Origin of the sequence: Duffyella gerundensis (genome assembly GCF_001517405.1) — a bacterium.
Classification (GTDB): Bacteria; Pseudomonadota; Gammaproteobacteria; order Enterobacterales; family Enterobacteriaceae; genus Duffyella; species Duffyella gerundensis.
Window position 1 is genome coordinate 1722924 of record NZ_LN907827.1, and the last position, 113986, is coordinate 1836909.

Annotated in this window: 109 protein-coding genes, 4 tRNA genes, 1 other RNA gene and 1 other annotated feature (2 of these 115 only partly in view); of the genes, 64 read left to right on the forward strand and 50 right to left on the reverse strand. The window is 56.0% G+C overall.

Features of this window, described 5'->3' with window-relative positions:
- Positions 1-315, reverse strand: the start of a protein-coding gene (gene ispE, locus EM595_RS07980; RefSeq protein ID WP_067430063.1) for a 4-(cytidine 5'-diphospho)-2-C-methyl-D-erythritol kinase. 549 nt of this gene lie to the left of the window's left edge; 315 of the gene's 864 nt are visible here — the first part of the coding sequence; its start codon is at positions 313-315; the stop codon falls past the left edge of the window.
- Positions 312-941 carry a lipoprotein insertase outer membrane protein LolB gene (lolB, locus tag EM595_RS07985; protein ID WP_067430067.1) on the reverse strand — a complete coding sequence of 210 codons (630 nt, stop codon included), beginning with the start codon at positions 939-941 and terminating at the stop codon, positions 312-314. The genes ispE and lolB overlap by 4 nt, the downstream gene beginning before the upstream one ends.
- Positions 942-1140: 199 nt before the next feature.
- Here lolB and hemA point away from each other — a divergent pair, with 199 nt between their 5' ends.
- From hemA to kdsA, 6 genes are read left to right on the forward strand one after another with little or no spacing between them, the layout of a single operon-like run.
- Entirely contained in the window at positions 1141-2397 is a 1257-nt protein-coding gene (hemA, locus tag EM595_RS07990) for a glutamyl-tRNA reductase (RefSeq protein ID WP_067430071.1), read from the forward strand.
- 32 nt (positions 2398-2429) lie between these two features.
- Positions 2430-3512: a peptide chain release factor 1 gene (gene prfA / locus EM595_RS07995; RefSeq protein ID WP_067430074.1), complete on the forward strand. Its 1083-nt coding sequence runs from the start codon at positions 2430-2432 to the stop codon at positions 3510-3512.
- Positions 3512-4342 (forward strand): peptide chain release factor N(5)-glutamine methyltransferase, encoded by an 831-nt coding sequence (prmC, locus tag EM595_RS08000; RefSeq protein ID WP_067430077.1) that lies wholly within the window; start codon positions 3512-3514, stop codon positions 4340-4342. Before prfA ends, prmC begins: the two co-directional genes overlap by 1 nt.
- Before the next feature lie 14 nt (positions 4343-4356).
- Positions 4357-4755, forward strand: a complete 399-nt coding sequence (locus tag EM595_RS08005; RefSeq protein ID WP_067430080.1) for a SirB2 family protein — start codon at positions 4357-4359, stop codon at positions 4753-4755.
- A complete protein-coding gene (gene sirB1 / locus EM595_RS08010; RefSeq protein WP_067430083.1) occupies positions 4752-5561 on the forward strand; it encodes an invasion regulator SirB1 in 810 nt (269 codons plus the stop codon). The genes EM595_RS08005 and sirB1 overlap by 4 nt, the downstream gene beginning before the upstream one ends.
- Positions 5562-5589: 28 nt before the next feature.
- Complete coding sequence (kdsA, locus tag EM595_RS08015) at positions 5590-6444, forward strand: 3-deoxy-8-phosphooctulonate synthase (protein ID WP_067430086.1); 855 nt, start codon at positions 5590-5592, stop codon at positions 6442-6444.
- Between the two features lie 52 nt (positions 6445-6496).
- Here the strand turns inward: kdsA and chaA are convergent, their stop codons facing one another.
- Positions 6497-7591, reverse strand: a complete 1095-nt coding sequence (gene chaA / locus EM595_RS08020; protein ID WP_067430089.1) for a sodium-potassium/proton antiporter ChaA — start codon at positions 7589-7591, stop codon at positions 6497-6499.
- Between the two features lie 396 nt (positions 7592-7987).
- Between chaA and chaB the strand changes: the two genes are divergently transcribed.
- Positions 7988-8218 (forward strand): putative cation transport regulator ChaB, encoded by a 231-nt coding sequence (chaB, locus tag EM595_RS08025; protein WP_067430092.1) that lies wholly within the window; start codon positions 7988-7990, stop codon positions 8216-8218.
- A gap of 220 nt (positions 8219-8438) precedes the next feature.
- Positions 8439-9116: a gamma-glutamylcyclotransferase gene (locus EM595_RS08030; protein ID WP_067430095.1), complete on the forward strand. Its 678-nt coding sequence runs from the start codon at positions 8439-8441 to the stop codon at positions 9114-9116.
- Between the two features lie 43 nt (positions 9117-9159).
- Here EM595_RS08030 and EM595_RS08035 read toward each other — a convergent pair whose 3' ends face one another.
- The 8 genes from EM595_RS08035 to EM595_RS08070 all read right to left on the reverse strand — a co-directional run bounded on the left by EM595_RS08035 (position 9160) and on the right by EM595_RS08070 (position 18144).
- Positions 9160-10605, reverse strand: coding sequence for a serine/threonine protein kinase (locus tag EM595_RS08035; protein WP_067435293.1), 1446 nt, complete (start codon positions 10603-10605; stop codon positions 9160-9162).
- Positions 10606-10640: 35 nt separating this feature from the next.
- The gene (locus tag EM595_RS08040) at positions 10641-11591 is read right to left on the reverse strand and encodes a hypothetical protein (RefSeq protein WP_067430097.1); all 951 of its coding nucleotides are present in this window, start codon (positions 11589-11591) and stop codon (positions 10641-10643) included.
- 15 nt (positions 11592-11606) lie between these two features.
- The gene (locus EM595_RS08045; RefSeq protein ID WP_067430100.1) at positions 11607-12380 is read right to left on the reverse strand and encodes a PP2C family protein-serine/threonine phosphatase; all 774 of its coding nucleotides are present in this window, start codon (positions 12378-12380) and stop codon (positions 11607-11609) included.
- On the reverse strand, positions 12377-13525 hold the full coding sequence (tagH, locus tag EM595_RS08050; RefSeq protein WP_067430102.1) for a type VI secretion system-associated FHA domain protein TagH: 1149 nt from the start codon (positions 13523-13525) through the stop codon (positions 12377-12379). The genes EM595_RS08045 and tagH overlap by 4 nt, the downstream gene beginning before the upstream one ends.
- Before the next feature lie 32 nt (positions 13526-13557).
- A complete protein-coding gene (gene tagF, locus EM595_RS08055) occupies positions 13558-14256 on the reverse strand; it encodes a type VI secretion system-associated protein TagF (RefSeq protein WP_067430105.1) in 699 nt (232 codons plus the stop codon).
- 3 nt (positions 14257-14259) lie between these two features.
- A complete protein-coding gene (gene tssM, locus EM595_RS08060; RefSeq protein WP_067430108.1) occupies positions 14260-16365 on the reverse strand; it encodes a type VI secretion system membrane subunit TssM in 2106 nt (701 codons plus the stop codon).
- Positions 16365-17585 carry a type IVB secretion system protein IcmH/DotU gene (icmH, locus tag EM595_RS08065; RefSeq protein WP_067430119.1) on the reverse strand — a complete coding sequence of 407 codons (1221 nt, stop codon included), beginning with the start codon at positions 17583-17585 and terminating at the stop codon, positions 16365-16367. Before icmH ends, tssM begins: the two co-directional genes overlap by 1 nt.
- A gap of 64 nt (positions 17586-17649) precedes the next feature.
- Complete coding sequence (locus tag EM595_RS08070) at positions 17650-18144, reverse strand: SH3 domain-containing protein (protein WP_067430122.1); 495 nt, start codon at positions 18142-18144, stop codon at positions 17650-17652.
- Positions 18145-18698: 554 nt separating this feature from the next.
- On the opposite strand from EM595_RS08070, the gene EM595_RS08080 reads away from it, so the two are divergent.
- From EM595_RS08080 to EM595_RS08115, 8 genes are all read left to right on the forward strand, one after another.
- The gene (locus EM595_RS08080) at positions 18699-19922 is read left to right on the forward strand and encodes a nitrate- and nitrite sensing domain-containing protein (RefSeq protein WP_067430128.1); all 1224 of its coding nucleotides are present in this window, start codon (positions 18699-18701) and stop codon (positions 19920-19922) included.
- A 242-nt stretch (positions 19923-20164) separates the two neighbouring features.
- Positions 20165-21415 (forward strand): CmpA/NrtA family ABC transporter substrate-binding protein, encoded by a 1251-nt coding sequence (locus EM595_RS08085; RefSeq protein WP_067430131.1) that lies wholly within the window; start codon positions 20165-20167, stop codon positions 21413-21415.
- 10 nt (positions 21416-21425) lie between these two features.
- Positions 21426-22292 carry a nitrate ABC transporter permease gene (gene ntrB / locus EM595_RS08090; RefSeq protein ID WP_067430134.1) on the forward strand — a complete coding sequence of 289 codons (867 nt, stop codon included), beginning with the start codon at positions 21426-21428 and terminating at the stop codon, positions 22290-22292.
- A 10-nt stretch (positions 22293-22302) separates the two neighbouring features.
- On the forward strand, positions 22303-23103 hold the full coding sequence (locus EM595_RS08095; protein WP_067430136.1) for an ABC transporter ATP-binding protein: 801 nt from the start codon (positions 22303-22305) through the stop codon (positions 23101-23103).
- Complete coding sequence (gene nirB / locus EM595_RS08100; protein WP_082691654.1) at positions 23100-27170, forward strand: nitrite reductase large subunit NirB; 4071 nt, start codon at positions 23100-23102, stop codon at positions 27168-27170. The genes EM595_RS08095 and nirB overlap by 4 nt, the downstream gene beginning before the upstream one ends.
- The gene (locus tag EM595_RS08105) at positions 27167-29773 is read left to right on the forward strand and encodes a nitrate reductase (RefSeq protein ID WP_067430139.1); all 2607 of its coding nucleotides are present in this window, start codon (positions 27167-27169) and stop codon (positions 29771-29773) included. Before nirB ends, EM595_RS08105 begins: the two co-directional genes overlap by 4 nt.
- Before the next feature lie 14 nt (positions 29774-29787).
- On the forward strand, positions 29788-30630 hold the full coding sequence (cobA, locus tag EM595_RS08110) for a uroporphyrinogen-III C-methyltransferase (protein ID WP_067430142.1): 843 nt from the start codon (positions 29788-29790) through the stop codon (positions 30628-30630).
- A gap of 172 nt (positions 30631-30802) precedes the next feature.
- A complete protein-coding gene (locus EM595_RS08115) occupies positions 30803-32227 on the forward strand; it encodes a YchO/YchP family invasin (RefSeq protein ID WP_067430146.1) in 1425 nt (474 codons plus the stop codon).
- Here EM595_RS08115 and EM595_RS20625 read toward each other — a convergent pair.
- Genes EM595_RS20625 through EM595_RS08125 form a run of 3 tightly spaced genes read right to left on the reverse strand, consistent with a single transcriptional unit; the run spans position 32213 to position 34829 of the window.
- Positions 32213-32371, reverse strand: a complete 159-nt coding sequence (locus tag EM595_RS20625; RefSeq protein ID WP_071852498.1) for a DUF2474 domain-containing protein — start codon at positions 32369-32371, stop codon at positions 32213-32215. The genes EM595_RS08115 and EM595_RS20625 overlap by 15 nt on opposite strands.
- A gap of 11 nt (positions 32372-32382) precedes the next feature.
- Positions 32383-33393, reverse strand: coding sequence for a cytochrome d ubiquinol oxidase subunit II (cydB, locus tag EM595_RS08120; RefSeq protein ID WP_067430148.1), 1011 nt, complete (start codon positions 33391-33393; stop codon positions 32383-32385).
- A complete protein-coding gene (locus EM595_RS08125; RefSeq protein ID WP_067430151.1) occupies positions 33393-34829 on the reverse strand; it encodes a cytochrome ubiquinol oxidase subunit I in 1437 nt (478 codons plus the stop codon). The genes cydB and EM595_RS08125 overlap by 1 nt, the downstream gene beginning before the upstream one ends.
- 496 nt (positions 34830-35325) lie before the next feature.
- Between EM595_RS08125 and EM595_RS08130 the strand changes: the two genes are divergently transcribed.
- From EM595_RS08130 to spy, 6 genes are all read left to right on the forward strand, one after another.
- Positions 35326-36546 carry a bifunctional succinylornithine transaminase/acetylornithine transaminase gene (locus EM595_RS08130; protein ID WP_067430154.1) on the forward strand — a complete coding sequence of 407 codons (1221 nt, stop codon included), beginning with the start codon at positions 35326-35328 and terminating at the stop codon, positions 36544-36546.
- Positions 36543-37580 (forward strand): arginine N-succinyltransferase, encoded by a 1038-nt coding sequence (astA, locus tag EM595_RS08135; protein WP_067430157.1) that lies wholly within the window; start codon positions 36543-36545, stop codon positions 37578-37580. Before EM595_RS08130 ends, astA begins: the two co-directional genes overlap by 4 nt.
- Entirely contained in the window at positions 37577-39046 is a 1470-nt protein-coding gene (gene astD / locus EM595_RS08140; protein ID WP_067430160.1) for a succinylglutamate-semialdehyde dehydrogenase, read from the forward strand. The genes astA and astD overlap by 4 nt, the downstream gene beginning before the upstream one ends.
- Positions 39043-40368, forward strand: a complete 1326-nt coding sequence (gene astB, locus EM595_RS08145) for an N-succinylarginine dihydrolase (RefSeq protein WP_067430163.1) — start codon at positions 39043-39045, stop codon at positions 40366-40368. The genes astD and astB overlap by 4 nt, the downstream gene beginning before the upstream one ends.
- A gap of 30 nt (positions 40369-40398) precedes the next feature.
- Positions 40399-41388: a succinylglutamate desuccinylase gene (gene astE / locus EM595_RS08150; protein WP_067430165.1), complete on the forward strand. Its 990-nt coding sequence runs from the start codon at positions 40399-40401 to the stop codon at positions 41386-41388.
- A gap of 269 nt (positions 41389-41657) precedes the next feature.
- Positions 41658-42152 (forward strand): ATP-independent periplasmic protein-refolding chaperone Spy, encoded by a 495-nt coding sequence (spy, locus tag EM595_RS08155; protein WP_067430169.1) that lies wholly within the window; start codon positions 41658-41660, stop codon positions 42150-42152.
- Between the two features lie 111 nt (positions 42153-42263).
- On the opposite strand, the gene EM595_RS08160 is transcribed toward spy, so the two are convergent.
- The 5 genes from EM595_RS08160 to EM595_RS08180 form a co-directional block, all read right to left on the reverse strand.
- Positions 42264-43148, reverse strand: a complete 885-nt coding sequence (locus EM595_RS08160) for an SDR family oxidoreductase (protein ID WP_067430172.1) — start codon at positions 43146-43148, stop codon at positions 42264-42266.
- Positions 43149-43251: 103 nt separating this feature from the next.
- The gene (gene cho, locus EM595_RS08165; protein WP_067430176.1) at positions 43252-44112 is read right to left on the reverse strand and encodes an excinuclease Cho; all 861 of its coding nucleotides are present in this window, start codon (positions 44110-44112) and stop codon (positions 43252-43254) included.
- Positions 44113-44283: 171 nt separating this feature from the next.
- Entirely contained in the window at positions 44284-45111 is an 828-nt protein-coding gene (gene nadE, locus EM595_RS08170) for an NAD(+) synthase (protein WP_067430178.1), read from the reverse strand.
- 101 nt (positions 45112-45212) lie between these two features.
- Complete coding sequence (locus tag EM595_RS08175) at positions 45213-46403, reverse strand: multidrug effflux MFS transporter (RefSeq protein WP_067430182.1); 1191 nt, start codon at positions 46401-46403, stop codon at positions 45213-45215.
- Positions 46400-46981: a TetR/AcrR family transcriptional regulator gene (locus EM595_RS08180; RefSeq protein WP_067430185.1), complete on the reverse strand. Its 582-nt coding sequence runs from the start codon at positions 46979-46981 to the stop codon at positions 46400-46402. The genes EM595_RS08175 and EM595_RS08180 overlap by 4 nt, the downstream gene beginning before the upstream one ends.
- Positions 46982-47156: 175 nt before the next feature.
- Between EM595_RS08180 and osmE the strand changes: the two genes are divergently transcribed.
- Positions 47157-47492, forward strand: a complete 336-nt coding sequence (gene osmE / locus EM595_RS08185; protein WP_067430188.1) for an osmotically-inducible lipoprotein OsmE — start codon at positions 47157-47159, stop codon at positions 47490-47492.
- Positions 47493-47541: 49 nt separating this feature from the next.
- Here osmE and EM595_RS08190 read toward each other — a convergent pair whose 3' ends face one another.
- The 7 genes from EM595_RS08190 to hxpB all read right to left on the reverse strand — a co-directional run bounded on the left by EM595_RS08190 (position 47542) and on the right by hxpB (position 55303).
- Entirely contained in the window at positions 47542-47916 is a 375-nt protein-coding gene (locus EM595_RS08190; protein ID WP_067430191.1) for a DUF6515 family protein, read from the reverse strand.
- Between the two features lie 174 nt (positions 47917-48090).
- Positions 48091-50355 carry a catalase HPII gene (gene katE, locus EM595_RS08195; protein WP_067430194.1) on the reverse strand — a complete coding sequence of 755 codons (2265 nt, stop codon included), beginning with the start codon at positions 50353-50355 and terminating at the stop codon, positions 48091-48093.
- Positions 50356-50563: 208 nt separating this feature from the next.
- Complete coding sequence (locus EM595_RS08200) at positions 50564-51955, reverse strand: L-cystine transporter (protein ID WP_067430198.1); 1392 nt, start codon at positions 51953-51955, stop codon at positions 50564-50566.
- 170 nt (positions 51956-52125) lie between these two features.
- Entirely contained in the window at positions 52126-52719 is a 594-nt protein-coding gene (locus EM595_RS08205) for a metal-dependent hydrolase (RefSeq protein ID WP_067430201.1), read from the reverse strand.
- A gap of 114 nt (positions 52720-52833) precedes the next feature.
- Positions 52834-53595: a 2-dehydro-3-deoxy-D-gluconate 5-dehydrogenase KduD gene (kduD, locus tag EM595_RS08210; RefSeq protein WP_067430205.1), complete on the reverse strand. Its 762-nt coding sequence runs from the start codon at positions 53593-53595 to the stop codon at positions 52834-52836.
- A gap of 31 nt (positions 53596-53626) precedes the next feature.
- Complete coding sequence (gene kduI / locus EM595_RS08215; RefSeq protein ID WP_067430208.1) at positions 53627-54463, reverse strand: 5-dehydro-4-deoxy-D-glucuronate isomerase; 837 nt, start codon at positions 54461-54463, stop codon at positions 53627-53629.
- Between the two features lie 171 nt (positions 54464-54634).
- Positions 54635-55303 (reverse strand): hexitol phosphatase HxpB, encoded by a 669-nt coding sequence (gene hxpB / locus EM595_RS08220; protein ID WP_067430211.1) that lies wholly within the window; start codon positions 55301-55303, stop codon positions 54635-54637.
- A gap of 157 nt (positions 55304-55460) precedes the next feature.
- Here hxpB and EM595_RS08225 point away from each other — a divergent pair, with 157 nt between their 5' ends.
- Positions 55461-55997, forward strand: coding sequence for a YniB family protein (locus EM595_RS08225; protein WP_067430214.1), 537 nt, complete (start codon positions 55461-55463; stop codon positions 55995-55997).
- Between the two features lie 5 nt (positions 55998-56002).
- Here the strand turns inward: EM595_RS08225 and EM595_RS08230 are convergent, their stop codons facing one another.
- Both EM595_RS08230 and ghoS read right to left on the reverse strand, forming a co-directional pair.
- A complete protein-coding gene (locus EM595_RS08230; protein WP_067430217.1) occupies positions 56003-56896 on the reverse strand; it encodes a fructosamine kinase family protein in 894 nt (297 codons plus the stop codon).
- Between the two features lie 91 nt (positions 56897-56987).
- On the reverse strand, positions 56988-57278 hold the full coding sequence (gene ghoS / locus EM595_RS08235) for a type V toxin-antitoxin system endoribonuclease antitoxin GhoS (protein WP_067430220.1): 291 nt from the start codon (positions 57276-57278) through the stop codon (positions 56988-56990).
- 368 nt (positions 57279-57646) lie between these two features.
- Between ghoS and EM595_RS08240 the strand changes: the two genes are divergently transcribed.
- From EM595_RS08240 to EM595_RS08250, 3 genes are all read left to right on the forward strand, one after another.
- The gene (locus EM595_RS08240; protein WP_067430223.1) at positions 57647-58408 is read left to right on the forward strand and encodes a DUF481 domain-containing protein; all 762 of its coding nucleotides are present in this window, start codon (positions 57647-57649) and stop codon (positions 58406-58408) included.
- Between the two features lie 437 nt (positions 58409-58845).
- Positions 58846-59025, forward strand: coding sequence for a con-10 family general stress protein (locus EM595_RS08245; RefSeq protein WP_067430226.1), 180 nt, complete (start codon positions 58846-58848; stop codon positions 59023-59025).
- 555 nt (positions 59026-59580) lie between these two features.
- Positions 59581-59654, forward strand: a tRNA-Gln gene (locus tag EM595_RS08250).
- Between the two features lie 76 nt (positions 59655-59730).
- Here the strand turns inward: EM595_RS08250 and EM595_RS20630 are convergent.
- On the reverse strand, positions 59731-60063 hold the full coding sequence (locus EM595_RS20630) for a four-helix bundle copper-binding protein (RefSeq protein ID WP_071852499.1): 333 nt from the start codon (positions 60061-60063) through the stop codon (positions 59731-59733).
- Positions 60064-60229: 166 nt separating this feature from the next.
- A complete protein-coding gene (locus EM595_RS08260; RefSeq protein ID WP_067430232.1) occupies positions 60230-60793 on the reverse strand; it encodes a diguanylate cyclase in 564 nt (187 codons plus the stop codon).
- A 561-nt stretch (positions 60794-61354) separates the two neighbouring features.
- Between EM595_RS08260 and thrS the strand changes: the two genes are divergently transcribed.
- The 15 genes from thrS to EM595_RS08330 all read left to right on the forward strand — a co-directional run bounded on the left by thrS (position 61355) and on the right by EM595_RS08330 (position 74661).
- A complete protein-coding gene (gene thrS / locus EM595_RS08265) occupies positions 61355-63283 on the forward strand; it encodes a threonine--tRNA ligase (protein ID WP_067430235.1) in 1929 nt (642 codons plus the stop codon).
- Positions 63284-63286: 3 nt separating this feature from the next.
- Positions 63287-63838 (forward strand): translation initiation factor IF-3, encoded by a 552-nt coding sequence (gene infC / locus EM595_RS08270; protein ID WP_067430238.1) that lies wholly within the window; start codon positions 63287-63289, stop codon positions 63836-63838.
- Between the two features lie 92 nt (positions 63839-63930).
- On the forward strand, positions 63931-64128 hold the full coding sequence (gene rpmI / locus EM595_RS08275; RefSeq protein WP_004157374.1) for a 50S ribosomal protein L35: 198 nt from the start codon (positions 63931-63933) through the stop codon (positions 64126-64128).
- Between the two features lie 103 nt (positions 64129-64231).
- The gene (rplT, locus tag EM595_RS08280; RefSeq protein ID WP_067430241.1) at positions 64232-64588 is read left to right on the forward strand and encodes a 50S ribosomal protein L20; all 357 of its coding nucleotides are present in this window, start codon (positions 64232-64234) and stop codon (positions 64586-64588) included.
- A 112-nt stretch (positions 64589-64700) separates the two neighbouring features.
- Positions 64701-64826: a sequence feature (Phe leader region), on the forward strand.
- Positions 64706-64750 (forward strand): pheST operon leader peptide PheM, encoded by a 45-nt coding sequence (gene pheM, locus EM595_RS21055; protein WP_157883913.1) that lies wholly within the window; start codon positions 64706-64708, stop codon positions 64748-64750. Its footprint overlaps the feature before it by 45 nt.
- Positions 64827-64905: 79 nt before the next feature.
- Entirely contained in the window at positions 64906-65889 is a 984-nt protein-coding gene (gene pheS, locus EM595_RS08285) for a phenylalanine--tRNA ligase subunit alpha (RefSeq protein ID WP_067430244.1), read from the forward strand.
- Positions 65890-65903: 14 nt separating this feature from the next.
- Entirely contained in the window at positions 65904-68291 is a 2388-nt protein-coding gene (gene pheT / locus EM595_RS08290) for a phenylalanine--tRNA ligase subunit beta (protein WP_067430246.1), read from the forward strand.
- Between the two features lie 4 nt (positions 68292-68295).
- Positions 68296-68595 (forward strand): integration host factor subunit alpha, encoded by a 300-nt coding sequence (ihfA, locus tag EM595_RS08295; protein ID WP_017802142.1) that lies wholly within the window; start codon positions 68296-68298, stop codon positions 68593-68595.
- Between the two features lie 197 nt (positions 68596-68792).
- On the forward strand, positions 68793-69143 hold the full coding sequence (locus EM595_RS08300; protein ID WP_067430249.1) for a DUF2502 domain-containing protein: 351 nt from the start codon (positions 68793-68795) through the stop codon (positions 69141-69143).
- Between the two features lie 94 nt (positions 69144-69237).
- A complete protein-coding gene (gene btuC, locus EM595_RS08305; protein ID WP_067430252.1) occupies positions 69238-70221 on the forward strand; it encodes a vitamin B12 ABC transporter permease BtuC in 984 nt (327 codons plus the stop codon).
- Positions 70222-70258: 37 nt separating this feature from the next.
- Positions 70259-70804: a glutathione peroxidase gene (locus EM595_RS08310; protein ID WP_067430255.1), complete on the forward strand. Its 546-nt coding sequence runs from the start codon at positions 70259-70261 to the stop codon at positions 70802-70804.
- Between the two features lie 2 nt (positions 70805-70806).
- Positions 70807-71553 carry a vitamin B12 ABC transporter ATP-binding protein BtuD gene (gene btuD / locus EM595_RS08315; RefSeq protein WP_067430258.1) on the forward strand — a complete coding sequence of 249 codons (747 nt, stop codon included), beginning with the start codon at positions 70807-70809 and terminating at the stop codon, positions 71551-71553.
- A gap of 74 nt (positions 71554-71627) precedes the next feature.
- Positions 71628-72086, forward strand: a complete 459-nt coding sequence (locus EM595_RS08320) for a C40 family peptidase (RefSeq protein WP_067430261.1) — start codon at positions 71628-71630, stop codon at positions 72084-72086.
- A 408-nt stretch (positions 72087-72494) separates the two neighbouring features.
- Positions 72495-73148, forward strand: coding sequence for an EAL domain-containing protein (locus tag EM595_RS08325; protein WP_222938610.1), 654 nt, complete (start codon positions 72495-72497; stop codon positions 73146-73148).
- Between the two features lie 73 nt (positions 73149-73221).
- The gene (locus tag EM595_RS08330) at positions 73222-74661 is read left to right on the forward strand and encodes a protein adenylyltransferase SelO (RefSeq protein ID WP_067430267.1); all 1440 of its coding nucleotides are present in this window, start codon (positions 73222-73224) and stop codon (positions 74659-74661) included.
- Between the two features lie 67 nt (positions 74662-74728).
- Here EM595_RS08330 and EM595_RS08335 read toward each other — a convergent pair whose 3' ends face one another.
- Together EM595_RS08335 and ppsR are read right to left on the reverse strand one after the other, a co-directional pair.
- Entirely contained in the window at positions 74729-75775 is a 1047-nt protein-coding gene (locus EM595_RS08335; RefSeq protein WP_067430270.1) for a 3-deoxy-7-phosphoheptulonate synthase, read from the reverse strand.
- 141 nt (positions 75776-75916) lie between these two features.
- Entirely contained in the window at positions 75917-76750 is an 834-nt protein-coding gene (gene ppsR / locus EM595_RS08340) for a posphoenolpyruvate synthetase regulatory kinase/phosphorylase PpsR (RefSeq protein WP_067430272.1), read from the reverse strand.
- Positions 76751-77171: 421 nt separating this feature from the next.
- Between ppsR and ppsA the strand changes: the two genes are divergently transcribed.
- Positions 77172-79553, forward strand: coding sequence for a phosphoenolpyruvate synthase (ppsA, locus tag EM595_RS08345; protein WP_067430275.1), 2382 nt, complete (start codon positions 77172-77174; stop codon positions 79551-79553).
- Between the two features lie 56 nt (positions 79554-79609).
- On the opposite strand, the gene rprA is transcribed toward ppsA, so the two are convergent.
- An RNA gene (gene rprA, locus EM595_RS08350) (antisense sRNA RprA) lies at positions 79610-79720 on the reverse strand.
- A gap of 238 nt (positions 79721-79958) precedes the next feature.
- Positions 79959-81080, reverse strand: a complete 1122-nt coding sequence (ydiK, locus tag EM595_RS08355; RefSeq protein ID WP_067430278.1) for an AI-2E family transporter YdiK — start codon at positions 81078-81080, stop codon at positions 79959-79961.
- A gap of 205 nt (positions 81081-81285) precedes the next feature.
- On the opposite strand from ydiK, the gene ydiJ reads away from it, so the two are divergent.
- Positions 81286-84339 (forward strand): D-2-hydroxyglutarate dehydrogenase YdiJ, encoded by a 3054-nt coding sequence (gene ydiJ / locus EM595_RS08360; protein WP_067430281.1) that lies wholly within the window; start codon positions 81286-81288, stop codon positions 84337-84339.
- Between the two features lie 19 nt (positions 84340-84358).
- Here ydiJ and EM595_RS08365 read toward each other — a convergent pair whose 3' ends face one another.
- A complete protein-coding gene (locus tag EM595_RS08365; protein WP_067430284.1) occupies positions 84359-84763 on the reverse strand; it encodes a hypothetical protein in 405 nt (134 codons plus the stop codon).
- Positions 84764-85152: 389 nt separating this feature from the next.
- On the opposite strand from EM595_RS08365, the gene sufA reads away from it, so the two are divergent.
- From sufA to EM595_RS08400, 7 genes are all read left to right on the forward strand, one after another.
- Positions 85153-85527 (forward strand): Fe-S cluster assembly scaffold SufA, encoded by a 375-nt coding sequence (sufA, locus tag EM595_RS08370; protein ID WP_067430287.1) that lies wholly within the window; start codon positions 85153-85155, stop codon positions 85525-85527.
- 7 nt (positions 85528-85534) lie between these two features.
- Positions 85535-87031: a Fe-S cluster assembly protein SufB gene (sufB, locus tag EM595_RS08375; protein WP_067430290.1), complete on the forward strand. Its 1497-nt coding sequence runs from the start codon at positions 85535-85537 to the stop codon at positions 87029-87031.
- 47 nt (positions 87032-87078) lie between these two features.
- Positions 87079-87825 carry a Fe-S cluster assembly ATPase SufC gene (gene sufC, locus EM595_RS08380; RefSeq protein WP_067430293.1) on the forward strand — a complete coding sequence of 249 codons (747 nt, stop codon included), beginning with the start codon at positions 87079-87081 and terminating at the stop codon, positions 87823-87825.
- A complete protein-coding gene (gene sufD / locus EM595_RS08385) occupies positions 87800-89077 on the forward strand; it encodes a Fe-S cluster assembly protein SufD (protein ID WP_067430296.1) in 1278 nt (425 codons plus the stop codon). Before sufC ends, sufD begins: the two co-directional genes overlap by 26 nt.
- Complete coding sequence (sufS, locus tag EM595_RS08390; protein ID WP_067430299.1) at positions 89074-90294, forward strand: cysteine desulfurase SufS; 1221 nt, start codon at positions 89074-89076, stop codon at positions 90292-90294. Before sufD ends, sufS begins: the two co-directional genes overlap by 4 nt.
- A gap of 22 nt (positions 90295-90316) precedes the next feature.
- The gene (gene sufE, locus EM595_RS08395) at positions 90317-90733 is read left to right on the forward strand and encodes a cysteine desulfuration protein SufE (RefSeq protein ID WP_067430302.1); all 417 of its coding nucleotides are present in this window, start codon (positions 90317-90319) and stop codon (positions 90731-90733) included.
- A 66-nt stretch (positions 90734-90799) separates the two neighbouring features.
- Positions 90800-91807 carry a L,D-transpeptidase family protein gene (locus EM595_RS08400; RefSeq protein WP_067430305.1) on the forward strand — a complete coding sequence of 336 codons (1008 nt, stop codon included), beginning with the start codon at positions 90800-90802 and terminating at the stop codon, positions 91805-91807.
- A 104-nt stretch (positions 91808-91911) separates the two neighbouring features.
- Here EM595_RS08400 and EM595_RS08405 read toward each other — a convergent pair whose 3' ends face one another.
- The 6 genes from EM595_RS08405 to EM595_RS08430 all read right to left on the reverse strand — a co-directional run bounded on the left by EM595_RS08405 (position 91912) and on the right by EM595_RS08430 (position 95973).
- A complete protein-coding gene (locus EM595_RS08405) occupies positions 91912-92148 on the reverse strand; it encodes a major outer membrane lipoprotein (protein WP_052898670.1) in 237 nt (78 codons plus the stop codon).
- Between the two features lie 303 nt (positions 92149-92451).
- Positions 92452-93864, reverse strand: a complete 1413-nt coding sequence (pykF, locus tag EM595_RS08410; RefSeq protein WP_067430308.1) for a pyruvate kinase PykF — start codon at positions 93862-93864, stop codon at positions 92452-92454.
- A 343-nt stretch (positions 93865-94207) separates the two neighbouring features.
- Positions 94208-94284, reverse strand: a tRNA-Val gene (locus EM595_RS08415).
- 10 nt (positions 94285-94294) lie between these two features.
- A tRNA-Val gene (locus tag EM595_RS08420) sits at positions 94295-94371 on the reverse strand.
- Between the two features lie 4 nt (positions 94372-94375).
- A tRNA-Val gene (locus tag EM595_RS08425) sits at positions 94376-94452 on the reverse strand.
- A 147-nt stretch (positions 94453-94599) separates the two neighbouring features.
- Entirely contained in the window at positions 94600-95973 is a 1374-nt protein-coding gene (locus EM595_RS08430) for an MATE family efflux transporter (RefSeq protein ID WP_067430311.1), read from the reverse strand.
- A gap of 220 nt (positions 95974-96193) precedes the next feature.
- Here EM595_RS08430 and EM595_RS08435 point away from each other — a divergent pair, with 220 nt between their 5' ends.
- Positions 96194-96841 carry a riboflavin synthase gene (locus EM595_RS08435; protein ID WP_067435299.1) on the forward strand — a complete coding sequence of 216 codons (648 nt, stop codon included), beginning with the start codon at positions 96194-96196 and terminating at the stop codon, positions 96839-96841.
- Positions 96842-96894: 53 nt separating this feature from the next.
- On the opposite strand, the gene cfa is transcribed toward EM595_RS08435, so the two are convergent.
- Positions 96895-98043 (reverse strand): cyclopropane fatty acyl phospholipid synthase, encoded by a 1149-nt coding sequence (cfa, locus tag EM595_RS08440; RefSeq protein ID WP_067430314.1) that lies wholly within the window; start codon positions 98041-98043, stop codon positions 96895-96897.
- 303 nt (positions 98044-98346) lie between these two features.
- Positions 98347-99528 (reverse strand): purine nucleoside transporter PunC, encoded by a 1182-nt coding sequence (punC, locus tag EM595_RS08450; RefSeq protein ID WP_067435302.1) that lies wholly within the window; start codon positions 99526-99528, stop codon positions 98347-98349.
- A 104-nt stretch (positions 99529-99632) separates the two neighbouring features.
- Here punC and punR point away from each other — a divergent pair, with 104 nt between their 5' ends.
- The gene (gene punR, locus EM595_RS08455; protein WP_067430320.1) at positions 99633-100544 is read left to right on the forward strand and encodes a DNA-binding transcriptional activator PunR; all 912 of its coding nucleotides are present in this window, start codon (positions 99633-99635) and stop codon (positions 100542-100544) included.
- Here the strand turns inward: punR and purR are convergent.
- Positions 100541-101566, reverse strand: a complete 1026-nt coding sequence (gene purR / locus EM595_RS08460) for an HTH-type transcriptional repressor PurR (protein WP_067430323.1) — start codon at positions 101564-101566, stop codon at positions 100541-100543. The genes punR and purR overlap by 4 nt on opposite strands.
- A gap of 273 nt (positions 101567-101839) precedes the next feature.
- Here purR and cydH point away from each other — a divergent pair, with 273 nt between their 5' ends.
- Positions 101840-101929, forward strand: a complete 90-nt coding sequence (cydH, locus tag EM595_RS21060) for a cytochrome bd-I oxidase subunit CydH (RefSeq protein ID WP_157883858.1) — start codon at positions 101840-101842, stop codon at positions 101927-101929.
- A gap of 56 nt (positions 101930-101985) precedes the next feature.
- Here cydH and EM595_RS08465 read toward each other — a convergent pair whose 3' ends face one another.
- Positions 101986-102765: a C40 family peptidase gene (locus EM595_RS08465; protein WP_067430326.1), complete on the reverse strand. Its 780-nt coding sequence runs from the start codon at positions 102763-102765 to the stop codon at positions 101986-101988.
- A 366-nt stretch (positions 102766-103131) separates the two neighbouring features.
- Between EM595_RS08465 and EM595_RS08470 the strand changes: the two genes are divergently transcribed.
- The gene (locus tag EM595_RS08470; RefSeq protein ID WP_067430329.1) at positions 103132-103464 is read left to right on the forward strand and encodes a Grx4 family monothiol glutaredoxin; all 333 of its coding nucleotides are present in this window, start codon (positions 103132-103134) and stop codon (positions 103462-103464) included.
- A gap of 34 nt (positions 103465-103498) precedes the next feature.
- Here the strand turns inward: EM595_RS08470 and rnt are convergent, their stop codons facing one another.
- The 4 genes from rnt to EM595_RS08490 form a co-directional block, all read right to left on the reverse strand.
- A complete protein-coding gene (gene rnt, locus EM595_RS08475) occupies positions 103499-104182 on the reverse strand; it encodes a ribonuclease T (RefSeq protein ID WP_067430332.1) in 684 nt (227 codons plus the stop codon).
- Between the two features lie 102 nt (positions 104183-104284).
- Entirely contained in the window at positions 104285-104692 is a 408-nt protein-coding gene (gloA, locus tag EM595_RS08480; protein WP_067430335.1) for a lactoylglutathione lyase, read from the reverse strand.
- 88 nt (positions 104693-104780) lie between these two features.
- Positions 104781-105878 (reverse strand): alkene reductase, encoded by a 1098-nt coding sequence (gene nemA, locus EM595_RS08485; RefSeq protein WP_067430338.1) that lies wholly within the window; start codon positions 105876-105878, stop codon positions 104781-104783.
- 45 nt (positions 105879-105923) lie between these two features.
- Entirely contained in the window at positions 105924-106523 is a 600-nt protein-coding gene (locus tag EM595_RS08490; protein ID WP_067430341.1) for a TetR/AcrR family transcriptional regulator, read from the reverse strand.
- Positions 106524-106666: 143 nt separating this feature from the next.
- Between EM595_RS08490 and EM595_RS08495 the strand changes: the two genes are divergently transcribed.
- The 5 genes from EM595_RS08495 (at position 106667) to slyA (ending at position 109756) form a co-directional block, all read left to right on the forward strand.
- On the forward strand, positions 106667-106906 hold the full coding sequence (locus EM595_RS08495) for a DUF1289 domain-containing protein (RefSeq protein WP_067430344.1): 240 nt from the start codon (positions 106667-106669) through the stop codon (positions 106904-106906).
- A gap of 58 nt (positions 106907-106964) precedes the next feature.
- Positions 106965-107867 carry an aldo/keto reductase gene (locus EM595_RS08500; RefSeq protein ID WP_222938988.1) on the forward strand — a complete coding sequence of 301 codons (903 nt, stop codon included), beginning with the start codon at positions 106965-106967 and terminating at the stop codon, positions 107865-107867.
- 81 nt (positions 107868-107948) lie between these two features.
- On the forward strand, positions 107949-108467 hold the full coding sequence (sodC, locus tag EM595_RS08505; RefSeq protein WP_067430347.1) for a superoxide dismutase family protein: 519 nt from the start codon (positions 107949-107951) through the stop codon (positions 108465-108467).
- Between the two features lie 111 nt (positions 108468-108578).
- The gene (locus tag EM595_RS08510; RefSeq protein ID WP_067430350.1) at positions 108579-109049 is read left to right on the forward strand and encodes a hypothetical protein; all 471 of its coding nucleotides are present in this window, start codon (positions 108579-108581) and stop codon (positions 109047-109049) included.
- A gap of 263 nt (positions 109050-109312) precedes the next feature.
- Positions 109313-109756: a transcriptional regulator SlyA gene (slyA, locus tag EM595_RS08515; protein WP_162265765.1), complete on the forward strand. Its 444-nt coding sequence runs from the start codon at positions 109313-109315 to the stop codon at positions 109754-109756.
- Positions 109757-109792: 36 nt separating this feature from the next.
- Here the strand turns inward: slyA and EM595_RS08520 are convergent, their stop codons facing one another.
- Positions 109793-110260: an outer membrane lipoprotein gene (locus tag EM595_RS08520; protein ID WP_067430353.1), complete on the reverse strand. Its 468-nt coding sequence runs from the start codon at positions 110258-110260 to the stop codon at positions 109793-109795.
- A gap of 284 nt (positions 110261-110544) precedes the next feature.
- Between EM595_RS08520 and anmK the strand changes: the two genes are divergently transcribed.
- The 4 genes from anmK to tyrS form a co-directional block, all read left to right on the forward strand.
- On the forward strand, positions 110545-111672 hold the full coding sequence (anmK, locus tag EM595_RS08525) for an anhydro-N-acetylmuramic acid kinase (RefSeq protein ID WP_067430356.1): 1128 nt from the start codon (positions 110545-110547) through the stop codon (positions 111670-111672).
- Between the two features lie 2 nt (positions 111673-111674).
- Positions 111675-111989, forward strand: a complete 315-nt coding sequence (locus EM595_RS08530; protein WP_067430359.1) for an MliC family protein — start codon at positions 111675-111677, stop codon at positions 111987-111989.
- 66 nt (positions 111990-112055) lie between these two features.
- On the forward strand, positions 112056-112709 hold the full coding sequence (pdxH, locus tag EM595_RS08535) for a pyridoxamine 5'-phosphate oxidase (protein WP_419190149.1): 654 nt from the start codon (positions 112056-112058) through the stop codon (positions 112707-112709).
- 134 nt (positions 112710-112843) lie between these two features.
- Positions 112844-113986, forward strand: partial view of a tyrosine--tRNA ligase gene (tyrS, locus tag EM595_RS08540; RefSeq protein WP_067430362.1) — the 5' portion only. It continues 132 nt past the right edge of the window; only the first 1143 of its 1275 coding nucleotides appear in the window; its start codon is at positions 112844-112846; its stop codon lies off the right edge, out of view.

Consider the following 113986-nt stretch of genomic DNA (forward strand, 5'->3'; position numbering starts at 1 on the left):
GCCAAGGCCGCCGCCCATCGGCAAGACCTTATCAATGGCGATCGTGGCGCCGGCATGCAGCGGCAGGCGGTTCTCCTGCGCCGCTTCATGCATCAGCAGGCGCGCCGCCCGCACAATCAGGTTCTGCTCATCGGGTACGCCGGCAACCGGCGTCAGCAGGCGAATCTCGCCGCTGCTGTCGGGAGTAATGGTCAGCCTGTCGCCATAATCAAGAAACTGAAACAGCGTTTGCAGGTTGTGGTAGCCGTCAGAGCGACGGCCGGTAATGTAAAGGAACAGGTTAAGCTTCGCCGGAGCGGGCCAGGAGAGGATCATTGCAGGGTCCAGCCATCCATACGCAGTTTGATGCGCTGATCGCCTTCACGCAGTTCGAGGTTAGCAGGCAGCGGCGGCGACACTTTGCTGTCGTAATCCTGGATAGTAACCGTCCATTTTTGACCATTCTGGCTATAGTTGGCCTGGCGTAGCTGATAATTATCGTTCAGCGTATAGTCGGTCGCTTCGCCTGGCAGACCCATCATCCACTGACGCAAATTCTCCAGTGGAATGTCCATACCGGTGAGCTGTGAGATCATTTTCTGCGCGTCGTTGCTGACGTAACGTTTGCCTTTGTTATCCACCAGCTGCACGGTTGAACCCTGTGCATCCAGCTGCAATTCAGTGCTGCCCAGCGGATTGGTCAGCAGCAGGCGATAGCGATCGGGGGCAGTTTGCTGCCAGTTGAAGCGGGCGTAAACTTTTTGTTTATCAGAAAGATAAGCAAAGGCACCGCGGGTTTGATAGTGGCTGACTTTAGCCACGGCCTGCTGATGCTGCTGCCACTGCGGCGAGGTCACGCTTTTGCCCGGGCCTTGTGCGGGTTGGTGTACGGAACAGGCGGCCAGTAACAAACTGGCCAGCGGCAGTAACCGCAACAGGCGGCCTTGTGGCAAATGCTTCATGGGGTCATCTCCTCGACTCGTTTTGAATTCGTAACCGTTAACGCTAACCAGCACCGCGGATATCGTCAATGCGATTTCTGGTTAATCAGCTATATCTTATTACAGTCATAGGCTTTGTATGGCTTTAATTGCGCGCCTGCATCTTGTAGAATGCGCATCACAAAACCCTGGTAACATTGGGACATTCTGACTTTCTGCTATGACGCTGCTTGCTCTGGGAATCAACCACAAAACCGCACCTGTTGCTCTGCGAGAACGTGTAACCTTCACACCTGACACGCTGGATGAGGCGCTTAACAGCCTTCTGGCGCAGCCTATGGTGCAAGGTGGTGTTGTGCTGTCTACCTGTAACCGCACTGAGCTTTATCTCAGCGTGGAGCAGCAGGAGAACCTGCAAGAACAGCTGGTGCGCTGGCTGTGCGACTATCACCAGCTTGGCGAAGAAGAAGTGCGCAACAGCCTCTACTGGCACCACGGCAACGACGCGGTGAGCCATCTGATGCGCGTGGCCAGCGGCCTCGATTCGCTGGTGTTAGGTGAACCGCAAATTCTCGGCCAGGTCAAAAAAGCATTCTCAGATTCCCAGCGCGGCCACTCGCTTTCCAGCGAGCTGGAGCGCATGTTCCAGAAAAGTTTCTCGGTAGCCAAACGCGTGCGCACCGAAACTGACATTGGTGCCAGCGCGGTCTCGGTGGCATTTGCCGCCTGTACGCTGGCGCGTCAAATCTTTGAATCGCTCTCCACGGTCAACGTGCTGCTGGTGGGCGCCGGAGAAACCATCGAGCTGGTGGCGCGCCATCTGCGCGAGCACAACGTCAAAAAACTGATGATCGCCAACCGTACCCGTGAACGGGCGCAGGTGCTGGCGGACGAAGTTAACGCCGAAGTGATTGCGCTGGCAGACATCGATGCGCGCCTGGCGGAAGCGGACATTATTATCTCCTCCACCGCCAGCCCGCTGCCGATTATCGGCAAAGGCATGGTTGAACGGGCGCTGAAAGCGCGCCGTAATCAGCCCATGCTGCTGGTGGATATCGCCGTGCCGCGCGATGTGGAGCCAGAAGTAGGCAAGCTGCCGAACGCCTATCTTTACAGCGTTGACGATCTGCAAAACATTATTGAAAAAAACATGGCGCAGCGCAAAGCGGCCGCCGTGCAGGCAGAGACCATCGTAGTGCAGGAAAGCAGTGAGTTTATGTCCTGGCTGCGAGCGCAAAGCGCTGTCTCTACTATCCGTGAATACCGCAGCCAGGCTGAGCAGGTGCGCAGCGAACTGGAAGAGCGGGCGCTGGCTGCGCTGCAGCAGGGCGCCGATCCACAACAGGTGATGCGCGACCTCGCACATAAACTGACCAATCGTTTAATCCACGCCCCGACTAAATCCCTTCAGCAGGCCGCGCGCGACGGCGACGGCGAACGCCTGCAGATCCTTCGTGACAGCCTCGGGCTGGAGTAGTTAACCCCCCTTTACAGGATGACATCCATCGAATGAAGACTTCTATTGTTGCAAAACTGGAAGCCTTGCAGGAGCGCCACGAAGAAGTGGAAGCGATGCTGGGCGATGCGGGCGTCATCGCCGATCAGGATCGCTTTCGCGCACTGTCGCGCGAATATGCCCAGCTGGGCGACGTTACGCACTGTTTCCGTCAGTGGCAGCAGGTTCAGGAAGATTTAGACACCGCCGAGCAGATGCTCGACGATCCTGAGATGCGCGATATGGCGCAGGAAGAGCTGAAAGAGGCGCGCAGCAAAAGCGAAGCGCTGGAACAGCAGTTACAGATGCTGCTGCTGCCGCGCGACCCTGACGACGAGCGCCACTGCTTTATTGAAGTGCGTGCCGGGACCGGCGGCGACGAAGCCGCTATTTTTGCCGGTGACCTGTTTCGCATGTACAGCCGTTATGCAGAGAGCCGCCGCTGGCGCGTGGAGATCATCAGCGCCAACGAAGGCGAGCATGGCGGTTATAAAGAGGTGATTGCCCGCGTCGCTGGTGATGGCGCTTACGGCCGTCTGAAATTTGAATCGGGTGGTCATCGCGTGCAGCGCGTGCCGGAAACCGAATCACAGGGCCGCATTCATACCTCAGCCTGTACGGTAGCGGTGATGGCAGAAGTGCCGGAAGCGGAGCTGCCGGAGATTAACGCCGGCGATCTGAAAATCGACACCTTCCGTTCCTCAGGCGCGGGTGGCCAGCACGTTAACACCACCGATTCTGCTATCCGTATTACCCACCTGCCAACCGGCATCGTGGTGGAATGTCAGGATGAGCGCTCGCAGCATAAGAACAAGGCCAAGGCACTGGCGGTATTGGGCGCACGTATTCGTGCCGCAGAAATCGCCAAACGCCAGGCGGAAGAAGCCTCTGAGCGCCGTAATTTATTAGGCAGCGGCGATCGCTCCGATCGCAATCGCACCTATAACTTCCCGCAGGGCCGCGTGACCGATCACCGTATCAACCTGACGCTCTATCGCCTTGATGAGGTGATGGAAGGCAAGCTGGACGCGCTGATTGAACCGATCGTGCAGGAATATCAGGCGGATCAGCTGGCAGCGCTGGCCGATCACGACTGATGATCATTCGTGACTGGCTCAGGCAGGCGATCGCCACGCTGTGCGGCGGCGACAGCCCTAAACGCGATGCGGAAGTGTTGCTGAGCTTTGTTACCGGCAAATCGCGCAGCTGGCTTATCGCTTTTGATGACACTGAACTTAGCCCGGCCGCGCGTGCCCAGCTTGATGCGCTACTGGCGCGTCGGGCGCAGGGTGAACCGGTGGCGCATCTGGTGGGTGAACGTGAATTCTGGTCGCTGCCGCTGGAGGTGTCACCGACCACGCTGATTCCGCGTCCGGATACCGAACTGCTGGTGGAAGAGGCGCTGACGCGTTTGCCCTCCGCGCCAGCCAGCCTGCTCGATCTCGGCACCGGCACCGGTGCCATTGCGCTGGCCGTCGCCAGTGAGCGTGCCGATGTGCAGGTCACCGGTGTCGATCGCATCGCTGATGCCGTAGCGCTGGCGCAACGCAATGCCGCCAGGCTGGCGCTTACTCAGGTCACATTTTTCCACAGTGACTGGTTCTCTTCCCTTGAAAATCAGCGATTTAATGTTATTGTCAGCAATCCCCCGTACATCGACGCTTTAGATCATCATCTACAGCAGGGCGACGTGCGCTTCGAGCCGCTAAGCGCGCTGGTTGCCGCAGAGCAGGGCCTTGCCGATCTGCAGCACATTGTTGCCCACGCCGCCGCGCACCTGTTACCTCAGGGCTGGCTGCTGCTGGAACATGGCTGGCAACAGGCGGAGGCGGTACGCGCGCTACTGGCGCAGGTGGGATTCGATCATATCAGCACGCGTCAGGATTACGCGGGCAATGATCGGGTAACTTCAGGACAATTAGCATAATTACAGGACGCATTATGGCTACTTTCTATCCGTTGCTGACACAGCTGCATCTGCTGACCGTGTTCATCACCATCACACTATTTATTCTGCGTTTTTACTGGCAGCGCAGCGGTTCGCCGATGCAGGCAAAGCGTTGGGTGCGCATTTTACCGCACATTAATGATACGCTGCTGTTGGTGAGCGGAGCCGTGCTGGTTAGCATCACTCACTATTATCCCTTTTCTCCGCAAGGTAGCTGGCTGACTGAGAAGCTGTTTGGCGTTATCATCTATATTGTATTGGGCTTCGTCGCCCTGGGCCGTCGGCCAAAGTCAGATCGGGTGCGCTGGATCGCGTTTAGCGTTGCACTGGTTGCGTTCTGTCTGATTATCGCGCTGGCGACCCGCAAATTGCCATTGTTGGGGATTGTATGACCTCCGTAGCACAACTCGATTTTACGCAGCCATCGCTCTGTGAAGCGGTGATCAAGACCACGCTTGCGATTCGTCATGACTTCCCTCTGGAAAAAGTTAACGCCCAGCTGGACGCACTGGTTGCAGAGGCGCGCGAATTCGTCAGTGGCGAAAGTGAACAGGATCTGCAGCTGGAAAAGCTGCTGGAACTGTTTTATCAGCACTGGAAGTTTGGCGGTGCCAGCGGCATCTATAATCTCTCCGATGCGCTCTGGGTCGATAAAGTGCTCGACACCCGTCAGGGTACCGCGGTGTCGCTGGGCATGATCCTGCTGCACATTGCGCACAAGCTGTCACTGCCGGTAATGCCGGTGATCTTCCCGACGCAGCTGATTCTGCGCGCTGACTGGCTCGATGAAGAGATGTGGCTGATCAATCCGTTCAACGGCGATACGCTGGATACGCATACGCTGGAAGTGTGGTTGAAAGGCAACATCAGTCCGACCACCGAACTGTATGACGAAGATCTGGAAGAAGCGGAGTCGGCGCTGGTGATCCGCAAGATGCTCGACACGCTGAAGGCGGCATTGATGGAAGAGAAGCACATGGAGATGGCGCTCAACGTCAGCCAGGTGCTGCTGCAGCTCGATCCCGATGACCCGTATGAAATCCGCGATCGCGGCCTGATTTACGTGCAGCTCGACTGTGAACACATCGCCCTGAGCGATCTCAACTACTTTGTTGAGCACTGCCCGGAAGATCCAATTAGCGAGATGATCAAAGTACAGATTCATTCCATTGAACAGAAACAGGTAACGCTGCACTAACGCGTTCCGTAAGCAAAAAGGCAAAGGCATGACACAGAAAGTAGTCAATATTGGCGATATCAAAGTAGCAAACGACCTGCCGTTCGTGCTGTTTGGCGGGATGAACGTGCTGGAATCTCAGGATCTGGCTATGCGTATCTGTGAGCATTACGTGAAGGTCACCGAGAAACTCGGCATTCCTTACGTATTCAAGGCGTCGTTCGATAAAGCTAACCGCTCATCCATCCACTCCTACCGCGGTCCGGGTCTGGAAGAGGGCATGAAGATTTTCCAGGCGCTGAAGCAGGCGTTTGGCGTCAAAATCATTACCGATGTGCATGAAGCCTCACAGGCGCAGCCGGTTTCTGAAGTGGTCGATGTGATTCAGCTGCCAGCGTTCCTTGCCCGGCAGACCGATCTGGTGGAAGCGATGGCGAAAACTGGCGCAGTGATCAACATCAAGAAACCACAGTTCGTTAGCCCGGGTCAGATGGGCAATATCGTTGAGAAGTTTGCCGAAGGCGGCAACGAAAACGTGATTCTGTGCGATCGCGGCGCTAACTTTGGCTATGACAACCTGGTTGTCGATATGCTCGGCTTTAACGTCATGAAGAAAGTCAGCAAGAACAGCCCGGTTATTTTTGACGTGACGCATGCGCTGCAAACCCGCGATCCGTTCGGTGCCGCCTCTGGCGGACGTCGCGCACAGGTTGCCGAGCTGGCGCGTGCCGGTATGGCGGTGGGTATCGCCGGTCTGTTTATCGAAGCGCATCCTGAGCCGAACAGCGCAATGTGCGACGGCCCGTCGGCGCTGCCGCTGGACAAGCTGGAGCCGTTCCTCGCGCAGATGAAAGCAATTGACGATCTGGTCAAAGGCTTCCCTGAGCTGGACACCAGCAAGTAAGCTTCTGTAATAAAAAAGGCCGCGTAAGCGGCCTTTTTTATGCGCGTCATCTTTACAGCATAATGGTCATCAGATAGCCGACAAACAGCGCCAGATGCGCCGCGCCGTTCAGCACATTGGTGCGCCCGGTAGAGAACGAAATATGGCAGAGAATCAGCACGGCGATCATCATCACCATGTGCGGAGGCTCCAGCCCAAACACCAGTTCCTGATGGGTCAGCGTGGCGATCAGGGTCACCGCCGGCACGGTCAGGGAGATGGTGGCCAGCACCGAACCAAAAAACAGATTCATCGCGCGCTGCACCTGATTAGCCAGCACCGCTTTGATGGCACCCAGCCCTTCAGGCGACAGGATCAGCAGGGCGACGAGGAAGCCGGTAAACTGCTCCGGCGCATTCAGCTCGGTCAGCAGGTATTCCAGCGGATTGGCATTCATCTTGGTCACGGCGATCACCGCCACCAGATGCACGATCAGCCACAGCGCATGGCGCAGGCTGGTGTGCGCCGACGGCTTGCCGTGATGCGGATCGCCATCGTCACTCTCATCTTCATGCTCGTAGATAAACAGGCTTTGGTGAGTTTTGGTCTGTATCAGCAGAAAAACGCCGTACATCGCCGCGGAAATGGCAGCAATCAATAACGCCTGACCGGTAGTGAAATTGCCGCCCGGCAGCGCGTTGGGAAACACCAGCACCAGAATCGCCAGCGGAAAGATAGCAATCATATATTGCTTCACGCCAGCCAGGTTGAGGTACTGCGTGGCAAATTTGCGCCCGCCAAGCAGCAGGGCGAAGCCCACCAGCCCGGATGTCACAATCATGATGATGGAGTAGAGCGTGTCGCGCATCAGCGCGGGCGCGGCGCTGCCGGTCGCCATCAGGGCGGAGATCAAACTGACTTCAAGAATCACCACCGACAGGCTCAGGATCAATGAGCCGTAGGGTTCGCCGAGGCGGTGAGCCAGCACGTCGGCGTGACGAACCACACTAAAGGCGCTGCTGAGAATACCGACCAGCGCCAGCGCATTGAGCGCGATGACTAAGGGAAAATTCTGTGAGTTACCAAAAAACCAGAGCGCCGCCAGTGCGGCTATCGGGAGGAAGAGCGTATATTCTGTGTGACGAGTTTTACCTTCGTGTCCGGGCATGTGTCCCTCTCATAAGCCATTAGCCATAAGCAAAATGCAGCGATCCTGCTAAAAACAACCTGATTAAATCATTAACGCGTTAACCTGGTTTTACAAGCGGGTAAAGTGTAGCTGTTCTTAAGTCATTTTTGGGTAAATTTACGTGCTTTTACGCGTGTTATTGAATTTTTGTTTAAGATGTGCAAAATCGAATAAATTATAATTTAACCTATATAAAACATGTGTTTAATCGTGTGTATCGGATTTTAAATGAATTTTTTTCGCTGTTTATTTGGCGATTAGCTGATATTTATAGGGTTTGGTTATACCTTTTTGCGTGAAGTGGTCTAATCAGGCGGCTTGATTTTTTTATCCGCAGCGACCAGGCTTACCTTCTGTTCAGAGAAAGGAGGAATTATGCCTTATCAGTCACGTGACGATTTACCTGACAACGTCAAACACGTTCTGCCTGCACACGCACAGGATATCTATCAGCAGGCGTTTAACAGCGCCTGGGATCAGTATAAAGATAAGCAGGATCGCCGCGACGATGAGTCGCAGGAAGAGGTGGCGCACAAAGTGGCCTGGTCCGCCGTCAAAGAGAAGTATGCAAAAGGCGACGATGACAAGTGGCATCCTAAAAAGTGATAACGATCCCGGCGCTCGCCGGGATTTTTCTTTTCCCCTCAAGATTTCCCTTATGCCGCCGATGCTTTTTTTAACAGCTGTCCGGCGCGGTGCGGCTTGTAAGCGTGGCGCTAAATCGATTAATGTCATTAAAAGAAGGCGAACAATAAGCCGCCTTATTATTCAATTGACGGGAGAGCGAGTCAGTTAAGATGGCAGGCAGTGGCATAAGGAGGTTCAGATGTTAACCCGGGAATTTCTGCTTCAGGCAGACTGTAAAACGGCCTATGGCGACATAGAAGAGTCGCTGTTATTGACCTGTGAGCAACGCGCCGCCTCGCTGGCGGCAACCTTAGCCTGTCGACCCGACAATAGCCCGGTGTGGATTTTTGGTTACGGCTCATTGATGTGGAATCCAGTGTTTGAGAGCGAAGAAGCGGCGGAAGGGCTGCTGCAGGGCTGGCACCGCGCGTTCTGCCTGCGGCTGACCTCAGGACGCGGCACGGCCGCGCAACCAGGACGCATGCTGGCGTTAAAAGAGGGTGGCGCCACCACCGGGCTGGCCTTCCGGCTGCCCGAAGAGACGCTGCATGAGGAGCTGGCGCTGCTGTGGAAACGCGAAATGGTCACCGGCTGCTATTTGCCGACGTGGTGCGACTTAGCGCTTAACGACGGGCGCACGGTGACTGCACTGGTGTTTGTAATGGATCCGCGGCATCCGCTGTACGAAGCGGATTCGTGCCCGCGCACCATCGCGCCGATGATCGCCCGTGCCAGCGGTCCGCTGGGCACCAACGCCCAGTATCTGTTTTCGCTGGAGCAGGAGTTAACGCGGCGGGGCATGTACGATGACTGTCTGACCGATCTGGTGAGCCAGGTGCGTGAGCTGCAAACTGCCCATCATCATATGCAGGGCTAACGTTTTCTTCGCAACGGCCGCCGAACGGCGGCCGCAGAGGGTGTTACGAGCCTGGATTAATCAGCCAGGTCCCCGCTTTATCAATCTTCAGCGTCTGTGAGTGAATGCGATCCTGCGCATGCACTTCGATGGTGTATTCACCAGCCGCCAAATTCAGCGAAGCGTAGCCGCTGTTGCTGGGTTTAACGTCCATCGGCTGACCGTTGATCACGATCGATTCATCATGGCGCAGCTTAAGATAAACCGTGGCCAGCGCAGGTGGGCTGGCGGCGGTCGAGGGTTTAGCCGTTGGCGGCGCGACTGATGCCGTGTTGTCGCTGGCCTGTTGTGTATCGGCGGCGGGTGCCGGGCCGTGTCGATTAACACCAATTGCCACGGCGATCACTACCAGTGCCGCGATGGCGCTCAACAGCAGCAGCAGCTTAGATGGCCGTCTGGCGGTGCCGCGGTTCAGCGGTTCTGCCGCGGCGGCCCCGTGATTCACCGCCATAACTTCCGGCTGCGGCATCTCTGTTGGCATCATCTCAGGCTGGGGCTCTGCGGCGGCAGCCATCGGCGTTGGCCAGGTGTTGACCAGTTCCTGCACATCGCTAACCGGCAGATCGATCAGCGCGGCGAACTCATCAATACTTTGCGGACGCTGATCGGGCTTCATCGCCAGTGCCCGGTCGATGGCGTGCAGCAAGGAGAGCGAATAGCCTGCCGGCTGCAGATCGGCCAGCGGCTTGTAACTGTCTTCGATACAGCGCACCACGCTGACCGGCGGAGGGCTGCCCATGATCAGCGTATGCAGCACCGCGCCCAGCGCATAAATATCGGTCCACGGACCCTGTTCGCTGTCGCTCTCTTCGCTGTATTGTTCAATCGGCGCAAAGCCTGGCTTGAGCATGATCTCGGTTTCGTCAGATAGGTTGCCAATCTCTTTGCGCGCCGAGCCGAAATCCAGCAGCACCGGCAGCTGGTTTTCCTGAATTTGAATGTTATCCAGCGAGATATCGCGGTGCAGATAGCCCGCCTGATGAATGGTGCTGATAGCGCCAAACAGCGGCGGCAGCAGCTGACGAATCCACGCCTCGTTGATCTGCTCGGGGCTGGTAAGCTGCCACTCTTTCAGGCTCATGCCGCTGTAAAACAGCGTGCCCATATAAGCGGTGCCGTTCTCTTCCCAGAAACGCAGCACGTGCAGCAAGCCGGGATGATTAAAACGGGCCAGCAGGCGCGCTTCCTGAATAAAGCTGGTTAGCCCGGCGGCAAACAGCTTTTGATAGCGCTCGCTGCGCAGACCCAGCGACATATCATCATTGCGTATCGCCAGCGACAGTGGCATGTACTCTTTGATGGCGATGGTGCGCTCTAATAAATGATCCCAGGCGCGGTAGACGATGCCGAAGCCGCCGCCGCCAATCACTTCTTTAATCTCAAATTCATTAAAACGGTGACCCGCCGAAAGGGCGTTCGCCATCGTTTTTTGATTCTCATTTGCCGTCATAAAAGAGACTCTCTGAGCACGCGTGATAGGCTGCATTAGTTAAGGCTACGCCAGGCGCCGATAGCCGGATCGGCGAGATCGGCATGCAGCGCGTCAATTAATAACAGATTAATTTTTTGGTCAGGCAGCCACAACGGGCTCCAGGCCTTACGCACCGCATCGGTTCGCACCTTCAGTGCGGGCAGATCCTGCGCCGCACTCTTGTTCATTTTTACCAGCAGCGTGCCGGTAAAATTCCAGACGTGCAGGGTGGAATTAAACGGCAGCACCAGCCAGCTATCGGGCGCATCCGCTTTGGTCACTACCATGCGTTGATTGTTGATTGCCACCACCTGCAGCTTTTCGTTGCCAATGCGCAGTTGGGTAATCGGATAGCCTTCAAAGAAGGTCACCGGCACCGGCGTCTGTTTGCCGTCGCTGGAGAGTGTCAGCTGCGTGCCGCCTTCCAGCCAGCCTTCGGTGGAGCAATGCAGCGCCTTGTCGTCAGGAATAAACAGCGACTGGCCGTTTTCATCCCACCAGGTGCGGAAATGGCAGCCGCCCGGCAGGTCGAAATGTTGCAGCGGCGCGCTGTCAGCGGGGCGCGACAGATCCAGCGGCGCGGCATTCTGCGCCACGGCGTTGGCGGTAGCGTCAGCGGTGACAATCGGCCGCCAGTTTTGCAGCCGGGCCGCCGTACCGCTGGCCAGCACCGCGCCTTCTTTATCCATCATCTGCCAGGGCAGTTCATCCAGCTTGCCGCACTGATTAGCCAGCAGCGTGCCGACGCGCGGCAGAAAGCTGTTCAGCTGCTGCGATTCCCGGCTTTTGCCGGAGACAATACGCAGATGCAGCGTCTCCTGACACCAGTCGGCTGGTGCCTTGCTGGCGACATTATCAATGAAAACTTCCAGCGCCAGGCTGGGCGAATAGACCACGCGATAGTCTTCGGCATGAACAGCAGCGGCAAAAAACAGAGAGAGCACGCCGGGCAACCACAGTTTCATAGCTTTCCTTGGGTATTAGCGCGGCGGCAAAAAGCGCGCCGAATCGGTCGGTGAATGCAGCAGCGTCGTTTCCTGGGGTGACCCAATCCACACGGCTACGGCGCTGAGGTTATCGCTGATGCTGCTGCGATTTACCGCCTGCTGCATTAGCGTTAGCCACTGATCGCAGGCGGTGACCATGCGCAGGGCCTGCTCCATTTCGGCACTGGTCAGGTTCAGCCAAAAGCCATCGGTACAGACCAGAAAAGCGTCGCCATCCTCCAGCGACACCAGTTCGCTGTAGCTCGCGTCGCGCGCGGCGTCGGCACCGAGCGCATTATAAAGTAAATTGCTGTTAATACCGGTATTTTCATAGCCCGCGTCTTCCAGCTGCTGCGCCAGGCTGTGATCGCGGGTAACGTCGCGAACAAAACCGCGGCGAAAGTGATAGACCCGGCTGTCACCGGCATGCGCCCACCACGCCAGCTGCTGTTCACGATCGATAAACAGCGCCGCCAGCGTGGTGCTCATACGGGAAAAATCGGGGTTAAGCTGCTGCGCGTCCAGCACCGATTGCTGGCAGGCGACAATGGCGGCGTGCGTATGCTGCGGGCTGAGCGGCTGCTCGCCATCCAGCGCCGCCAGCAGCGTATCGCGCACCAACTGGGCAGCGCGGTCGCCACCCGGCAAACCGGCAACGCCATCGCACACTAAAAAGCAGGCGCTGCGGTCGCCGAGCATCGTGCCGGTGCGATCCTGATTGTCGTGACGGGCACCCTGTTCCGAGGTGACGGCATAACTGATTTTCATGACTCATCCGCCTGCGTTTGTGAATCTTTGTACTGGTTAACTTCCACGTCATACGCGTGCAAAAAGGCTTCGCCAAACAGGGTATGAAAGTCGTCTTCGATTTCCCCGGCGGTGCGCTGATAATGACGCGTAAAGTTATCCCACATGGCCGCTTTACGCGTCACCGACAGCGGAATTTTTGAATAGAGGCCTTCCGCTTTTGCCTGATCTTCCAGCCGCTGGGGATTAAACGATTGCAGCATAGCGGCAATGATGGCACGAATACCGGCGATCATGCCCAGCTGATGCGCCTGCAGATCGACCAGCGCGTCGCGCACCGCCTGTTCCGGCTGCATGAAGCCCGGCATTTTGCTCTGATACATCTGCATCAGCACCGTTTTGCCGGAAGGCAGAATTTTAAACGGGTTATTGGCCTCGTTGAGGATCATGGTCATCTCAGCCTTGACGCCACGCTTGAGGATCGAACGTGACGAAAGCAGCGCCACCGTGCCCTGTGAGAACAGGCTGAGCATGCGGCCAGTGGTGCGCATCTGCTCTTCTGTGATGGCGGCATGGTGGCCTTTTTCCAGCCCCATGCCCTCTAAAAAGGCCTGCATCAGCACGTCGGCACTGTCGGTGGATTCACCAGGCAGACGGGCGCCACGCGGTGGCAGCGGATCGATATCCAGGCGTGCGGCGGTGTTGCGGCTGTGGCGCGCCAGGCTATCACTGAGCTGGAGATCGGTAACGATCGGCGCCATCTCCTGCAAAATGCCCAGCGGATCGTCCGGCAGCGCGTCATCTTCCGCAAACAGCGCCAGCGGATCATCGCTGTGCTGCTCCGCCTCATCGGCGCGCGTTGGGTCGGTCACCGCTAACTGGTAATCACCAATGGTCAGCGCATCGCCATGCTGCAGCAGCACCTGCCGTCCGCGCTCCAGCGGCAAGCCGTTGACCACCACCGAGGTTACGCTGCCACGGTTGGTGAGTCGGCATTCTCCGTCATTAGAGATGTGCACCAGCGCCTGCAAACGGGAGATGGCGCGGTCATCATCGGGCAACACCAGATCGTTGTCCTGACTGCGGCCAATGGTGCCACCGGGCGGCAGGAAATCAAACGCCTGAACCGGAAGCTCCGTTTTACTCTGCACTATGGTAAATCGCATGATGTTTCCCGCAATAAGAGGCTAAACAGACGCTATTCAAACATCGGTGGATAGAGTCCATTACGACCCGGCTGCGCGCCCGCGGCCGGGTGAAAAAGCAATGAAAAAAGCTGAGCGGTCAAGGCACCGCTGTGTTTATGGGTGGCGTGCGCAAAGCCGTCACTGCGGTTGCTCCACCAGTAGCTCAGGTGCTGCTGCGGCTCAAAACGCTCCGCCACTTCACGCCAGCTCAGGGTACAGGGCAGATCCTGATAGCCGATCACATCCATAATAGCCGAGCGCGCATGCTGAGGTACCGGCAGCGGCGTCATCTTGTTCAGCAGCAGATCGAGCATGTCGGGTGCCAGCTTTTCGCGCACCGCGCGCAGCAGCGTATCGCCCAGTTCCTGATACCATTCACCGGCAATGCTCAGCTGCGCCGGATGCCAGTCGCTGAGCGGAAACGACTGTATCGCCAGCAGCGGCCAGGCGCGGCCAACGCGATCGCGCGAGGGCAACAAACAGCCCATCTGGACGCGCTGCGCACCGGGGCGCACCGGCAAGACAAAGTTCCAGACCGGGGCCGCCAGAAAGTGCTCGGTGGTGCTCAACTGCTGTTCGTGCCAGGCCAGCAAACCCTGCTGAAACCAGTTTGACCAGCCGGAAACCATATTCTCAGCAATCCGACGCTGGAGAAAATCGCCAGTGGCGGGAAGCTTGCCATACCATCCTGGTGCGCGTCGCTCGGCCATTACCTATTCCTGTTTTCTCAGTGCTGATGCATCAGTCGCGACCGATGAAGAGAGCAGACGAGCGTCGCCCGCGCCTTGTAAATTATCCGCCAGCTTGCGCAGCATCAGGGTGTTATCACGCGCATAGGGCGATGACTGTATCTGGCGGTCCAGCAGCTGGCTGAGGTGCCAGTCAAGCTGCTGTAGCTCGCGCGCGCTGACGTGAGCGGGCAAGGTGCGCTGCAAATTGAGCATCAGCCAGCCGCGTAAAAATTCGCCATCGTAGTTGCGCGGCTGATAGAGCATCTGATAAGCACGCAGCGCGTTGCGGCTGTAGTCGCTGTCATCACCGCGATCGTTACGCAGGATATCGGTGATCTGCTGCGCGACGCGCGGCAGCAACAGCGACTTCAGCGCGTTCTGATACACGCCCCAGGCGGCATCGCCAATCTGATTGCCGCGATAAAGCCCGGCGCGCACGGTCAGCGGCGGCGCATCAATAGAAAAATGGTCCGACTGCGGCAGACGTACCAGATTATTCAGAAAGGGTAGCAGATCAAAAATGTTATCGGCGGGCTGCTGCATCACCTGACGGCCCTGCGTGGTCAGTACCGGCACGCGTTGTGCGACCTCATCAAGGAAGCGCGCATTCTGGTAATAGCTGGTCAGCCACAGGCCGGTCATGGTGGTCAGCGCCGCCGCCAGCACGCCGTAGCCGATCCAGTGCAGCAGCCGATTGCGGTGCTCCCAGCTACGATTGCTTCCGGCGAGGCCGGACTCGGCAAAAATCAGGTCGCTGAGCAGATCGCGAATAAAAAAGCTCTGGCCTTTGTTACCCGGAATGGGCGCGGCGCGGTTCACCGAATCCCACGAGGCGATGGAGTTCTGGCGGTCCTGCGGCAGTTGCAGCTTGCGGCTCAGCTCGCCCATGATGCGGTCAAACGGCAGACCTTCCTGGGTGCCGCTGGTAAAGAAGATACCGCGCACTGACCAGGCCACCGCGTCGGGCGCGGGGGAGAACACCACGTCCAGATATTCAGAAAGCAGCGGCCGCAGCGAGGCAAATTCCTGCGGATAAAGGAAGCAGTCGGCGCGCTGGCTGAGATCGTTATGGGTGGTCATCTTTTCCGGTAACTGCTGCATCAGCTGCTGTTCAAGCAGGTGAAACTGCGTGGTAAAGGTGCGATGCCAGTCGCTGGCACCGGCGCGTGACGGATCCCAGTCAAAAGTAAAACCGCAGATCTGTTCACGCTGGCGCTTATCCAGCGCGCCGTAGTAACACATAAAGCCTTTCAGCAGGTCAGTTTTGGTCACCATGACATAGACCGGGAAATGAATGCCGGTCTGCTGGTGCAGCTCCATCATGCGGTTGCGCAGCATCGTTGCCTGAGAAAAACGCGCCTCGGCCGACTCGCTGAGCAGGTCGGCCACGCTGATGGTCAGAATCACGCCGTTGATTGGCTGGCGCGCGCGATAGCGCTTCAGCAGGTTGATAAAGCTTTGCCATTCGGCGGCATCGCGGGCACGCATGCTTTCCTGCAGCGCATAGCGGCCAGCGGTATCCAGCAGCACGGCGCGATCGGTAAACCACCAGTCGCAGTGACGGGTGCCGCCCACGCCGCGAATCGCGGTTTTGCCCATGCTGTCGGTCAGCGGAAAATCGAGTCCGGAGTTAATTAGCGCGGTGGTTTTTCCGGCACCCGGCGCGCCAATCACCATGTACCACGGCAGTTGATAAAGATACTGGGCGTTAAAGCGATCCAGCCAGCTGCCTTTCTGGCGGCCAAACTGGGTCTGCTTGAGCAGCGAGGCTGCTTCATTAAAACGCTGGGTTAACAGCTCCTCGGTGGCCATCAGCTCTGACTGCGCCTCCGGGGTCTGCTGCTGGATATTGTTGAGCAGCTTGCTATTAAACCAGGCGCGATAGAGCGACGGGATCAGCTGAAACAGCACCCACATAAAGCAGAGCAGGCCAATCAGCATTTGGCGATTGATCGCGGGTTCCAGCGGACGGTTGTCGTTAAAGGTCCAGAGCGGACCGAGCATCCAGACCACTATCGCCAGCGCGGTAATGCCGATGCCGCTCCAGAACAGACGATGAGAGAGCAGGGATGAAAAAACGCGACGCATTATTGAGTTCCTTGCGCAGGGGCGCTGGCAGGCTCGGGCGTGGCAAACAGCGTGATCTCCACGCGGCGGTTACGCGCCCGATTTTCGCGGCTGTCATTGGGCAACATGGCGTTGCTGTCGCCGCGGCCTTCGGCCTTGATTTGCTGCCCGTGATCGAGCTGCTGGCTGAGCAGCTGAGCAATGGTGTGGGCACGGGCGTGCGAAAATTCAAAATTAGAGGGGAAGCGGCTGTTTTGCGGCGCACTGTCGTCGGTATAGACCGACACCAGAATGGTGCCTTTGACCTCTTCCATGGCGGCACTGACGCGCATGACCAGCGCCCGACCTACCGCATTAAGCGAGGTGCCGCCAGCATCAAAGATCTTGTCAGCAGGCAGGATAACCTTGCTGCCAAACGCGCCGTCGCTGACTTCAAGTTGGCCCGCGGCCACCACATCATTCAGGCGCTGGCGCAGATTCAGCAACGCCTGCGAAGAGGCGGATCGCCGCATGGCTGAAGCCTGCGGCAGTGGCGTTTGATAAATGCTGCGCAGCAAGGGTTCGGCGGCGCGACCCAGCCGCCAGTTCAGGCCGCTGTAAATTAAACAGGCGATCAGTGCGGCAACGGTGGCGCAGGCCCACAGCGGCACCGGTGGACGCCAGCTGTTGGCTGCCAGCCGCTGCACTTCAACCTTGCTGTGCAGCGCGCTCTGCGCTTTTTCGCGCGTTGCCTGAATCAGCTGCGCCAGCCGCTGGCGAATAGCGTCACACTGTGCACGGCCACGTTCGGCACCGCGATAGCGGCCTTCGTAGCCGAGCAGCAGACAGTAATGGATTAGCTCAAGCAGCCAGATATGCTGTTCCGGCGACTGCGAAATGCGCGACAGCAGCTGAAAGAATTTCTCGCCGCCCCAGCTTTCGTTGTGAAAGGTCACCAGCATGCCGCTGCCGGACCAGACGCCGCGCGTGCCCCACGGGGTTTGCGCCGCCGCCTCATCCAGCGCGCTGCACAGGCAGTAGCGCGCCCCCACGATGGTTTCAAAGGGAACGCCGGCCTGTTTGCAACGGTTCTCAAACTGGCGCAGCTCGCTGATCAATTGCTGACGCAGCCCCGCCGGATCGTCGTGCGTGGCCGCCAGACGAATCTGTACAATGGCGTTCATCAGAGGCGCGGCGGCGTTAAGGATAAAATTATCTGCGCTCGCGGCTCTGGTGCTTAACGCAGTAGGTTCCAGCGTCATGAATAAATAGGTTTCCCGGCGGCAGCTGTTTTTTGGACAAAGGATTCACGGGCACGAAGGCCGGTTAGTCGAGAATCCAGGTGGCGTTATCGTTACGGCAGGCTTTGCTGGCACCGCCGACATCAACGCAGACCTTCTGTTTAGCACCGCTGGCGCGTGGACGCGGACGGTCGCTGCGCACGGTGGCATCATATTTTGCTTCGGCCACGCCGGCTTTTAGCGGCACGTAGCCAATCATCTGGCCTTCCGCTTCATCGCTGATCGCCAGCCAGCTATTTTCCACCCTGCCGAGCACCTCAAAGGTTTTGCCATTTTCCAGGTAACGCACCACTTTGCCGCTGTAGGCCGGAGTGGTCATCACCGAAGCATTGTACAAGGCGCGATAAGTCTCGTTCACCGGCGTAAAGGATTGCGGAGCCGCAACGGCATAACGGTGTACCAGTTTCACACCCTCAACTTCGCTGGTAACCAGCGTATCATCCGTTAACGGCGGCGGTGGCGCTTTACAGCTGGCTAAGGTGAGCACGGCTAACAATGTCAACGCGAGACTTATTTTCACTATGATCCTCGTGATTTCATCAGGGTATCTGGACAATTTACGTCAAAAAGTCGCCAAAAAGCGCCGAATAAGGGTGAAAATCCAGCGATGACAAACAGCGAAAACGGGACGCAAAATTACTCAGTTTTACATAAAGATAGTGCGGCATTCAGTCTACATGACACTTTTGGGATTTGAAACTATTGCATGCGTTCCATGAACATGATAATTCGACCCGGTATAAAAGGGGGCCAGGCGAGCAGGCACGCGGCCAGCAGCCGTGGTTTAACAAAATTAATGGATGGACTTAACGCCAGGTGGCATTTGTGCCGCTACTCGCTACTTACTGGTAACGCCACTGCCTAATTATCAAGATGCACTTAAGCATTATGCGCCATTTTTAACCAGAGGCCAGTCAGCGATCACGGCAATTATTTCGGACAAAACCGCCACCGCTGCGCCTGTTTTACTGCACTTTACCCGCTGAATAACCCTCTGAACGCTGCTGTTTCTGCCAGAGAGGCATGACTTTTGCTTGCCCTCCAGTCAGTAACCGATCATCACAGGAGCAGGCGATGTTACAGGCAGCAGATTATCTTATTGCCTCACAACAGAGTGAAATGGCCAACCTGGCGCAGCTTCGGCAAACCGGACGCTTTATCAGCCAGGTTAGTCAGCTGGTGCATCTGCTGCAGCGCGAGCGTGGCGCGTCCAATATCTGGCTCTGTTCGCAGGGCACGCTATTTGCCGATGCGCTGGCGCTGGCCGAACAGCAGGTTAGCGCGGCGCTGCTGCAACTGGATGCGGTGATGCCCGCGGCCACGCCACACGCCAGTCACAGCCGCCTGTTCAGCCGTATCGCCTGTGCGCTTTATGGACTTGATTCCCTGACGGCCCTGCGTCAGCAGGTTCGTGAGCAGCGCATCAGCCACAGTGACGCGATGGCGGCGTTTAGCCAGGTGATTCATCAGCTGCTGGCGCTGGTATTTGAAGTGGCCGACAGTGCCGACGAGCCGCGAATTTCGCGTGCGCTGACCGCGCTGTTCAGCTTCATGCAGGGTAAAGAGCTGGCGGGACAGGAACGGGCCACCGGTTCAGCGGGCTTTGCCGCCGGCGTGTTTAATGCCCAACAGAGCGACACCATTGTGGCGCTGATTGAGGCGCAGGAGCGCAGCTTTGGGCTGTTCAGTCAGTTTGCCGATGCGCAAAGTCTGCACCACTGGCAGCAGATGGCGGATGCAGACGGCGATATTGAGCGGCTGCGGCGCATCGCCTGCACGCGTGGTCACAGTGAAAACGGTGCGCTGCGCTGGTATCAGGCGCTAACGCGACGCATTGACGGCATGAAGCAGATTGAAGATCGGCTGGTGACCGCGCTGATGGCCTGCTGCGAGCTGGCGATGGCTGAGGTGCAGACGCCGCAGGGCGCGCCGGTACCGCCGGTGCCCACGCCGTCCTCTGAGAGCTGGCACGGTTTCTGGCTCACTGGCAGCCAGCCATCCGCAGAGAGCGATGCGTTGCCGCAGCCCGGCGGGCGTTCGCTGCTGGCGCTGGTGCAGGAGCAGGCGCAGCGCTTACAGCGCCAGAGCGATGAGCTGGCAGCGATGCGCGAAACGGTGCAGGAGCGCAAGGTGATTGAACAGGCCAAGGCCTGGCTGATGCAGCAGCATCAATATGATGAACAGCAGGCGTGGCAGACGCTGCGTAAAACTGCGATGAATCAGAACAAACGGGTGATCGACATTGCCCAGGCGCTGCTGTCGGTCTCGGCAGCACTGAGCGCAGCGGCGCGGCGCTAGCTGCACAGCCAGCGTGCGCGATCTGCGTCACGCTGGTGCATTCAGCCTCCCGACGCGCGTTAAGCGCCGCGCCAGCAGGGCTTTTTACAGCTGGCACAGCCTTTGCAAGAAGATAACGACAACACGACACGCACTTGTTTCGCCAACGGCGGTGATACGAGTGCTTTGGATAAAGGCGTCCATTCGCATGCTCCGGCAGCGCGAAGGACGCCTTTTTTTGTCTCTTTTTTTCGGGAGCGATGATGACGAAAGCAACGGGTAGCTGGTCAAGACGGCAGTTTCTGCTGGCAGGCGCGGTGACGGGCGGCAGCTATATGCTGCCCGGTTTGCGCAACGCAGTATGGGCCGCCGGTTCTGACGCACCGGAAAAAAGCGCGCTGCGCGTCGGGTTTATTCCGCTCACCGACTGCGCACCGGTGATTATGGCCGCGGTAAAAGGCTTCGATAAGAAATATGGCCTGCAGCTGCAGCCGAGCAAAGAGGCGAGCTGGGCGGCGGTGCGCGACAAACTTACCTCCGGCGAGCTGGATGCGGCACATGCCCTCTACGGCATGATTTATGGCCTGCAACTGGGCGTTGCCGGTCCGCAGCATGACATGGCGGTCTTGATGACCCTGAACAACAACGGCCAGGCGATCACGCTATCGCGCCAGTTACAGGAGATGAAGATCACCGATGGTGCCAGTCTGCAACGCGCCATCGCCGCCAAAGAGAAGGGCAGTTACACCTTTGCTCATACCTTTCCCACCAGCACCCACGCGATGTGGCTCTATTACTGGCTCGCCAGCGCCGGTATCAATCCCTTTACCGACGTGCGCACGGTCGTGGTACCGCCGCCGCAGATGGTGATGAACATGAAAATAGGCAACCTGAACGGTTACTGCGTGGGCGAGCCGTGGAATCAGCGCGCTATCAGCGACAACCTTGGCTTTACCGCCACCACGTCGCAGGCGATCTGGCCCGATCATCCCGAAAAAGTGCTGGCAACGCGGGCTAACTGGGTGGCGGAGCATCCCCATACCGCCCGTGCGCTCACCGCCGCGGTGCTCGATGCCGCGCGCTGGATCGACGCCTCTGAGGCGAACCGTCAGGAAACCGCCCGTGTAATCGCCCAACGCGCCTGGATCAACACCCGTGTTGAGACTATTGAAGGGCGCATGCTCGGCCGCTACGAGGATGGTCTCGGCAAACGCTGGCAGGATGCGCACCCGATGCGCTTCTTTAATGACGGCGCGGTGAGCTATCCGTGGCTCTCCGACGGCATGTGGTTTTTAACGCAGCAGAAACGCTGGGGCCTCCTAAAGCAGGATCCCGATTATCTGGCGGTCGCCCGTCAGGTCAACCGCATTGATATCTATCAGCAGGCGGCCAGCGCGGTCGGCAACATCAGCGTGCCCGCCACGTCACTGCGCAGCAGCACGCTGTTTGACGGCAGCGTCTGGGATGGCAGCGATCCTGCCGCCTATGCCGCCCATTTCGCGATTAAACGTTGAGGATTGCCCCATGAAAAGCCAAATAGTTGCGCTCCGTCGCCCTGATTCGCCCTCCGCCGAGGTGCTTCCTTTACCGCCCGCGGCCGTCAGGCGTCGCGCGCCCTGGTTACGGCCGCTGATTCAGCGGCTGCTGCCCGGCCTGTGTGGCATCGTGCTGCTGCTGATGGTATGGCAAATGGCCGCCATCTGGAGCAGCGGCTTTCCTGGTCCCTGGACCACCTGGCAGGCGGCGGTGACGCTGTTTGCTGACCCTTTCTATAACGGCGGTCCCAACGATCGCGGCATCGGCTGGAACGTGCTGGCGTCGTTGCAGCGCGTGGCGGTCGGGTTTGGGCTGGCGGCGCTGGTCGGCATTCCGGCGGGCTTTCTGCTCGGGCGTTACCGCTTTCTGGCCAGCATGTGTAACCCGATCATCGCATTGCTGCGCCCGGTCAGCCCGCTCGCCTGGTTACCGATTGGGCTGCTGCTGTTTCAGCGGGCGGAACCGGCCTCAAGCTGGACCATTTTTATCTGTTCTGTCTGGCCGATGGTGATTAACACCGCCGAGGGCGTGCAGCGCATTCCCCAGGATTACCTCAACGTGGCGCGGGTGTTGAACCTGTCGGAGTGGACGGTGATGCGCAAAATCCTGTTTCCGGCGGTGCTGCCTGCGGTGCTGACTGGCGTCCGCCTTTCGGTAGGCATCGCCTGGCTGGTGATCGTCGCGGCAGAAATGCTCACCGGCGGCCTGGGTATCGGCTTCTGGATCTGGAACGAGTGGAACAACCTCAATGTGGAAAACATTCTTGTCGCCATTGTGATCATCGGCGTGGTTGGCCTGTTGCTTGAACAGGCGCTGATGCTGCTGGCACGTCGATTCAGCTGGGAAAACCGTTAAGGAGTAGCCAATGCGTAACATTATTCAGGTAGAGCAGGTGAGCCAGCGTTTTACCACCGCCAGCGGCGATTTTCTGGCGCTCGATCGGGTGAGCTTTGCTATCCGCGAAGGGGAAACCCTCAGTCTGATCGGCCATTCCGGCTGCGGAAAATCAACGCTGCTCAATCTGATCGCCGGACTGACGCTGCCCTCCAGCGGCGGCCTGATCTGCGACCAGCGGGAAATCAGCGGGCCAGGCCCGGAGCGCGCGGTGGTGTTTCAGAATCACTCGCTGCTGCCGTGGCTGACCTGTCGCGAGAACGTCGCGCTGGCGGTGGATCAGGTGTTTAAAGGCACCATGAGCAAGGCTGAAAAGCAGGCGTGGATTGTCCATAACCTTGAGCTGGTGCAGATGGCGCACGCCCTGGATAAACGGCCCGGTGAGATCTCAGGCGGCATGAAACAGCGGGTGGGCATCGCCAGAGCACTGGCGATGAAGCCGAGGGTGCTGCTGCTTGATGAGCCTTTTGGCGCACTTGATGCGCTGACGCGCGCCCATCTACAGGACGCCGTGATGCGCATTCAACAGAAGCTCAATACCACCATCGTGCTAATCACGCACGACGTCGATGAAGCCGTGCTGCTCTCCGATCGGGTGCTAATGATGACCAACGGCCCGGCGGCGACGGTGGGCGAGATCCTGGCGATCGACTTGCCGCGTCCACGCTCGCGGGTGGCGCTGGCGGATAACCCGCACTATCACCATCTGCGCCAGCAGATCCTGCACTTTCTTTATGAAAAGCAGATTGTGACGGCACAGGAGCACGCATGAAACCGCATCTGGTGGTGATCGGTAACGGCATGGCGGCGCTGCGCATGGTGGAAACTCTGCTGCAACTGGCGCCAACGCGTTACCGCATCACCATTATTGGCCGTGAGCCGGGCGGTAACTACAACCGCATCCAGCTGTCGCCGGTGCTGGCGGGTGAGAAAGATTTTGCAGCAACGCTCCTGCATCCGCTGAGCTGGTATCAGCAGCAGGACATTATGTTATACAGCGGCGAAAGCGTGCTGACAGTGGATCGCCCGGCGCGCAGGTTGCGCACCGATCGCCGTGAGATCGCCTGGGATTTGCTGGTGTTTGCCACCGGTTCGTTACCGTTTATTCCCGCCATCCCCGGCGCAAACTTGATGCATGTCAAAGGGTTCCGCGACTACGCAGACGTAAAATGGATGCTGGCGGCATCCGGGCCGGTGGTGGTGCTGGGCGGAGGTTTATTAGGCATTGAAGCCGCCGCGGCGCTGCGTCAACAGGGACGAGAGGTCACGCTGGTGCACCGTCAGGGCCATCTGCTTGACCGGCAGCTGGATCGCCGCGCAGGCGAACTGCTGCGGCATACGCTGGAAGCGCGCGGGCTACAGATTCGGGTTAATCAGCAACTGACGCAGATTAATAGTGACAGCGTCACGCTGAATGATGGCAGCGCACTGGCGGCGAAGCGGGTGGTTATTGCCACTGGCGTTGTGCCGGAAAAGCGGCTGGCAGCCGCGGCAGGCCTGGCATGCGGCAAGGGCATTCTGGTTGACGGCCAGCTGTGTACTGCCGATCCGGCCATCAGCGCGTTGGGTGAATGCGCCGAAATCAACGGCGAGACTGTTGGCCTGCTGGCACCGTGCCTGGCGCAGGCAGCGGTATTGGCGCACCGGCTGGCCGGACAGCCGATCGACGATTACCGCGCCGTCGACGAGGGTACGCGGTTGAAGGTCAGCGGCATCAGCCTGTTCAGCGCAGGCGACATCAGCGAATCCCTGCCCGGTTACACCAGCTTTGATCCCCTGAGCCAGCACTATCGCCGACTCTTTCTGCGCGACGGGCGGCTGTGCGGCGTCGTGCTGTATGGCGACAGCCGCCAGGCCAACGCGCTGCAGGAAAAACTACAGCAACAGGCGCCGGTCACCGCCGACGCGCTATTTGATCTTGAGACGTCTGAACAGCAGCCACGGGCTGCGGGGAATACGATGATGAAACCGGTTTTAGCAGTGATTGGCCACGGCATGGTAGGCCACCATTTTCTTGAGCAGCTGGTCGCGAAAGGCCTGCATCAGCACTATCACATCGTGGTTTACGGCGAGGAGCGGCACACCGCCTATGACCGCGTGCATCTCTCAGACTATTTTGCTGGCCGCACGCACGCCGATCTTTGCCTGGTCAGCGGCGACTTTTTTAGCGACAACGCCATCGAGTTGCGTAGCGGCTGCGAAGTGGTGGCGATCGATCGTCAGCGCCGCTGCCTGCGCGACGGCACCGGCCGGGAACTCGCCTTTGACAAGCTGGTGCTCGCCACCGGCTCTTACGCCTTCGTGCCGCCGGTGCCCGGCCACGATCTGCCCGGCTGCCATGTCTATCGCACGCTGGACGATCTCGACGCGATTGCCGCCCGCGCGAAACAGGCGCGTCGCGGCACGGTGATTGGCGGCGGTCTACTGGGGCTGGAAGCGGCCAACGCGCTGAAGCAGCTCGGCCTTGCCACCAGCGTGGTGGAATTTGCGCCGCGCCTGATGGCGGTGCAGCTGGATGACGGTGGCGCGCAGATGCTGGCGCGCAAAATCAACGCGCTGGGCGTTGACGTTTTCACCAGCAAAGAGACGCGTGACATCAGCCGTCAACCCGACGGCTCGCTGCGGCTGCAGTTTGCCGATGGCGAAACGCTGGACACCGATCTGCTGCTGTTCTCCGCCGGGATTCGCCCGCGCGATAACCTGGCGCGTGAAGCGGGTTTGACGCTTGGTCCGCGTGGCGGCATCTGCGTTGACGATCGCTGCGTCACTTCCGATGAGCAGATTTTCGCCATCGGCGAATGCGCGTTGTGGAACGGTCAGCTGTTTGGCCTGGTGGCGCCAGGTTACCAGATGGCGCGGGTGGCCGCAGCCGCGCTGGCCGGGGAAGCCACCACCTTTGGCGGCGCTGACATGAGCACCAAACTCAAGCTGCTGGGCGTGGAAGTCGCCTCGTTTGGCGATGCGCATGGTCGCACGCCGGAAAGCCAGAGCTATCACTGGACCAACGGCCCGCAGGAGATCTACAAGAAAATCGTCGTCGACAGCAGCGGTAAGCGGCTACTGGGCGGGGTGCTGGTGGGTGACAGTAGCGAATACAGCACGCTGCTGCAGATGATGCTCAATGAGATGGCGCTGCCTGCCCAGCCGGAAACGCTGATTCTGCCAGCGGTCGCCGGTGCGCCGGTGAAAGCGCTCGGCGTGGCGGCGCTGCCGGACAGCGCGCAGATCTGTTCCTGTTACAACGTCAGCAAAGGCGATATCTGTCAGGCGGTCAGCGACGGCCACGGCACCGTTGCCGCCATCAAAAGCCACACTAAAGCGGCCACCGGCTGCGGCGGCTGTGCGGCGCTGGTGAAACAGGTGATGGAACACCAGCTGGAGACGCTGGGCGTGGAGGTGAAAAAAGATATCTGCGAACATTTCGCCTGGTCGCGTCAGGAGCTGTATCACCTGATCCGCGTCGGCAATATTCATAGCTTTGACCAGCTGATTAAACAGCACGGGCGCGGCCACGGCTGCGAAATCTGTAAGCCGCTGGTGGGCTCGCTGCTCGCGTCGTGCTGGAACGATTATCTGCTGCAACCGCAGCATCTGCCGTTGCAGGACACCAACGATCGCTACTTTGCCAATATCCAGAAAGATGGCACCTATTCCGTGGTGCCGCGCATACCGGCCGGTGAGATTACCCCTCAGGGATTGATTGCCATCGGCGAAGTGGCGCAGCGCTATAACCTCTACACCAAAATCACCGGCGGCCAGCGTATCGACCTGTTTGGCGCCCAGCTGGCCCAGCTGCCGGAAATCTGGCAGCAGCTGGCGGCCGCAGGCTTTGAAACCGGCCACGCCTACGGCAAGTCGCTGCGCACGGTGAAATCGTGCGTCGGTTCAACCTGGTGCCGTTACGGCGTTAAGGATTCCACTGGCTTCGCCATTGCGCTGGAGAACCGCTACAAAGGGCTGCGTTCGCCGCATAAAATTAAAATGGCGGTCTCCGGCTGCACCCGAGAATGCGCCGAGGCGCAAAGCAAAGACATTGGCGTCATCGCCACCGAAAAGGGCTGGAATCTTTACGTCTGCGGCAACGGCGGCATGAAGCCGCGCCATGCCGACCTGTTCGCCAGCGATCTTGATGACGCCACGCTGATCCGTTATGTCGATCGCCTGCTGATGTTCTACATCCGCACCGCCGATCGTCTGCAACGCACCAGCGTCTGGAGGGATAATCTGGAAGGCGGCCTGGACTATCTGCGCGACGTGGTGATTAACGATTCGCTGGGACTGGGCGACGAGCTGGAAGCGGAGATGCAGGCGGTGGTCGACAGCTACCAGTGCGAATGGCAAACCACGCTGCAACAGCCGGAAAATCTGGCACGCTTTACCGCTACCGTTAACAGCACGGCGGCCGACGAAACCATTCGCTGGCAACACGAACGCGATCAGATACGCCCGTCAACCGAGACGCTTATTCCGGTGATGCAGCTGCCGGAGGAGCCGTGGAGCGCCATTTGCCCACAGGAAACCATTCCGGCGCAGGCGGGTATCGGCGCGCGGCTGGGCAACCATCGCATCGCGCTGTTTCGTTTCGACGGCGCGCTCTATGCGCTGGATGATATTGAGCCAGGCACCCAGGCGAGCGTACTGTCGCGCGGGCTGCTGGGCGACGTGGCGGGTGAACCGGTGCTGATCTCGCCGCTCTACAAGCAGCGCTTCCGCCTGCGCGACGGTCAGTCGCTGGAGCAGGCGGACCGTCGGCTGCGTTGCTGGCCGGTGAAAGAGCAGGGAGGCATGGTGTGGGTGGCTAATGCACCGCTGGACGTTGCGCTGGCGGCAGCATCATGAACAGCACCTGCCCCTATTGCGGCGTCGGCTGCGGCGTGACGGTAACGTCGCGCGCGGGCGCAGTGCAGGTCAGCGGCGACGGCGAACATCCGGCTAATGCGGGTCGGCTCTGTGTGAAAGGCGCCGCGCTGGCCGACACGCTGGGCGAGACGGGCAGGTTGCGCTATCCCCATGTCAACGGCAGCCGCGTCAGCTGGGAGACCGCGCTCGACGCGGTAGCCAGCGGACTGCAGCAGGTCATTGACCAGCATGGCTCGCAGGCGGTGGCGTTTTACGCTTCCGGTCAGCTGCTGACCGAAGATTATTATGTCGCTAACAAGCTGATGAAGGGATTTATCGGTGCGGGCAACATCGACACCAATTCGCGGCTCTGTATGGCCTCCGCGGTGGTGGGCTACAAGCGCGCTTTTGGCGCCGATGCCGTGCCGTGCAGTTATGCGGATCTCGATCATGCCGATCTGGTGATCCTCTGCGGTTCCAATACCGCCTGGGCGCACCCGGTGCTCTGGCAGCGGCTGGTGCAGGCGAAGCTGCAGCGGCCAGCGATGCAGGTGGTGGTGATCGATCCGCGCCGCACCGCCAGCTGTGATATCGCCGATGTGCATCTGGCGCTGCGTGCCGGCAGCGACGCCGCGCTGTTTAACGGTCTGCTGCACTGGCTGGCGCAGCAGGGCACCGACAGCAGCATGCTGCCGCATCTGGCGGATGTGCCCACAGCGCTTGATGCGGCCAGCGGCTGGTCGCCAGCGCAGGTGGCCGCGTACTGCCAGCTCAGCGAAGAGCAGGTCACGGCGTTTTATCGCGCCTTTGCCAGCCAGCGTAACGTGCTCACGCTCTACTGCATGGGGATTAACCAGTCCACCAGCGGCAGCGACAAGTGCAACGCCATCATTAACTGCCATCTGCTGAGTGGCAAAATTGGCCGTAACGGCAGCGGGCCGTTCTCGCTCACCGGCCAGCCAAACGCCATGGGCGGGCGTGAAGTCGGCGGGCTGGCGACTCAGCTGGCGGCGCACATGGATTTCAGCGCAGAGAACGTGGCACGCCTGCAGCGCTTCTGGGGCAGCGATCGGGTCGCGCAACAGCCGGGCCTCTCGGCGGTGGCGCTGTTTGATGCAGTAGCCCGCGGCGAGGTGAAGGCGATCTGGATCATGGGCACCAATCCAGCGGTATCGCTGCCGGAGGCCAGCCGCGTGCGCCAGGCGCTTGCCCATTGCCCGCTGGTGATCGTCTCTGATGTTGCTGCGCAGACGGATACCAGTGAGCTGGCGCATATCTGCCTGCCCGCAGCGGCCTGGGGCGAGAAAAATGGCACCGTGACCAACTCCGAACGCCGCATTTCTCGTCAGCGTGCCTTTGTGCCGCCGGTGGGCGAGGCGCGCCCGGACTGGTGGATCCTGGCGCAGGTGGCGCAACGGCTCGGTTTTCATCAGGCGTTTGCCTGGCACCATCCAGCGGAGATTTTTTGCGAGCATGCGGCGCTCTCCGGTTTTGAAAACCACGGCAGCCGCGCATTTGATATCAGCGGGCTGGCCTCGCTCTCGGTAGCGGAATGGGATCGCCTGCAGCCGGTGCAGTGGCCGGTTAACGCCAGCGCACCGCAGGGCACCGCGCGCCTGTTCAGCGATCGGCGCTTTTTTCATCCCGACGGCCGCGCCCGACTGATTGCGGTGACGCCGCGGCTGCCGCTCGCCGCCTGCACGACCGCGTATCCGCTGCTGCTTAACACCGGCCGCATTCGCGATCAGTGGCATACCATGACGCGCACCGGCCAGGTTCCGCGCCTGATGCAGCACGTCAGCGAGCCGTATGTGGCGATGCATCCGCAGGACGCAGCGGATTATCAGCTACAGGCGCGGGATTTGGTACGCGTGCAGTCGTCGCAGGGTTGGATGATCGCCCGCGCGGTGCTGACTGACGATCAGCCGGTGGGCACGCTGTTTGCGCCGATGCACTGGAATTGCCAGTTTGCGGCACAGAGCAGCGTGGGCGCGCTGGTAGCGGCGCAGGTCTGTCCGCTTTCCGGTCAGCCGGAGAGCAAACAAACCGCAGTGCAGATTGCGCGCTGGCACAGTCACTGGCAGGGCACGCTGTTTTCTCGTGACAATGTCACTTTTCCCGACGGCGTATGGTGGAGCCGTATTCCCCATACGCATGCGACGCGCTATCAGCTGGCTGGCAGCGGTCCACTATCCGCACTGCTTAGCGCACTCGATCTCAACGATATGGCCTGTCAACGCATGGAAGGCACAAACGAATTACGCCTGCTGGCCTGGCATGATGGCGAGCTAATGCTGGCGCTGTGGCTGGGCCCGCGGGTGCCAGAGCTTGATTTGGCATTCATTGATGCGGCTTTCGCCTCGCCACCAACCCGCGCCGCCGATCGCCATGCGCTGCTCGGTGGTCGCGCTGCCGAGCGTGAGAACGCCGGGCGCACCGTTTGTAGCTGCTTTGGTACCGGCGAACAGACCATTTTGTGTGCGGTCGCCGCTGGCGACAACAGCCTGGCCGCACTGGGGGCGCGCCTCAAATGCGGCACTAACTGCGGCTCCTGCATTCCTGAACTTAAACAGCTGATTGCGCGCTTTCCTGCGCACGCCTGAACGAGGTAAATCTCATGACGCAACAGATTGCTGGCATTAATACGCTTTTTCATATGCAGGGCGGCGACCAACCAGGCCGTGTGTCGCTGGTGGGTGCCGGACCGGGCGATCCCGATCTGCTGACGGTGAAGGCGCTGCGCCTGATTGAGCAGGCGAAAGTGGTGGTTTACGACCGGCTGGTGAGCGAAGCGGTGCTGGCGCTGCTGCCGGCGCAGGCGCTGGCGATTGACGTGGGTAAATCACCAGGCTGCCACGGCATGAAGCAGCAGGATATCAATCAGCTGATGGTGGATCTGGCGCGCGGCGGTCACGACGTGGTTCGGCTGAAAGGGGGCGATCCCTTTGTTTTTGGTCGCGGCGGAGAGGAGATGCAGGCGCTGCAGCAGGCGGGTATCGACTGGCAGGTTGTGCCGGGCATTACCGCCGCGGTGGGCTGCGCGGCGGCCACCGGCATTCCGCTGACGCATCGTGACATGGCGCAGTCGGTACGTCTGATCACCGGCCACGGCAAGCAGGGCAAGCCGCAGATGGATTATCACAGCCTGAGCGATGCGCGGCAGACGCTGGTGTTTTACATGGGGTTGAGCTGGTGCGGCGAACTGGCACATCAGCTCAGCCAGGCGGGCCGCAGCGCTCAGACGCCGGTGGCGATCGTTGAACGCGGTACGCGGCCTGAGCAACGCACGCTGGTAACCACCCTTGAGGAGCTTGCCGACACGGTAAGCAGAGAGCAGGTGCAGTCGCCCGCGTTGCTGATTGTCGGTGAGGTGGTAAACCTTTACATAGCACCCGCAACGCCCCGTGCCGCGCCTGCTGCCGCGCCGCACAACATTGATAGCGCGCTTATTATGTCGTAAGCTGCCGAAGCGGCACGCTGTCGCTTCGCCTTTCAGATATTTCCTGCAATTCAAGACCTGTCCTGGTGGTCAGGCCCCTGTACTGAGGTATGTTTGACTTTTTTGTATGTCGTCCCGCTGTATGGACAGAAAAACGTTAACGCACCCTATGGAAAATTGCGCTACACCCAAAATGTTATCGCGCGCGTCGCTGACCGCGCTGCTGTTTACCTTGGCCCCGCCTGACGTGCACGCGCTGCAAAGCGAGACGCGGGTTGCCCCTTATCCTTTTGATAATCCTGCTCGCTTCAGCGAAAGCGCCGATCGGCTGCCCGATCTCGGCAGCGCCGCCAGCGACAGTGACTTCTCTACCCGTTTAGCCACTATTGCGAAAAGCATTGGCGAAGCCAGCCAGAATGCCAGCAGTGACAGCTCGCTGGGCGATCAGGCGGGCATCTGGGCGTTTAATCATTTCCGTGATGAAGTGGCCAGCCGGGTGGAAAACGAGGGCAGGTCGATGCTTTCGCCTTACGGCAACGCTGAAATGAGCCTGCAGATTGACCGCCTCGGCAACCTCAGCGGCAGCAAAGCGCAGCTGTTTACCAGCTGGGCGGAAAAATACAATTATCTGACCTTTAGCCAGGTGGGCGTGACCCAGCAGGATGAGCATCTGCTGGCCAATATCGGCGCCGGACAGCGCTGGACGGTAGGCAACTGGCTGCTGGGTTACAACGCGTTTCTTGACCGTTCGATCGATGACGGTCAACAGCGCGCCTCGCTGGGCACCGAGGCGTGGGGCGATTTTCTGCGTTTCTCGGCGAACTACTATCAGCCGCTGGGCGGCTGGCGCAACCAGAGCAGCCAGCAACAGCAGCGCATGGCGCGCGGCTATGACATCACCACGCAGGGCTATCTGCCTTTTTATCGTCATATCGGCATGTCGCTGAGTTGGGAGCGCTATCTCGGCAACGGCGTTGATCTGTTTAATAACGGCAGCCGCTATGATAATCCCTCGGCGCTGAAGTTTGGTCTGAACTATACGCCGGTGCCGCTGGTTACCCTTTCCGCCAGTCACAAAGAGGGCAGCGGCGGACAGTCGCAGGATCAGCTCGGCCTGAAGCTTAACTATCGTTTCGGCGTGGCGCTGGAACAGCAGCTCTCGGCCAGCAACGTCGCCAAAGTGCGATCGTTGCGCGGCAGCCGCTATGATAACGTGGAGCGCAGTGATACGCCGGTGCTGGAGTTTCGCCAGCGTAAAAACCTGTCGGTGTTTCTTGCTACGCCGCCGTGGCAGCTGAATCCGGGCGAAACCCTGCCGCTGAAGCTGCAGGTGCGCGCCAGTAATGCGGTGAAGCAGGTGAGTTGGCAGGGCGACACGCAGGCGCTGAGCCTGACGCCGCCGGCCAATAACAGTGATGTGCAGGGCTGGAGTATTATTATGCCGCAGTGGGACAGCACGCCCGGTGCCAGCAATGAGTATCGCCTGTCGGTGACGGTGGAAGATGCGCAACAGCAGCGCGTCACCTCGAACTGGATTACCTTAAAGCTGGCCCCGCCGATGACGCTCCAGCAGACCGACAATTTCGATCTGCTGGCACCTGCATCAATGCACCTTTAATCCCGCCGCGGTCATCATCAGCCGGAACAGCGAGGCGACCACAAACAGGGCGAGCACGCTGCCCACCCAGATCGCCACCAGCCAGAACAGCCGCTTCGCCAGCGGCTGTTTTTTTACGCCCGCTTTTAAGGGTTGGATGCGCATCGTCGCTCTCCTCAGTGATAGCCGTGGTCAGGATTAATTTTGCCGCGGAACACGTAGTAGCTCCAGAAGGTGTAAACCAGAATCAGCGGAATGATCAGCAGCGCACCGACCAGCATAAAGCCCTGGCTTTGCGGCGGCGATGAGGCGGCGCGGAAGCTGATGTCCGGCGGAATCAGGTTTGGCCAGATGCTGATGCCAAGGCCGCTGAAGCCGAGAAATACCAGCGCCAGCGTCAGGATAAATGGCGTGTAATGCAGCGTTTCATTCCACGCGCTGCGCCACAGCGCCAGCGAAACCAGCACCACCAGCACCGGCACCGGCAGGAAGAACCACAGGTTCGGCTGGGTAAACCAGCGGTCGGAAATCGCCTGATGGCTCAGCGGCGTCCAGATACTGACGATGCCCATCACCACCAGCAGGGCGATCAGCAGCGGACGCGCCAGTTTGCGCATGGTTTGCAGCAGGTCGCCTTCGGTTTTGATGATCAGCCAGCTGCAGCCGAGCAGCGCATAGGCGATGGTCAGGCCCACGCCGCAAAACAGGCTGAACGGCGAAATCCAGTCAAACACCGAACCGGCCCAGACGCGGCCTTCCACCGGGATACCGTCGAGAAACGCCCCCAGCACAATGCCCTGAGAAAACGTCGCCAGCAGCGAGCCGCCGATAAACGAGAGATCCCAGAACGGCCGGTGTGACACCGTGGCCTTGAAGCGAAATTCAAAGGCGACGCCGCGGAAAATCAGGCCGATTAGCATCATGGTTAGCGGAATCGCCAGCGCATCAAGGATCACCGAATAGGCCAGCGGGAAGGCGCCAAACAGCCCGGCACCGCCCATCACCAGCCAGGTTTCGTTACCGTCCCAAACCGGCGCCACGGTGTTCATCATCACGTCACGATCGTGATCGTCGCGCACCATCGGATAGAGCAGGCCGATGCCAAGGTCAAAACCGTCCATCACCACGTACATCATGATGCTGAACACAATAATGATGAACCAGATAAGCGGAAGATCGATGCCCATCATTCGCTCCTTTTAAGCTGATCTTTGGAAGGGTGATCGAGCGCCTCATCGGCCGCCGACAGAGGACGTGCTGGCGTACGCGCCTGGCCAGGGCCGCCCGATGGCGGATGGTCGACGTAAGGCTGCGGACCCCGGCCAACCAGCTTGAGCAGGTAGACCGTGCCGACGCCAAATACCGAGCAGTAAACAATCAGGAAGGCGAGCAGGCTCAGCGACATATGCAGCGTGCCGTGATTGGAAACCGCGTCGCGGGTGCGCAGCAAACCGTAAACCACCCACGGCTGACGACCCACTTCGGTGGTGAACCAGCCGGCGAGAATGGCTAGCAGGCCGGAGGGGCCCATCAGCAGCACAAAGCGGTGGAACAGCCGCTGATCGTAAAGTTTACGGCGCAGGCGCAGCACCAGGCTCCAGACGCCCGCGGTGATCATCAGCAGGCCCAGCGCCACCATAATGCGGAACGACCAGAACACCACCGGTGAAAACGGCCGCTCATCTTTTGGAAAGCTGCTCAGCGCGGGAATTTGCTTGTCGAGACTGTGGGTCAAAATGATGCTGCCGAGGTAGGGCAACTCCACCGCATATTTGGTCTCTTCGGCCTGCATATCGGGCAGGCCAAACAGGATCAGCGGAGAGGGTTCGCCCGGCGTGTTATGCCAGTGGCCTTCGATAGCAGCGATCTTCGCGGGCTGATGCTCCAGCGTGTTCAGACCGTGCGCATCGCCAATACCCGCCTGAATCGGCGCGACGATCAGCGCCATCCACATCGCCATTGAGAACATACGCTTCACCGCCGGGGTCTTGTTGCCGTGCAGCAGATGCCACGCCGCGGAAGAGCCCACAAAAAAAGCAGCAGCCAGAAACGAGGCGGTTGCCATGTGCATCAGGCGATAAGGGAAAGAGGGATTGAACACCACCTTGAACCAGTCAACCGGGATCAGCTGATTGTTGACGATTTCATAGCCCTGCGGCGTGTGCATAAAGCTGTTGGAGGCGAGGATCCAGAAGGTCGACATCAGCGTGCCGAGCGCTACCATGCAGGTGGAGAAAAAATGCAGCCCCGGTCCCACGCGGTTCCAGCCAAACATCATTACGCCCAGAAAGCCCGCTTCAAGGAAGAAGGCGGTCAGCACTTCATAGGTTAATAGTGGACCGGTGATACTGCCGGCAAAAGCGGAGAAGCCGCTCCAGTTGGTACCAAACTGGTAGGCCATCACCAGCCCGGAGACCACGCCCATGCCGAAGTTAACGGCAAAAATCCTTAACCAGAAATGATAGAGATCGCGCCAGACGTCGTTACGGGTGCGCAACCAGCACGCCTCGACCACCATTAAAAAACTGGCGAGGCCGATGGTAATTGCCGGAAAGATAATGTGAAACGACACCGTAAACGCGAATTGGATGCGAGCCAGTTCAAACGCGTCTAATCCAAACATAGCTACCTCATGAAAACCTGTTGTTATCTGCCGTTATGCTGTGCTAACGGCTGCTCGATCAAGTGTAGTGGAGTTGCCTAAAGTGCCAGAAAAAAAGCATCGATAACAGATTCAATAATAAGACAATAAACTATAACAGTTGCGTGTGCGGTTGCCCCATGATCGTGCATGCTGGTCGAAAAGGGTGCATCAGCCGCCCTGTTATGGAAAGAAATCCCATCAGCGATCACAAAAGCAACAGATTATTCCGCCAGTGCATAATTTCTCTCTTTAATCTGCGGCAACATGGCCGCCTTCGGACCTTTATTCACTTTTTATGCATAAATTGTGCATATCGTTGTGATGTAACTCATTGATTTTTGGTTTGTCGCTATAAAATATGCATTTTAACGCTGGCTGGCACGCCCTGTGCAATTCAGAATGGCGCTGTGCTCGTTAACATCATTAACAAATTTAAAACTTTCCATTCACTCTTTTGGTCAGCGTTGAGGTCACTATGTTGCAAGCCGTATCCCGTCACGATTTTGATCGCCTTATGATGCCTACTTATGCGCCCGCGAGTTTTGTTCCGGTGCGCGCGGCGGGTTCACGCTTGTGGGATCAGCAGGAGAAGGAGTACATCGACTTTGCCGGGGGCATTGCGGTTAACGCGTTGGGTCATGCGCATCCGCAGCTGCAGCAGGCGCTGGTGCAACAGGCTTCACAGCTCTGGCATACCGGTAACGGCTACACCAATGAGCCGGTGCTGCGCCTGGCACAACAGCTGGTGGATGCCACCTTTGCTGACCGCGTGTTTTTCTGTAACTCCGGCGCAGAGGCCAACGAAGCCGCGCTGAAGCTGGCACGTAAATATGGTCACGATCGCAGCGGCGGCGCGAAATCAGGCATTGTCGCCTTTACCAACGCTTTTCACGGCCGCACGCTGTTTACCGTTTCCGCCGGTGGTCAGCCCGCCTATTCCAAAGATTTTGCTCCGCTGCCGCCAGATATCTCTCACGGCACCTTTAACGATCTCGCCTCAGCTGCCGCGCTAATCAATGAAAATACCTGTGCGGTGATCGTTGAGCCCATTCAGGGTGAAGGTGGCGTGCTGCCAGCCAGCGCCGCGTTTTTACAGGGCCTGCGCGATTTGTGTGATCAACATCAGGCGCTGCTGATTTTTGATGAAGTGCAGAGCGGCGTTGGTCGTACCGGTTCGCTTTACGCTTACATGCACTACGGTGTAACGCCTGACGTGCTGACCACTGCCAAAGCGCTGGGCGGCGGTTTTCCCATCGGAGCGATGCTGACGCGGGAATCACTGGCGGCGATCATGGGCGTCGGCACCCACGGGACTACCTACGGTGGCAACCCGCTGGCCGCCGCGGTGGCCGGTAAAGTGATGGAGCTGATCAATACGCCGGAGATGCTGCAGGGCGTGGAAATGCGCCATCGCTGGTTTGTCGATGGGCTGGAAGCGATCAACCAGCGCTGCAATCTGTTCAGTGAAATCCGCGGCCTGGGCCTGCTACTGGGCGCCGTGCTCAATGAAAAATGGGCTGGCAAAGCGAAGATGTTTAACCTTGCCGCCGCCGACGCGGGCGTGATGGTGCTGATTGCCGGTGCTAACGTGGTGCGCTTTGCGCCGGCGCTGAATATCAGCGAAGAGGAGGTGCGCCAGGGGCTGGAACGCTTTGCACGCGCCTGCGAGACGCTGGTTGAGGATGACGCGCGATGATGGTGATTCGACCCATAAACCATGATGACCTGCCGCAGCTGTTGGCGCTGGCAGGCAAAACCGGCGGCGGACTGACCTCGCTGCCGGAAGACAGCGCGACGCTGTCGGCGCGTATCGAGCGTTCGATCCAAACCTGGCAGGATGCGCTGCCGCGTGCCGAGCAGGGTTACGTGTTTGTGCTGGCGGACAGCGATACCGATCGGGCGGTGGGCATCTGCGCCATTGAGGTCGCTGTTGGCCTGCAGGATCCCTGGTATAACTTTCGGGTTGGCACGCAGGTACACGCCTCGAAAGAGCTGAACGTCTACAACAATTTGCCAACGTTGTCGCTGAGCAACGATCACACCGGCAGCAGCGAACTCTGTACGCTGTTTCTCGACCCCGACTGCCGCGACGGCAAAAACGGTCATCTGCTGTCGAAATCGCGCTTTCTGTTTATGGCCAACTTTCGTGACCGGTTTACCCGGCACGTGGTAGCAGAGATGCGCGGCGTCAGTGATGAGCAGGGCCGTTCACCCTTCTGGGATGACGTGGGCAATCGCTTCTTCTCCATGCCGTTCAGCAAGGCGGATTTCCTTAGCGGCACCGGGCAGAAGGCGTTTATTGCCGAGCTGATGCCCAAGCATCCACTCTATATCGATTATCTCTCTGCTGATGCGCGGGCGGTGATTGGCGCGGTGCACCCGCTGACCGCACCCGCGCGCGCGGTGCTGGAGTCGGAAGGCTTCTGCTATCGCAACTACATCGACATTTTTGACGGCGGTCCGACGCTGGAATGCGATATCGAAAGTATTCGCGCCATCCGTGAGAGCCAGCTGCTGCCGGTGATCATTGATGAACAGGCCGCTGCGGCTGACCTGCCGCTGTGCCTGGTGGCCACCGGCAATTACCAGCAGTTTCGCGCCACGCTGTTGCCTGCGGACAACAAGGCCGACGCCGTTCGCCTGACCGCCGCGCAGGCCGATACGCTGCAATGCCACGCGGGCGATATGCTGCGCGTGGTCACCCTTTCCGCCGAGGAGAAAACGGCATGACGCATTTGATTAATGGCCAGTGGCTGCCGGGAGACGGCGTGGCGCTGGAGAAACAGGATCCGGTAACCGGCACAACGCTGTGGCAGGCAAACAGTGCCGATGAGCAGCAGGTTGCCGCTGCCTGTCAGGCCGCGCGCGACGCCTTTCCCGCCTGGGCGCGCCGCACGTTCAGTGAGCGTCAACAACAGGTTGAGGCCTTTGCCCACCAGCTCAGCGAAAACAAAGCGGAGCTGACGGCGATTATCGCCCAGGAAACCGGTAAACCGCGCTGGGAAGCCGCTACTGAAGTGCAGGCGATGATCAATAAGATCGCGATTTCCGTTCAGGCGTGGCAGGTGCGTACCGGTGAGCAACAGCAGGGCGAAAACAGCCTGCGTCACCGACCGCACGGCGTGATGGCGGTATTTGGTCCTTATAACTTTCCCGGTCATCTGCCGAACGGCCATATTGTTCCGGCATTGCTGGCAGGCAATACGCTGGTGTTCAAACCCAGCGAGCTGACGCCGATGACCGCTGAAAAAACCGTGCAGCTCTGGCAGCAGGCCGGGCTGCCCGCGGGCGTCCTTAATCTGGTGCAGGGCGGACGACAAACCGGCCAGGCGCTGGCGCAAAATAGCCAAATCGACGGCCTGCTGTTTACCGGTAGCGCCAATACCGGCTATCAGCTGCACCGGCAGTTTGCCGGTCAGCCGGAAAAAATGCTGGCGCTGGAGATGGGCGGCAATAATGCGCTGATTGTCGACGAACCGCACGATATTGACGGCGCGGTGCATCTGGCGATTCAGTCCGCCTTTATTACTGCTGGTCAGCGCTGTACCTGTGCGCGTCGTCTGCTGGTCAAGCGCGGCGCGGCGGGCGATGCCTTTTTGCAGCGTCTGACCGAGGTTGCGTCACGACTTCAACCGGGACGTTGGGACGACGAGCCGCAGCCGTTCATGGGCAGCGTGATCTCGCCCCAGGCAGCAGAGCACATTTTTGCCGAATGGCAGGCGCGAGTCGCCGCGGGTGGCACCGTGCTGCTGCCGATGCGCTGGCCCGATCGCCACAGCGCGCTGCTGACGCCGGGCATTATCGATCTCACCGACGTTGACGGCATTGCCGATGAAGAAGTGTTCGGGCCGCTGCTGGCGGTGATGCGCTATGACAGCTTCGATGAGGCGATCGCCATGGCCAATAACACCCGCTACGGTCTCGCCTGTGGATTGATTTCGCCCGATCGGGCGTGTTTCGATCGCCTGCTGTTGGAAGCGCGCGCGGGTATCGTCAACTGGAATAAACCGCTGACCGGCGCCGCCAGCACCGCGCCGTTTGGCGGCATTGGCGCCTCGGGAAATCATCGGGCCAGCGCCTGGTATGCCGCCGATTATTGTGCCTGGCCGATGGCCTCGCTGGAAAGCCGCGAGATTGCGCTGCCGTCCACGCTGTCGCCGGGACTCGATTTCACTGCGTCGGGAGAGCGATCATGAGCGGCAGGGAAGTCAATTTTGATGGGCTGGTGGGGCTGACCCACCATTACGCCGGGCTGTCGTTCGGTAACGAAGCCTCAACCCGCAACCAGCTGCAGCCTGCCAATCCGCGACTGGCGGCGAAGCAGGGGTTGATTAAGATGAAAGCGCTGGCGGACATGGGCTTTATCCAGGCGGTGATCCCGCCACATGAGCGGCCGAATCTGGCGGCGCTGCGTCAGCTGGGTTTCTGTGGCAGTGACGAGCAGGTGCTGGCGAAGGCGGCGAAAACCGCGCCGCAGTTGCTGTCAGCCTGCAGCTCCGCCTCGGCGATGTGGGTAGCCAATGCCGCCACGGTTTCACCGTCGGCGGACAGTGCCGATGGCCGTGTACATCTCACCGTCGCCAACCTGAACAACAAGTTTCATCGCGCGATGGAAGCGCCGACCACCACCGCGCTGCTGCGTGCTATCTTTTGCGACAGCGCGCACTTCAGCGTACATGACGCGCTGCCACAGATAGCCATGTTTGGTGATGAAGGCGCGGCAAACCACAATCGCTTCGGCGGCTACGGCGAGCCTGGCGTGCAGCTGTTTATTTATGGTCGTGAAGAAAACCAGGGTGGTGTGGTGCCGGGTCGCTATCCGGCGAGGCAGACGCGGGAAGCCAGCGAAGCGGTGGCGCGTCTGCATCAGCTCGATCCTGCGCGCACGCTGTTTGCCCAGCAGAATCCGGCGGTGATCGATCAGGGCGTGTTTCATAACGACGTGATCGCGGTGAGCAATCAACAGGTACTGTTCTGTCATCAACAGGCATTTTTGCATCAGGCTGCGCTGCTCGCCGATCTGGCTGAGCGGGTGCCTGGCTTTACGGCAATTGTGGTGCCGGAAGCGCAGGTTTCGGTCAGCGACGCGGTCAATACTTACCTGTTTAACAGCCAACTGCTAAGCCAGCCCGATGGCAGCATGCTGCTGGTGGTGCCGGAAGAGTCACGTCAGCACGCTGGCGTCTGGCGCTACCTGTGCGAGCTGGTGGAAAGTGGTGGGCCGATCCGTGAACTGAAGGTGTTCGATCTGCGTGAAAGCATGTGCAACGGCGGCGGCCCGGCCTGCCTGCGGCTGCGCGTGGCGTTAACCGCGGCGGAGCAGGCGGCGGTGAATCCCCAGGTGATCATGAATGACGGGCTGTTTACCCGGCTTAACGCGTGGGTCGACCGCTACTACCGCGATCGGCTGACGCAGCAGGATCTGGCCGATCCGCTGCTGCTGCGTGAGGGACGTGAGGCGCTGGAAGCGCTAACCCGCATGCTGGATTTGGGTAATGTTTATCCGTTTCAACGTTAACAGCGCGCCGCGCTGCTTCAGGGAGCTCTGATGCACGATTTTTTAGCCCATACGCTGCACGGCGAACCGCCCGCAATAACCCAGGCACGTTTACCCGCGCTGCACTGGCAGTGGATTGACGAAGGCATTCTGGAGATCACGCCGGAACAGCCTGCCACCATGGCACTGGTGATTTCTGCGGGCATTCACGGCAATGAGACCGCGCCGGTAGAGATCCTCAACCGGTTAATTACGCCGCTGCTGCAGGGCGATAAACCGGTTTTGCCGCGTGTGCTGGTGATCCTCGGCAATCCGGCCGCGCTGCGCAGCAATCAGCGTTATACCCGGATTGATGTTAACCGGCTGTTTGGTGGCCGCTGGCAACAGTACGACGACTGCGCGGAAGCGCGTCGCGCCTGGCGGCTGGAGCAGGCGATTGAGCATTTTTATCACTCTGGCTGCTGCGATGAGGTGCGCTGGCATCTCGATCTGCACACTGCCATTCGCGGGTCTTATCATCCGCGTTTTGGCGTGCTGCCGTACAGCGCTCGTCCGTGGCCAGCCGACTTTTTACAGTGGTTAGGCGCCGCCGGTCTGGAGGCGCTGGTGTGGCACAACGCGCCCGGCGGCACCTTTACCCATTTCAGCTGTGAACATTTTGCTGCCAGTAGCTGTACGCTGGAGCTGGGTAAAGCGCAGCCGTTTGGCAGCAACGATCTGAGCCAGTTCGCCGCGGCTGAACAGGCGCTGTCGGCGTTGCTGTATGGCGAGGCGCTGCCCGCTGTGGCGCAGCAACCGCGTCATTACCAGGTCGCCCAGCAGATCACCCGGCAGGGCGCGCAGTTTCAACTGCACATCGACGCGGACACGCTGAATTTTGCCCGCTTTTCCCAGGGCGCGCTGCTGGCAGAAGAGGGCGAGCGGCGTTACGTTGTCCAGCATGCTGAGGAGTTCGTGCTGTTCCCGAATCCCAACGTCGCCGCGGGCCAGCGCGCCGGGTTGATGCTGGTGGAAACGCCGCCGCGCAGCGAAACGCAATAAACTGTAAAGCGTCCGATCGGGCGCTTTCGTTTTCCGCCCAACATCGTTACACTCCTCCACGTTTTCTGCCGAAAGCCGAGTAAATTCATACTCTTTTGCAATTCCTCACACCATTCTTCGCATTCTCTTCATGATCGCTGCATTTTTCTCTTTTATGCTTTCAGGGCTTTACTCATGCTCTGAGTAGTTGACGTTCAGCGTCGTAAACTCATTTCCGACATCACGACACAGGCTGTCGTCATTAAACTGAAAAAGAAAAGGACAATATTATGCGTAAACTGACCTCATTAATTATCGCAACTACCATGGCTTTTGGCGCAGCAAATATCGTTCACGCCGCAGCGGACAACCTGACTCCACCGCCAGCAGGCAGTGAGAAAGCGATGCACAAACCCCCTATGCACCGCGGTGGTATGCACGACATGTTTAAAGGTTTGAATTTGACCGACGCGCAGAAACAGCAGATGCGCACCATCATGCAGCAGGGTCATAAAGAGATGAAACGTCCGTCGCTGGAAGAGCGCCGTGCTAATCACGACATTATCGCTTCAGACAGTTTTGACAGCGCCAAAGCCGCTGCTCAGGCCGAGAAAATGACAGCGAACGCGAAAGAGAACGCGGTAGCGATGATGGAAACGCAGAACAAGCTATATAACGTGCTGACTGCCGATCAGAAAAAGCAGTACAACGCGAACTTTGAGAAACGCCTCACGGAAAAACCGCAGCATGAAGGCAAAATGACACCACCGCCAGCGGCTGAATAAGCTGATTGACGAATAGTTAAGGCTGGAAAAGAGACCGCCGGCGTTGTCCACATAGCAGATTTGCAGTGTGGGCAACGCCGGCGGTTTTACGTTGGCAATCAAAAAACGCTATCAGAACGTGCCGGTACCACCGTCTGAGCACCAGACCTGGCCGGAGGCGAAGCTCGCTTCGTCTGAGGCTAGCAGCACATAAAGCGCGGCGATTTCCGCTGGCTGGCCAGGACGACCAAACGGCGCTTCTTCACCAAACTTCATCACTTTTTCCTGTGGCTGGCCGCCGCTTGATTGCAGTGGCGTCCAGTAAGGACCCGGTGCAACCGCATTGACGCGAATGCCTTTTTCTGCGACCTGCTTCGCCAGACCTTTGGTAAAGGCGATGATCGAAGCTTTGGTCTGCGCGTAATCCAGCAGCATTGGGCTTGGTTTGCCCGCCTGAACAGAAGACGTGTTCACAATAGCTGAACCGGATTTCAGGTGCGGCAGTGCGGCTTTGGTGATCCAGAACATCGCGTAGACGTTGGTTTTGAACGTCTTGTCGAAAGACTCGGTAGTCAAATCGGCGATGGATTCGCAAAACTGCTGGCGTCCTGCGTTGTTCACCAGAATATCCAGACCGCCCAGCTTCTCGACCGCTTCGCTGACCAACTGCTGGCAGAAATCTTCGCTGGTGATATCGCCAGGAATCGCAATCGCTTTACGGCCTTCCGCTTCAATCAGCGCGATCACTTCTTTGGCGTCTGACTCTTCAGCGGGCAGATAGTTAATGGCAACGTCTGCACCTTCACGTGCATAGGCAATCGCTGTGGCGCGGCCAATACCGGAGTCACCACCGGTGATCAGCGCTTTGCGGCCTGCAAGGCGACCACTGCCTTTGTAGCTTTTCTCGCCGTGATCCGGGACAGGCACCATTTTGCTGGCAAGCCCTGGTACTTCCTGGGGCTGGCGTTCAAAAGGGGGAACCGGGCGTGAAATCTCATTTGGGTTATGTTGCGACATTATTCCTCCTCATCCAGTGATAAAGTGCGCAATAAACTGCGACACAACAGGCATAAGGGTAGACGCTTATTCTGCCTTTCGCGAAGCGAGGCGGCAGAAAAGGTTATAACGGAACGATTTGGTATTTGCCGCCAATCACCGGGCGACACAGGATTTTATAGCCATCCTGATCGAAGCCGGGCGGTGCCCGCTTCAGGGTTTTTGCCTCGTCAAGGTTGCTTACCGAACCAAGATAAAACCAGTTATCGATCACATGAATCTGTGTGATATCCGGGCCTTCTTCAATCAGTCCAACCGGGCCTTGCCACGGCCAGCAAACCACGCGTACCTTGTCCAGCGCGGTCAGTAAACGCTGATGATGCGCTTCCAGCGTCTCTTTGCCGCAGCAGGCACCGGCACAGCGGCCCAGCGCCGAGCGGAAGCAACCGCGGTTTTTGGTCAGGCTTTCCAGCCCCAGCAGGCCATAACAGAGCTGCTGTTCATCGGCGATTTTTTTCAGCGTTTCCAGCGCGGCGCGGCGGTTAGCGTAGAGGCCATAAAGGTTAGGCGAGTGGGTAAAATCGACCTCTTTGGCGTAAACCACCTGCGGCTTGTCGTCGTTCAGCTGTAGCGAGCAGAGTTGGCGATTTTTACGTAACCGTTTGTTAAAAAGAGGCTGTTGGGTCTTGATCATCTGCGCTTCCAGCAGCAGTGCGCCGAGTTCACCGGCGGTGGTGATCCAGCTGACCCGTCGCGCCAGACGCAGCATTTTTGCCTCATCCTGCGTGCGAAAGTGGGACATCACCCGCGAGCGCAGATTGATACTTTTCCCAATGTAGAGCGGCAGGGTGTCGCTCTCGCCGTGAAAGGTATAAACACCGGGCACCTTTGGCAGGCCATCAAGCCACTGGCGCAGGTGTTCGGGATATTCATAGATGGTTGCCGCATTAAATTCGAGGCGATGGGTGGATGCACGTCTGACCAAGATTCACTCCGTTTACTGGTTGCCTGTCCAGTGTATCAGCCAGAGTGAATGTTGAACAGACGCAGCTAATGGGCGATGGGAAAAGGCGATCGCTTCATTTCGCGGCGGGTTCAGAGCAGATGGGCAAAAAAGCGTAAAAACGGGCGAAAGCCTTCGCCCGCGGAGGGAACGTTATTTTTTCCAGAAATCGTCGAACACGGTAATCGGCGGACGACGTTTATGTTCGGTTTTCAGATACCAGTTTTCGATGGTTTTGGCGGCCTGCGGATCGATGGTTTTACCGGTGAGATAATCGTCGATCTGTTGGTAGGTGACGCCCAGCGCCACTTCATCTTCCAGACCAGGGCGGTCATCTTCAAGATCCGCGGTGGGATGTTTGAGATAGAGATGCTCCGGGCAGCCCAGCGCTTTCAGCAAGGCTTTGCCCTGGCCTTTAGTCAGGCGGAACAGCGGATTGATGTCGGTGCCGCCATCGCCATATTTGGTAAAGAAACCGGTCAGCGCTTCGGCGGCATGATCGGTGCCGACCACCACGCCCGCGGTCATACCGGCAATGCTGTACTGCGCCTTCATGCGTTCACGCGCTTTTTCATTGCCGCGCACGAAGTCGCTCAGGGTCAGGCCCGCCTCTTTCAGGGCTTTTTCGCTGGCCAGCACCGCCTCTTTGATGTTCACCACCATCACGCGATCGGCTTTGATAAAGTTGATGGCATCCTGACAATCCTGTTCATCTTTCTGGACGCCATAGGGCAGGCGCACGGCGATAAACTGGTAGTCCTGCTTGCCGGTCTCTTCACGCAGTTCGCTAATCGCCATCTGGCTCAGCTTACCTGCCAGCGTGGAGTCCTGACCGCCACTGATGCCCAGCACCAGGGTTTTCAGAAAGGGATGCGCCTTGAGATAGGACTTCAGAAAATCGACGCTGGTGCGAATTTCCTGCTGAGCATCGATAACCGGTTTCGTGTGCAACGCGCTGATTATTTCCTGTTGCAGTGCCATTACTCTCTCCTCATGTCAGTGCCTGTTAGAAAGCTGATGTTATAAAGCTAACGTGCATGCCGCAAAACGACAAGGTCGAATGCGGCAGCAGGGCGCGGCGATCAGGCGTGTGCGGGTTTTTTCGCCAGCAGCAGAAACATCAGGATCGCCAGCATGAAGCAGCCAAAAATGGTGGCGGTCATGGTCAGCACCGAGGTGCCGCCGATGCCGGTTATCGGTACGGTAATGGCGCCCAGCGTAAACATAGTGACGCCAATCACCGCCGACGCGCTGCCGGCGCGGTGCCCCTGACTCTGCATCGCCAGCGAGGATGCGGTGGTGGCGATAACGCCGTTACTGGCGATGGTAAAGAACAGCGCCACCAGTACCAGCGGCAACGGTGCGCCGCTGATGCCGAGCAGCACCAGCGAGCTGGAGGCGATAAACGCCAGCGTCAGGCCGCCCTTCAGCACGCGATATTCACCCCAAAGCGGACAGAGGCGGGCGCTGGTTTGCGAGGCGATCACCAGCCCAATGCCGTTGGCAGCAAAGCAGAAGCTGAATGCCTGCGGCGACAGGCCATAAATCTCCTGCAGGACAAAAGGTGAGGCGCCGATGTAGGCGAACATGCCGGACATCATAAAACCCTGCGTCAGGCAGAAGCCCATAAACGGACGGTGCATAATCACCTGGCCAAGCGCGGCCCAGGCGGAAAACAGCGAACCCTGACTGCGACGTTCAGGCGGCAGCGTCTCTTTCAGCTTGAAGCGGCTGAGCAGCAGCAACAGCACGGCAATCGCCGCCAGCGTCATGAAAATGCCGCGCCAGTCGAGCACGGTCAGCAGCGCGCCGCCCAGCACCGGCGCACCAATGGGCGCGAGGCCGTTGACCAGCATCAGCAGGGCAAAAAATTTCGTGAGCTCATGGCCTGAATACATGTCACGAGCAATCGCGCGCGACAGTACGGCACCGCCTGCGCCGGAGAGACCCTCAAACAGCCGTGCCAGCAGCAGCTGATCGATGGTTTGCGCCATGGCGCAGCCCACCGAGGCGATAAACAGCAGCACCAGCGACAACAGCAACGGGCCAACGCGGCCAAATTTATCGCTCATCGGGCCAAACAGCAGCTGACCTGCGCCGAGGCCGAGCAGGCCGGCGGTCAGGCTAAGCTGTGCAGTCGCGGTTGAGGTCTGTAAGTCTCGCGCCAGCGCCGGTAGCGCGGGCAGATAAAGGTCGATACAGAGCGGACCCAGGGCGGCCAGCAGGCCAAGCGTGATGGCGTAACCCAGGCGATTGGGGTGAGCAGGTGTCATTTATCGGTCTCAAAAAGTTGATGAAAAAGCTGTTGGTAAAGGGGTAAAAGCTGCGCAGCAGCGGCTTTCTGCGGCGTCAGGCGCCGAAAGGCGGTGCCGTCGATCAGCACGGCGATGATTTCCACGCAGGCGCTAAGACGCGCCGCCTCAAGATGCGGATATGCCGCAGCAACTTCACGCCGGGCGTTATCGAACATCAGGCGATCGGCATCGGCAAGAATGTCAGCAATACGCCGATTGCGTGACGCTTCAGCGGCGACTTCCAGCATCAGCAAATCGTCATCATCGTTAAGCGCCTGGCGCCAGGCCAGCAGCTGTGGCAAGCGTTCTGCCGCGGTATTGCCTTCAATCGCTGCCACGCGCGTGGCAACGATGCGTCGCACCATTTCCGCGACGATCTCCTCTTTGTTGGCAAAATAACGGTAGATTTGACCCACGCTGAGCTGTGATTCACTGGCGAGCTGCGACATGCTGGCGCCGTGGAACCCGGCGCGCCTGACACAGCGCCTGGCTGCGGCGATGATCTCATCCTGCCGCTGGTGATGACGGGCATCACGATCGGAATGCGCGGTGGTCATGATTTTTCCCATTTTGAGAACGATCGTTCTCGTTCGCGGCGCAGTGTAACGGATTCGCTCGCCGGGGAAAACCGTGGGATCGGAACAATTGCAGAAGAATTTTCGCCACCACCTTGATAAATCTCCTTTTCTCTTCCAGGCTTATCGCAACATGGATAAAACGAGGAACAACAACATGATGAAATTAACAGGACTTATCGGTGCTGCAGTGGCGCTGGCTGTGTTGTCTGGCTGTTCTGCATACGATCGTGCAGAAAGCTATGTCACCAAGCCGGTGGTAAAGGATGTTAAAAAAGGCATGACCCGCGAGCAGGTTCGTCAGCTGGCTGGCCCTGCTTCAACTGAAATCACCATGGTGCATGCCCGCGGTACTTGCCAGACTTATGTGCTGGGCGAGCGCGATGGCAAAACCCAGACTTACTTCGTCAGCTACAGCGATACCGGTCGCGTCATGAACTACGGCTTCCAGAGCTGTAAAGAGTACGATACCGATCCGCAGGCAAACATGTAATTGCCGGTTGATGAGAAAAAGGCCCGCTGATGCGGGCCTTTTTTTATGCCTACAGTCCCGGCGGCCGGGGCACCTCAAGGTACTCTCCCGCAATATCACGCTGATAGAAATGTCCTTCGCTAACGTAATAACGCTTGCCGTTGTAATCCAGCGCGCGGCGCGGTTCCTCTTGTGGCGGTTCCACCACCACGTAGCTGTCGTTCTGACGCTGGTAATAATTGCCGTTGAGCAAGTAGTAGGTCAGGCCGCCAATCAATACCGCCGTCGCCGCCTCTGGTAAAAAGCGCATGGCGCCATGCCCGCCGCCGTGCCCGTGTGGCGCGTCGTGCCAGCCGCCGCCGCGCCAGCCATCGCCCGGATGGGCAGAAGCGATAACCGGCGCCAGTAAAGTGAGCATAAGTAAGGAAACGATGCGTTTTTTCATGCGGTTTCTCCTGCGTTAACTCAACGCAGCATCGGCGCTCGCCAGGCTAAAGACAAGCAGAAAACCGGGCTTTTTGCCGCTGCTTACCACGCTTAACGTCTTCTTTACGCAGCGCTCACGATTGACGGCGGAATAAGGAGAAAAAGGGGCGCAGTGCGCCCCGAAGAGAGGAGGTTAAGCAGGAACGGACAGGGCTTTCTGACTGCGTGACCAGACCCGATGGGCGGCCATAGCGGTGAGAAAATCGCTCATCAGGGCGCCTTCCGCTTTCGCATCTTCCACCAAGCCTTCTTCCGCCTCATCGTCGCCGACGCTGAACTGCGCTTTAAAACGACGTGCGTCACCGCTCAGGCCAATCACCTTGAGGTGTTTATAGGCTTCCAACAGGAAGTAACGTGCATCGCCGCTGAGCAGCAGGGCATCAATGTTGCCATCCGGAACGATAACCGCATCAAAGGTCAGCGATGGCAGACCAGCAAAAGTGGCGTCAATCGGCAGGGCAGAGCCGTCATCGGCGCGTACCTGACCCATATGGGATGCCAGCAGTTTGGCATGCACGCCTTCCGCTTTCAGTGCCTGCAAAATGGCCAGTACGTCGGCTGCTTTCACGCCGTCGCTAATCAGTAGCGCAACCTGACGGCCTTTGATGCTGCCGCCCGGTTGAGCATACAGGCTCAGGCTTTCCGCTTTGCTCAGGCCATTAACCGGCTGTGGCGGCGTGGTGTTCAGCTGCTCATCGGTAAGCGCCAGGCCGAGGTTCTCCGCTACGCCGCTGGCCAGCTGCACATCAATACGCAGCAGATGATCGACGACCCGCTCGCGGATATAAGCGCGGCCCACTTTGCTCAGTTCAAACGAGAAGGCGCCAATAATGTGCTGCTGTTCAAACGGCAGCTGGCTGAGCCAGAACAGGCGCGGCTGCGAATAATATTCGCCAAAGGAGGGGCTGCGCTCGCGAACTTTATGCCCTTCAACGCGCTCCTGATAACTTTCGAAACCACCGCCTGACGGTGCCGGTGGCGTTTCGCGCGGCCAGTTATCGTTAATGGAGTTCGGCTCGTAGTTTGCCGGATTGGTATCGATATCCATCCGATGCATGCCCTGACGCTGGAAGTTGTGGTACGGGCAAACGGGACGGTTAATCGGGATTTCGTGGAAGTTAGGCCCACCGAGGCGGCTGATTTGCGTATCGGTGTAGGAGAACAGACGGCCCTGCAGCAGCGGATCGTTACTGAAATCCATACCGGGAACGATATGACCAGGGTGGAATGCTACCTGTTCCGTTTCGGCGAAAAAGTTATCCGGGTTACGGTTCAGCACCATTTTGCCCACCAGCTGCACCGGGACCAGCTCTTCCGGAATCAGTTTGGTGGCATCCAGCAGATCGAAATCAAACTTGAATTCATCCTCTTCCGGGATCAGCTGCAGGCCCAGTTCATATTCCGGGAAGTCGCCCGCTTCAATCGATTCCCACAAATCGCGACGGTGGAAGTCGGGATCGCGCCCGGTAAGCTTCTGCGACTCGTCCCACAGCAGTGAGGCTTTGCCCGCCACTGGCTTCCAGTGGAAACGCACAAAGGTCGCTTTGCCGTCGGCGTTAATCAGTCGGAAGGTGTGAATACCAAAGCCTTCCATGGTGCGATAGCTGCGCGGCAGGCCACGATCGGACATCGCCCACACTACGTTGTGCAGGGTTTCCGGCTGCAGCGAGACGTAATCCCAGAAGGTATCGTGCGCGCTCTGACCCTGAGGAATTTCGTTGTGCGGTTCCGGTTTTACCGCGTGCACGAAATCGGGAAACTTGTGCGCATCCTGAATAAAGAACACCGGTGTGTTGTTGCCTACCAAGTCGAATACACCTTCATCGGTGTAGAACTTGGTGGCGAAGCCACGAATATCGCGCACGGTATCCGCCGATCCGTTGCCGCCCTGGACGGTTGAGAAGCGCACGAAAACCGGTGTAATTTTTTCAGGATCGCTGAGGAAGTCCGCTTTGGTGATCTCTTTCAGCGAAGAGTACGGCTGAAAGTAACCGTGTGCCGCGGAGCCGCGAGCATGCACGATACGCTCAGGAATGCGCTCGTGGTCAAAATGGGTGATCTTTTCCCGCAGGATAAAATCTTCCAGCAGCGTGGGTCCACGCGTACCGGCACGCAGCGAGTTTTGGTCGTTGGCAATACGCGTGCCCTGATTGGTGGTTAATGGCGCATCGGTGCCATTTTTACGATTAGGCTCAAGCTGATCGAGTTTTGCGTTGTGTGTATCCGGTGCTTTCAGGCTGCCAGGCGCGGTGGGTTCTTTGCCCGGAGGCGTGGGCTGCGCGGAGGGCTGATGTGAACCATCGGCCGGCGCCAGCGAATCGCGTGCGGGCTGAACGGAATCGGTACCGGTAAACGGCGCGGTATGAGTGAGTTCTTTTTTATGGGTTTCTTTCGACATGACGCATTGCTCCTGTGGATGTCGCGTTAGGCTTCATTAACTATAGAACAGCCTCCTTAATACGCTGACAAACATCAGGGAATTGCGATAATCCTCGGCCGATGGCGCAAGGTCGGTGCTGAAATAGCGCCAGTGCAGGGTAATTCAATGATTTACAGATAAAAAAAAGCCGGCTTTCACCGGCTTTATGCTGACTGCCTAACGCGCGTTAACGCTGCGCTAATTCCGGACGCTCGTCGCTTTCCAGCACGCGGCGGTCGGTCATACCTAACCAGCGGCTGGTCAGGGAACCCGCGGTCATTGAACCATTGACGTTCAGTGCCGTACGGCCCATGTCGATCAGTGGCTCAATCGAGATCAGTAGCGCCACCAGCGTCACCGGCAGGCCCATGGCGGGCAGGACGATCAGCGCGGCAAAAGTGGCCCCGCCGCCCACGCCAGCAACACCGGCTGAGCTCAGCGTGACAATACCGACCAGCGTGGCAATCCACAGCGGATCAAACGGGTTGATGCCCACGGTTGGCGCCACCATAACTGCCAGCATGGTCGGGTAGAGACCCGCACAGCCGTTCTGACCAATAGTGGCACCGAACGAGGCGGAGAAGCTGGCGATTGACTCGGGCACGCCAAGACGGCGGGTTTGTGCTTCCACGCTCAGTGGAATAGTGGCGGCACTGGAACGGCTGGTAAACGCAAAGGTAATAACCGGCCAGACCTTGCGGAAGAAGCGCAGCGGATTGATTCCGTTGGCCGACAGCAGCAGGGCATGCACGCCAAACATAATCGCCAGGCCAAGATAGGAGGCGATTACAAAACTGCCCAGCTTCATGATGTCCTGCAGGTTAGACGTCCCAACCACTTTGGTCATCAGCGCCAGTACGCCGTACGGCGTTAGCTTCATGATCAGACGCACCAGCTTCATCACCCAGGATTGCAGCGTGTCGATCGCCTGCAGTACGCGCTCGCCTTTCTCTTTATCATCTTTCAGCAGATGCAGCGCCGCCACGCCGAGGAAGGCAGCAAAGATCACCACGCTGATGATAGAGGTTGGGTTGGCACCGGTTAAATCAGCAAACGGGTTTTTAGGGATAAACGACAGCAGCAGCTGCGGCACGGTGAGATCGGCCACTTTGCCCGCGTAGTTGGTCTGGATGGCGGCCAGCCGCGCGGTCTCTTTGGCACCCTGCACCAGGCCGGTAGCGTTGAGATCGAACAGGCCAGTCACCAGTACGCCTACCAGCGCTGAAATGGCGGTGGTCACCAGCAGCACGCCGATGGTCAGCACGCTGATTTTGCCCAGCGACGAGGCGTTGTGCAGACGCGCCACCGCGCTAAGAATTGAGACAAACACCAGCGGCATTACAATCATCTGCAGCAGCTGCACGTAACCGTTGCCAACAATGTTAAACCAGCTGATTGATTCGGTGATGACCGGATCGTTCTCGCCGTAAACGGCGTGCAGACCAAGACCAAATACCACGCCGATCACCAAACCGGTCAAAACCCGTTTGGAGAGGCTCCAGCTGTTACGACCGATTTTCGCCAGCAGCAGTAGCAGGGCGACGAAAATCACAATATTAAGAATGAGCGCTATGTTCATCCAGACTCTCCATTAATAACAATATTCCTGACAGAAATGACCGTATTCCCGTCAGGACAGGCGGTTTTATTCCGCCTCCCAGTGATAATGCCGCCATGTTAGCAGCAGGGCGAATTCATCCCTTATATCCAAAGGTTATTGTTTATAACGTAATGGTTTTTTCTGGCTGATTAATGACCAGGGACCTGCTTTATCAGTTGGTTAAAGCCGCTCTGCGCCTGATTGATAATCTGTGCGGTCCAGCCTTCAGCGCCGAACGGCAACGAGCCCGGCGGAAACCACAGCGCCAGTCCAACCAGCACATAGCAGAAAACGCGCTCCAGCTGATTGCCATTCTGACTACTGCGCAGCACCGGCAGGCGAAAACGCCAGCGGCACGGCCACAGCAGCGGAACGCCAGCTGGCGTCAGCATGTCCGCGAGAATATGGCTCAGATAGCCCAGCACCATGCCTTGCAGCACATCGGCAGGAATAATCCAGCCCTGAGGAATGTTGACCTGAAACAGCCACAGCCCGCCCAGCACGGCGAGCAGGCTATGGGTAAATCCACGGTGGCCAAAGATGCGGGCAATGGGATGCGATAACCAGCGCAGCCGCTGACCGAGCAGCGATCGTGGATGATCGATGTCGGGCAGCAGACAGGTCAGCAGCGTGGCCGAAATAATGTGCCACCAGTCACCCTGGGCCAGCACTGGCGTAAGTTCGGCGCGCTTGGCAAAAATGGCACTGGCAACGGCAAAAATGATGTGGCCTTCGGCCGTCATGGATAAATCCCTGGGTACATGGCTGTCAATGCATCCAGTATAGGGATTTATCCAGTAAAGTTGAATATGTGACGCTGTAACCAAAGATGAAAATCGTGTCGACCGGCGAAATTATCAGCGCGCCAGCCAGCCACCATCTACTGCCAGCGTATAACCCTGCACGTAGTCAGACGCGGACGAGGCAAGAAACACCACCGGCCCCATCATGTCGTCCGGCAAACCCCAGCGGCCGGCAGGAATGCGGCCAAGAATTTCCTGACTGCGGCCCTCGTCATCACGGATTTGCGCGGTATTGTTGGTCGCCATATAGCCTGGCGCAATGGCGTTGACGTTGATATTGTGCTTCGCCCACTCATTTGCCATCAGCCGCGTCAGGCCCATCACGGCACTTTTCGATGCGGTATACGACGGTACGCGAATGCCACCCTGGAAAGAGAGCATAGAGGCGATATTGATGATTTTGCCGCCGCCGCCCTGAGCGATAAACTGCTTTGCCACCGCTTGCGAGAGGAAAAACAGCGTTTTGCTGTTGATGTTCATCACATCGTCCCAGTCAGCTTCGGTGAAATTCAGCGCATCCTCGCGGCGAATGATTCCCGCGTTGTTAATCAGAATATCGATGCGGCCAAACGCTGAGACCGCCTGTTGCACCACATCCGGCACCACGCGGGTGTCAATCAGATCGGCGTCAATGCCATGAAAGGCGCGGCCGGTTGCTTCAACCAGTGCCTGCGTATCGTCCGGCCCGGAGCGGTTAACGCCAATAATGTCGCAGCCTGCCTGGGCCAGACCGATTGCCATGCCCTGGCCTAAGCCGGTATTACAGCCGGTGATCAGCGCGACTTTCCCTTCCAGATTAAATGCATTCAGTATCATGCTTACGCTCTCTTAAATGTGGATGCTGCGCCTAGCGCAAATCACCGATCTGAACCGGATCCATGTCATCAAATACCTGGTTTTCGCCGACCATACCCCAGATAAAGGTGTACCTTTTGGTGCCGACACCGGCGTGAATCGACCAGCTTGGCGAAATGACCGCCTGTTCGTTATGCACCAGCAGATGACGCGTCTCCTGCGGCTGGCCCATCATGTGAAAAACCGCGGTCTCTTCATCCATGTCGAAATAGAAATAGACTTCCATGCGCCGCTCATGGGTGTGGCACGGCATGGTGTTCCACAGGCTGCCTTCTTCCAGGCGTGTTAATCCCATGGTCAGCTGACAGGTGGGCAACACATCGGGAACGATGAATTTATTAATGGTGCGGCGGTTGCTGGTGGCGGCATCGCCGAGGGTGGTGGAAGAGGCCTCGGCAAGCGTGATTTTCTTGTCGGGCCAGGTGCGGTGCGCCGGGGCGCTGTTGTAATAAAACTTGGCCGGACGGGCGGCATCATTGCTGCTGAAGATCACCGATTGTCTGCCCATGCCGACGTAAAGCGCTTCCTGGTTGCCGATCTCCCACTGCGTACCGTCAACATCGATCACGCCAGGACCGCCGACGTTAATGACGCCCAGTTCGCGGCGCTCCAGAAAATAGCTGACGCCAAGCTGTTTACCCACTTCGCTGCCGATGGTCACGCTTTGCGTAACCGGCATAATGCCGCCGATGATAATGCGATCGGTATGGCTGTAGGTCATGGTGTAGGTATCGGCGGTGAACAGCGTCTCAATCAGAAATTCGCGGCGCAGTGCGGCAGTGTCGAGCTGCTTTGCATGGTCGCTGTGGATACTTTGACGGACTTGCATATCAGACCTCGTGCGATGAAAGGCGAAAGAACCGTGAAGCAATCGCGGTGTACCCGAGGAATAATAGGCATCCTGAGATGCTAATTCAATAAAAATGAAACGCTGTTTTATTTGTTTTGGAGGCGAGATCAAAGTTTATCAGGCTGCGCGCAGGCAGCCTGTTTATCGTACTTAGCCGCGCAGGTGAAGTGCAGTGAGTTCAGCCAGCGACCTGAGCTGCACATGAGCAACATGCCAGCGAGCATCGTCACGGTTTTCGGCGGCTGGCACCACGATTGAGCGCATGCGGGCGGCGCGCGTGGCGATCATGCCGTTGAAAGAGTCTTCGAGCGTCACGCAGTTCAGCGGGTCGACGCCCAGTTTAGCGGCCGCATCAAGATAGACCTGAGGATGGGGCTTGCTGTAAGGCAACATCTCGGCCGAGGCCAGTGCTGAAAAATAGTGCCTGAGGTTGAACATCTCCAGCACGCGCTCCAGCATAAACAATGGCGAAGCGGAAGCCAGGCCGATGGCCAGACCTTCTGCCTGACAGAGTTTCAGCGCGTGTTCAACGCCTGGCAGCAGCGGTCGCTGTGCTTCCACCAGCGACAGCGCCCGCGTGATAATACGCTGCGTCACTTCAGCCTGATCGGGGCCGTTCCACGGCTGGGCGTCATACCACATGCGAACCACCTGATCGATGCGCAGGCCGAGCGTATCGGGCAGCTCAGCGCGCCGCGACAGGTCGATACCCAATGCCGAAAATACATCGCTTTCGGCCTGATCCCACAGCGGCTCGGAATCGATCAGTAATCCATCCATGTCAAAGATGGCGGCTAAAACAGGTCGGGAATAGGACATTAGCGGCTCCACTGGTTGATGTGTCACAACCTTAGCATGGCTGATGGCGCACGCTGGCGAGGAGCCGCGGGAATTTTAACGGTGCGCCGATTTTTTCAGGCAGATTTTCTTCGCAGCGGGTAGACTTAGGGCCACATTGAGGTGTTAAGGAGAAACCATGACTTATCAACAGGCTGGCCGCATCGGAATTCTGAAGCGTGTGGTTGGCTGGATTATTTTCCTGCCGGCGCTGATCTCAACCATCATTTCGCTGTTGAGCTTCATGTTCAGGCACAGCGAGAAGCAGCCTGGCATCGATGCGGTAATGCTCGATTTCGTGCATGTGATGATCGACATGATCCGCTTTAATACCGGCTTTCTGCACTTTTTCTGGCAGAACTCGCCGGTGCCAGATTTTCACGGTGGCGCGAATCTCGGCTTCTGGTTTATCTATATTCTGATTTTTGTTGGTCTGGCGCTAACCGCTTCCGGTGCCCGCATTTGGCGGCAGTCGCGTTACATTAAAGAAGGCATTGAAGATCAGCTGATAATGGAAAAAGCCAAAGGCGAAGAGGGGCGCTCCCGCCAGCAACTGGAAGCGCGTATTAACGTGCCACATCACACGATATTCCTGCAGATTTTCCCGCTTTATATTCTGCCGATTATCATCGCCATAGCCGGTTATTTTATCCTCTCTCTGCTTGGCTTCATCTGATGTTGTCAGGCCGGACTGGCCTGACTTTCCATCCATTCGTCCGCATCCAGCAGTTCGCCTATTGCCCTTTGTGATTCCAGCAGCCATTCGCCGCCAAACACGTTGGCCCGGTTAAGCAAATAATAAAGCTGATAAATCGGCTGCCGCTGTGAGAAACCGGCGGGCAACGGCCAGATAGACTGATAACCCTCATAAATTTGCGGTGGCAAAGCGGTATACCACGAGAGCATCGCCAAATCGCATTCCCGGTCGCCCCAGTAACAGGCGGGATCGTAAATCCATGGACCCTCCGCGCTGCCGCCACAGTTAGTTGGCCAGAGATCGCCATGCAGCAGAGAAGGTTGAGGCTGATGTGTGGCCAGCGCGCGCTGCACGCAGCTGATGATCAGATCGATATTGCCATACTGAATGCCTTTTTCGGCGGCCAGCTGAAGCTGCCAGCCGATGCGCTGTTCGGCAAAGAACACTGACCAGCGACGTAGCCAGCTGTTGGGCTGCGGTGTGGTGGTAATATTGTTGTCAAAATCGAAGCCGAAGTGCGCCTGTTCGCTCCACTGGTGCAGGCGGGCAAGCTGCTGCCCAAGCTCAAGGGCGCTGGTGCTGTCGAGCGGAGTAAGCGGAATGTATTCCAGTAACAGAAAGCTGACGTCGCGATCGCTGCCTACGCCATAGACCGCCGGCACACGTACCGTTTGGCTACGCGCCAGCAGTTCGAGCTGAGCGGCTTCCCAGGTAAAGAGATCAAGCATGTCGCGCTGGTTGCACTTCACAAACACATCGTGCTCACCGTAACGAATATGCCAGGCGGGATGAACATCGCCGCCGGGAAGCGACGTTTTTTGCCCAATATCGGCGCTGCCCAACTGTTCACTTAACAGACGACCAATGGCTGACCACATACGGTACTCCTCTTTCGCTGGTGGGGAATGAGTGTTACGCGTCAATCGTCATCTAACCTGCGCCGATATTGCCGGAAGCGTGGCGCGGATATTAAGGAGCGTGTTGCAAAAAATCGTCGAGCGTTTGAACATCAACCCGCAGTTTATCAGCAGGTAAACTGGCAGACGCGGCGATAATCTCCTGCTGCAATTCCTCGGCGGTTTTGGCGGTAATTATGCCAAAGCTGTTGAGGCCGAGCTCATGCGACTTGCCATGTTCATCATGCAGCGAGGTTGTGAATCCACTGCCTGTCATCGCTGAGGTAAGTTGCTGAATGTCGCCCAGGCTCTCTTCCTGATAATGCAGCGTAACGACAAAATGCTGTAATCCTGTCGGACTCATAATTCACCTTATTGTTATCGAAAGCGTTTTTTAGCGTAGTTCAGGGTCGTCGAGGTGGCGAATTGTTAGCCAACTATGCTGTTATAAAAGCGGAAAAAAGACGGGGAAGCAAGCAGTCTTCAACAGGTGAAATCTGCAAACGCAGCGGCGGACACTTTTTGTTGCAAAATCAGTGCGGCGATAAAAATTACACTCTATACTGCGCGTCGTTAATGGGATGATTCCCATACCGGCGGGGATTTGCGGATAATGCAGCGCACGGCCCGCATTTCATATTTTTTTACAATACTTACTTAAAATTGCATTGATTGGCTGGAGAAATTCTTCAGACTCACTCTTTTTTAAACTGTCGTACGGGTCACAATTAAATGAAAGCGTTAACCAAGCTGTCAGCAGCTCTTTTGCTTCCGTTGGGAGCATTTTGTCACCAGGCCATGGCTGATAACAACGTATTTACCTCCATGGACGATCCTTCCACGGCGAAAAAGCCTTTTGATGGCAGCGCAGCCGCAGGCTATCTGGCCCAGACCGGCAACACCACCAGTTCCTCGTTGACCGCGCAAACCAACATGACCTGGTTTCAGAGCAGAACCGCTTACAGCCTGTGGGGCAACGCGGCGAACACCTCAGCGAATGATGAGCGCTCTTCAGAGACCTACAACATCGGTGGCCGTAGCCGCTATAACATGACCAACTACGATTACCTGTTTGGTCAGGCGAGCTGGTTAAGCGATCGCTTAAATGGTTATGACTCACGTGACGTACTGACCGCCGGTTATGGTCGTCAGGTGCTTAACGGCCCGGTGCATTCACTGCGTATGGAATTTGGTCCTGGCGTTCGCTATGACGATTTCCATGACGGCGGTCATGAAACTAAAGCGCTGGGTTATGGCGCGCTGAGCTACCAGTGGCAGCTCACCGATACCACCAAGTTTGTGCAGGGCGTTTCCGTGCTGAGCAGCTTTGGTGAAGACACGACGGTTAACTCCGAGACCGGCTTGCAGGTGGCTATTAATGAACACTTTGCTCTGAAGCTGGCCTATAACGTGACCTGGAACAACAATCCGCCAGAGTCTGCGCCAGATCGTACCGATACCAAAACCTCTGTTATGCTGTCTTACGCAATGTAAATTAAACAGGCCGCCTCTCTGGCGGCCTGTTTCGTTTCCCCGTATTTTCCTGTTAGCCATGCAGCCTGCAATGCGTTCAGACGCATGAATGCTTGCCTGCTATAGCGTCTGTTCTACCCGCCCAGTGTGCCCAATCAATCCGTGAGTTGCGCATTATTTTAAGCCGTGTGTAACACAGTGTAAAATTACGCAGAAATAAGCGAAGCGTACGGGTTGCGTTAAATTATTCTATTTTAAATAAAAGTTATTTTGTGCCGTTTTGGTTGTTTTTACATAGCCGTTTCGTTATTTAATGCCAATGTGATTTTTTTATATAAATGGATTTGCACTCTCAGAGCTGTCACCTAGAATAATTCATGCAACACGAAAAAACGTCCGGCGTAATAGCATTATGCTGGTTGCCATTAAACAAATGACAATATGTTCAGGAGGGAATTATGGCCGAACATCGTGGTGGTTCCGGTAACTTCGCAGAAGATCGCGAAAAAGCATCTGAAGCAGGAAAAAAAGGCGGTCAAAACAGCGGTGGTAATTTCGCTAACGACCGTGAAAAAGCATCAGAAGCAGGAAAGAAAGGTGGCGAACATAGCCATGGTGGCGGGCGCAAGTCTGATTGATTAGAGTTAAATGAACTCTTTTTAATTCCACCAGCCCCGGCGTAATTATGCCGGGGCTAAATTTTATAACATTCTTTGATAATGAAAATGTCAAAGCGAGCGCTGATCCTCTCTGGATCCGGCCCCTCCTAATGGGATGTGAAAAAAACCTTTTCTCCGCCATACCTGAAACATAATCTTCAACCCTTCCAACTCTCTTCATTAAAGTTATTACTAACTTAAATACATGTTTCTTCGTTAAATAAAATAAACTCCAGCTGTACAATGCGGTATTTGCACGGGCTTATGCTTGTTGTTTTATTCTGGCATGCCATGCTTAATTTTCTGTACTGCTCCTGTCCTGCATGGAGGAATGATGGGCCAGATAAACTTTTGCTGTCAGGTCTGCGGAAGTAACAAGTTCATCTTCACTACATATAATAAAAAAAGAGGCACGCAACACGGCGCAGTGTGCAGTAAATGTAAAACGCCACTTACGACGGCTTCATTTTCCAAAGTAAATATCATTCGTTTTGCCGGTTAAACAGAGACGTTTACTTTCGCGTTGAGGCAATTACGGGCGTGGTATAACGGTATTACTGCAGTCGTTGAGGCTGATGATGCAGGTTCAATTCCTGCTGCCCGTTCCAACCGGCATTCGCGCTTTGGTTAACGGAACAAAGAGGATGAAATAACCGCCACGCCGGACGGTTATTTCTGCAGGCCTTATGCTGCACCAGCCATATTACGGCAGGCTTCAGCACACTGATGGCAGGCCCTGGCGCAATGCTGACAATGATCATGTTCATGCTGACCACATTCATCGCCGCAGCGGTCGCAGATCTCTGCACACAGCTTACAGAGTTGAGCGGCATACTCACTTTTCTGCGCCATCAATTGTGCGGATACCCGGCAAATTGCAGCGCACTGTATATCATAGCGAATACAGTCACGCATCATTTCCACATGTTCTTCTTGCAGACAAGAGGTTGCACAATTATCACAGGCAGTAGCACATAAATAACAGGCTTCGATACAGCGTTGAAATTGCTCGTTCATTATTTTCTCCCTTTTTTAAATATCTTTTTAAGCCTGGAGGAAGATGGTCATTATGCAAGTGGAAAATAACGATTCATGGTGGGATTGGTTGATAGGTAGCTGCTTTTCGATTTTTAAAAATATGCAATTTTCATCAGGAAAAACGGCTGATTATCACCTTTATTAGCTATTTACCCTGCGCAATCCCTTTCGCCTTCTTGCCGCGCCGATACTCTTCCAGATAGGGCAGGACCTCCAGCAAAAGAATACCCATTAATACCGAAGCAATGTAACCCACCGGTAAAGGGTCGGGACGCAGATGTAAATCAAAGCGGGCGGATTCCGGCCCTGCACCAAACAATGCCAGAAATTGCGGCCAGTGACGGGAAATAACCAGTAACAGTGCCATAAGTGGAACCATTTCCAAAAAGCTGTGTACATGCTGCTCGATGGGCGATACTTTTCTGGCGGTTACCGCATAACTGACATCCCACAGCGCGGTGGCTTCATGGCAAAAAAACAGCACGATCATAAAGCCTATAATTAACGCGTTAACCTCAAGAAATAATGCTGATAACATCGGGATGCCCATTTGCAAAAACATAAGCAGATGAATCCAGGTTTCTTTTATTCCTGCTGTGGTTTCAATGTGTGTTGCCCGATGACAAAGCCAATCGGCAAAACCTGCTATCAACCATACGGGTAAGACAAACCACAGCAGTAAAAACATCTGCGGATCGGATGATGGCATGATTTCCTCCTCTAAATAATTGTAATTAAGCGTAGCTGCGACTCGCGTATGCGCAATATCTGCGTCGTCATCTCAACGAGGCGGTAATAAAGAAGATTATTTTTTTGACTTCAGCAGGGCGCTATTAATCAGTTAAGCCGGAAAGTGGTTTACAAGGTAAAAAACAGCCGTCGAACAATACCAGCGACGAGTCTACCAGGCGGGGTTAGGCTGAGAAGGCAAGAAGCCCTAATCTTTAAGGCATAAGCAGCGCGCAGCCATGCCGCGGAAACCTGCATGCAGCACCATTTTTGCTTCAGGCACGCGCAGGCTGCTCCCCTGATTAGCCGAAATCCCCAGAGAAACAGGACAAGATACCGATTTAAAATCAGCGTCATAGCGTGTAAGATATGCCGTCTTCGTAGGTTATCCAGGGTCGCCGCTGCCATATGTGCAGGTCGAACTGTCTACCAAATTGACGATTGTAGGTCAGTTTTGGTCAGTAACTTACTGAAATAAAGCCACTAATTAATGATTGCATGTAATCTTTCGTGTGGGTTACCACTGCAGTAAGGATATAAAATGCCAGTAATTACTCTTCCTGATGGAAGCCAGCGTACGTACGATCGTGTTGTTAGCGTGATGGATATTGCGCAGGATATCGGCCCCGGCCTGGCGAAAGCCTGTATTGCTGGTCGCGTAAATGGCGAACTGGTCGATGCGGTCGATCCGATCGCCGAAGATGCCAATGTTGCTATCATCACTGCAAAAGATGAAGCCGGTATGGAGATTATTCGCCATTCCTGTGCTCACCTGTTAGGGCACGCCATCAAACAGCTGTGGCCAGATACCAAAATGGCGATCGGCCCGGTCATTGATAACGGCTTCTATTATGATGTCGATCTCGATCATACGCTGACGCAGGAAGATATCGAACTGCTCGAAAAGCGTATGCACGAGCTGGCAGAAAAAAATTACGATGTGATCAAGAAGAGGGTGAGCTGGCAGGAAGCGCGTGATGAGTTTGCCTCACGCGGCGAAAGCTACAAAACCACTATCCTTGATGAAAACATCAGCCGTGACGATCGCCCTGGCCTGTATCATCATGAAGAATATGTTGATATGTGCCGCGGTCCGCACGTACCGAATATGCGTTTTTGCCATCATTTCAAACTGCAGAAAACGTCTGGCGCCTACTGGCGCGGCGACAGCAGCAATAAAATGCTGCAACGCATTTATGGCACTGCCTGGGCTGACAAAAAGCAGCTGGCTGCCTATTTGCAGCGGCTGGAAGAGGCCTCGAAGCGCGATCACCGCAAAATTGGTAAACAGCTCGATCTTTACCATATGCAGGAAGAAGCGCCGGGGATGGTCTTCTGGCATAATGATGGCTGGACGATTTTCCGTGAGCTGGAAGTGTTTGTTCGCAGCAAACTGAAAGAATACCAGTATCAGGAAGTGAAAGGCCCGTTTATGATGGACCGCGTGCTGTGGGAAAAAACAGGGCACTGGGAAAACTACAAAGAAGCGATGTTCACCACCTCATCGGAGAACCGCGAATATTGTATTAAACCAATGAACTGCCCTGGGCACGTGCAAATTTTTAATCAGGGTCTAAAATCTTACCGCGACCTGCCGTTACGTATGGCAGAGTTTGGCAGTTGTCATCGCAACGAGCCGTCAGGCGCGCTGCATGGCCTGATGCGCGTACGCGGATTCACTCAGGACGATGCCCACGTCTTCTGTACAGAAGACCAGGTGCGCGACGAAGTGAACAGCTGCATCAGGATGGTATATGACATGTACAGCACCTTCGGATTTGAAAAAATCGTGGTGAAACTGTCAACCCGTCCTGAGAAGCGCATCGGTAGTGATGAACTGTGGGACCGTGCAGAAGCGGACCTCGCTGCCGCGCTGAAGGAAAACGATATCCCGTTTGACTATCAGCCGGGCGAAGGTGCATTCTACGGCCCGAAAATTGAATTTACGCTGCATGACTGTCTCGACCGAGCCTGGCAGTGCGGTACCGTACAGCTCGACTTCTCTTTGCCGAGCCGTTTAAACGCTTCCTATGTGGGCGAGAGCAATGAACGTCAGGTGCCGGTGATGATCCACCGTGCAATTCTGGGTTCGATGGAACGCTTTATCGGTATTCTTACCGAAGAGTATGCCGGCTTCTTCCCAACATGGCTGGCGCCGGTGCAGGCGGTGATCATGAATATCACCGACGGGCAGGCGGAATATGTCAACGAATTGACCCAAAAATTACAGAATGCGGGCATTCGTGTAAAAGCAGACTTGAGAAACGAGAAGATTGGCTTTAAAATCCGCGAGCACACATTACGCCGTGTCCCTTATATGCTGGTCTGCGGTGATAAAGAGGTAGAAGCGGGCAAAGTTGCCGTTCGTACCCGCCGTGGCAAAGACCTCGGAAGCATGGATGTCAATGTGTTGATCGAGAAGCTGCAACAAGAAATTCGCAGCCGCAATCTTCGACAACTGGAGGAATAAAGTATTAAAGGCGGAAAAAGAGTACAACCTACGCGTCCTAATCGTATCAATGGTGAAATCCGTGCCACAGAAGTGCGTTTAACTGGCGTTGATGGCGAGCCGATTGGTATTGTCAGTCTACGCGAAGCATTGGAAAAAGCCGAAGAAGCAGGCGTTGATTTAGTAGAAATCAGCCCTAATGCTGAGCCGCCGGTTTGCCGCATTATGGACTACGGCAAGTTCCTCTACGAAAAAAGCAAATCTTCTAAGGAACAGAAGAAAAAGCAGAAAGTTATCCAGGTTAAGGAAATCAAATTCCGTCCTGGTACCGATGATGGCGACTATCAGGTCAAACTACGCAACCTGATTCGCTTTCTGGAAGAGGGCGATAAAGCCAAAATCACGCTGCGTTTTCGCGGTCGTGAAATGGCGCACCAACAGATCGGTATGGAAGTGCTTAATCGCGTCCGTAAAGACCTGTGTGAAGATCTGGATTTGGCCATTGTCGAATCTTTCCCTTCGAAAATCGAAGGCCGCCAGATGATCATGGTGCTCGCACCTAAGAAGAAACAGTAGGCCGTCAAGTAATATGCCGCGCAGCGTTCGCGCTGTGCGGTATTATTCGCCTGTCTGATTCATTTTATTAACAATGCGAAGTGGATACAAAAATGCCAAAGATTAAAACTGTACGTGGCGCGGCCAAGCGCTTTAAGAAGACCGCTTCTGGCGGCTTCAAGCGTAAACACGCTAACCTGCGTCATATTCTGACTAAAAAATCTACTAAGCGTAAACGTCACCTGCGTCCGAAAGGCATGGTGTCTAAAGGCGATCTGGGTCTGGTTATTGCCTGCCTGCCGTACGCATAAGTTTATTTTTTAATTTAACCCGATCGCATTCAGCTTCTGCAGACCATGGTCACAGAGCGAGTGAGATAGGGTATCCATCAGAATATAGAACAGGAGAGCTAACATGGCTCGTGTAAAACGTGGTGTAATTGCCCGCGCTCGTCACAAAAAAATCTTAAAACAAGCTAAAGGCTACTATGGTGCACGTTCACGTGTTTACCGCGTTGCCTTCCAGGCTGTTATCAAAGCTGGTCAGTATGCTTACCGCGACCGTCGTCAACGTAAGCGTCAGTTCCGTCAGCTGTGGATCGCGCGTATCAACGCTGCGGCGCGTCAGAATGGCCTTTCTTACAGCCGTTTCATCAATGGCCTGAAAAAAGCGTCCATTGAAATTGACCGTAAAATCCTGGCAGACATCGCTGTATTCGATAAAGTGACCTTTACGGCACTGGTCGAAAAAGCGAAATCAGCTCTGGCGTAAGTCAGTTGAAAGAGGGAGCTTGCTCCCTCTTTTATTTTGTAACTTCAGCAAAATATTGACTTTTTAGCCCATGCGCATTTCAATAGGGCCGAATAATTTCAATAAGGTAAGACAAGCATGCATGCTGCCGTTTTTCGTTTCTTTTTTTACTTTAGCACCTGATTGTCGGGGGCTTCTGCGCAAAAGAGAAGAAACGAAAAATCGCGCCGAAAGCCTCCCTAGTGGAGGCTTTTTTGTTTGTGGCGTAGCGATCAACATCCGGGCTTCAGGTCCCAATAAAAACAGACCGGCCGTTCAGGCTGGAAGAAGAGGAAATCATGTCCCATCTCAACGAGTTGGTTGCCCGAGCAACGGCCGCCATTGAAGATGCACAGGATGCCGCCGCGTTAGATAACGTACGCGTTGAGTATCTGGGTAAAAAAGGGCATCTGACTTTACAGATGAGCACCCTGCGCGAATTACCGGCAGAGGAGCGTCCTGCTGCCGGTGCGGTAATCAATGATGCCAAGCAAAAAGTGCAGGATGTACTGAATGCGCGTAAAGAGAGCATCGATTCCGCCGCCATGAATGCGCGCCTTGCGGCAGAAACCATCGATGTCTCTTTGCCGGGGCGTCGCGTTGAGAATGGCGGTCTGCATCCGGTCACCCGCACCATCGATCGCATTGAGACCTTTTTTGGCGAGCTCGGCTTTGCGGTGGTTACCGGTCCGGAAATCGAAGATGACTATCACAACTTTGATGCGCTGAATATTCCCGGCCACCATCCTGCGCGTGCCGATCATGACACCTTCTGGTTTGATGCCACGCGTTTGCTGCGTACCCAGACTTCTGGCGTGCAGATCCGCACCATGAAAAACCAGCAGCCGCCGATCCGCATTATCGCGCCAGGTCGCGTTTATCGTAACGATTACGATCAAACCCACACGCCAATGTTTCACCAGATGGAAGGGTTGATTGTTGATAAAAACATCAGTTTCACCAACCTGAAAGGCACGCTGCACGATTTTCTGAATAACTTTTTCGAAGAAGATCTGCAGATTCGCTTCCGTCCTTCCTATTTTCCCTTCACCGAGCCCTCAGCTGAGGTTGACGTCATGGGCAAAAATGGCAAATGGCTGGAAGTGTTGGGCTGCGGCATGGTGCATCCGAACGTATTACGCAACGTGGGTATCGACCCGGAAGTGTATTCCGGCTTTGCTTTCGGCATGGGCATGGAACGTTTAACCATGCTGCGTTACGGCGTGACCGATTTACGTGCTTTCTTTGAAAATGATTTACGTTTTCTCAAACAGTTTAAATAAGGGCAGGTTATCCAATGAAATTCAGTGAACTGTGGTTACGCGAATGGGTTAACCCAGCCATGGATAGCGCTGCGCTGTCTGATCAAATTACCATGGCGGGCCTGGAAGTGGACGGCGTTGACGCCGTGGCTGGGGCTTTCCATGGCGTGGTGGTTGGCGAAGTGGTGGAGTGCGGTCAGCATCCGAACGCCGACAAGCTGCGCGTAACGAAGATCAACACCGGCGGCGATCGTCTGCTGGATATTGTCTGCGGCGCGCCTAATTGCCGTCAGGGCCTCAAGGTTGCCGTGGCGACCGTTGGCGCCGTGCTGCCGGGCGATTTCAAAATCAAAGCGGCAAAGCTGCGTGGTGAGCCGTCAGAAGGCATGCTCTGCTCGTTCTCCGAGCTGGGAATTTCCGACGATCACAACGGCATCATTGAGCTGCCAGCCGATGCGCCTGTCGGTCAGGATATTCGTCAGTTCCTGCAGCTGGACGATAACACCATCGAAATCAGCGTGACACCAAACCGCGCTGACTGTCTGAGCATCCTCGGCGTCGCCCGCGACGTGGCGGTCATGAATAAGCTGCCGCTGCAGGAGCCTGCGATTCAGCCGGTTGCCGCCTCCCTGGGCGATACTTTCCCGGTACGGGTTGATGCCGTTGAGGCCTGCCCACGTTATTTAGCGCGCGTGGTCAAAGGCATTGATGTCACGGCTGCCACACCGCTGTGGATGAAAGAAAAACTGCGTCGCTGCGGCATTCGCTCTATCGATCCGGTAGTAGATATCACCAATTTTGTGCTGCTGGAGTTGGGTCAGCCGATGCATGCCTTCGATCTCGATCGTTTGGAAGGCGGCATCGTAGTGAGAATGGCGAAAGAGGGTGAAACGCTGACCCTGCTGGATGGCAATGAAGCACGCCTCAGCGCCGACACCCTGGTTATCGCCGATCATCAGAAAGCGCTGGCCATGGGCGGCATTTTTGGTGGTGAACATTCCGGTGTGAATAGCGAAACGCGCAATGTGCTGTTTGAATGCGCCTTCTTCGCGCCGCTGTCGATCACTGGCCGCGCGCGCCGTCACGGTTTGCATACCGATGCGTCACATCGCTATGAGCGCGGCGTCGATCCTGCGCTGCAATACAAGGCGCTGGAGCGTGCTACTCAGCTGCTGCTTGATATTTGCGGCGGCGAAGCGGGGCCGGTCATCGATCAGACCAGCGAGCAGCATCTGCCGCAGCCGGCAACCATCACGCTGCGTCGTGAAAAGCTGGATCGCCTGATTGGTCATGTGATCAGTGACAGCGACGTAACGGATATTCTGACGCGTCTTGGTTGCCAGGTTAGCGTGGGCGAAGGTCAGTGGCAGGCTGTGGCGCCGGGCTGGCGTTTCGATATGGCTATTGAAGAAGATCTGGTTGAAGAGATCGCCCGCGTTTACGGCTACAACAACATTCCTGATGTGCCGGTTCAGGCAGGTTTGATCATGACTAAACATCGTGAAGCCAATCTGTCGCTCAAGCGTGTGAAAACCATGCTGGTGGATAAAGGCTACCAGGAAGCGATCACCTACAGCTTTGTTGATCCGAAAATCCAGGCACTGATCCATCCAGGTGAAGAGCATCTGCTGCTGCCAAGCCCGATTTCAGTCGATATGTCCGCCATGCGGCTGTCGCTGTGGAGCGGGTTGTTGAGTGCGGTGGTCTACAACCAGAACCGTCAGCAGAGCCGCGTGCGTCTGTTTGAGAGTGGTTTGCGCTTTGTGCCGGATACTCAGGCTGATTTAGGCATCCGTCAGGAAGTGATGCTGGCCGGTGTGTTAACCGGCACACGTAATGAAGAGCATTGGGACCTGGCGCGTCAGGCTGTGGACTTCTATGATTTGAAAGGTGATTTGGAGTCGGTGCTGGAACTGACGGGCAAAATGGATGCCATCAGTTTCCGTGCAGAAGCCAATCCGGCACTGCATCCGGGTCAGAGCGCCGCCATTTATTTGCATGATGAACGCATTGGCTTTATCGGTGTGGTCCATCCTGAGCTGGAGCGTAAGCTGGACCTTAACGGCCGCACCTTAGTCTTTGAACTGCTTTGGAATAAGCTCGCAGACCGCGTCCTGCCTGAGGCGCGTGAGATTTCCCGCTTCCCGGCTAACCGACGTGATATCGCTGTTGTCGTGGCAGAAAGTGTGCCCGCAGCAGATATTATCGCCGAATGTAAGAAAGTTGGCGTAAATCAGATAGTTGGCGTAAACTTGTTTGACGTGTACCGCGGTAAGGGTGTGAATGAGGGTGAGAAGAGCCTCGCGATCAGCCTGATTTTGCAGGATACCAGCCGGACACTGGAAGACGAGGAGATCGCTGCAACCGTCGCCAAATGCGTTGCGGCATTAAAAGAGCGATTCCAGGCAACCTTGAGGGATTGAACCCATGGCGCTTACAAAAGCTGAAATGTCAGAATACCTGTTTGAAAAGCTAGGCCTGAGCAAACGGGATGCCAAAGAGCTGGTTGAACTCTTCTTCGAAGAGGTACGCCGCGCGTTGGAGAACGGTGAGCAGGTCAAGTTGTCTGGATTCGGCAACTTTGACCTTCGCGACAAAAATCAACGGCCGGGTCGTAACCCGAAAACCGGTGAGGATATCCCCATTACGGCACGCCGTGTGGTGACATTTCGCCCGGGGCAGAAGCTCAAGAGCCGCGTTGAGAATGCTTCACCGAAAGAAGACTGATTTCAGCACTTTCAAAAGGCCGCGTAAGCGGCCTTTTTTATGCCTGCTGGTTAGCACATCGTCACCCTTCATAGTTTCTGCATACTGTAAGAATTCCGTAAGCTACTGGAAAGCATGGCGAAAATCAGCCGAGGCTGCTGGTGTGGGGGAGCGCTGCTTGTTATAACAACGCCGAATATAACTCAGAGGCTAAGCTGATGAAAAAAACGGCGATTGTATTATATCTGTTGTCAGGCATACCGCTGCTGAGTCAGGCGGCGGTCTCGGTCAATATCACTACGCCCGGCGTCAGCGTGCAGGTGGGCGATCGTGATTCCCGCGGCCACTTTTGGGATGGCTACGATTGGCGATCCTCAGAATGGTGGCGAGAGCATCAGGGCCGCCATGTCGGGATGCATGGCTCACGCGGCTACTGGAATGGACATGGCTGGCAGCGAGATCGGCCATCACGTGAGCGCCCGGCACCGCGCGATAATCGCGATGAGCACCAGCGAGACGATCAGCATGACCACAACCGCGACCAGCCACGTAAGCCACCACAACGTTAATACCTGTCCACACAGAGCCAGCTATGCTGGCTCTATCTTTTCCTGCCGATAGCACTACAATCAACACCTTGTTTTCCTGAGATTTAGCGATGTTATGTCACTGCTGAACATCCTGTCGCAGTCAGCCAGACGGCGTCATTTATACTGGATCGTGGCGCTCAGCCTGCTACTGCTGGCGACATTCATTCTCAGTCTGTGCGTCGGTGAGCGCTGGCTGCCGCCCAACAGCTGGCTGAGCCCGCAGGCGAAAATATTTGTCTGGCAACTGCGTTTGCCGCGTTCGCTGGCGGTGCTGCTGGTCGGTGCTGCGCTGGCCGTGGCTGGCGTGGCGATGCAGGCGCTGTTTGAAAATCCGCTCGCCGAGCCTGGCCTGCTTGGGGTTTCCAGCGGTGCTGGCGTAGGATTAATGCTGGCGATTTTTTTTGGCAGCGGCGATATCTGGCTGCTGGCACTGGCCGCCATGGCCGGTGCGCTGCTGATTACGCTGATTCTGCTACGGTTCGCCCATCGCCATCTCTCTAATAGCCGGTTACTGCTTACCGGCGTGGCGCTGGGCATGATCTGTAGCGCGATGATGACATGGGCCGTTTACCTGAGCAGCACGCTCGATCTGCGCCAACTAATGTACTGGATGATGGGCGGTTTTAGCGGCGTTGACTGGCGCTACGGCTGGCTGATGCTGGCGCTGCTGCCGGTGCTGTTATGGCTGTGCTCACGCGGTTCGGTGTTAAACCTGCTGGCACTGGGCGAACTGTCAGCACGGCAGCTTGGGCTACCGCTACTGTTATGGCGTAATCTGTTAGTGGTGGCGGTCGGCTGGCTGGTTGGCGTTAGCGTCGCGCTGGCCGGGGCAATTGGTTTCATCGGGCTGGTGGTGCCGCATCTGCTGCGTCTGCGCGGCCTGACCGATCACCATGTGCTGTTACCGGCTGCTGCGCTATCTGGCGCGATTATTTTACTGCTGGCTGATGTACTGGCCAGAATGGCCCTGACTTCAGCGGAGTTGCCGATTGGCGTGGTCACCGCCACGCTTGGCGCACCGCTTTTCATCATGCTATTACTGAAATCACAACGCTAGCCACGGCTGGTATTCTTAACCTGAATGAGAGAAGACGATGAGCCTTTTAGAGACAAAACTGGTGACGCTGGACGGCAGAGAAACCACGCTGCAAGAGTGGCAGGGCAAAGTACTGTTGGTGGTTAACGTCGCCTCAAAATGCGGGCTGACGCCACAGTATGAGCAGCTGGAAAATATTCATAAAGCCTGGGCGAGCAGTGGATTTAGCGTGCTTGGCTTCCCATGTAATCAGTTTCTTGAGCAGGAGCCAGGCACCAGCGAAGAGATTAAAACCTTCTGTAGCACGACCTACGGCGTCACCTTCCCGATGTTTGAGAAAATTGAGGTCAACGGCCCCGGTCGTCATCCACTCTATCAGCAGCTGATCGCTGCGCGCCCGGAAGCGGTTGCCCCTGAAGCAAGCGGCTTTTATGAGCGTATGGCCAGTAAAGGCCGGGCGCCAAAGGCACCTGGCGATATTCTGTGGAACTTTGAAAAATTCCTGATCGATCGCGAAGGCAATGTGGTGCAGCGGTTTTCACCCGACATGACGCCGGAAGATCCGATCGTAATGGAAAGCATCAAAGTGGCGCTGGCTAAATAACGATGCTGCAATTGCAGGAGGTGGCCGTCGCCAACCGGCTGCTGCCTTTTACCACGCAGGTGGCAGCCGGTAGCCTTATCCACCTGGTGGGGCCTAACGGTGCCGGTAAAAGCAGCCTGCTGTCGCGGCTGGCTGGTATGCTGTCCGGCAGCGGTGAGGTTGTGTTTCTCGGGCAACCGCTGCCCGCATGGAGCGGCAACGCGTTGGCGAGGCATCGCGCGTGGCTGCCACAACAGCAGCCGCCCGCTGGCCTGATGGCGGTCTGGCACTATTTGCAGTTGCATCTGGTCAATGGGCAGGGCGACCACGATAACGCGGTGGCCGGGCTGCTGGCCGCGTTACAGCTAACAGATAAGCTGGAGCGTCAGCTGCAGCAGCTTTCTGGCGGCGAATGGCAGCGGGTCCGACTGGCGGCGGTGCTGTTGCAGTGTCATCCGCAGCTCAACCCTGATGCCTGCCTGTTGTTGCTGGATGAGCCAATGACCGGGCTGGATATTGCGCAGCAGGCGGCAGTGAATCAGCTGCTTCGCCAGCACCGTGACGCTGGCATCACGGTGATCATGAGCAGCCACGATCTCAATGACAGCCTGCAACAGGCTGAATGCGTCTGGCTGATGCATCGCGGCGAGGTACAGCTAACCGGCGATCCGCAGCAGGTGCTGCAACCTACGATTTTACAGCCGATTTATCAGGTTACGTTTCGCCACGTGGTGCTGGACGACACGCTTTTTTTACTTTCCCCGCGTTAATGCCGTTCGTCAGTTGCTATTCTCTTGCCGTTACCGCTAAATAGTCAGCGGGCTTAATAAAGGGATGTGCGGCTATGCGTTGGGCGATTGTAGTGCTGGTTCTTCTTTTGGCAGGCTGTAGCCATCATGCTCCACCGCCAAACGGTCGTCTGTCCGATTCCATCACCGTTATTGCTCAACTCAACGATCAGCTCAGTCAGTGGCATGGCACGCCGTATCGCTACGGCGGCATGAACCGCAACGGCATTGATTGTTCCGGCTTTGTCTATCTGACCTTTCGCGATCGCTTTGCGTTACAGCTCCCGCGTACCACCAAAGCGCAAACCGATATCGGCACGCGCATCGACAAAGAAGAGTTATTGCCGGGCGATCTGGTGTTCTTCAAAACCGGCGGCGGTGAGAATGGCCTGCACGTCGGCATCTACGATACGGATAATCAGTTTATCCATGCTTCAACCAGCCGTGGCGTCATTCGCTCATCGCTGGATAATGTCTATTGGCGAAAAGTTTTCTGGCAGGCGCGACGTATTTAGGCAGAATTGATGCCTGCTGAATACCTGGTTTCAGATAAAGCGTATTTATCCGCTGGTTATTTCCTGCCACTATACAAACTCGTGGAAATAGACGGCGTATCAATGAAATAACAGTCAGACTAAACAATGTGACCCGCAATGCTTATCGTAAAAACGATTAATTTGAGTTAAGTATTTATAAAGAAAACGTAATTAAAAGCGTATTTTTGTTAATCGATAAGCGCAGTTAATTCTTACTTCTCTGCGTAAAGTTGGTCCTGTTGATTGTCATATTTCCTTGTTATAGGATGCAACATCGCCAGTTAATAATGGCTAAAAAAAATGCAAATTCATCTGTCGGCCGATTTTCGGTCACGTAATATTTTTTATCCCTGCTACACACCGCATGGCCGATTAGCGGCCGTTGAAATGAACGTCACTTTTGTCCATGAAACCGCAGATGTAACCCTGCCGCAAAGCATGCTGCTGCCGCAACTTGACGCCACACAGCGCGCCGCGATAATGCAGGACCAGCTTTCATTGCTGGAAAATAACAGCGATTTCTTTAATAAACATAATGTCAGGGCGACCATCTGTGTCGACAGTGTTTCTGTTGAGTCGATTCTGAATAACGATCTGCTTCAGCACCGTATTCGGCAATTGTCCTGGCTGGAATTACAAATTGATGAAGCCTATCCCGGTTTAGCGCTGGGTGAAAATAATGCTGAACTTATGACGCTGCGTAGCATTGCGGCATTATCATTAAGTCATTTCGGCGCCGGAAAAATTCCTGCTAAACCGTTATACGATAATCTTTTTACCCGGGTAAAAATCGATAAAAAATTTTTACAGGCCGCTGCTAAGCGCGCTTCGTTTCCCGCCTTTATTCATGCCATTTTCAGTAATATTGAAGCGCACTGCCAGTACATTGTGCTGCCGGGAATTGATGATGAGCTGCTGTTAAATAAAGTGCTGGCGGTAAATCCCTGGGGTCTGGAAGGCGCTATTTTTCCAACGGTTGATGCGGCTAATCTGGATGCGCTGGTGGCTGCGCCAGCCGTTCTCTCCTCCTGCCAGCACTGATGGCTGACTGCCTTATCCATTAAATACGTTTACACTTAGGGTTTACGTATCGTCGTGGAGAGCAGGAGGAGCAATGCAGTTTTCAAATAGCTGGTATCAGGAGCTGGAAGGGTGGTACAGCAAGGTGATGCCAACGCCGCTGGCCAATACGCGGTTGCTTTATCACAACGCGCCGCTGGCCGCCGAGCTGGAGCTGGACGCCAGTCTGTTGACCTCCCAGCGGCAGGGTATCTGGAACGGCAGCGAGTTGCTGCCGGGCATGCAGCCTTTAGCTCAGGTCTACAGCGGTCATCAGTTTGGCGTCTGGGCCGGTCAGCTTGGGGATGGTCGGGGGCTGCTGCTGGGCGAGCAACAGCTGTCGAATGGTCGCAAGGTTGACTGGCATTTAAAAGGTGCAGGGCTGACGCCTTATTCACGCATGGGTGATGGCCGTGCGGTGCTACGCTCCACCATTCGTGAATTTCTTGCCTCCGAAGCCATTCATCATCTGGGTATTCCCACCACGCGGGCGCTGACCATCTCTGTGAGCGATGAAGCGGTCTATCGTGAAACGCCAGAACCCGGCGCTATGCTAATGCGCATTGCCGAAAGCCATCTGCGCTTTGGCCACTTTGAACATGCGTTTTATCACCAGCGCCCTGAGCAGGTCAGGCAGCTCGCCGACTATGCAATTGCTCATCACTGGCCGCATCTGCAGGATGAGGCAGATAAATACCTGTTGTGGTTCAGCGATGTAGTCGAGCGCACGGCGACGTTGATCGCCAGCTGGCAAAGTGTGGGATTCGCCCACGGCGTGATGAACACCGACAACATGTCAGTGCTGGGCCTGACGCTCGATTATGGCCCTTACGGCTTTCTGGATGATTATCAGCCTGGCTTCATCTGCAACCACAGCGATTATCAGGGCCGCTACGCCTTTGAAAATCAGCCGATGGTGGGACTGTGGAACCTCAACCGCCTGGCGCACGCGCTGTCCGGCCTGATGACGACGGAACAGCTTAAGCAGGCGCTCAGTCGCTATGAGAGTGCGCTGATGCGCAGCTGGGGCCAACAGATGCGCGCCAAACTCGGGCTGCTGACCGAAGAGAAAGAGGACAACGACATCCTGACCGGCCTGCTGACGCTGATGACCAATGAACACAGCGATTACAGCTGGACCTTCCGCCAGCTCAGCTACACTCAGCAGCATGAAGCTACTTCGCCGTTGCGCGATGAGTTTATCGATCGCGAGGCCTTTGATCGCTGGTATGCCGGCTGGCGGCAGCGTCTGCTACGGGAAGGGGTGGAAGATGTCGAGCGGCAGCGCATTATGAAAGCAGCCAATCCAGCGGTCATTCTGCGCAATTATCTGGCACAGCAGGCGATTGATGCTGCCAGCGCGGGCGATGTCAGCGTGCTGGCGCGCTTGCATCAGGCACTGATGCGGCCTTTTGATGACGATGACGCCTTCCGCGATTTGCAGCAGCGCGCGCCCGACTGGGGCAAGAAACTGGAAGTGAGCTGTTCAAGTTAGAAAAGAACAAGAAGTGAGCTGTGCAAGCCAGGAGAGGAAATGGGGCGAAACTTTCGCCCCATTGTTTTCACAACCGGGTGGCGACTGCGTCTGCCAACATCTGTAGTACTTCTTCGCTCTGCTCCCAACCCAGGCATGGGTCGGTAATCGACTGGCCATATTGCAGCGGCTGACCGCTGACCACTTTTTGCGCGCCTTCCTGCAGGAAACTCTCAATCATCACGCCGCCAATCGCTCGCGATCCACCGCGGATCTGCGCACAGATGGATTCAGCCACGTCGCGCTGCCGCTGATGCTGCTTCAGGCAGTTGCCGTGGCTGAAGTCCACCACCAGTTGCTGCGGCAGATCGAATTCCGCCAGGCTGGCTGCGGCGTCGGCGATATCTTCAGTATGGTAATTGGGCTGTTTGCCGCCGCGCATAATGATATGACCGGAAGGATTACCGCTGGTTTGATACACGGTCATCTGGCCATCTTTGTCCGGCGAAAGAAACATATGGCTGACGCGGGCGGCGCGAATGGCATCCACCGCAATGCGCGTGTTGCCATCAGTGCCGTTTTTAAAGCCCACTGGACAGGAGAGTGCCGAGGCCATCTCGCGGTGAATCTGGCTTTCCGTGGTACGCGCGCCGATAGCGCCCCAGCTGATCAGGTCGGCAATAAACTGGCCGATCACCATATCCAAAAACTCGGTGGCAGTAGGCAAATTTAAGCGGTTGATATCCAGCAGCAGTTTGCGTGCAATCGCCAGGCCTTCATTGACCCGGCAGCTTCCATCAAGGTGTGGATCGGAGATCAAACCTTTCCAGCCAACCACGGTGCGCGGTTTTTCAAAATAGGCGCGCATCACAATCTCAAGTTCTCCGGCATGGCGCTCGCGCAGCACCGCCAGTTTTTTGGCATACTCCAGCGCGGCGTCCGGATCGTGCAGGGAACAGGGGCCGATCACTACCAGCAGGCGCGGATCCTCACCGTTCAGGATGCGGGCAATACGCTGGCGCGAGGCGGTAACATTGTCCGCGATTTCAGCTGACACCGGATAGCGGGCGGCAAGTTCCGCAGGCGTGATCAGGCTATCGATGCGCGTGGTGCGCAACTCATCCGTTTTGTTCATGTTCACTCTCAAAATTTTTTCTTCGCATCGGCAGAAGCGCCGGGAAGTGATGGCCATCACCTTAACCCAAAGCGCTGTGAATTCAAGTGTTACCCCGGTGCGTCAGAAAAAATGTTGGCCGCCTGCTCGGGCGACAGCGGGTTAAAACATGCGGCGGTTCAGGCCCATAATGTCCAGAATCTTGGTGGCGATCTCCTCCACCGAATAGTTGGTGCTGTTGAGGTAGCGGATCTGCTGGGTGCGAAACAGCGCTTCGACTTCGCCCACTTCCATACGACACTGGCGCAGCGAGGCGTAACGCGTGTTTTCAGCGCGCTCCTGCCGTATCGCCGCCAGACGTTCCGGATCGATGGTCAGGCCGAACAGTTTATGCTGAAAAGGACGCAGCGCAGCAGGTAGCTTGAGATTATCCATATCATCGGCAATAAAAGGGTAGTTCGCCGCTTTGACGCCAAACTGCATCGCCAGATAGAGGCTGGTGGGCGTTTTGCCACAGCGCGAGACGCCGAGCAGGATCACCTGCGCATCTTCCAGCCCGCGCAGCGAGATGCCATCGTCGTGCGCCAGGGTATAATCGATCGCCGCGATGCGAGCATCGTATTTGCCGAGGTTGCTGGCGGTTAAACCGTGCGTGCGATGCACCACCGGCGCGGGCGCAATGCCCAGTTCCTGCTGCAGCGGCGCCACCAGCGTCTGCACGATATCCTGACAGAAGCCTTCGCTCTGCATGATGATCTCTTTGACCTCTGGCGTCACAATCGACAAAAACACCAGCGGCCGCAGGCCACTTTGTTGGCAAATCGCATTAATTTGCGCTTTGACCGCCAACGCACGCTGTACGTTTTCCACGAAGGGCAGCGTGACGCTGATGGTATCAACCGGAAACTGTGACATGACGGCGTGCCCTAACACCTCGGCGGTGATCGCCGTGCCATCAGAAATATAAAAAACGCTTCTTTCTACGATCATATTCATGTGATTTCCTGAGAGAAGAACGGCCTTGATTAAAATAAATATTCCACAACGGCTGAGATGAATATTTTATTTTGCGCAGCTGATACGCAATATTTAAAAATGAAATGCTGTTTCTTTTATCTGTTTAGCGTCGCAACTGAGTAATTAAGCCCAGCGATAAGTTTGTCTTATTTAACATGATGCAAGCTAATTTATAAGCTATTGTTAAAAAAGATAAATTTACTTTTTTCTTTTTTATTCTCTTGCGATCATGGCCTGAAAAGCGCCTTATTTACACTAAGGAGTAATCTGAAACTGCTAATTCTGCGACAGCTTTAACGATTCAACATTTTCATCCTGCAATGAAAGTGTGCCACTCTCAAGACGCGCTTAGTCTGCATTTTCTCATTTCTCAGTCACTTTATTGAAAAGGATAACGTCAATGTCTAATCAAGGCGAACGGTCGTTGGTGCTCTGGTATAACCAGCTTGGCATGCACGACGTTGATCGGGTGGGCGGCAAGAATGCGTCTCTGGGTGAAATGATCACTAACCTCTCATCTTTAGGCGTATCGGTGCCCAACGGGTTTGCCACTACGTCCGAAGCCTTTAATCTCTTTCTCGATCAAAGTGGCCTGAATGAGCGCATTTATGCGCTGCTGGATGAAACAGACGTTGATGATGTGTCGGCGCTGGCGAAAGCGGGCCAGCAAATCAGGCAGTGGATTGTGGAAACGCCGTTCCATGGCGAGCTGGAAACGGCGATTGAGCAGGCGTATCAGCAGCTTTCCGCCGATGATGCTGAAGCCTCTTTTGCCGTACGCTCTTCGGCTACCGCAGAAGATATGCCTGATGCCTCGTTTGCCGGTCAGCAGGAAACTTTCCTCAACGTGCAGGGCATTGACGCGGTGATGATCGCCGTTAAACACGTTTTCGCCTCGCTGTTTAACGATCGAGCGATCTCTTATCGGGTGCATCAGGGCTATGACCATCGCGGCATTGCGCTCTCTGCAGGCGTGCAGCGCATGGTGCGTTCCGACCTGGCGTCATCGGGCGTGATGTTTACCATCGACACGGAGTCGGGCTTCGATCAGGTGGTATTTATCACCGCTGCGTTGGGTCTGGGTGAAATGGTGGTGCAGGGCGCGGTGAATCCGGATGAGTTTTATGTACACAAGCCGACACTGGCGGCCAATCGTCCGGCTATCGTCCGGCGCAACATGGGTTCCAAAAAGATTCGCATGGTCTATGCCGACTCGCTGGAGCATGGCGAACAGGTAAGAATTGAAGATGTGCCGCAGGCCGAACGCGATCGCTTTGCGCTGACCGATGATGAGGTGCAGTCGCTGGCCCGCCAGGCAATGGCCATTGAGCAGCATTATCAGCGTCCGATGGATATTGAGTGGGCAAAAGATGGCCACACCGGCAAGCTGTTTATCGTCCAGGCGCGTCCGGAAACCGTGCGCTCCAACGGGCAGGTGATGGAGCGGTACTCGCTACAGGGCAAAGGCAACGTGGTGGTGGAAGGACGTGCTATCGGCCATCGTATTGGCGCAGGTGAAGTGAAAGTGATTCATGACATCAGCGAAATGGACCGTATCCAGAAAGGCGACGTGCTGGTGACCGACATGACCGATCCCGACTGGGAGCCGATCATGAAGAAAGCTGCCGCTATCGTTACCAATCGCGGCGGCCGCACCTGCCATGCGGCGATCATTGCGCGTGAGATGGGTATTCCTGCGGTGGTCGGCTGCGGCAATGCCACCGATCTGCTGCGCGATGGCCATCAGGTTACCGTCTCCTGCTCGGAAGGCGATACCGGTTATGTCTACGATGCGCTGCTCGAATTTGAAGTCAAAAGCTCGCAGGTCGATGAGATGCCGGCGCTGCCGCTGAAAATCATGATGAACGTGGGTAATCCCGATCGCGCCTTTGATTTCGCCTGCCTGCCCAATGAGGGCGTTGGCCTGGCACGGCTTGAATTCATCATCAACCGCATGATTGGCGTGCACCCCAAAGCGCTGCTGGAGTTTGATCAGCAAACGCCGGAAGTACAGCAGCAGATCCGCGAACTGATGAAGGGCTTTGACGATCCGGTGGAGTTCTACGTGGCGCGCCTGACTGAAGGCATTGCCACGCTGGGCGCGGCGTTTGCGCCGAAGCGGGTGATTGTGCGTCTCTCTGACTTCAAATCCAACGAATACGCCAATCTGGTGGGCGGCGAACGTTATGAGCCGGATGAAGAGAACCCGATGCTCGGCTTCCGCGGCGCCGGACGCTACGTGGCGGACAGCTTCCGTGACTGCTTTGCGCTGGAGTGCGCGGCGGTGAAGCGGGTGCGCAACGAAATGGGCTTAACCAACGTTGAGATTATGATTCCGTTCGTGCGTACCGTCGATCAGGCCCAGGCAGTGGTGGAGGAGCTGGCGCGTCAGGGGCTGAAGCGCGGTCAGGATGGCCTGAAAATCATCATGATGTGCGAAATCCCTTCCAATGCGCTGTTGGCCGAACAGTTTCTTGAGCATTTCGACGGCTTCTCGATCGGCTCTAACGATATGACGCAGCTGACGCTGGGGCTGGATCGTGACTCGGGCGTGGTCTCTGCACTGTTTGATGAACGTAATGAAGCGGTTAAGGCGTTGCTGTCGATGGCGATTCGTGCGGCGAAAAAACAGGGTAAATACGTGGGGATTTGCGGTCAGGGACCGTCGGATCATGAAGACTTTGCTGCCTGGTTAATGGAAGAGGGCATCGACAGCTTGTCGCTCAATCCGGATACCGTCGTGCAAACCTGGCTGATGCTGGCGGATTTGCACAAAGCATAATCATTTAACTTTACTAATTTAAGGGCCGGATTATTCGGCCTTTTATTTATATTCAGGCAAAAAAAAGCCCATCACATGGGATGGGCAAAGACTACACACAGCAATTCTTTTACTTTACTCAGGGGAAAAAGGTTGTTTTAAAATCAGGGGTTTGATCTCAAACATGTGACTCATGTTATTCAGCATCGTAGCGGGCGTCTTTAAGAATCCTCTTATTAGTTTACGGCGGATAATCTTTTCCCGTAATTCGACGTTATTTGCCGCAAAAAATGAGAAGCTCAGGTAATGTGTTGCCTGACATTTAAGCGTTTTTTAACAAAAAAAGCGTTTTAAGGTTTAACAGTGTTAATCAGAACACGGGAAAATATTTTTCAGCGGCCCGGTAATGAAACCGCTGATTTACACTTAGAAGGTCTTGCGTAGCTCTTCCTGATCCTCTGCCAGCTCGTCTATCACTTCCTGCGGCGAGCCATCCGGCGCAGGCGCTTCGTGCATCCAGGCCGACACCAGGCGATAAGAGACCGCCAGTACTACCGGGCCAATAAACAGGCCAATCATACCAAAAGCTACCAGGCCGCCGATGACGCCAGAGAGAATCAGGATCATAGGCAGATCGGCGCCCATGCGGATAAGCATCGGCCGCAGGAAGTTATCCAGCGTACCCACTACGCAGCTCCAGACCAGCAGCACAGTGCCCCAGGTGGTGTCGCCGCTCCAGTAGAGCCAGATGATCGCGGGCACCAGCACCAGCAGCGGCCCAAGCTGAACCAGGCAAAAGAAAATCATCAGCACGGTGAGCAGCGTGGCGTAGGGAATGCCCGATATCGCGAGGCCAATGCCGCCGAGCACGCCCTGCACCAGCGCGGTGACCACCACACCCAGCGCCACGGCGCGGATCGCCTGACCCGCCAGCAGTACCGCCGCATCACCGCGGCGTGAGGCGAGACGATAGGCAAAATGTCGAATGCCGTTGCCCACCTGCTCACCACGCCAGTAGAGCAGCACGCTGAACAGCAGCATCAAACCGAGATGGAGCATAAAGCGGCCAAAGTGACCCGCCTGGGCAAAAAAGAAACCGGTGGTGCGGCCAATGTAAGGCTGCACCTTGCGCATAATGGCCGTACCCCCGGCATCAACCTGGGTGTGATAACCGGCAAAAAGCTTCTTGCCAATGACCGGCACGTCGTTGAGCCAGGTCAGCGCAGGCAGTTGCAGGTGACCGGAGGTGATCCAGGCGATCACCGGTGCGCTGTTATCGATCAGGCTGTTGACCAGCAGCACCACCGGAATAATGAACACCAGCAGCAAAATCAGCGTCATGGCCACCACCGCCAGCGAACGTCGTCCCCACAACCAGGACTGGAGCTTGAGCATCAGCGGCCAGGTGGCAATCACCACCATGCTCGCCCAGGCAAAGCCGAGGATAAAGGGTTGCACCACCCAAAAGCAGGCGACGATAAGAATAAGAATGAACATCAGTGAAAACAGTATTTGCGGTAAATCCATGCTGCGATGCAGGTTTTTCATTGTCTAACCCGGTCCTTAATCTCTCTCAGGTGGCGCATCCAGATGATGCACGACGGGAATATCATGAAGCATTTACGGGGATTGCAACAGAGGCAGTCACAGGGATTTTATCGCCGCTGAAATCAGAGCGATGGGGTTAAAAATATGATAAAACCACCTATCTCCGACTAACAACGCAATCGATTCGCTCACTGGTTATCCCATCATGATCCCACAGATTTCCCAGGCGCCAGGGTTGGTACAGCTGGTACTGACTTTCCTCAACACCCTTGAGCAGCAAGGCTTTACTGGTGATACCGCCACCAGCTATGCCGATCGCCTTACCGTCTCCACGGACAACAGCATTTATCAGCAGCTGCCCGATGCGGTGATTTTTCCCCGATCTACCGCCGATGTGGCGCTGATTGCACGCGTGGCGGGTGAAACGCGCTTTGAGAGCCTGGTGTTTACACCGCGTGGCGGCGGCACCGGTACTAACGGTCAGTCGCTGAATCAGGGCATCGTGGTCGACATGTCGCGCTACATGAATCGCATTCTGGAAATCAATCCTGAACAGGGCTGGGTACGCGTTGAGGCAGGCGTGATAAAAGATCAGCTCAATGCCTGGCTGAAGCCGTATGGCTTCTTTTTCTCACCGGAGCTTTCCACCAGCAACCGCGCTACGCTGGGCGGCATGATCAATACCGATGCCTCTGGCCAGGGATCGCTGGTGTATGGCAAAACGTCCGATCATGTGCTGGCCCTGCGTGCCGTGCTGTTGGGTGGGGAAATCCTTGATACGCGAGCCATGCCGGTGGCGCTGGCCGAACAACTGGCGCAGGAGCAGACGCCGGAAGGGCGCATCTATGCCACGGTGCTGGAACGCTGCCGCGAGCAGCGCGCGCTGATTGTGGAGAAGTTTCCGGCATTAAATCGCTTTCTGACCGGCTACGACCTGCGCCACGTGCTCAGCGACGATCTGCAAACCTTCGATCTGACCCGCATCCTGTGTGGCGCAGAAGGCACGCTGGCCTTTATCAGCGAAGCACGGCTGGATATCACGCCGATCCCAAAAGCGCGTCAGCTGGTGAATATCAAATACAACTCTTTTGATGCCGCATTGCGTAACGCGCCGTTGCTGGTCGAGGCGCAGGCGTTGTCGGTAGAGACCGTGGATTCAAAAGTGCTCAATCTGGCGCGGGAAGATATCGTCTGGCATTCGGTGCGTGAGCTGATTGCAGATGTGCCGGATCAAGAGATGCTCGGCCTGAATATCGTTGAGTTTGCCGGTAACGACGTGGCGCTGATCGACAGCCAGGTTAACGCGCTCTGTGCCCGGCTTGATGCGCTGATGGCGCAACAGGAAGCGGGCGTCATCGGTTATCAGCTCTGCGAGGACTTAGCGGGGATTGAGCGTATCTATGCGATGCGCAAGAAAGCGGTTGGTCTGTTGGGCAATGCCAAAGGGCGCGCCAAACCCATTCCGTTTGTGGAAGATACCGCCGTGCCGCCGCAGCATCTCGCCGACTATATCAGCGACTTTCGTGCGCTGCTGGACAGCCATGGCCTGAGTTATGGCATGTTTGGTCACGTTGATGCCGGCGTGCTGCATGTGCGACCCGCGTTAGACATGTGCGATCCGCAACAGGAGATGCTGATGAAGCAGATCTCCGATGAAGTGGTGGCACTGACCGCGCGCTATGGCGGATTACTGTGGGGCGAGCACGGTAAGGGATACCGCGCGCAATACAGTCCCGCCTTTTTTGGCGACACGCTGTACAACGAGCTGCGCCGCATCAAAGCTGCCTTTGATCCGCTGAACCGGCTGAATCCAGGTAAAATCTGTACGCCAATCGGCGTTGACGATCCGATGATGCCGGTTGATGGCGTCAAGCGCGGCACCTTTGATCGCCAGATTCCGGTGGCGGTACGCAGTGACTGGCGCGGCGCCATGGAGTGCAACGGTAACGGGCTGTGCTTTAATTTCGACGTACGCAGTCCGATGTGTCCCTCAATGAAAATCACCGCGAACCGCATTCACTCGCCAAAAGGCCGGGCGACCTTGACCCGTGAATGGTTGCGATTGCTGGTGGAAAAGGGTGTCGATCCGCTGGAGCTGGAGCAGCATCTGCCGACGCGTTCGGTGAGCCTGCGCGCCTTGATCAGCCGCACGCGCAATAGTTGGTACGCCAGCAAAGGGGAATACGACTTTTCGCACGAGGTAAAGGAGGCGATGTCGGGCTGTCTGGCCTGCAAAGCCTGCTCTACCCAGTGCCCGATTAAGATCGACGTGCCTGGCTTCCGATCGCGCTTCCTGCAGCTCTACCATACGCGCTACCTGCGCCCGGTAAGCGATCATCTGGTTGCGGGAGTGGAAACGTACGCGCCGCTGATGGCCAAAGCGCCGAAAGCGTTCAATTTCTTTCTGCGGCAGCCGTGGTTGCGTGAACTGAGCCGCCAGCATATTGGCATGGTGGATCTGCCGCTGCTTTCGTCGCCTTCACTGAAGCAGCAGCTCTCCGGCCATCCCGCCTGCGCAATGACGCTGGAGCAACTGGAAGCCGAAAGCGCAGAGAAAAGAGCCAATCGTGTGTTGATCGTGCAGGATCCTTTCACCAGCTATTATGAAGCGCAACTGGTTAATGACTTTGTTCGCCTGGTCGAAAAGCTGGGTTACCAGCCGGTGCTGCTGCCATTTTCACCAAACGGCAAGGCTCAGCACGTGAAAGGATTTTTACAACGCTTTGCCCGCACCGCCGAAAAAACCGCCGATTTCCTGCGCCGTGTGGCACGGCTGGGTGCGCCGATGGTGGGCGTCGATCCGGCGACGGTACTCTGTTATCGCGATGAGTATCAGCAGACGCTGGGCGACAAGCGCGGCGAGTTCTCGGTCTTGATGGTGCAGGAGTGGCTGAGTGAGGTACTTGCGCCGCGGGCAGTTCAGCCGCAGACCGGTGAATCCTGGTATCTGTTTGCGCATTGTACCGAAGTCACTGCCTTGCCGGCGTCACCAAATCAGTGGCAGGGCATTTTTGCTCGCTTTGGCGCCACGCTGGAAAACGTTAGCGTCGGCTGTTGCGGCATGGCGGGAACCTATGGGCACGAGACCAAAAACCTTGAAAATTCGCTGGGTATTTATGCGCTGTCGTGGCATCCGCAGATGCAGCGGTTGCCGCGTCAGCGTTGCCTGGCTACCGGCTATTCCTGCCGCAGCCAGGTGAAAAGAATTGAGGGTAATGGCGTGAGACATCCGTTACAGGCGCTGCTGGAAATGGTATAATTTTTGTTACGCGTATGTGCTAGAAAATCGAACCGGCGTGTTTAACAAAATCGCTCTGTAACGTAGTGGCTTTGTCCCAGTGGCCGGTCTGTGCCAGGTGATGGCACAGACGGGTCAGTGACAACCGGGCCAGCTGATAGGCCTGAACGCGGAATAACTGTTCACGCTCGGGATTACTCATTTCCTGCACCAGTCGATGATGCAGTTTGCCCAGCGCATGCAGGTAGCTCTGGTCGTCGCCGTTCAGTTGACAAATTTCTGCCATATCGAGACAGGTATCATTGAAGCGTCGCAGCTGTTCGATACCAGCGCCGGAGCGATCAAGTCGGGCCTGCGCCATGTAAAAATCGACGGTGATATCGCGGACAGAAAACTTGTAGTCGTCAATTTTATGCTGCAACCAGGCGGACACGGACCGATTCATGACGCACTCTCCTGCTAATGAGAATCATTATCATAATAACCTACGCGATTTTTAGCGATCGCGCGAGCAAAGTTTTATCGATAAATGCTACCTGTCAGAAAAATTGATATTAACAATCCAGACGCATCGGTAAGGGCGTAAACTGATTATTATTCTCAATAAGCATCAAGATGTCTTCGGTGACTTATTGATATATAATGGAATTATAAAACCAGCATAGCGCTTTTTTGGTGGATCAGACCGCTGATTTAAGCGTCTATTCTTAAATATTAGCCGTAAAAAAAGCCGTTTCGCCTTTATCCCTGCAAAACAAGAGGTTGAAGTGATAATTGTTATCACTACCATAGGGGTATCAGCCAAACCAGGCTACGCATCATGAGGTACAGCATATGGCAACAGCAAATCCTGCATCTTTCTCTCCGGATGATTTTGTCTGGAAAGGACTCACGCTGACGGACTCAGCGGCAACGCAAATTCTCAACCTTGTCGCTACCGATCCGGCAGTCAGCGGTTTACGTCTTGGCATTAAGCAATCCGGTTGTGCCGGGTTCGGCTATACCATGGATTTGGTGAGCGCCGCCGAAGAGGATGACCTGGAGTTCACGCACAACGGCGCCTCGCTGTTTGTGCCGCTTCAGGCGATGCCTTTCATCGACGGCACCGAAGTGGATTTTGTCCGCGAAGGCCTGAACCAGATCTTTAAATTCAATAACCCTAAAGCCCAACACGCCTGCGGATGTGGTGAGAGCTTTGGCGTCGAGTAATAGCGATATGTCACAAAACAGCGAAACCCCAGATGATGTACAGGTATGGGATGGCGGCCGTCTGAAGTACAAAGAGGGCTTCTTTACCCAGCTTGAAACCGATGAAATGGCCAACGGCATCAACGAGGACGTGGTGCGGGCAATTTCTGCCAAGCGTAACGAACCCGAGTGGATGCTGGAGTTCCGGCTCAAGGCTTATCATGCCTGGACGCAAATGGAAGAGCCGCACTGGCTGAAGGCGAACTACGCCGGCCTGAACTATCAGGATTACAGCTACTATTCTGCGCCGTCATGCGGTAACTGCGACGACAGCTGTGCATCGGAGCCGGGCGCGACCCAGACCGATGGCAGTCATCCCAACAGTAACTACCTGACGCAGGAAGTGGAAGACGCCTTTAATCAGCTGGGCGTGCCGGTTCGCGAAGGCCGTGAAGTTGCGGTAGATGCCATTTTTGACTCGGTATCGGTGTCAACCACCTACCGCGGCAAGCTGGCGGAACAGGGCATCATCTTCTGCTCATTCGGCGAAGCGATTCACGATCACCCGGAGCTGGTGCAGAAATATCTCGGTACCGTGGTTCCACACAACGACAACTTCTTTGCGGCGCTGAACTCAGCGGTGGCCTCTGACGGCACCTTTGTTTACATCCCGAAAGGCGTGCGTTGCCCGATGGAGCTTTCCACCTATTTCCGCATCAACGCTGCCAAAACCGGCCAGTTTGAGCGCACCATCCTGATCGCTGACGAAGACAGCTACGTCAGCTACATCGAAGGCTGCTCGGCGCCGGTACGTGACAGCTATCAGCTGCACGCGGCGGTTGTGGAAGTGATCATTCACAAAAATGCCGAAGTGAAATATTCCACCGTGCAGAACTGGTTTGCCGGCGGCGAAGCTGAAGGCGGCATTCTGAACTTCGTGACCAAGCGCGCCCTGTGCGAAGGCGATCACAGCAAGATGTCCTGGACGCAGTCTGAAACCGGTTCAGCAATCACCTGGAAATACCCAAGCGTGGTGTTGAAAGGGGATTATTCGATTGGTGAATTCTACTCGGTGGCGTTGACCAGTGGCCGTCAGCAGGCGGATACCGGCACCAAAATGATTCACATCGGTAAAAACACCAAATCGACCATTATCTCTAAAGGGATTTCTGCCGGTAAAAGTCAGAATACCTATCGCGGTCTGGTGAAGATCATGCCGACCGCGACCAATGCGCGTAATTTCACCCAGTGTGATTCGATGCTGATTGGCGCGGAGTGTGGTGCGCATACCTTCCCGTATGTGGAAACGCGCAACAATAGCGCGCAGCTGGAGCATGAAGCGACCACCTCACGTATCGGTGAAGATCAGCTGTTCTATTGTCTGCAGCGTGGCATCAGCGAAGATGACGCCATATCCATGATTGTAAACGGCTTCTGTAAAGATGTTTTCTCCGAGCTGCCGCTTGAGTTTGCCGTCGAAGCACAAAAATTGTTGGCTATCAGCCTTGAACATAGTGTGGGCTAATTGATAGCGCATTACCCGTTGCCGGAAAGCAATGTGAAGGATAATTTATGTTAAGTATTAAAGATTTACAGGTTAGCGTTGAAGACAAGGAAATCCTGCGTGGTTTGAACCTGGAAGTGAAGCCAGGCGAAGTGCACGCCATCATGGGGCCAAACGGCTCGGGTAAAAGTACCTTGTCTGCCACGCTGGCTGGCCGTGAAGATTATGAAGTCACCAGCGGATCGGTGGCGTTCAACGGCAAAGATCTGCTGGAACTTTCTCCGGAAGATCGCGCTGGCGAAGGCATCTTTATGGCGTTTCAGTACCCGGTTGAAATTCCCGGCGTCAGCAACCAGTTTTTCCTGCAAACCTCGGTTAACGCCGTGCGTAAATACCGTCAGCAGGGTGAACTGGATCGCTTTGACTTCCAGGACTTCATCGAAGAGAAGATCGACCTGCTGAAAATGCCTCAGGATTTGCTGACGCGCTCAGTAAACGTTGGCTTCTCCGGCGGTGAGAAAAAGCGTAACGATATTCTGCAGATGGCTGCCCTTGAGCCGCAGCTCTGTATTCTTGACGAGACTGACTCCGGCCTCGACATTGATGCCCTGAAAATCGTGGCTAACGGCGTGAACACGCTGCGCGACGGCAAGCGTTCATTCATCATTGTGACGCACTATCAGCGCATCCTGGATTACATCAAGCCAGATTTCGTGCACGTGCTCTATCAGGGCAAGATTGTGAAATCAGGCGATTTCTCGCTGGTTAAACAGTTGGAGGAGCAAGGCTATGGCTGGCTTACCGACGAAGAGTGAAACCGCGCTGCAACAGTGGCACCATCTGTTTGAATCGCGTGGCGACGCGCGCTCATTACAGGCTCAGGAGCACTGGCAGCAGCTGATGCGTGAAGGCTTGCCTACGCGCAAAAGCGAGCACTGGAAATATACGCCGCTGGATAACCTGCTCGGCCAGCAGTTCGTGCTGCCTGAGGTCGCTGAACTTGATGCGGCTCAGCTGCAGGCAATTTCGCTGCCGCTGGAAGCGGTGCGTCTGGTCTATCTGGACGGTGCGTTTCAGCCGTCGTTGAGCGACAGCGAATACGATCTGTTCGATATTCAGCTTTCTCAGGCGGCGCAGCGTCGTGCCTTGCCAGCGCCAGTTCAGCCTGAAGTGTTTCTGCACCTCACTGAAAGTCTGGCTGAACAGGTTACGTCGATTCGCGTTCCGCGTGGAACAACGCCTGCTCGTCCGCTTTACCTGCTGCATATCAGCAGCGGCGACGACAGCAAGTTGAACACCGTGCATTATCGCCATCATCTGCAGCTGGAAGAGGGCGCTGAAGCGCAGGTTATCGAGCATTACGTTACCCTGAATGGCAAAGCGCACTTTACCGGTTCACGACTGACCATGGCGGTAGGCGATAACGCCCGTCTGACGCACACCAAGCTGGCATTTGAAGATGCTGCCAGTTTCCACTTCGCGCATAACGATGTGGTTGCCGGCCGTGACGCACAGATCAACAGCCAGAGCTTCCTGTTGGGTGCGGGCCTGTCGCGTCATCACACCAGCGCGCAGCTGAACGGCGAAAATACCAACCTGCAGATTAATAGTCTGGTGCTGCCGGTGGGTAATGAAGTCTGCGATACCCGCACCTGGCTTGAGCACAACAAAGGCTATTGTCAGAGCCGTCAGCAGCACAAAGTGATTGTGCGCGACAAAGCGAAAGCGGTATTTAACGGCCTAATCAAAGTGGCGAAGCATGCACTGAAAACTGACGGACAGATGACCAACAACAACCTGTTGCTGGGACGTTTGTCTGAGGTCGATACCAAGCCGCAGCTGGAAATTTATGCTGACGACGTCAAGTGTAGCCACGGCGCGACCATTGGCCGTATCGACGATGAACAGATGTTTTACCTGCGCTCGCGCGGTATCGCTGAAGAAGCGGCCGAGCAGATGATTATCTACGCGTTTGCCGCCGAGCTAACCGAAGCGATTGCTGATGACGTGCTGAAAGCCAGCGTGATGCAGCGTATCGCAGACCGTTTTCCTGGAGGAGTGGCATGAGTTACGATCTGGCGCGCATCAGGGCAGAATTTCCGATTTTGTCCCGTGAAGTCAATGGTCAGCCGCTGGCTTATCTCGACAGTGCGGCCAGCGCGCAACGCCCTTTGGCGGTCATTGACGCCGAAAGTTATTTTTATCAGCACGGCTATGCGGCGGTTCACCGCGGCATTCATACGCTGAGTGCTGAAGCGACCACCGCGATGGAACATGTGCGCAGCCAGGCTGCGCGCTTCCTGAACGCCGGTTCTGCCGATGAAATCATCTTTGTTAAGGGCACCACGGAAGGCATCAATCTGGTTGCCAACTGCTGGGGCCTGAGCCAGCTGAAAGCGGGGGATAATGTCATTATCACCGCTATGGAACATCACGCCAACATCGTGCCGTGGCAGATGGTGGCGGAACGCACCGGCGCTGAAATTCGCGTGCTGCCGTTAACGGAAAATGGCGAACTGGACATCGATCGCCTCGATGGCCTGATCGACAGCCGTTCACGTCTGCTGGCCGTTACCCACGTTTCTAACGTGCTGGGCACGGTTAACCCGGTCAAGGCGCTGGTGGCGAAAGCCAAAGCGGCCGGACTGGTAACGCTGATTGATGGCGCACAGGCGGTAATGCATGACAAGGTTGACGTGCAGGATATCGACTGTGACTTCTACGTCTTCTCTGGTCACAAGCTGTATGGCCCTAACGGTATTGGTATTCTCTATGGCCGTCAGGCGCTGTTAGAGCAGATGCCACCCTGGATGGGCGGTGGGGCGATGATCGATACCGTGGTGCTACCCGTGGGCACCACTTACGGCAAATCGCCATGGCGTTTTGAAGCAGGCACGCCTAACACCGGCGGCATTATTGGTCTGGGTGCCGCCTTTGCCTGGATCGAGACGCTGGGCCTGCCCGCCATCAAGGCGCATGAACGCTCGCTGATGCGTTATGCACTCGACAAACTGGCGTCGGTGCCTGACCTGATTATCTACGGTCCAACCGAGCGTGCTGGTGTGATCGCGTTTAACCTCGGTAAGCATCACGCGTATGACGTTGGCAGCTTCCTGGATCAGTATGGCATTGCCATTCGTACCGGCCACCACTGCGCCATGCCACTGATGCAGCACTACGGCGTGCCGGCCATGTGTCGTGCCTCTTTCGCGCTCTACAACAGCGAAGAGGAAGCCGACCGTCTGGCTGCTGGTTTGACACGTATTCAACGTCTGCTCGGCTAACGGGCAGGCAAGGGAGGAAGGGATGGCAAATTTGCCGGACAGAGAAAGGCTGGTTCGCAACTTTAATCGGTGCGCTAACTGGGAAGAAAAATACCTTTATATGATTGAGTTAGGCGGTCGCTTACCAGAACTGTCTGATTCTTTGCGCCAGCCGGAGAATGCCATTTCCGGCTGTCAGAGCCAGGTATGGATCGTCATGGAGCCCCATGAGGATGGTACGCTGAGCTTGCTGGGTGACAGCGATGCTGCAATCGTTAAAGGCTTGATGGCTATCGTTTTTATTCTGTATGATCGGCTCACGCCGCAGGAGATTACCACCTTCGAACTGCGCCCGTGGTTTGAAGAACTGGCGTTGACTCAGCACCTGACGCCAACGCGTTCTCAGGGGCTGGAAGCGATGATCCGCGCTATTTTGAACAAGGCGCAGGCGCTCAGCTAGCTACACCTTCCTTGTGCACCTCGTTATGATAGGTAATGAGGTGTTTCACTAATGAAGAGTGTATCCATGAAATCTCTGTTTTGTCTTACAGGCATGCTGCTTAGCACGCTGTTCTGCACCATGCCTGTCGCTCAGGCAACTGAATATCCCCTTCCTCCTGCTAACAGCCGCCTGATTGGCGAAAATGTCACTACCGTTGTGCCCGATGATCATCATCCGCTGGAAGCCGTGGCGGCGAAATACAAGATTGGTTTGTTGGGTATGCTGGAGGCCAATCCTGGGGTCGATCCCTGGCTGCCAAAAGCGGGCACCCGCCTGATTGTTCCCACGCAAATGCTGTTACCAGATACCAAACGTGAAGGCATTGTGGTTAACCTGGCGGAGCTGCGTCTTTATTATTACCCTAAAGGCAGCAATACGGTGGTGGTATATCCCATTGGCATTGGCCAGTTGGGCGCCGCCACGCCAATCATGGTCACCAGCGTTAGCCAAAAAATCCCCAACCCCACCTGGACGCCTACCGTTAATATCCGCAAGCGTTATGCCAAAGAGGGCGTAACGCTGCCCGGCGTGGTGCCCGCGGGTCCGGACAATCCTATGGGTATGTTCGCTATGCGTCTGGCGCGCGGCACCGGGCAATACCTGATTCACGGCACCAATGCAGATTTCGGTATCGGCATGCGTGTCAGTTCAGGCTGCATCCGCCTGCGTCCCGAGGACATTGAGGCGCTGTTTAACAGCGTGCCTAAGGGTACAAGAGTGCAAATCATCAACGAGCCGGTAAAATTCGCTACAGAGCCGGATGGTAAGCGTTACGTTGAGGTGCATCAGCCGCTCTCTCATACGGAGAAGGACGATCCGCAGACCATGAAAATTGCGCTCTCTGCCGGGCTGAAGAAGTTCGCACACAGTAACGAAAGTGATACGGCGCTGTTTAAGCAGGCTCTGGCGCGTCGTTCAGGTATGCCGGTGCTGATTAACGACGGAGAGGCGATCGACGAGCACACGCCGTTACCGGCGATTCTGGCCGCACAAACGCCGGCACAACCGGAAAGTACAGAAGCTGGAAAGTAAATTGATGTGCTTTGCCAGGGAAGGCAAAGTGAGAAAGCAGGGCAGGAGGCTGAAAAAAAGATAAAAAAATGGCGCACAATGTGCGCCATTTCAAACCAGAACTCTTACTTACGGTAAGAGTGAGCCTGGTTGTCCAGACGCTGGTTAGCGCGAGCTGCGTCGTCTTTAGCAGCCTGAACGTCAGAACGCACTGCGTTCACGTCGTTGCTCAGCTGGTCAACTTTAGCGTTCAGAGTCTGAACGTCGGTAGACAGCTGATCAATTTTAGCATTGCTTGAACAGCCAGCCAGCAGAGTTGAACCCAGGATTACCGCGCCCAGTACCAGTTTAGTACGATTCATTATTAATACCCTCTAGATTAAGTTAATCTCCATGTAGCGTTACAAGTATTACACAAACTTTTTTGCAATGAGAATAAATTTTTGATGAGAACATGCTTAATTTCGCCTGTTCGGTCAAAGAAACAGCGTTCTGCAGCAAATCTATAAAAAATAGTGCGAAAACAGCAAGATTCTCATCGGAGTTAATCGTGAAAAAGTGGTAATAAAACAGATTTTATCGATTGGAAATTTCTCAGTTTTTGTATTAAGCGAGAAATTAAAAAAGCGCCCGCAGGCGCTTTTAATTAATAGTATTGTAATTAATTACAGTACATGTACGGACGCTGTATTTGTAGTACCGCTCGGTACTAATGCACCCGATACCATCACGACAACGTCGCCTTTCTGACCATAGCCGCTTTCCAGCGCCACTTCTTTGCCAATGCGATAAAAATCATCCGTTGAGGCGATTTCAGTTACCAGACGTGTCTCAATCCCTTTGCTCAGGATCAGCTGACGTGCAGTGGTTTCATTGGTGGTCAGCGCCAGAATGGTGGCGTGCGGGAAATATTTACGCACTGACTTGGCTGATTTACCGCCTTCGGTAGCCACAACAATCAATGGCGCCTCAAGCTTCTCTGCGGTTTCTACTGCGCCGCGGCAGACGGCTTCGGTGATGCGCATTTTGCGGTTGTCTGACTGCGAATCAATGCGCTGTTTCATCACGCGATCGGTACGCTCACAGATGGTGGCCATGATAGTCACCGATTCCAGCGGGTATTTGCCCTTGGCGCTTTCGCCAGAAAGCATAACCGCATCAGTGCCATCAAGAATGGCGTTCGCCACGTCGCCTGCTTCGGCGCGGGTTGGACGCGGGTTCTTGATCATGGAATCAAGCATCTGCGTTGCGGTGATAACGACCTTACGTGCCTTGTTGCACTTTTTGATCATCATCTTCTGGGCAAAGATCACCTCTTCAACCGGAATTTCAACGCCGAGATCGCCACGCGCTACCATGATGCCGTCAGAAGCATCAAGGATTTCGTCAAAGTTGTTCAGGCCTTCCTGGTTTTCGATTTTGGAGATGATCTGAATGTGCTCGCCACCGTGCTGCTTCAGGTGCTCACGGATTTCCAGTACGTCAGAGCGCTTGCGGATAAAGGATGCGGCAACAAAATCAACGCCTTGTTCACAACCAAAAATCAGGTCGCGCTTGTCTTTTTCCGCCAGGGCAGGCAGCTGAATTGACACGCCAGGCAGGTTAACGCCTTTGTTTTCGCCCAGATCGCCATTGTTCAGCACCTTACAAATCACGCTGTTTTCGGTGACTTCGGTCACTTCCATACCGATCAAGCCGTCATCTACCAGCACCGTGTTACCAATTTTCAGGTCAGCGGTGAAGCCAGAATAGGTCACAGCCACGCGCTCGCTGTTGCCAATGATTGACTGGTCAGTGGTGAAAGTAAACGTTTGACCCGCTTTCAGCGCAACGTCGTTGCCGCCTTCCAGCTTCATGGTACGGATTTCAGGGCCTTTGGTGTCGAGCAGAATGGCCGCCTGACGGCCCGTTTTTTCCAGCACGGCACGCATGTTGGTGATGCGCTGTCCGTGTTCGGCATAATCGCCATGGGAGAAGTTAAGGCGCATCACGTTCATACCTGCTTCAAGCAGGTTAGTGAGCATCTCTTCTGATTCAGTTTTCGGGCCGATAGTACATACGATTTTAGTCTTTTTCATGACAGTCATCTGTAAGTTGTGATGGATGATAAAGGTGTGGGTTCGATGGCATCGCCATCGTTGAGAATTGGTGCTTCAGCAGCAGAATGCGGTACAGACTAAGAATAGGTGACAGAGATAACGCGTGCAGGGGAAGTTGAGAACAACGCGGCGCATAGTGGCCAGGCGGTGTTGCGCAAACGGGACGTAATAGAGTTATTGGCACGTTACGCTGAAACCATTCAAGTGGACAACGGAATTCATTATAAGCGCTAAGTATACGAAAACCAATTAAAAAGGTTTAGCGAAGCAGAATGACCAGATGATTTCAGGGGGTTGCGCAACAAAAAAGGGGGAGAGAAAGTGGTGCGTTCTAATGGACTCGAACCATCGACCCCCACCATGTCAAGGTGGTGCTCTAACCAACTGAGCTAAGAACGCTTTCAGAAATTGGTGCGTCCGAGTGGACTCGAACCACCGACCCCCACCATGTCAAGGTGGTGCTCTAACCAACTGAGCTACGGACGCACTGTGGTGCGTTCTAATGGACTCGAACCATCGACCCCCACCATGTCAAGGTGGTGCTCTAACCAACTGAGCTAAGAACGCACTGAACTGTCTGGGAGACAGCGGGGACGAATATTAACGGCAGGCATCACGGCTGGCAAGGAAAAAGCGTGATTTTTATTACTGACTGAACATCTGTTGTTCGACACGCCCGAATTTTGGGCGTGTCTTCGTGAAATACGGCGAAAATCAGTGGGCTGCACGCGCGAGAATGTTCTCTGCAGACTGCTTCTGCAAACGAATAATTCGCCAGATCATCATAATTGCCGCCGACGTCAGGCCGATAATAAAGCCGCACCAGAATCCGGCAGGCCCCATGGGCGCGACGACGATATGGGTCAGCGCAAGAATGTATCCGCTGGGCAGGCCGAGGATCCAGTACGCCACAAAGGTAATATAAAAGATGGAGCGGGTATCTTTGTAGCCACGCAAAATGCCGCTGCCGATCACCTGAATCGAATCAGAGAACTGATACACCGCTGCCAGCAGCATCAGTTGCGCCGCCAGCGTCACCACTTCGGGATTGTCGTTATAAAGCAGGGCGATCTGATGGCGAAAAATCACGGTGAACAGGGCAGTGCAGGCCACCATCATCACGCCCACGCCCTGCGCGGTCCAGGCCGCTACGCGGGCATCTTCAGGCGATCCCTGGCCAAGACGATAGCCGACGCGAATCGTGGCGGCGACGCCCATCGACAGTGGCAGCACAAACATCAGCGAACTGAAGTTCAGTGCGATCTGGTGACCGGCCACCTGCACGATACCCATCGGTGATACCAGCAGGGCGACCACCGCAAACAGCGTCACTTCAAAGAACAGCGCCAAAGCAACCGGCAGGCCGAGAGAGGTCAGTCGCCAGATAATTTTCCAGTCGGGTGGCGAATAGAGCGTATTGAGACGCACGTCATGTAGAAAATGCGCGCGGCCAATCCACCATTTCATAATGATAAACATCACCCAATAAACCGACGCGGTGGCGACGCCGCAGCCGATACCGCCCAGCGCAGGCATGCCGAAGTGCCCGTAAATAAAGATGTAGTTCACCGGAATATTGACCATCAATCCGATAAAGCCCATCACCATGCCGGGTTTGGTTTTCGACAGGCCTTCGCACTGGTTGCGTGCTACCTGGAAAAACAGGTATCCCGGCGCCCCCCACAACAGCGCGTGCAGATAGCCGACCGCGATGTCAGCCAGCCGCGGATCGATGTTGTGCATAGCATGGATCGCGTAGCCGGCGTTCCATAACAGCAGCATGATAAGCAGCGAGACCAGCAAGGCGAGCCAGTACGCCTGGCGGACCTGAAGTGCGATGCGTTCGCGACGGCCTGAGCCGTTAAGCTGTGCCACGATTGGCGTCAGGGACAGCAGCAGGCCATGACCAAAAAGGATGGTCGGCAACCAGATTGAGGTGCCGATCGCCACGGCAGCCATGTCGGTGGCGCTCACGCCGCCTGCCATTACGGTGTCGACAAAACCCATCGCCGTCTGGGCGACCTGGGCAAGGATAACCGGAATGGCAAGGCCTAATAATTGACGCGCTTCTGTCCAGTACTTCTGCACGGGGTAAACCTTATTTTTAGAGGTGGGACGGCCAAAAAGAACGGTTTTGAGTAAACCAAAATAATCAGAATAATGAGTGGCATAGTTTAACGATTGGCGCGCATTTAGCCAATGCTGAATAACGGGTTATTACACGCATTACCATGGCGTTATTGCCATGGCAGGCCTTATTCTGGCAGCAGAATATGATAATATGAAAAAAAACCACGGAGGCGGAAGTATGTTTACCGGAATTGTTCAGGGCACAGCCAGGCTGCTTGCCGTTGACGAGAAAACGCAGTTTCGTACCCACGTGGTGCAGCTGCCAGCGGAGTTATTACCGGGTCTGGCGTTAGGCGCGTCTGTTGCACACAACGGCTGCTGTCTGACCGTAACCCATATTGAGGGCGATCGCGTCAGCTTCGACTTAATAAAAGAGACGCTGCGTTTAACCAATCTGGGTGAATTACAGCCGGGCGACGTGGTTAATATCGAGCGCGCGGCAAAATTTAGCGATGAAATAGGCGGCCATCTGATGTCCGGCCATATCATCACCACCGCAGAAATTTGCAAAATCATCAATTCAGAAAATAACCGTGAAATTTGGTTTCGCCCGCAGGACGCCGCGCAGATGAAATATATTCTGCACAAAGGCTATGTGGGTATTGATGGCATCAGCCTGACGGTAGGCGATGTCACGCCGACGCGCTTCTGTGTACATTTAATTCCGGAAACGCTGGCGCGTACTACGCTGGGGACCAAAAAACTGGGTCAGCGAGTGAATATCGAAATTGATCCGCAAACCCAGGCGATTGTCGATACCGTAGAGCGCGTGCTGGCACAGCGCGAAGGCGCGATTATGGCTGCTGCCAGTGGCGAATTTAAATAACGCCGATCTACAAAATAAAAAGGGCCGCTGATCGGCCTTTTTTATGCTCTTTTTCAGCGGGCTACGCGCAAACCGCCCTCAACCCCACGGCTGAATACCACCTGCCACAGCTGAATATCTCGCGCCCGAAACGCGCCGGCGCAGGCGTTCAAATAGTAGCTAAACATGCGCTTAAAACGTTCGCCATAAGCGGCTTCCAGCTGCGGCCACGCCTGCATAAAGCGTGTATGCCAGGCCATCAGCGTAGTGTCATAATCCGCACCAAAATTATGCCAGTCTTCCATGATGAAATGCGGTTCGCTGGCATCTGCAATATGCCGCACTGAGGGCAAGCAGCCATTAGGGAAGATATATTTATCTATCCAGGGATCGACATTCATATCGGTCTTTATGGCGCCGATGGTATGCAACAGAAAAATACCGTCAGGTTTTAAATTACGATCAACCACATCAAAATAGGTCGCGTAATTTTTCGGACCAACATGTTCAAACATACCTACCGACACAATACGATCAAATTGCTGATCCAGATCGCGATAATCCTGCAGCAGAATAGTGACCGGTAATTCGGCGCAGCGCTGCTGAGCCATTTTTTGCTGTTCAGCGGAGATCGTTACGCCTGTTACCTGCACGCCATAATAACGCGCGGCGAATTCCGCCAGTCCGCCCCAGCCGCAGCCAATATCCAACAGGGTCATACCAGGTTCCAGACCAAGCTTATCGCAAATAAGCGTTAACTTTGCGCGTTGTGCCTCTTCCAGCGTGTCGGCTTTATGCCAGTAACCGCAGGAATATTGCATGTGGGAATCGAGCATGAGCGAAAAAAGATCATTTCCTAAATCGTAATGTTCTTTACCGACAATCCAGGCGCGTTTTTTCGATTGTAGATTTTTCAGACGAGCAGCAGCAATACGCAGAGTATCTTTAAAATGGTGTGGCAACTTCTGATCCAGTTTGCCCTTTAATACGCGATGAAAAAACATATCCAGCCGCGCGCATTCCCACCAGCCATCCATATAACTTTCGCCGAGACCCAGCGATCCATCCTGTAACACCCGTTTAAAAAAATCGGGATGCTTAACCTGAATGTCCCACGGATGCGGCCCATTCACTTCGATACCGACGCCAGCCAGCATTTCATGTGCAATACGATACCAGTGATTCTCTTCCAGATTTACGTCTTCGATGCATGATGAACTCATAGCTTCTCCATCACCCGTATGATCAAAACTTGAGAAAAAGAATAGTCAATTTCTTTTCGTGTTGTGAGAGCACGCACGGAATTTCCATGCCCCTCGACATCGGCTTTTAACAGAGGTTTGAAAACAAAGAAAAAAATAAAACGTGTTGCGAACGCAGCACTGAAAAAAAATTTACAGCCGTAACGGCGCATATTGCTAGCCGTTATGTTACTGATTTTAGATAAAATAATGCCCCGAATGAGTATATGCTCACCCAGGGCAATATTCAATGCATTATTGTTAGCGTGCTAACTTTGTGGCCAATCAGGATTCAGCTAACACCTGCGCAGGACGTTCCGCTGAACGCTGCCACCAGTAACCCGCAGCCGCCAGAAAAACGGTGCTGAGCATGGCGATGCTGGTGGTCAACAGCGGATGCGTCAGCCATTGCGAAACCGCCATGCTGGCGACAAAGCAGAGGCCTAACTGAAGCATATTCTGCAGCGCTGCCGCTTTACCGGTAGCGTGCGGAAAAGGGGATAACGCACTCGCTACCACAATCGGATAAATTGCGCCGTTGGCCATCGCCATACCACAGAAGGGGATCAGCAGCATGGTGAGCGAAGGATTACCGCTCATCGCCACCATAAACAGGGCAATGATACTGACGCCGTAAAGCACAATCAGCCAGGGCAGCAGACGATCGCCGGTGGTGCGATTTAACGCGGCGCGACAGCTGTAACCGCCTACCAGAAACGCGATGGTTTGAGGAATATAACTCAGGCCGATATCACCAGGCGTCAGGCCCATATCGTGCAAAATAAACGGCGAACCGGTTAGCCAGGCAAAAAAGCTGGCCGAGCAGGCGGCATAAATCAGTACGTTACCGCTGTAGATAGCAGAACGCAGCAGCGTGGCAAAACCAGGCTGCGCCGTGTTGGGCTTGACGCTGCGATCTTTGCTTTTCAGCAGTGAAGTCGGAATCAGCAGCAGCAGGCCAATCGCCATCAGGGCGAGGAAAATCGCGCGCCATGAAAAATGCGACAGCAGCCACGCACCCAGCAAAGGCGCCAGCGCGGGCGACAGCGCCACCAGCGGCATAATGGTGGCGAACACCTTGTTAGACTTATGGGCTGGATACGTATCAACCACCAGCGCCTGCCAGCTAACGGCAGCAGCACAGACGCCCACCGCTTGCAGGAAACGTAATATCAGCATCCAGTGGGTATCCTGCACCCACAGCATGCCGCCACAGCCAACGGCAAACAGTGCCAAACCAGCCAGCAGCACCGGCTTGCGGCCGATGCGATCGGAAAGCGGGCCCCAAATCAGCTGGGCAACGGCAAAACCGGCCAGAAAAATCGACAGGCTGGCGCTGATCACCCCAGCTTCAGTGGCAAAATCCTGCTGCATCAGCGAAAAAGCAGGCAGATACATGTCGGTGGCCAGAAAGCCGAGCATGCTTAATAACGCGAGGTAAGGTAAGAAAAAAATATTCCTGGTCATGGGACGCTCATCAAAATTATTGTCGGCGCAGTGTAAAAGCATGCACAGCGCGTTGTGAAACGGTAATATTTGCCTCTGGCTTTGAAATTTTTTGCAGGCAAACAATGTGGTCTGAACATGGGTTAGAAGTGATTGATGCTGTGGCACGTACTGGCAGCTTCAGCGCCGCGGCGGAAGAGCTGCACCGCGTGCCTTCCGCTATCAGTTATACCGTGCGCCAGCTTGAGCGCTGGCTGGCTGTACCGCTGTTCGAACGGCGTCACCGCGACGTAATTTTAACCGCTGCCGGGGAACATTTTGTCGTCGAAGGCCGTTCTGTTATCAAAAAAATGCTTGCCACCCGACGTCAGTGTCAGCAGGTAGCCAACGGCTGGCGCGGCCAGTTGAGCATCGCCGTTGATTGTATTGTTAAGCCGCCACGCACCCGGCAACTGGTGTTGGATTTCTATCGGCATTTCCCGGATATGGAACTGTTAATCAGCATGGAGGTGTTCAACGGCGTCTGGGATGCGCTGGCTGACGGGCGGGTAGACGTGGCCATCGGTGCCACGCAGGCGATCCCGGTGGGTGGGCGCTTTGCCTTCCGCGATATGGGAACCGTTAACTGGCGTTGCGTGGTGGAAAAATCACATCCGCTGGCCAGCATCACGGGTGTGGTCAGCGATGATGCCCTGCGTGAGTGGCCGTCGCTGGTGATGGAAGATACGTCACGTGCCCTGACGCGTCGCACCACCTGGACGCTGGATAATCAGCGTCGACTGGTGGTGCCTGACTGGCAAAGCGGCGTGGAGTGTCTACTGGCGGGATTGTGCGTCGGCATGATACCGGCGCACATTGCTGCGCCGCTGGAGCGGGACGGCACCTTACAGGCGCTGCAGCTGGCCAGCGAGTTCCCGGGCAGCCCCTGCTGTGTCAGTTGGTCTGAACAACAGAGTTCCCCTGCGCTAAGCTGGTTGCTCGATTACCTTGGCGATCCGGCCACGCTGAACCAGGAGTGGCTGCAGGAAAGCCATTAACGACGATAGTCGAGGAAAGGGCCGTCGGCGACTGAACGACGTTCAATCAGCGTCGGTTGCACCTCAATGGTTTGCTGCTGCTCGCGTTTGCTGAGAATGCGCTCCAGCAGCATATCCAGCGCGGTAACGCCCAGCTGCTCTTTTGGCTGATGTACGGTGGTCAGGGCAGGCGTAAAATAGCGCGCATTGCGCACGTTATCATAGCCGATCACTGAAATATCCTGCGGCACGCGCAAACCCATCTCATCCGCGGCACAAATTGCGCCCATCGCCATGATATCGCCACCGCAGAACACAGCAGTTGGCCGCTGTTTTTGTGACAGGATCTGCTGCATCGCCTTGTAGCCCGACTCTGGTTCGAAGTCACCCTGGACGATCCACTCATCGCGCACGGCGATGTTGGCCTCATTTAACGCCTTGAGGAATCCCGCATGGCGACCGCCGCCAGTGTTACGTTCCAGCTGGCCAGGAATCGCACCGATATCGCGATGGCCGCGATCGATCAGATAGCGGCCCGCCAGATAACCACCGTGGAAGGCATTATCAAGTACGGTGTCGGTGAAATCGCCACGCGACTCGCTCCAGTCCATCACCACCATTGGAATATTGCGGTTCTCTTCCAGCATTTTAAGCAGGTCATCAGGATATTCAGAGCACATCACCAGCAGGCCATCGACGCGCTTTTGCGCCATCATCGACAGGTAGGCGCGCTGTTTTTGCAGGTCATTGTGGGCGTTGCCCAGAATCAATGTATATCCGCGATCAAAGCAGCGGTTTTCTACCGCCTCTATAATTTCGGCGAAATAGGGCGCTTCGCTTGAGGTAGCCAGCAGGCCGATCGACTTGGTGTGATTGACCTTAAGGCTACGGGCAACGGCACTCGGTGAGTAGTGCAACGTTTTGATTGCTGCCCATACCGCTTCGCGCGTCTCTTCAGCGACAAAGCGTGTTTTGTTGATGACGTGCGACACGGTGGTGGTTGAAACACCGGCCAGTTTTGCCACGTCTTTGATTGTTGCCATGGAAGTGCTACTCCTGCGCTTATCGCAAAGGGTTGATAAGCATAATGTTAAACGTTTGCGTCTGCGGAATGTAATGCGGCGCAACCGGCCTTAATTGCCGAAATAAACGCCAAAAATAGGGGGGTGACGTCGTTAAAAGCGCTAACAGCAGACAGGTCGCGTAATGTTGCGCAACGCGAAGGGCGAATTCTAGCAAGGCTGCTGCAAGAAAACGAGATGTTTACCCAGCGAGCAAGATAAATCTTACGATAAAAAGAGACCACGAGGATAACCATGAGCACTGATTTAAAAATGGCATTGTTGACTACCGCCGGCGCGCTGGCGGTAATCATTGCATTTAGCGTGACGGCAATTCTGCACTGACGCCGACAAAAAAGGCCGCATCAACGCGGCCTTTTTTTGTTGCGCAACAGCAGGTGTCAACGAATATTTTTCGGCGTCATCACGCGACGTGCGCCAACGTAATGGCGCTGCCAGTAATCTTCTCCCAGCGCTGTAATCTGAATATCTTTTCCGGTCCGTGGCGACTGAATGAATTTGCCATCGCCCAGATACACGCCAACATGGTCAGCAGCGCCGCGGTTGTTAATGCGGAAGAACACCAGATCGCCTTTTTGCAGCGATTCGCGGTCGATCTGAGCGGCATCACGCAAATGAAACATCTCGTTGGCGGTGCGCGGAATCTTATACTTAACCAGATCTTTATAGGCATACCATACCAGGCCGCTACAGTCGAAGCCGGTGTGCGGTGAGGCACCGCCCCACTGATAAGGTTTGCCCAGCTGACCCATCAGCTTATTCATCGCCGTTTCACGGGCTTTCTGATAGCGCGCGCGGTGTGCCTTGCTCATTTTCAATGGCGCCAGTTTTGCCGCGGCGGTTTCCGTCTCAGCGGCATCTGACTGGCGATGACGGCCGTAGCGTTTCAGTGAGCGAAGGGTAGTGCGGGATTTCGGGGTTTGCAGCGAAGCAGTTTGAACCTTGGTGCGTTTTTTAAGCTTTAATTTCTGTACGGCGGTGAGGCGTGACTTTTTCGTTGTGGTTTTTACCGCGCGCTTTTTGCGTCGGTCGTCATCGCGTGCCAGTTTCTTTTCTGCCTTGTGATGGGTGGCGTTGACGGGTGCCTGCGGCGACGCTTCAGCCACATTCATCATCAACTGGGCAAACGCCAGCACAAAAAGCGTAATTAATAGACGCATGAGTCGGTTACAGGTATAGGGCCCAATGAACAGCGTGAGCGAATAAATAGCATTAATCTGACCCGGCGGTCAGACCCGAGCAGCAATTCTAATCGAACTTTTTCACAAAAGGTAAGGTCTTTTTCCATTATTAATTCCAGCAGGCAAAAACGCATTGAAAATAAACAATTTCAGTCGGTTATCGCAGCACATTATTACGAATTATTAATTGATTAACAGTGTGCAATGATAAGAAAATGTTATTTACCGGCTATAATCGTTGTCGCCTTACGGCGCCCGTTCAATCGCGGCTGAAAAGTCGTTTCGGCGGCAGGCGAGAATCGCTACAATAAATAGACACGAAGTCATGAATTAAGGAAGGCAAAAATGAGTACTGTTGAAAAAATTCAGCGCCAGATCGCAGAAAACCCGATCCTGCTGTACATGAAGGGTTCGCCAAAACTGCCAAGCTGTGGTTTTTCTGCTCAGGCCGTGCAGGCGCTTTCTGCCTGTGGTGAGCGCTTCGCCTTTGTGGATATTTTACAAAATCCTGATATCCGCGCTGAGCTGCCAAAGTACGCCAACTGGCCAACCTTCCCACAGCTGTGGGTTGACGGCGAGCTGGTCGGCGGCTGCGACATCATTATTGAGATGTTCCAGCGTGGCGAGCTGCAGCCGCTGATTAAAGAGGCGGCTGAAAAGCACAAAGAAGCAGAATAAAAAAAGGGGCGCGATGCCCCTTTTTCCTGCCAGTTTACGCCTGCTCGTCTTGCTCGTCTTGCTCGTCCTGCGATTCTGCGGCAGCCATCGGTAATGGCCAGCCTCCCAGACGTTTCCAGCGATTCACCAACTCACAAAACAGCGCGGCGGTTTGTTCCGTATCGTACAGCGCAGAGTGCGCCTGCGTGCTGTCAAAATCGATCTGCGCCGCAATACAGGCTTTTGCCAGCACGGTTTGTCCGAGCACCAGCCCGCTCAGCGCCGCAGTATCAAAGGTCACAAAAGGGTGAAAGGGGTTACGCTTCATGTTGCAGCGTGCTGACGCCGCCATCACAAAGTTCAGATCAAAGGTCGCATTATGCGCCACCATCACCGCCCGATTGCACTCGTGCTCTTTCATACCCTTACGGATCATTTTAAAGATGGCATGCAGCGCGTCATATTCGCTGACCGCGCCACGTAGCGGGTTTGCCGGATCGATGCCATTAAATGCCAGTGCTTCGGGCTGCAGCACCGAGCCTTCAAAAGGCTCAACGTGAAAATGCAGGGTTTCGTCAGCGTGCAGCCAGCCGGCATCGTCCATTTTTAAGGTCACTGCGGCGATTTCCAGCAGGGCGTTGGTTTTCGAATCAAAACCGGCGGTTTCGACATCAATAACCACGGGATAAAACCCCCGGAAGCGCTGTGACAGGGCATTTAGGTGATTCGATTCAGACATCAGGATCTCATTGAAGGGAAAATGCAGCGCGTATTATGGCAAAAAAGTGCGGGGCTTGCAGCAGGAAGGAAGAAGCGGGGCAGCGACGTGCCCCGAAAATAATCAGCTGCCCAGACCGGCGCCAGCGTGTTTGTTCTCAATCAGTTCAATCTTGTAGCCATCGGGATCTTCTACAAAGGCAATAATCGTGCTGCCGCCTTTGACCGGACCCGGCTCGCGCGTCACTTTCGCGCCCGCTTCACGAATGCGATCGCAGGTTGCTACGATGTCATCCACGCCCAGCGCAATGTGGCCGTAAGCATCACCGAGGTTGTAGCTCTCAACGCCCCAGTTATAGGTCAGCTCCAGCACCGCACCTTCGCTCTCATCGGTGTAACCCACAAAAGCCAGATCGTATTTATATTCGGTGTTTTTGCTTTCACGCAGCAGACGCATGCCGAGAACGCGGGTGTAAAAATCGAGTGAACGCTGCATATCGCCAACGCGAAGCATAGTATGAAGTAAACGCATAAAGTCCTCTTGGTGTCGGGTCATCATCCGATGACGTTAATTCCAGTATAGTGCCGAACAATGCGGCCAGAAACCTGGCCGCCCTGCACTATAGCGCAGGATAATCGGTATAGCCTTTCGCATCGCCACCGTAAAAGGTTTCCGGCTGCGGCTCATTGAGCGGCGCATTCTGACGCAGACGCTCAACTAAATCAGGATTGGCGATGTAATCGCGGCCAAACGCCACGGCGTCAATCAGGCCCTGAGCAATCAGCGACTCTGCTTTTTCAGCGGTATAGGCACCGGCGCCGATAATCACGCCAGGATAGGCCGCGCGTACCGCTTTACGGAAGGCATCGCTGTAAGGTTTGCCACCGGCCCAGTCAGGCTCGGAAATATGCAGATAGGCAAGATTGCGTTTGGCCAGCTGCTCAATATAGTAAATCGCGGCCTGCTCTTGATCTTCACCGTTGTCGAGGCCGTTAAATGGACCGAGTGGTGAAATACGGATACCGATGCGATCGGCTGCCCAGCCTTCAATCGCGGCATCGACCACTTCCAGCGCGAAACGCGTACGATTTTCAACGCTACCGCCATATTCATCGTCACGCTGGTTAGACGCCGGTGACAGGAACTGGTGGATTAAATAGCCGTGGGCAGAATGCAGCTCCAGCAGATCAAAGTCCGCTTCACGGGCATTGACCGCTGCCTGACGGAAATCTGCAACCGCTTGTTGAATCTCGGCCAGGCTCATGGCGCGTGGCGTTGAGGTCTCTTCGCGGATGGTTTTTCCCTGCTCGTCACGCAACGAGGTGCGTGTATTAGCGGAGATAGCAGAAGGAGCCAGTGGCGCGCGCTGGTGGGGTTGCAGCGACGCATGCGAAATTCGGCCGGTGTGCCACAGTTGAACCGCGCTGTGGCCCTGGGCGTCATGAATGCCTGCGTTAATCGCCTTCCATGCCGAAATCTGCTCTGCCGTATGCAGACCTGGCGCACCGGCGTAACCTTTTGCCTCAAACGAGATTTGTGTGGCTTCGGTAATGATCAGACCGGCGCTGGCGCGTTGACGGTAATATTCGCCCATCAGCGGCGTAGGCACGTCGCCCGGCTCAATGCTGCGCAGACGCGTCAGTGGTGCCATAAAAATGCGGTTAGGTACGGTAATCGCACCCACGGTAAGTGGGGTAAACAGCGTGGATAATGACATTCATTGCTCCCTGGAGTAGACCGGTCGTCTCGACCGATCGGTTTTTTAAAAGGTAGACGGGCTGAGCAGGTGGGTAAAGACCCGTAAGGCATTGCTCATCGGTGCCACGTCGCGGGTAATTTTGCTCTGTAAGCTGGCACCCAGCCATAGCAGGTAGAGCGTTTCAGCACATGCCTGCGGCGAGGATCCCAGTGTTAATCCGTGCTGCGCCACCGCCTGCTCCAGCGTGGCGGCCAGCGTCGCCATAGCGGCCTGCGAACCCTGGGTCAGCGCATCACGCATGCTTTCTGAGAGATCGCACACCTCAGCGGAAATTTTCACGCTCAGGCAGCCATAAATGTCACCCGACTCGCGAAAGCGCTGCTCAATCTGCTGATAAAACGCCAGAATGCGCTTCTGTGGCGGCGCATCGCCCTGAGCCAGAAAGGCGCTGAACTGCTGATGCGAACGTGCAAAATAGCGTTGCAGCAGCGCCACGCCAAAGGCCTCTTTCGACACAAAATGATGATAAAAAGAGCCTTTCGGCACGCCCGCCTGTTGCAGCAGTTCGTTCAATCCCATACCGGTAAAGCCACGCTGCAGACAGAGCTGTTCGCCGGTGTCCAGCAGGTGTGTACGGGTATCCTGTCGGGTGGTAGTTTTCATGCTTATTACTTTAATAGACCGGTCGGTCTAATGCAAACCGCTGCGGCACAAACTGTTCACTACCGCATAAATTCAACTGCGCAACTTGCGCCGTAGCGGTAACGGGGCTTCAATAGAAATATGCCCATTCAGCAGGAGATCCGGTGGCCGAGCAACTAGAGTTTTTCCCGGTGCCCAGTCCGTGTCGGGGGATTTGCCAGTCAGACGAGCGCGGCTATTGCCGTGGCTGTTTGCGCAGCCGTGATGAGCGCTTCAACTGGATGAAATTCACTGACGCGCAAAAGCGCGAGGTGTGGCGTTTGTGTCGCCAGCGTTTCCTGCGCCTGCACCGTCAGGGCAAACCGCCTGAAATTCCTGATCCAGAGCAACCCTCGCTGTTTTAGCCCGCTTTGTCCTGCCGGGGAATCCGTTATACTCAGACGGAAATTACCCTCAAGGAGAATGTCCGTGCTGCAACGTCACCCGATCGCCCCGCAGGGGCCAGAATTTTCATCGCTTATCATGGGCTACTGGCGCCTGATGGAATGGCAGATGAATGCGCATCAGCTGCTCGGCTTTATTGAACAACATGTTGATCTCGGTATCAGCACCGTCGATCACGCCGATATCTATGGCGATTATCAGTGCGAAGCGGCCTTTGGCGAAGCGCTGAAACTCTCGCCAGCGCTGCGCCAGCGTCTGCAGATCGTCACCAAATGCGGCATCGCCACGCGGGCGAAACCGGAACATCATATCGGCCATTACATTACCGACCGCGATCATATCTGCCGCAGTGCCGAACAGTCATTGCGCCACTTCCACACCGACTATCTGGATTTGCTGCTGATTCATCGCCCCGATCCGTTGATGGATGCAGATGAGGTGGCAGAAGCCTTTGTTGCGCTGCGTGAGAGCGGCAAAGTGCACCATTTTGGCGTCTCTAATTTCACCCCGGCGCAATTTTCTCTGCTGCAATCACGGCTGCCGTTTTCGCTGGTCACTAATCAGCTGGAAATCTCTCCGCTGCAGCAAGCCTCTTTGCTGGATGGCGCGCTGGATCAATGCCAGCAGCTGCGCCTGCGTCCAATGGCCTGGTCCTGCCTGGGAGGCGGCCAGCTGTTTAATGCGGCGGAATACCAGCCGCTACGCGATGAGCTGGCGCGGGTACAGCAGGAGATCGGCGCCGACAATCTTGAGCAGGTGGTGTATGCCTGGATCATGCGGTTGCCTGCGCAACCACTGCCGATTATTGGCAGCGGTAAAATTGATCGCGTGCGGGCAGCCGTGCGATCCACTGAACTTTCTCTTTCACGACAGCAGTGGTTCCGCATTCGTAAAGCGGCGCTCGGCTACGACGTGCCTTAAGGTAAAGTCGTGTGAATTAGCGGCGAGAACGGTAATTAGCGTCCAGACTTAGGCAGAATGCGCCATTAATAAGGATGAACGATGAAAAAAAGTGTGATCGCCGCAATGCTGCTGGCCGTGGGCACCGCTCATGCCGCCAGTGAGAAAGTCGAACTGCACAGCGTTACCGCCAAAGGTGTCGGTGAAGTCATCGGCAGCGTCACCATTGAAGAGACCGATTGGGGCTTGCAGTTTACGCCCAACCTGAGCGGGTTGACGCCGGGCATTCATGGCTTCCATGTTCATGCCAAAGGCAGCTGTGAACCGGCCACGACCGACGGTAAAGTGGTGGCAGCAGGCGCTGCAGGGGGCCATTTGGATCCCACCAACAGCGGCAAGCATCTGGGACCCTATCATGACGGTCATCTGGGCGATCTGCCCGCTATCTTTGTCACCGATGATGGCAAAGCGACCTATCCGGTGCTGGCACCGCGCATCAAAAAACTTGCGGATATTTCTGGCAAAGCGTTGATGGTGCACGTTGGCGGCGATAACCATGCCGATCATCCTAAACCGCTGGGAGGCGGGGGCGAACGCTTCGCCTGTGGCGTGATTAAGTAAAACAGAGGGCTGCCGCGTGCAGCCCTTAATCTTTCATAACCCTTTGCCGCTGTTAAAAACATCCTCACTGACGCTATGATAAACGCGCCATGTTTTTGAAAGGAATAAGGGATGAAAAAAACGATGTGCTGGCTGGCAACGGTGCTGCTACTGGCAGGATGTGAAGGGAAGAGCGATACGCAGCTGGTGATTGACGCTGGCAAACAGCTGCAATACACCATCGATTCCAATCCCGCGCGTGATAAATGCGAGGCGATTGCCAAAGGACGCGAACGGCTCACCTCAGGGGTGATCAAATCGTTGCAGGCGCAGGGCTGCGATGCCGTGCTGCGCAGCGGGACGGAAACCAACTTTACCGATGCCACTGTGTTTCGCCACAGCATGGTGATGGTCTGTGGTGCCATTATTGGGCGCGGCTTTACCGGCAAAACGCTGCACCGCCAGTTTATCTATTCACCCGAAGAGGATGAACTGGTGCTGGAACCTACCTCGCAGGATGACAAAACCCGCTTTGAAGGGAAAAAAACGCTACAGCAGCTGCAGGACGATTTTCAGCGCCAGCACGATCTCTATTGCAAGTAACAGCGGCTCACCGCCGTGTTGCGCCTCATCTTGCGGCGGGCAGGTGCTGCTCGCTGCGCCCCGTAAAAAAGATCGCCTAAAATTTAATATTGCGGGGAATTAACCGGTTTGTGAAGCAACATACAGGCTGTCATTCAGGTTGAGAGGAGAATAGCGCCAACTGGCGCCAGCGAATTCTCAACCAGCCAATTTGTATTTTGGCCGACAAACTCGCAGAATAGACGCGAATCGGGCTTGATTGCTAGCAAGCTAATTATAAGGAGATGAAATTGGATACGCCATTAGGAACGGATTTGGCACGCCTGGTGCGCATCTGGCGGGCACTGATCGATCAGCGTCTGAAGCCGCTGGAGCTGACGCAAACGCATTGGGTGACGCTACACAATATCCATCAGCTGCCGCCAGAACAGTCGCAAATTCAGCTGGCAAAAGCGATCGGTATCGAGCAGCCTTCGCTGGTACGTACGCTGGATCAGCTGGAAGAGAAGGGCTTGATTACTCGCTGCACCTGCGCCAACGATCGGCGCGCCAAGCGCATCAAGCTGACGAAAGAGGCGGAGCCGATTATCAGCGAAGTGGAAAGCGTTATTGACGCCACGCGCGACGACATTCTCTCCGGAATCTCCACGCAGGAGATCACTCAGCTCATCACGTTGATTGCCAAACTGGAAAAAAATATTCTGGATTTGCAGCACAAAGGTGAGTAACAAAAAACCGACGCACAGGCGTCGGTTTTTTTATTATCAACGTGGAGAAACGGTAACTTCGCGTCCGTTTGAGGCTAACAGCACGCGCTGACCTACGCTGTAGCGGCTGGCTGCCTGCTTCTGAACCACCAGCACGGTATTGCCGTCGTCCTTACGAATTTCCAGCTCAACACCGTCTGCTTTGTTCATTGCACCCTGCACGCCCTGACCGGCTACGCCACCCAGAACCGCGCCGCCTGCAGTCGCCAGGCTACGTCCTGCGCCACCACCCACGGTATTGCCCAGGAAACCACCCAGAACCGCACCGCCAATGGCACCAATCACATTGCTTTCATCGCCACCCTGGATTTTAACCGGACGAACTGACACCAGCGTACCGTAGGTGACATTTTGTACCTGTTTCGCCTCGTTAGCGCTGTACACATCGCCCGAAAGCGTATCGGTGTTAGAACAGCCTGCCAGAGTAATGCCGGCAAGCGCCACGGCAACTAAACGCTTAATCATCTGAAGCTCCTTATTTTACTTAATGCTACGCCGCAATTAAGCCACGGATTCGTTATTACTATGGCACAAGTTTGGCAACTGGCCTGGACAACGCATGAAAAAGAAACAGGCCGTAGCATAGACCCGCATCCCTTAACAAAAATTCAATCGCCGCAAAGAAAAAAACGTTTCGTCATAAAAAGGGTGATGGATTCCTAAAAACAGCAATTAATCATAGAATTACCCGGCCTGTTTTGCCAGGCTGGCAGTCAGACTTCTCTTTCCTGCGGGAATAAGGCACACAGATGAAATCAGGACGATATATCGGCGTTATGTCCGGCACCAGCCTCGACGGAGTGGATGTGGTACTGGCGGCTATTGATGAACACCTGGTGGCGCAGCAGGCCAGCTACTGCCACCCGATGCCGCGCGTGCTGCGCCAGCAGATCCTCGATCTCAGTCAGGGACAAACACTGACGCTGTCACAGCTCGGTCAGCTCGATACCCGGCTGGGGCTACTGTTCGCCGAGGCGGTGAGCGTGCTGTTGCAGCGTGAAGGGCTGGAAGCGGGCGACGTGACCGCCATCGGTTGTCACGGCCAAACCGTCTGGCACGAGCCGCTAGGCGATGCACCAAACACTCTGCAAATTGGCGATAATAACCAGATCGTGGCGGCCACCAATATCACCGTGGTGGGCGATTTCCGCCGTCGCGACATGGCGCTGGGCGGCCAGGGTGCGCCGCTGGTGCCCGCTTTTCATCAGGCACTGCTGATGGATGCTAACGAAAGGCGCATGGTGCTCAATATTGGCGGCATCGCTAATCTGTCGCTGCTGATTCCCGGCAAACCGGTGCGCGGCTTCGATACCGGGCCGGGCAATATGCTGCTGGATGCGTGGATTTGGCGTCAGCAGCAGCAGCCGTTCGATAAAAACGGTGAGTTTGCCGCCGCAGGCCAGCCGGTGATGCCGTTGCTGCAACAGATGCTCAGCGATCCCTGGTTTGCCTTACCGGCGCCGAAAAGCACCGGTCGGGAATATTTCAATTACGGCTGGATTGAGAAACAGTTGACGGCCTTTCCGGCACTGTCACCTGCGGATGTGCAGGCGACGCTGGTTGAGCTTACCGCCTTGACCATCGCGCAGCAGGTGCTGCTGAACGGTGGCTGCGATCGCCTGCTGGTGTGCGGCGGCGGCAGCCGTAATCCGCAGCTGATGATGCGGCTGGCTGCCCAGCTGCCCGGCATTGAAGTCGCCGGCACCGACAGCGCAGGCATCAGCGGTGATGACATGGAAGCTCTCGCCTTTGCCTGGCTGGCGTTTCGTACGCTGTCGGGCGAACCGGGCAATCTGCCGTCGGTCACCGGCGCCCGGCACGAAAGCGTGCTCGGCGCTATCTTTCCCGCCAATCCTTTACCGCATTACCGGAGATAAGCATGAAGAAGATCCTTCCTTTGGCGTTGCTGCTCAGCGGCTGTAGCCTGATGCCACCTAAGCCCGCACCGGTGCAGACGTTGCACTATACCTGCGGCACCATGCCGTTGACCGTGACGCTGGACAACGATAAGCAGCAGGTCAGCTTTATTATGGATGGCAAGCCGTTGACCCTGACGCAAACCATCGCCGCATCGGGCACGCGCTACAGCGACGATAACTATGTCTTCTGGTCGAAAGGTGACGGTGCCTTTATTGAGCGCAATAAAAAGGTCGTGGTCAATGATTGCCTGCTGCAGCCACCGCCACAGCGCTAGCGCATTGCAGGAATGTGCGCCGCGGCGCACAATGAAAATTCCTTCTGGTTTTCGGTGAAAATGATAATGGAAACGAATGCCTTACAGCAGATTGCCCATCTGCGCCGTGAATACACCCGCGGCGGATTGCGTCGCAACGATTTGCCAGCCGATCCGCTGGCGCTGTTTGAACACTGGCTGCGTCAGGCCTGTGATGCGCAGCTGCCCGATCCCACCGCCATGAGCGTGGCGACGGTGGATGCGCAGGGCCAGCCTTATCAGCGCATCGTGCTGCTAAAACACTATGATGCGCAGGGCATGATTTTTTACACCAACCTGGGTAGCCGGAAGGCGCAGCAGCTGCAGCACAATCCACGCATCAGCCTGCTGTTTCCGTGGCACATGCTTGAGCGTCAGGTCATGGTTACCGGCGAGGTTGAGCAGCTGTCGGTGCTGGAGGTGATGAAGTACTTCCACAGCCGTCCGCGCGACAGTCAGATCGGCGCCTGGGTATCGAAGCAGTCGAGCCGTATTTCTGCGCGCGGCGTGCTGGAGAGCAAGTTTCTCGAGCTGAAGCAGAAGTTCCAGCAGGGCGAGATTCCGCTGCCCAGCTTCTGGGGCGGTTACCGGGTTAAATTCAACAGCATGGAGTTCTGGCAGGGCGGCGAGCATCGTCTGCATGACCGTTTCTTCTACCAGCGCGAGGGCGATGGCTGGAAAATCGACCGCCTGGCACCCTGATCCCCCCTTTTTTAGCGGTTAAGCGCTGGAAGAGTTGTCGCCAGCGCTTTATGCTATACGCCGTATTTTTTCTCCGCGACTAAGCGGAAAGCCGTGTACCGGTCCAGGTGCAGTCGTTTCAAATGGAGTCTTTAATGACCAGCAGTAACCTGATTACACAATTGCAGGAGCGTGGGCTGATCGCCCAGGTAACGGATGAGGCAGCGTTAGCAGAGCGACTGGCGCAAGGGCCAATTGCACTCTATTGCGGCTTCGATCCGACCGCCGACAGCTTGCATTTGGGCCATCTGGTTCCCTTGCTCTGCCTGAAACGCTTCCAGGACGCCGGTCACAAGCCGGTGGCGCTGGTAGGCGGCGCAACCGGATTGATTGGCGATCCGAGCTTCAAGGCCGCAGAGCGCAAGCTCAACACCGCTGATACGGTTAATGAGTGGGTCGAGAAGATCCGTCAGCAGGTTGCGCCTTTCCTAAGCTTTGACTGCGGCAGCAACAGCGCCATCGCCGCCAATAACTATGACTGGTTCGGCAGCATGAACGTGCTGACCTTTCTGCGCGACATCGGTAAACATTTCTCGGTTAACCAGATGATCAACAAAGAGGCGGTGAAACAGCGCCTGAACCGCGACGATCAGGGCATCTCCTTTACCGAGTTCTCCTACAACCTGCTGCAGGGCTACGATTTTGCCTGCCTGAATGAGCAGCATAACGTGGTGCTGCAAATTGGCGGCTCCGATCAGTGGGGCAACATCACCTCCGGGATCGATCTGACCCGTCGTCTGCACCAGAATCAGGTGTTTGGCCTGACGGTGCCGTTGATCACCAAATCAGACGGCACCAAGTTCGGTAAAACCGAAGGCGGCGCCATCTGGCTCGACGCCAAAAAAACCAGCCCGTACAAGTTCTACCAGTTCTGGATCAATACTGCTGACGCCGACGTTTATCGCTTCCTGAAGTTCTTCACCTTTCTCTCACTGGAAGAGATTACTGCACTGGAAGAAGAGGATAAAAACAGCGGTAAAGCGCCGCGCGCGCAGTATGTGCTGGCTGAACAGGTCACGCGGCTGGTGCATGGCGATGCGGGCCTGCAGGCGGCACAGCGCATCACCGCCAGCCTGTTCTCTGGCGCGCTGAGCGACATGACCGAAGCGGACTTTGAACAGCTGGCGCAGGATGGCATGCCCACTATCATGCTAACCGATGAAGACGATCTGCAACAGGCGCTGGTCAAAGCGGAGCTGGTACCGTCACGCGGCCAGGCGCGCACCATGATCGGTTCC

Bases quoted from the DNA above. Each gene is read 5' to 3' on its own strand.
- EM595_RS08260 (WP_067430232.1), bottom strand. From the start codon at position 60,793: ATGCCATCATCCGATCCGCAGATGTTTTTACTGCTGTGGTTTGTCTTA.
- astA (WP_067430157.1), top strand. From the start codon at position 36,543: ATGATGGTGATTCGACCCATAAACCATGATGACCTGCCGCAGCTGTTG.
- EM595_RS08035 (WP_067435293.1), bottom strand. From the start codon at position 10,605: ATGACGGCAAATGAGAATCAAAAAACGATGGCGAACGCCCTTTCGGCG.
- spy (WP_067430169.1), top strand. From the start codon at position 41,658: ATGCGTAAACTGACCTCATTAATTATCGCAACTACCATGGCTTTTGGC.
- sufS (WP_067430299.1), top strand. From the start codon at position 89,074: ATGAGTTACGATCTGGCGCGCATCAGGGCAGAATTTCCGATTTTGTCC.
- EM595_RS08405 (WP_052898670.1), bottom strand. From the start codon at position 92,148: ATGAATCGTACTAAACTGGTACTGGGCGCGGTAATCCTGGGTTCAACT.
- prmC (WP_067430077.1), top strand. From the start codon at position 3,512: ATGATCATTCGTGACTGGCTCAGGCAGGCGATCGCCACGCTGTGCGGC.
- EM595_RS08045 (WP_067430100.1), bottom strand. From the start codon at position 12,380: ATGAAAATCAGTTATGCCGTCACCTCGGAACAGGGTGCCCGTCACGAC.
- nadE (WP_067430178.1), bottom strand. From the start codon at position 45,111: ATGGCACTGCAACAGGAAATAATCAGCGCGTTGCACACGAAACCGGTT.
- sirB1 (WP_067430083.1), top strand. From the start codon at position 4,752: ATGACCTCCGTAGCACAACTCGATTTTACGCAGCCATCGCTCTGTGAA.
- EM595_RS08335 (WP_067430270.1), bottom strand. From the start codon at position 75,775: ATGAACAAAACGGATGAGTTGCGCACCACGCGCATCGATAGCCTGATC.
- icmH (WP_067430119.1), bottom strand. From the start codon at position 17,585: ATGACGCTGGAACCTACTGCGTTAAGCACCAGAGCCGCGAGCGCAGAT.
- EM595_RS08105 (WP_067430139.1), top strand. From the start codon at position 27,167: ATGAACAGCACCTGCCCCTATTGCGGCGTCGGCTGCGGCGTGACGGTA.
- rplT (WP_067430241.1), top strand. From the start codon at position 64,232: ATGGCTCGTGTAAAACGTGGTGTAATTGCCCGCGCTCGTCACAAAAAA.
- EM595_RS08300 (WP_067430249.1), top strand. From the start codon at position 68,793: ATGAAAAAAACGGCGATTGTATTATATCTGTTGTCAGGCATACCGCTG.
- cydH (WP_157883858.1), top strand. From the start codon at position 101,840: ATGAGCACTGATTTAAAAATGGCATTGTTGACTACCGCCGGCGCGCTG.
- EM595_RS08435 (WP_067435299.1), top strand. From the start codon at position 96,194: ATGTTTACCGGAATTGTTCAGGGCACAGCCAGGCTGCTTGCCGTTGAC.
- EM595_RS08490 (WP_067430341.1), bottom strand. From the start codon at position 106,523: ATGAAAACTACCACCCGACAGGATACCCGTACACACCTGCTGGACACC.
- EM595_RS08240 (WP_067430223.1), top strand. From the start codon at position 57,647: ATGAAAGCGTTAACCAAGCTGTCAGCAGCTCTTTTGCTTCCGTTGGGA.
- EM595_RS08040 (WP_067430097.1), bottom strand. From the start codon at position 11,591: ATGAAACTGTGGTTGCCCGGCGTGCTCTCTCTGTTTTTTGCCGCTGCT.
- gloA (WP_067430335.1), bottom strand. From the start codon at position 104,692: ATGCGTTTACTTCATACTATGCTTCGCGTTGGCGATATGCAGCGTTCA.
- anmK (WP_067430356.1), top strand. From the start codon at position 110,545: ATGAAATCAGGACGATATATCGGCGTTATGTCCGGCACCAGCCTCGAC.
- EM595_RS20630 (WP_071852499.1), bottom strand. From the start codon at position 60,063: ATGAACGAGCAATTTCAACGCTGTATCGAAGCCTGTTATTTATGTGCT.
- prfA (WP_067430074.1), top strand. From the start codon at position 2,430: ATGAAGACTTCTATTGTTGCAAAACTGGAAGCCTTGCAGGAGCGCCAC.
- EM595_RS08190 (WP_067430191.1), bottom strand. From the start codon at position 47,916: ATGAAAAAACGCATCGTTTCCTTACTTATGCTCACTTTACTGGCGCCG.
- ppsA (WP_067430275.1), top strand. From the start codon at position 77,172: ATGTCTAATCAAGGCGAACGGTCGTTGGTGCTCTGGTATAACCAGCTT.
- EM595_RS20625 (WP_071852498.1), bottom strand. From the start codon at position 32,371: ATGCGCATCCAACCCTTAAAAGCGGGCGTAAAAAAACAGCCGCTGGCG.
- rnt (WP_067430332.1), bottom strand. From the start codon at position 104,182: ATGTCTGAATCGAATCACCTAAATGCCCTGTCACAGCGCTTCCGGGGG.
- sufB (WP_067430290.1), top strand. From the start codon at position 85,535: ATGTCACAAAACAGCGAAACCCCAGATGATGTACAGGTATGGGATGGC.
- ydiK (WP_067430278.1), bottom strand. From the start codon at position 81,080: ATGAAAAACCTGCATCGCAGCATGGATTTACCGCAAATACTGTTTTCA.
- chaB (WP_067430092.1), top strand. From the start codon at position 7,988: ATGCCTTATCAGTCACGTGACGATTTACCTGACAACGTCAAACACGTT.
- pykF (WP_067430308.1), bottom strand. From the start codon at position 93,864: ATGAAAAAGACTAAAATCGTATGTACTATCGGCCCGAAAACTGAATCA.
- astB (WP_067430163.1), top strand. From the start codon at position 39,043: ATGAGCGGCAGGGAAGTCAATTTTGATGGGCTGGTGGGGCTGACCCAC.
- EM595_RS08325 (WP_222938610.1), top strand. From the start codon at position 72,495: ATGAACGTCACTTTTGTCCATGAAACCGCAGATGTAACCCTGCCGCAA.
- tssM (WP_067430108.1), bottom strand. From the start codon at position 16,365: ATGCGTCGCGTTTTTTCATCCCTGCTCTCTCATCGTCTGTTCTGGAGC.
- kduI (WP_067430208.1), bottom strand. From the start codon at position 54,463: ATGCAAGTCCGTCAAAGTATCCACAGCGACCATGCAAAGCAGCTCGAC.
- EM595_RS08030 (WP_067430095.1), top strand. From the start codon at position 8,439: ATGTTAACCCGGGAATTTCTGCTTCAGGCAGACTGTAAAACGGCCTAT.
- ihfA (WP_017802142.1), top strand. From the start codon at position 68,296: ATGGCGCTTACAAAAGCTGAAATGTCAGAATACCTGTTTGAAAAGCTA.
- punR (WP_067430320.1), top strand. From the start codon at position 99,633: ATGTGGTCTGAACATGGGTTAGAAGTGATTGATGCTGTGGCACGTACT.
- EM595_RS08500 (WP_222938988.1), top strand. From the start codon at position 106,965: ATGTCCGTGCTGCAACGTCACCCGATCGCCCCGCAGGGGCCAGAATTT.
- sufE (WP_067430302.1), top strand. From the start codon at position 90,317: ATGGCAAATTTGCCGGACAGAGAAAGGCTGGTTCGCAACTTTAATCGG.
- EM595_RS08310 (WP_067430255.1), top strand. From the start codon at position 70,259: ATGAGCCTTTTAGAGACAAAACTGGTGACGCTGGACGGCAGAGAAACC.
- EM595_RS08510 (WP_067430350.1), top strand. From the start codon at position 108,579: ATGAAAAAAACGATGTGCTGGCTGGCAACGGTGCTGCTACTGGCAGGA.
- punC (WP_067435302.1), bottom strand. From the start codon at position 99,528: ATGACCAGGAATATTTTTTTCTTACCTTACCTCGCGTTATTAAGCATG.
- astD (WP_067430160.1), top strand. From the start codon at position 37,577: ATGACGCATTTGATTAATGGCCAGTGGCTGCCGGGAGACGGCGTGGCG.
- EM595_RS08365 (WP_067430284.1), bottom strand. From the start codon at position 84,763: ATGAATCGGTCCGTGTCCGCCTGGTTGCAGCATAAAATTGACGACTAC.
- thrS (WP_067430235.1), top strand. From the start codon at position 61,355: ATGCCAGTAATTACTCTTCCTGATGGAAGCCAGCGTACGTACGATCGT.
- EM595_RS08085 (WP_067430131.1), top strand. From the start codon at position 20,165: ATGACGAAAGCAACGGGTAGCTGGTCAAGACGGCAGTTTCTGCTGGCA.
- EM595_RS08470 (WP_067430329.1), top strand. From the start codon at position 103,132: ATGAGTACTGTTGAAAAAATTCAGCGCCAGATCGCAGAAAACCCGATC.
- EM595_RS08330 (WP_067430267.1), top strand. From the start codon at position 73,222: ATGCAGTTTTCAAATAGCTGGTATCAGGAGCTGGAAGGGTGGTACAGC.
- EM595_RS08230 (WP_067430217.1), bottom strand. From the start codon at position 56,896: ATGTGGTCAGCCATTGGTCGTCTGTTAAGTGAACAGTTGGGCAGCGCC.
- slyA (WP_162265765.1), top strand. From the start codon at position 109,313: ATGAAATTGGATACGCCATTAGGAACGGATTTGGCACGCCTGGTGCGC.
- rpmI (WP_004157374.1), top strand. From the start codon at position 63,931: ATGCCAAAGATTAAAACTGTACGTGGCGCGGCCAAGCGCTTTAAGAAG.
- EM595_RS08530 (WP_067430359.1), top strand. From the start codon at position 111,675: ATGAAGAAGATCCTTCCTTTGGCGTTGCTGCTCAGCGGCTGTAGCCTG.
- EM595_RS08400 (WP_067430305.1), top strand. From the start codon at position 90,800: ATGAAATCTCTGTTTTGTCTTACAGGCATGCTGCTTAGCACGCTGTTC.
- btuD (WP_067430258.1), top strand. From the start codon at position 70,807: ATGCTGCAATTGCAGGAGGTGGCCGTCGCCAACCGGCTGCTGCCTTTT.
- EM595_RS08005 (WP_067430080.1), top strand. From the start codon at position 4,357: ATGGCTACTTTCTATCCGTTGCTGACACAGCTGCATCTGCTGACCGTG.
- EM595_RS08115 (WP_067430146.1), top strand. From the start codon at position 30,803: ATGTTATCGCGCGCGTCGCTGACCGCGCTGCTGTTTACCTTGGCCCCG.
- tagH (WP_067430102.1), bottom strand. From the start codon at position 13,525: ATGCGATTTACCATAGTGCAGAGTAAAACGGAGCTTCCGGTTCAGGCG.
- sufD (WP_067430296.1), top strand. From the start codon at position 87,800: ATGGCTGGCTTACCGACGAAGAGTGAAACCGCGCTGCAACAGTGGCAC.
- nemA (WP_067430338.1), bottom strand. From the start codon at position 105,878: ATGTCATTATCCACGCTGTTTACCCCACTTACCGTGGGTGCGATTACC.
- ppsR (WP_067430272.1), bottom strand. From the start codon at position 76,750: ATGAATATGATCGTAGAAAGAAGCGTTTTTTATATTTCTGATGGCACG.
- sufC (WP_067430293.1), top strand. From the start codon at position 87,079: ATGTTAAGTATTAAAGATTTACAGGTTAGCGTTGAAGACAAGGAAATC.
- EM595_RS08200 (WP_067430198.1), bottom strand. From the start codon at position 51,955: ATGAACATAGCGCTCATTCTTAATATTGTGATTTTCGTCGCCCTGCTA.
- ghoS (WP_067430220.1), bottom strand. From the start codon at position 57,278: ATGAGTCCGACAGGATTACAGCATTTTGTCGTTACGCTGCATTATCAG.
- hemA (WP_067430071.1), top strand. From the start codon at position 1,141: ATGACGCTGCTTGCTCTGGGAATCAACCACAAAACCGCACCTGTTGCT.
- lolB (WP_067430067.1), bottom strand. From the start codon at position 941: ATGAAGCATTTGCCACAAGGCCGCCTGTTGCGGTTACTGCCGCTGGCC.
- btuC (WP_067430252.1), top strand. From the start codon at position 69,238: ATGTCACTGCTGAACATCCTGTCGCAGTCAGCCAGACGGCGTCATTTA.
- cobA (WP_067430142.1), top strand. From the start codon at position 29,788: ATGACGCAACAGATTGCTGGCATTAATACGCTTTTTCATATGCAGGGC.
- cfa (WP_067430314.1), bottom strand. From the start codon at position 98,043: ATGAGTTCATCATGCATCGAAGACGTAAATCTGGAAGAGAATCACTGG.
- EM595_RS08320 (WP_067430261.1), top strand. From the start codon at position 71,628: ATGCGTTGGGCGATTGTAGTGCTGGTTCTTCTTTTGGCAGGCTGTAGC.
- EM595_RS08245 (WP_067430226.1), top strand. From the start codon at position 58,846: ATGGCCGAACATCGTGGTGGTTCCGGTAACTTCGCAGAAGATCGCGAA.
- EM595_RS08175 (WP_067430182.1), bottom strand. From the start codon at position 46,403: ATGACACCTGCTCACCCCAATCGCCTGGGTTACGCCATCACGCTTGGC.
- EM595_RS08095 (WP_067430136.1), top strand. From the start codon at position 22,303: ATGCGTAACATTATTCAGGTAGAGCAGGTGAGCCAGCGTTTTACCACC.
- EM595_RS08520 (WP_067430353.1), bottom strand. From the start codon at position 110,260: ATGATTAAGCGTTTAGTTGCCGTGGCGCTTGCCGGCATTACTCTGGCA.
- osmE (WP_067430188.1), top strand. From the start codon at position 47,157: ATGATGAAATTAACAGGACTTATCGGTGCTGCAGTGGCGCTGGCTGTG.
- pheS (WP_067430244.1), top strand. From the start codon at position 64,906: ATGTCCCATCTCAACGAGTTGGTTGCCCGAGCAACGGCCGCCATTGAA.
- nirB (WP_082691654.1), top strand. From the start codon at position 23,100: ATGAAACCGCATCTGGTGGTGATCGGTAACGGCATGGCGGCGCTGCGC.
- EM595_RS08225 (WP_067430214.1), top strand. From the start codon at position 55,461: ATGACTTATCAACAGGCTGGCCGCATCGGAATTCTGAAGCGTGTGGTT.
- ntrB (WP_067430134.1), top strand. From the start codon at position 21,426: ATGAAAAGCCAAATAGTTGCGCTCCGTCGCCCTGATTCGCCCTCCGCC.
- katE (WP_067430194.1), bottom strand. From the start codon at position 50,355: ATGTCGAAAGAAACCCATAAAAAAGAACTCACTCATACCGCGCCGTTT.
- purR (WP_067430323.1), bottom strand. From the start codon at position 101,566: ATGGCAACAATCAAAGACGTGGCAAAACTGGCCGGTGTTTCAACCACC.
- pdxH (WP_419190149.1), top strand. From the start codon at position 112,056: ATGGAAACGAATGCCTTACAGCAGATTGCCCATCTGCGCCGTGAATAC.
- EM595_RS08080 (WP_067430128.1), top strand. From the start codon at position 18,699: ATGTTACAGGCAGCAGATTATCTTATTGCCTCACAACAGAGTGAAATG.
- kduD (WP_067430205.1), bottom strand. From the start codon at position 53,595: ATGATACTGAATGCATTTAATCTGGAAGGGAAAGTCGCGCTGATCACC.
- cydB (WP_067430148.1), bottom strand. From the start codon at position 33,393: ATGGGCATCGATCTTCCGCTTATCTGGTTCATCATTATTGTGTTCAGC.
- ydiJ (WP_067430281.1), top strand. From the start codon at position 81,286: ATGATCCCACAGATTTCCCAGGCGCCAGGGTTGGTACAGCTGGTACTG.
- sodC (WP_067430347.1), top strand. From the start codon at position 107,949: ATGAAAAAAAGTGTGATCGCCGCAATGCTGCTGGCCGTGGGCACCGCT.
- EM595_RS08160 (WP_067430172.1), bottom strand. From the start codon at position 43,148: ATGTCGCAACATAACCCAAATGAGATTTCACGCCCGGTTCCCCCTTTT.
- kdsA (WP_067430086.1), top strand. From the start codon at position 5,590: ATGACACAGAAAGTAGTCAATATTGGCGATATCAAAGTAGCAAACGAC.
- EM595_RS08125 (WP_067430151.1), bottom strand. From the start codon at position 34,829: ATGTTTGGATTAGACGCGTTTGAACTGGCTCGCATCCAATTCGCGTTT.
- tagF (WP_067430105.1), bottom strand. From the start codon at position 14,256: ATGGCCGAGCGACGCGCACCAGGATGGTATGGCAAGCTTCCCGCCACT.
- chaA (WP_067430089.1), bottom strand. From the start codon at position 7,591: ATGCCCGGACACGAAGGTAAAACTCGTCACACAGAATATACGCTCTTC.
- EM595_RS08130 (WP_067430154.1), top strand. From the start codon at position 35,326: ATGTTGCAAGCCGTATCCCGTCACGATTTTGATCGCCTTATGATGCCT.
- EM595_RS08180 (WP_067430185.1), bottom strand. From the start codon at position 46,981: ATGACCACCGCGCATTCCGATCGTGATGCCCGTCATCACCAGCGGCAG.
- astE (WP_067430165.1), top strand. From the start codon at position 40,399: ATGCACGATTTTTTAGCCCATACGCTGCACGGCGAACCGCCCGCAATA.
- sufA (WP_067430287.1), top strand. From the start codon at position 85,153: ATGGCAACAGCAAATCCTGCATCTTTCTCTCCGGATGATTTTGTCTGG.
- pheT (WP_067430246.1), top strand. From the start codon at position 65,904: ATGAAATTCAGTGAACTGTGGTTACGCGAATGGGTTAACCCAGCCATG.
- EM595_RS08465 (WP_067430326.1), bottom strand. From the start codon at position 102,765: ATGCGTCTATTAATTACGCTTTTTGTGCTGGCGTTTGCCCAGTTGATG.
- EM595_RS08205 (WP_067430201.1), bottom strand. From the start codon at position 52,719: ATGACGGCCGAAGGCCACATCATTTTTGCCGTTGCCAGTGCCATTTTT.
- hxpB (WP_067430211.1), bottom strand. From the start codon at position 55,303: ATGTCCTATTCCCGACCTGTTTTAGCCGCCATCTTTGACATGGATGGA.